The organism is Streptomyces sp. NPDC005303, assembly GCF_040607335.1.
Lineage (GTDB): Bacteria > Actinomycetota > Actinomycetes > Streptomycetales > Streptomycetaceae > Streptomyces.
The window spans coordinates 1-85,016 of record NZ_JBEXGM010000018.1; the positions used below are offsets into that span (position 1 = coordinate 1).

At 70.2% G+C, this 85,016-nt stretch carries 75 protein-coding genes and 1 pseudogene; 32 read left to right on the forward strand and 44 right to left on the reverse strand.

The annotated features are described in order from the left end of the window. Nucleotides 1-122 precede the first annotated feature (122 nt). The 4 genes from ABZT93_RS23945 to ABZT93_RS23960 form a co-directional block, all read right to left on the reverse strand. A complete protein-coding gene (locus ABZT93_RS23945; protein WP_356107811.1) occupies nt 123-1,343 on the reverse strand; it encodes an MFS transporter in 1,221 nt (406 codons plus the stop codon). A 93-nt stretch (nt 1,344-1,436) separates the two neighbouring features. Further along, the gene (locus ABZT93_RS23950; protein ID WP_356107813.1) at nt 1,437-2,486 is read right to left on the reverse strand and encodes an endonuclease/exonuclease/phosphatase family protein; all 1,050 of its coding nucleotides are present in this window, start codon (nt 2,484-2,486) and stop codon (nt 1,437-1,439) included. Nucleotides 2,487-2,683: 197 nt separating this feature from the next. After that, complete coding sequence (locus ABZT93_RS23955; protein WP_356107814.1) at nt 2,684-3,307, reverse strand: TetR/AcrR family transcriptional regulator; 624 nt, start codon at nt 3,305-3,307, stop codon at nt 2,684-2,686. A 220-nt stretch (nt 3,308-3,527) separates the two neighbouring features. Further along, nucleotides 3,528-5,114, reverse strand: coding sequence for an MFS transporter (locus ABZT93_RS23960; RefSeq protein ID WP_356107815.1), 1,587 nt, complete (start codon nt 5,112-5,114; stop codon nt 3,528-3,530). Nucleotides 5,115-5,295: 181 nt separating this feature from the next. Here ABZT93_RS23960 and panB point away from each other — a divergent pair, with 181 nt between their 5' ends. Continuing rightward, nucleotides 5,296-6,162: a 3-methyl-2-oxobutanoate hydroxymethyltransferase gene (gene panB / locus ABZT93_RS23965; RefSeq protein WP_356107816.1), complete on the forward strand. Its 867-nt coding sequence runs from the start codon at nt 5,296-5,298 to the stop codon at nt 6,160-6,162. Between the two features lie 101 nt (nt 6,163-6,263). On the opposite strand, the gene ABZT93_RS23970 is transcribed toward panB, so the two are convergent. After that, the gene (locus ABZT93_RS23970; RefSeq protein ID WP_356107818.1) at nt 6,264-8,300 is read right to left on the reverse strand and encodes an NAD(+) synthase; all 2,037 of its coding nucleotides are present in this window, start codon (nt 8,298-8,300) and stop codon (nt 6,264-6,266) included. Between the two features lie 79 nt (nt 8,301-8,379). On the opposite strand from ABZT93_RS23970, the gene ABZT93_RS23975 reads away from it, so the two are divergent. After that, nucleotides 8,380-8,790, forward strand: a complete 411-nt coding sequence (locus ABZT93_RS23975) for a hypothetical protein (protein WP_356107820.1) — start codon at nt 8,380-8,382, stop codon at nt 8,788-8,790. A gap of 86 nt (nt 8,791-8,876) precedes the next feature. On the opposite strand, the gene ABZT93_RS23980 is transcribed toward ABZT93_RS23975, so the two are convergent. From ABZT93_RS23980 to ABZT93_RS23990, 3 genes are all read right to left on the reverse strand, one after another. Beyond that, a complete protein-coding gene (locus ABZT93_RS23980; RefSeq protein ID WP_356107823.1) occupies nt 8,877-10,817 on the reverse strand; it encodes a S53 family peptidase in 1,941 nt (646 codons plus the stop codon). A 146-nt stretch (nt 10,818-10,963) separates the two neighbouring features. After that, nucleotides 10,964-11,563: a DUF305 domain-containing protein gene (locus ABZT93_RS23985; RefSeq protein ID WP_356107825.1), complete on the reverse strand. Its 600-nt coding sequence runs from the start codon at nt 11,561-11,563 to the stop codon at nt 10,964-10,966. Nucleotides 11,564-11,574: 11 nt separating this feature from the next. Beyond that, complete coding sequence (locus tag ABZT93_RS23990; RefSeq protein ID WP_356107828.1) at nt 11,575-12,231, reverse strand: DUF3105 domain-containing protein; 657 nt, start codon at nt 12,229-12,231, stop codon at nt 11,575-11,577. A 340-nt stretch (nt 12,232-12,571) separates the two neighbouring features. Here ABZT93_RS23990 and glnA (ABZT93_RS23995) point away from each other — a divergent pair, with 340 nt between their 5' ends. Beyond that, on the forward strand, nt 12,572-13,933 hold the full coding sequence (glnA, locus tag ABZT93_RS23995) for a type I glutamate--ammonia ligase (protein WP_007381571.1): 1,362 nt from the start codon (nt 12,572-12,574) through the stop codon (nt 13,931-13,933). Between the two features lie 84 nt (nt 13,934-14,017). Here glnA (ABZT93_RS23995) and ABZT93_RS24000 read toward each other — a convergent pair whose 3' ends face one another. Both ABZT93_RS24000 and ABZT93_RS24005 read right to left on the reverse strand, forming a co-directional pair. Then, a complete protein-coding gene (locus ABZT93_RS24000; protein ID WP_356107831.1) occupies nt 14,018-14,452 on the reverse strand; it encodes a VOC family protein in 435 nt (144 codons plus the stop codon). Nucleotides 14,453-14,492: 40 nt separating this feature from the next. After that, nucleotides 14,493-15,002 (reverse strand): pyridoxamine 5'-phosphate oxidase family protein, encoded by a 510-nt coding sequence (locus ABZT93_RS24005; protein ID WP_356107833.1) that lies wholly within the window; start codon nt 15,000-15,002, stop codon nt 14,493-14,495. Between the two features lie 243 nt (nt 15,003-15,245). Between ABZT93_RS24005 and ABZT93_RS24010 the strand changes: the two genes are divergently transcribed. Next, complete coding sequence (locus tag ABZT93_RS24010; protein WP_356107836.1) at nt 15,246-18,233, forward strand: bifunctional [glutamine synthetase] adenylyltransferase/[glutamine synthetase]-adenylyl-L-tyrosine phosphorylase; 2,988 nt, start codon at nt 15,246-15,248, stop codon at nt 18,231-18,233. Between the two features lie 72 nt (nt 18,234-18,305). Here the strand turns inward: ABZT93_RS24010 and ABZT93_RS24015 are convergent, their stop codons facing one another. Both ABZT93_RS24015 and ABZT93_RS24020 read right to left on the reverse strand, forming a co-directional pair. Then, on the reverse strand, nt 18,306-19,160 hold the full coding sequence (locus tag ABZT93_RS24015) for a phosphatase PAP2 family protein (protein WP_356107838.1): 855 nt from the start codon (nt 19,158-19,160) through the stop codon (nt 18,306-18,308). A 131-nt stretch (nt 19,161-19,291) separates the two neighbouring features. Beyond that, complete coding sequence (locus tag ABZT93_RS24020; RefSeq protein ID WP_356107841.1) at nt 19,292-20,326, reverse strand: LacI family DNA-binding transcriptional regulator; 1,035 nt, start codon at nt 20,324-20,326, stop codon at nt 19,292-19,294. 361 nt (nt 20,327-20,687) lie between these two features. Between ABZT93_RS24020 and ABZT93_RS24025 the strand changes: the two genes are divergently transcribed. The 10 genes from ABZT93_RS24025 to ABZT93_RS24070 all read left to right on the forward strand — a co-directional run bounded on the left by ABZT93_RS24025 (nt 20,688) and on the right by ABZT93_RS24070 (nt 37,119). Beyond that, complete coding sequence (locus tag ABZT93_RS24025; protein ID WP_356107844.1) at nt 20,688-21,956, forward strand: extracellular solute-binding protein; 1,269 nt, start codon at nt 20,688-20,690, stop codon at nt 21,954-21,956. Nucleotides 21,957-22,089: 133 nt separating this feature from the next. Then, on the forward strand, nt 22,090-23,094 hold the full coding sequence (locus ABZT93_RS24030; RefSeq protein WP_356107847.1) for a sugar ABC transporter permease: 1,005 nt from the start codon (nt 22,090-22,092) through the stop codon (nt 23,092-23,094). 13 nt (nt 23,095-23,107) lie between these two features. Next, nucleotides 23,108-24,016, forward strand: coding sequence for an ABC transporter permease subunit (locus ABZT93_RS24035; protein WP_356107850.1), 909 nt, complete (start codon nt 23,108-23,110; stop codon nt 24,014-24,016). Nucleotides 24,017-24,162: 146 nt separating this feature from the next. Next, nucleotides 24,163-25,824, forward strand: a complete 1,662-nt coding sequence (locus tag ABZT93_RS24040; RefSeq protein ID WP_356108129.1) for a glycoside hydrolase family 13 protein — start codon at nt 24,163-24,165, stop codon at nt 25,822-25,824. Between the two features lie 133 nt (nt 25,825-25,957). After that, complete coding sequence (locus ABZT93_RS24045) at nt 25,958-26,524, forward strand: dihydrofolate reductase family protein (RefSeq protein WP_356107852.1); 567 nt, start codon at nt 25,958-25,960, stop codon at nt 26,522-26,524. Nucleotides 26,525-26,633: 109 nt separating this feature from the next. Then, nucleotides 26,634-28,025: an alpha-amylase family protein gene (locus ABZT93_RS24050; RefSeq protein WP_356107855.1), complete on the forward strand. Its 1,392-nt coding sequence runs from the start codon at nt 26,634-26,636 to the stop codon at nt 28,023-28,025. A 100-nt stretch (nt 28,026-28,125) separates the two neighbouring features. Continuing rightward, a complete protein-coding gene (locus ABZT93_RS24055; RefSeq protein ID WP_356107857.1) occupies nt 28,126-29,529 on the forward strand; it encodes a glycoside hydrolase family 30 beta sandwich domain-containing protein in 1,404 nt (467 codons plus the stop codon). A gap of 106 nt (nt 29,530-29,635) precedes the next feature. After that, complete coding sequence (pulA, locus tag ABZT93_RS24060) at nt 29,636-35,041, forward strand: pullulanase-type alpha-1,6-glucosidase (RefSeq protein ID WP_356107860.1); 5,406 nt, start codon at nt 29,636-29,638, stop codon at nt 35,039-35,041. A 73-nt stretch (nt 35,042-35,114) separates the two neighbouring features. Beyond that, on the forward strand, nt 35,115-36,734 hold the full coding sequence (locus ABZT93_RS24065; protein WP_356107863.1) for a fused response regulator/phosphatase: 1,620 nt from the start codon (nt 35,115-35,117) through the stop codon (nt 36,732-36,734). Nucleotides 36,735-36,762: 28 nt separating this feature from the next. Then, entirely contained in the window at nt 36,763-37,119 is a 357-nt protein-coding gene (locus tag ABZT93_RS24070; RefSeq protein ID WP_356107865.1) for an isomerase, read from the forward strand. Between the two features lie 6 nt (nt 37,120-37,125). Here ABZT93_RS24070 and ABZT93_RS24075 read toward each other — a convergent pair whose 3' ends face one another. The 3 genes from ABZT93_RS24075 to ABZT93_RS24085 all read right to left on the reverse strand — a co-directional run bounded on the left by ABZT93_RS24075 (nt 37,126) and on the right by ABZT93_RS24085 (nt 40,547). Then, nucleotides 37,126-37,842, reverse strand: coding sequence for a TetR/AcrR family transcriptional regulator (locus ABZT93_RS24075; RefSeq protein ID WP_356107867.1), 717 nt, complete (start codon nt 37,840-37,842; stop codon nt 37,126-37,128). Nucleotides 37,843-37,938: 96 nt separating this feature from the next. Further along, nucleotides 37,939-39,864, reverse strand: coding sequence for a hypothetical protein (locus tag ABZT93_RS24080; protein WP_356107869.1), 1,926 nt, complete (start codon nt 39,862-39,864; stop codon nt 37,939-37,941). A gap of 146 nt (nt 39,865-40,010) precedes the next feature. After that, nucleotides 40,011-40,547, reverse strand: a complete 537-nt coding sequence (locus tag ABZT93_RS24085; protein WP_356107871.1) for a tetratricopeptide repeat protein — start codon at nt 40,545-40,547, stop codon at nt 40,011-40,013. Between the two features lie 93 nt (nt 40,548-40,640). Between ABZT93_RS24085 and ABZT93_RS24090 the strand changes: the two genes are divergently transcribed. Beyond that, the gene (locus ABZT93_RS24090) at nt 40,641-41,075 is read left to right on the forward strand and encodes a hypothetical protein (protein WP_266381194.1); all 435 of its coding nucleotides are present in this window, start codon (nt 40,641-40,643) and stop codon (nt 41,073-41,075) included. A gap of 73 nt (nt 41,076-41,148) precedes the next feature. On the opposite strand, the gene ABZT93_RS24095 is transcribed toward ABZT93_RS24090, so the two are convergent. The 3 genes from ABZT93_RS24095 to ABZT93_RS24105 form a co-directional block, all read right to left on the reverse strand. After that, nucleotides 41,149-42,729, reverse strand: coding sequence for a DUF1996 domain-containing protein (locus ABZT93_RS24095; protein WP_356107873.1), 1,581 nt, complete (start codon nt 42,727-42,729; stop codon nt 41,149-41,151). Nucleotides 42,730-42,912: 183 nt separating this feature from the next. Beyond that, entirely contained in the window at nt 42,913-43,566 is a 654-nt protein-coding gene (locus ABZT93_RS24100; protein ID WP_356107875.1) for a response regulator transcription factor, read from the reverse strand. After that, nucleotides 43,557-44,828: a sensor domain-containing protein gene (locus ABZT93_RS24105; protein ID WP_356107877.1), complete on the reverse strand. Its 1,272-nt coding sequence runs from the start codon at nt 44,826-44,828 to the stop codon at nt 43,557-43,559. Before ABZT93_RS24105 ends, ABZT93_RS24100 begins: the two co-directional genes overlap by 10 nt. A gap of 277 nt (nt 44,829-45,105) precedes the next feature. On the opposite strand from ABZT93_RS24105, the gene glnII reads away from it, so the two are divergent. The 4 genes from glnII (at nt 45,106) to ABZT93_RS24125 (ending at nt 49,095) form a co-directional block, all read left to right on the forward strand. After that, a complete protein-coding gene (gene glnII, locus ABZT93_RS24110; protein ID WP_356107879.1) occupies nt 45,106-46,134 on the forward strand; it encodes a glutamine synthetase in 1,029 nt (342 codons plus the stop codon). A gap of 96 nt (nt 46,135-46,230) precedes the next feature. Then, nucleotides 46,231-47,172: a hypothetical protein gene (locus tag ABZT93_RS24115; protein ID WP_356107881.1), complete on the forward strand. Its 942-nt coding sequence runs from the start codon at nt 46,231-46,233 to the stop codon at nt 47,170-47,172. 288 nt (nt 47,173-47,460) lie between these two features. Next, entirely contained in the window at nt 47,461-48,027 is a 567-nt protein-coding gene (locus tag ABZT93_RS24120; RefSeq protein WP_356107882.1) for a winged helix-turn-helix domain-containing protein, read from the forward strand. A gap of 60 nt (nt 48,028-48,087) precedes the next feature. After that, a complete protein-coding gene (locus tag ABZT93_RS24125) occupies nt 48,088-49,095 on the forward strand; it encodes an NAD-dependent epimerase/dehydratase family protein (RefSeq protein WP_356107884.1) in 1,008 nt (335 codons plus the stop codon). A gap of 102 nt (nt 49,096-49,197) precedes the next feature. Here the strand turns inward: ABZT93_RS24125 and ABZT93_RS24130 are convergent, their stop codons facing one another. Then, nucleotides 49,198-49,647 carry a helix-turn-helix domain-containing protein gene (locus ABZT93_RS24130; protein WP_356107886.1) on the reverse strand — a complete coding sequence of 150 codons (450 nt, stop codon included), beginning with the start codon at nt 49,645-49,647 and terminating at the stop codon, nt 49,198-49,200. A gap of 67 nt (nt 49,648-49,714) precedes the next feature. Between ABZT93_RS24130 and ABZT93_RS24135 the strand changes: the two genes are divergently transcribed. Then, nucleotides 49,715-50,581, forward strand: coding sequence for an alpha/beta fold hydrolase (locus tag ABZT93_RS24135; protein WP_356107888.1), 867 nt, complete (start codon nt 49,715-49,717; stop codon nt 50,579-50,581). A 2-nt stretch (nt 50,582-50,583) separates the two neighbouring features. Here ABZT93_RS24135 and ABZT93_RS24140 read toward each other — a convergent pair whose 3' ends face one another. Continuing rightward, a complete protein-coding gene (locus ABZT93_RS24140; protein WP_356107890.1) occupies nt 50,584-51,252 on the reverse strand; it encodes a hypothetical protein in 669 nt (222 codons plus the stop codon). A gap of 107 nt (nt 51,253-51,359) precedes the next feature. Beyond that, nucleotides 51,360-51,722: an arsenate reductase family protein gene (locus tag ABZT93_RS24145; RefSeq protein ID WP_356107891.1), complete on the reverse strand. Its 363-nt coding sequence runs from the start codon at nt 51,720-51,722 to the stop codon at nt 51,360-51,362. A 163-nt stretch (nt 51,723-51,885) separates the two neighbouring features. Here ABZT93_RS24145 and ABZT93_RS24150 point away from each other — a divergent pair, with 163 nt between their 5' ends. Further along, complete coding sequence (locus tag ABZT93_RS24150; RefSeq protein WP_356107893.1) at nt 51,886-52,200, forward strand: hypothetical protein; 315 nt, start codon at nt 51,886-51,888, stop codon at nt 52,198-52,200. A 382-nt stretch (nt 52,201-52,582) separates the two neighbouring features. On the opposite strand, the gene ABZT93_RS24155 is transcribed toward ABZT93_RS24150, so the two are convergent. Further along, entirely contained in the window at nt 52,583-53,776 is a 1,194-nt protein-coding gene (locus tag ABZT93_RS24155; protein ID WP_356107896.1) for a winged helix DNA-binding domain-containing protein, read from the reverse strand. A 267-nt stretch (nt 53,777-54,043) separates the two neighbouring features. On the opposite strand from ABZT93_RS24155, the gene ABZT93_RS24160 reads away from it, so the two are divergent. Then, on the forward strand, nt 54,044-55,399 hold the full coding sequence (locus ABZT93_RS24160; RefSeq protein WP_356107898.1) for a DUF2252 domain-containing protein: 1,356 nt from the start codon (nt 54,044-54,046) through the stop codon (nt 55,397-55,399). A 116-nt stretch (nt 55,400-55,515) separates the two neighbouring features. After that, complete coding sequence (locus ABZT93_RS24165) at nt 55,516-55,803, forward strand: hypothetical protein (RefSeq protein ID WP_356107901.1); 288 nt, start codon at nt 55,516-55,518, stop codon at nt 55,801-55,803. 40 nt (nt 55,804-55,843) lie between these two features. Here ABZT93_RS24165 and ABZT93_RS24170 read toward each other — a convergent pair whose 3' ends face one another. From ABZT93_RS24170 to ABZT93_RS24185, 4 genes are all read right to left on the reverse strand, one after another. Further along, the gene (locus ABZT93_RS24170) at nt 55,844-56,428 is read right to left on the reverse strand and encodes a hypothetical protein (RefSeq protein ID WP_356107903.1); all 585 of its coding nucleotides are present in this window, start codon (nt 56,426-56,428) and stop codon (nt 55,844-55,846) included. A 2-nt stretch (nt 56,429-56,430) separates the two neighbouring features. After that, the gene (gene htpX, locus ABZT93_RS24175; RefSeq protein WP_356107906.1) at nt 56,431-57,348 is read right to left on the reverse strand and encodes a zinc metalloprotease HtpX; all 918 of its coding nucleotides are present in this window, start codon (nt 57,346-57,348) and stop codon (nt 56,431-56,433) included. A gap of 96 nt (nt 57,349-57,444) precedes the next feature. Further along, nucleotides 57,445-58,893 carry a hypothetical protein gene (locus tag ABZT93_RS24180; RefSeq protein WP_356107908.1) on the reverse strand — a complete coding sequence of 483 codons (1,449 nt, stop codon included), beginning with the start codon at nt 58,891-58,893 and terminating at the stop codon, nt 57,445-57,447. A 25-nt stretch (nt 58,894-58,918) separates the two neighbouring features. Beyond that, nucleotides 58,919-59,173 carry a hypothetical protein gene (locus tag ABZT93_RS24185; RefSeq protein ID WP_356107910.1) on the reverse strand — a complete coding sequence of 85 codons (255 nt, stop codon included), beginning with the start codon at nt 59,171-59,173 and terminating at the stop codon, nt 58,919-58,921. A gap of 398 nt (nt 59,174-59,571) precedes the next feature. Between ABZT93_RS24185 and ABZT93_RS24190 the strand changes: the two genes are divergently transcribed. Then, the gene (locus ABZT93_RS24190; protein WP_356107912.1) at nt 59,572-59,757 is read left to right on the forward strand and encodes a hypothetical protein; all 186 of its coding nucleotides are present in this window, start codon (nt 59,572-59,574) and stop codon (nt 59,755-59,757) included. 660 nt (nt 59,758-60,417) lie between these two features. On the opposite strand, the gene ABZT93_RS24195 is transcribed toward ABZT93_RS24190, so the two are convergent. From ABZT93_RS24195 to ABZT93_RS24205, 3 genes are read right to left on the reverse strand one after another with little or no spacing between them, the layout of a single operon-like run. Further along, a complete protein-coding gene (locus ABZT93_RS24195; RefSeq protein ID WP_356107915.1) occupies nt 60,418-61,083 on the reverse strand; it encodes an NAD(P)-binding oxidoreductase in 666 nt (221 codons plus the stop codon). 36 nt (nt 61,084-61,119) lie between these two features. Beyond that, nucleotides 61,120-61,764 (reverse strand): NAD(P)H-dependent oxidoreductase, encoded by a 645-nt coding sequence (locus ABZT93_RS24200; protein ID WP_356107917.1) that lies wholly within the window; start codon nt 61,762-61,764, stop codon nt 61,120-61,122. A gap of 56 nt (nt 61,765-61,820) precedes the next feature. After that, a complete protein-coding gene (locus ABZT93_RS24205) occupies nt 61,821-62,534 on the reverse strand; it encodes a DsbA family oxidoreductase (protein ID WP_356107918.1) in 714 nt (237 codons plus the stop codon). Between the two features lie 121 nt (nt 62,535-62,655). Here ABZT93_RS24205 and ABZT93_RS24210 point away from each other — a divergent pair, with 121 nt between their 5' ends. Then, nucleotides 62,656-63,066, forward strand: a complete 411-nt coding sequence (locus ABZT93_RS24210; RefSeq protein ID WP_356107920.1) for a helix-turn-helix domain-containing protein — start codon at nt 62,656-62,658, stop codon at nt 63,064-63,066. A gap of 256 nt (nt 63,067-63,322) precedes the next feature. Here ABZT93_RS24210 and ABZT93_RS24215 read toward each other — a convergent pair. The 6 genes and pseudogenes from ABZT93_RS24215 to ABZT93_RS24240 form a co-directional block, all read right to left on the reverse strand. Then, nucleotides 63,323-63,546: pseudogene (locus ABZT93_RS24215) on the reverse strand (CoA-transferase); the annotation flags it as partial. 398 nt (nt 63,547-63,944) lie between these two features. Beyond that, on the reverse strand, nt 63,945-64,544 hold the full coding sequence (locus ABZT93_RS24220; protein WP_356108132.1) for a TetR/AcrR family transcriptional regulator: 600 nt from the start codon (nt 64,542-64,544) through the stop codon (nt 63,945-63,947). Between the two features lie 100 nt (nt 64,545-64,644). Beyond that, nucleotides 64,645-65,178, reverse strand: a complete 534-nt coding sequence (locus tag ABZT93_RS24225) for a DoxX family membrane protein (protein WP_356107923.1) — start codon at nt 65,176-65,178, stop codon at nt 64,645-64,647. 34 nt (nt 65,179-65,212) lie between these two features. After that, complete coding sequence (locus ABZT93_RS24230; RefSeq protein WP_356107926.1) at nt 65,213-66,154, reverse strand: fumarylacetoacetate hydrolase family protein; 942 nt, start codon at nt 66,152-66,154, stop codon at nt 65,213-65,215. Nucleotides 66,155-66,182: 28 nt separating this feature from the next. After that, on the reverse strand, nt 66,183-67,763 hold the full coding sequence (locus tag ABZT93_RS24235; protein WP_356107929.1) for an MFS transporter: 1,581 nt from the start codon (nt 67,761-67,763) through the stop codon (nt 66,183-66,185). A gap of 35 nt (nt 67,764-67,798) precedes the next feature. Beyond that, a complete protein-coding gene (locus tag ABZT93_RS24240) occupies nt 67,799-68,737 on the reverse strand; it encodes an MBL fold metallo-hydrolase (protein ID WP_356107932.1) in 939 nt (312 codons plus the stop codon). Between the two features lie 141 nt (nt 68,738-68,878). Here ABZT93_RS24240 and ABZT93_RS24245 point away from each other — a divergent pair, with 141 nt between their 5' ends. The 3 genes from ABZT93_RS24245 to ABZT93_RS24255 all read left to right on the forward strand — a co-directional run bounded on the left by ABZT93_RS24245 (nt 68,879) and on the right by ABZT93_RS24255 (nt 70,458). Further along, entirely contained in the window at nt 68,879-69,526 is a 648-nt protein-coding gene (locus tag ABZT93_RS24245) for a helix-turn-helix domain-containing protein (protein WP_356107935.1), read from the forward strand. Nucleotides 69,527-69,823: 297 nt separating this feature from the next. Next, nucleotides 69,824-70,144: a hypothetical protein gene (locus ABZT93_RS24250; protein ID WP_356107938.1), complete on the forward strand. Its 321-nt coding sequence runs from the start codon at nt 69,824-69,826 to the stop codon at nt 70,142-70,144. Between the two features lie 47 nt (nt 70,145-70,191). Continuing rightward, nucleotides 70,192-70,458, forward strand: a complete 267-nt coding sequence (locus ABZT93_RS24255) for a hypothetical protein (RefSeq protein ID WP_356107940.1) — start codon at nt 70,192-70,194, stop codon at nt 70,456-70,458. A 455-nt stretch (nt 70,459-70,913) separates the two neighbouring features. Here the strand turns inward: ABZT93_RS24255 and ABZT93_RS24260 are convergent, their stop codons facing one another. Together ABZT93_RS24260 and glnA (ABZT93_RS24265) are read right to left on the reverse strand one after the other, a co-directional pair. Then, on the reverse strand, nt 70,914-71,405 hold the full coding sequence (locus ABZT93_RS24260) for a DUF6233 domain-containing protein (RefSeq protein ID WP_356107943.1): 492 nt from the start codon (nt 71,403-71,405) through the stop codon (nt 70,914-70,916). 40 nt (nt 71,406-71,445) lie between these two features. Continuing rightward, on the reverse strand, nt 71,446-72,855 hold the full coding sequence (gene glnA / locus ABZT93_RS24265) for a type I glutamate--ammonia ligase (protein WP_356107945.1): 1,410 nt from the start codon (nt 72,853-72,855) through the stop codon (nt 71,446-71,448). Nucleotides 72,856-73,055: 200 nt separating this feature from the next. Here glnA (ABZT93_RS24265) and ABZT93_RS24270 point away from each other — a divergent pair, with 200 nt between their 5' ends. Next, a complete protein-coding gene (locus tag ABZT93_RS24270; RefSeq protein ID WP_356107947.1) occupies nt 73,056-73,526 on the forward strand; it encodes an RDD family protein in 471 nt (156 codons plus the stop codon). 162 nt (nt 73,527-73,688) lie between these two features. Next, a complete protein-coding gene (locus ABZT93_RS24275; RefSeq protein WP_356107950.1) occupies nt 73,689-74,936 on the forward strand; it encodes a lipase family protein in 1,248 nt (415 codons plus the stop codon). A gap of 62 nt (nt 74,937-74,998) precedes the next feature. Here ABZT93_RS24275 and ABZT93_RS24280 read toward each other — a convergent pair whose 3' ends face one another. The 4 genes from ABZT93_RS24280 to lipB form a co-directional block, all read right to left on the reverse strand. Then, nucleotides 74,999-75,700, reverse strand: coding sequence for a DUF4191 domain-containing protein (locus ABZT93_RS24280; protein WP_356107953.1), 702 nt, complete (start codon nt 75,698-75,700; stop codon nt 74,999-75,001). 66 nt (nt 75,701-75,766) lie between these two features. After that, on the reverse strand, nt 75,767-75,967 hold the full coding sequence (locus ABZT93_RS24285) for a hypothetical protein (protein WP_356107956.1): 201 nt from the start codon (nt 75,965-75,967) through the stop codon (nt 75,767-75,769). A 266-nt stretch (nt 75,968-76,233) separates the two neighbouring features. Continuing rightward, entirely contained in the window at nt 76,234-77,199 is a 966-nt protein-coding gene (gene lipA, locus ABZT93_RS24290) for a lipoyl synthase (RefSeq protein ID WP_356107959.1), read from the reverse strand. 74 nt (nt 77,200-77,273) lie between these two features. Beyond that, nucleotides 77,274-78,074, reverse strand: a complete 801-nt coding sequence (lipB, locus tag ABZT93_RS24295; protein ID WP_356107962.1) for a lipoyl(octanoyl) transferase LipB — start codon at nt 78,072-78,074, stop codon at nt 77,274-77,276. A gap of 245 nt (nt 78,075-78,319) precedes the next feature. On the opposite strand from lipB, the gene ABZT93_RS24300 reads away from it, so the two are divergent. Next, on the forward strand, nt 78,320-79,756 hold the full coding sequence (locus ABZT93_RS24300; RefSeq protein ID WP_356107964.1) for a regulator: 1,437 nt from the start codon (nt 78,320-78,322) through the stop codon (nt 79,754-79,756). Between the two features lie 126 nt (nt 79,757-79,882). Here ABZT93_RS24300 and ABZT93_RS24305 read toward each other — a convergent pair whose 3' ends face one another. Both ABZT93_RS24305 and ABZT93_RS24310 read right to left on the reverse strand, forming a co-directional pair. Next, complete coding sequence (locus ABZT93_RS24305; RefSeq protein ID WP_356107966.1) at nt 79,883-81,307, reverse strand: NAD(P)/FAD-dependent oxidoreductase; 1,425 nt, start codon at nt 81,305-81,307, stop codon at nt 79,883-79,885. Between the two features lie 171 nt (nt 81,308-81,478). Next, nucleotides 81,479-82,372 (reverse strand): TIGR01777 family oxidoreductase, encoded by an 894-nt coding sequence (locus tag ABZT93_RS24310; protein WP_356107969.1) that lies wholly within the window; start codon nt 82,370-82,372, stop codon nt 81,479-81,481. Between the two features lie 71 nt (nt 82,373-82,443). On the opposite strand from ABZT93_RS24310, the gene ABZT93_RS24315 reads away from it, so the two are divergent. After that, complete coding sequence (locus tag ABZT93_RS24315) at nt 82,444-82,932, forward strand: GNAT family N-acetyltransferase (RefSeq protein ID WP_356107971.1); 489 nt, start codon at nt 82,444-82,446, stop codon at nt 82,930-82,932. Between the two features lie 155 nt (nt 82,933-83,087). On the opposite strand, the gene ABZT93_RS24320 is transcribed toward ABZT93_RS24315, so the two are convergent. Next, the gene (locus tag ABZT93_RS24320; RefSeq protein WP_356107974.1) at nt 83,088-84,272 is read right to left on the reverse strand and encodes a MarP family serine protease; all 1,185 of its coding nucleotides are present in this window, start codon (nt 84,270-84,272) and stop codon (nt 83,088-83,090) included. Between the last annotated feature and the right edge of the window lie 744 nt (nt 84,273-85,016).

Sequence of the window (85,016 nt, forward strand, 5' to 3'; positions counted from 1 at the left end):
TGGAAGACGCACGACGTTGTGGGCCTGACGCGTATGTTGTGCGCCAGTGTAGTGGCGCGGCGGAGGTCGTCTTGCGCCTCCACGGAAGGATCACCGGGCGCCCCCCTTGGTCATACGACCGCTCAGTGGCGCACTGCCTCGGCGTGCTCCGGCAGATGGGCCGCGACCACGCGCTCCCGCCCGGACGGCACGCTCGCGCGCCGTCGGTCCACGACCGTGGCCACCGTGGCGACGCCGAGGCCGAGCACGGCCAGGGCGGCGCCCGTCAGGGCCGGGGACGTCGCGCCGAGGCCCGCGGCCAGGGCGAGGCCGCCGATCCAGGCGCCGCCGGCGTTGGCCAGGTTGAAGGCGGCCTGGTTGGCGGAGGAGGCCAGGGAGGGGGCGGCCTGCGCCTTCTCCATGACCATCAGCTGGAGCGGGGAGCCGGTGACGAAGGCCGCCGTACCCAGGAGGACGACCGCGGTCGCCGCGCTCCACTGCGTCGACATCAGCACCGGGAACAGGGCCAGGACCACGACCAGCGAGGTCAGGCCGCCGAACAGGGTGCCGCGCAGCGAGTGGTCGGCGAGGCGTCCGCCGAGCAGGTTGCCGGCCGTCGCTCCCACGCCGAACAGGGCGAGCAGAAGCGTCACGCTGGAGTCGGCGTACCCGGCCGCGTCCGTGAGCATCGGCGTGATGTAGCTGTACGCGGAGAACAGCGCGCCGAAGCCGGCGACCGTCGTGCCGAGTGCCAGCCAGACGGGCAGCGACTTCAGGGCGACCAGTTCGCGGCGCAGGCCCACCGCCGGGGCGTGCGCGTGGTCGTGCGGGATGAGGAGCGCCAGGGAGGCTATCGCCGCCAGGCCGATCGCGCTGACGCCGAGGAAGGTCGCCCGCCAGCCCAGGTGCTGCCCCATGAGGGTGGCGACGGGCACGCCCGCGATGTTGGCGAGGGTCAGGCCGAGGAACATCAGGGACACCGAGCGGGCCTTGCGTTCCGGCGCCACCAGGCCCGTGGCGACGACCGCGCCCACGCCGAAGAAGGCGCCGTGCGGCAGCCCGCTCAGAAAGCGGGCCGCGAGCAGCCAGTGCTCGCCGGGGGCGAGGGCGGAGAGCGCGTTACCGGCCACGAAGAGTCCCATCAGGCCGATGAGGACCTTGCGACGGGACATCCGGGCCGTGACCGCGGCGAGCAGCGGGGCGCCGATCACCACGCCCAGCGCGTACGCCGAGACCAGGTGGCCGGCGGTGGGGATCGAGATGCCCAGGTCGTCCGCGACATCGGGCAGCAGGCCCATCATCACGAATTCGGTGGTGCCGAGACCGAAAGCGCCGACGGCCAGTGCGAGCAGGGCCAGAGGCATAAAGAGGTCGAGCCTTTCAGGGGAGAGCGGAGTTCCGTACCTAGCGTATGTTCATTTACGGAACAAAGACCGCTTCCCCAGGCTTCCCACGGGTTACGACGAGGTGGCAAGGCTCACACGGGCCGCGACCGGCAGATGGTCACTGCCGGTCGCGGGCAGCGTCCACGAGCTCACCGGCTCCACGCCCTGCACCATGATCTGGTCGATTCGCGCCATCGGGAACGACGCCGGCCAGCTGAACCCGAACCCGCTGCCCGCCGCGCCCTGCGTGGACCGCATCTGGGAGGTGACCGCGTTGAGCGCCCGGTCGTTCATCGTGCCGTTGAGGTCGCCGAGCAGGATCTTGCGCGGGAGCTTCTCGTCGGCGATGGCCTCGCCCAGCGCGTCGGCGCTCTTGTCGCGCTGCCGGGCGGTGAACCCGGCCTCCATCTTCACCCGTACGGACGGCAGATGGGCGACGTACACCGCGACCTGACCGTCCGGGGCGGCCACCGTGGCGCGCATGGCACGGGTCCAGCCCAGCTTGATGTCGACCGCCTTCACCCCGGTCAGCGGGTCCTTGCTCCACAACCCCACGGTGCCCTCGACCGCGTGGTACCGGTACGTCGACGCCAGCGCCTTCTCGTAGACCGGCACCGCCGAGGCGGTCAGCTCCTCCAGCGCCACCACGTCCGCGCCGGAGGCGGCCACGTCCCGGGCGGTGCCGGACGGGTCGGTGTTGTCGGCGTTGACGTTGTGGGTGGCCACCGTCAGGTCGCCGCCGGTGGCGGACTTGTCGGAGAGCAGCCCGCCGAAGAGGTTCAGCCACACGGCCGCCGGGAGCAGCACCGCGATCAGCGCGATCGCGGACCTGCGCAGGAAGCCGAGCAGGAGCAGCACCGGGACGAACACGCCCAGCCACGGCAGGAAGGTCTCGGTGAGACTGCCGAGGTTGCCCACGCGGTTCGGGATCTGCGCGTGCAGCAGCATCACCAGGGCGACGATCACCGCGAGGGCGGTCAGGACCAGGCCCCGGCGCCAGATACGGCGGTCACCGCGCCAGCCGGAGAGGGGACGGCCGAACAGGCGCCGGAACCGGTCTCTGCGGTGCTCGGGTCCCGAGCCGCTGTCCGCCGTCTCCGTCACGTATGCCTGCTGCGCCATACCGTCGCCTCACTGCCTGCCGTGCACACCGTTCGCCCCGCTGCCGTGGGGCCTCAAACACCCCGTACGACCCTAGGGGATGATCGGCTTCCATCTCGTCGTCCCAGGACGACCGTACGGGGGCGATGACGTACAAGTCGCCTTTCCGGGTTCCCCGTCCCGGCGGGGAAAGCGCCCTCTGTGACGAAACGCGCACACTAGGAACTGACGGGGCGTAGGCCTTCGAGGACGGTGTCGACGATCTGTTCGGACAGGCCCTCCGGCAGGGCGGCGTTGGGCTGCATGATGGTGCGGAACAGCATGGGTCCGATGAACAGGTCGTTGACCAGCTCGACGTCGATGTCCGTGCGGAGTTCGCCGTTGGCCTGTCCCCGGCGCAGGATGGCTACCTGCTTGCGGCGCCGGGGGGCGACGACGATCGCGTGGTACGCGTCCCAGACCTTCGGGCTGCTCTTCATCTGGGCGAAGACACTGTGCAGCAGCGCCGAGGACCGGGCCATCAGCCCGCGCTGCCGCAACTGCTCGAGCAGCGCCACGAGATCGTCGCGCATCGAGGTGCCGGGCAGTTCGGCGTCCGGGGGCTCGGCGGTGCGCACGACGTCGACGAAGAGCTCCTCCTTGCCGTTCCAGCGACGGTAGATGGTGGCCTTGCCGACGCCCGCGGTCCGGGCGATGCGCTCGATGGAAAGCTCCGCGAGCGGTACGCCGTCCTCCAGCAGCTTGATGACGGCCTCGATGATGGACCGCTCCACGGCCTCACTGCGGGGCCGCCCCCGTACGGCCCCCCTCTGCCTGGACTGACTCTCCGCGAGGCCGCTCACGTCGCTTGGTCCTCTCTGTGGGATGGAGGTCTGTGGGATGGGGGTGATTCTCCCTGGTCCACGGCTTGGCAGGTGGGGCGGGGGAGGGAGTTCGGCTCTCCTCCCCGGCGGGGTCGGCCCGCCGCCGGTTCGAACACCGCCCGGGCCGGCGGCACTGCTCCCGACCGGCCTGCTCCGCGCGGCCCGGTGGGGCACCGTCCTGTCGGTGCCCCGGGGCGGCTCACTCGCCGGCGGGCACCAACTCCTGCTCCTCCTGGCCCGGCTGACGCTCCTTCGGGCGGCCCGGCAGGTACAGGGCCACCACCAGGGCGCCGACCAGGGCCACGCCCGCTCCCCACAGCGCGGTGACGTGCATCGCGTGCAAGAAGGCGTCGTTGGCCGGCCCGACCAGGGCGTCGCCCCGGGGGCCGAGCTTCGCGGCGACGCCGAGCGTGGCCTCGATGGACTCGCCCGCGGTGTGCCGTACGCCTGCCGGAACCGCTCCGAGATGGGACTCGATGCCGTTGCGGTAGGCCGTGGAGAGCACCGAGCCGAGGACGGCGATGCCGAGCGCGCCGCCGACCTGCCGGAAGGTGTTGCTGAGCGCGGACGCGGAGCCGGCCTTCTCGCGCGGCAGGGCCTGCATGATGACGACGCTGGTCGGCGTCATGATGTGCGCCATGCCGGTGCCCATGAGGAAGAAGATCACCTCGAGGAGCCAGATCGGTGTGTCCGCCTCCAGCACCGCGAACGCGCACAGCATCGCGGCGATCAGCAGCATGCCGCCCGTCGTCGTCGCCCGGTTGCCGAAGCGGTCGACGACCAGCCGGGCGCGCGGCGCGAAGATCAGCTGCGCGGCGGCAAGCGGCAGCATGAGCAGACCGGTCTGCAGCGGCGAGTAGCCCCGCACGCTCTGGGTGTAGAAGACCGAGAAGAAGGTCACGCCCATCAGCGCGAAGAACACCAGCCCTATGGCGCCGATCGCGGCCGAGAACACCTTGTTCTTGAAGTAGGTGACATCGATCGACGGGTGGTCGCTGCGCTTCTCGAACACCACGAACGCGACGAGCACGGCAAGACCGGCACCGATGGTGGCCAGTACGGTCGCGTCCGTGAAGTCGGCGAGCTGGCCGCCCTTGATGATGCCGTAGACGAGCAGGACCAGGCCGACGACCGACAGCACGACACCGATGGGGTCGATCCGGCCGGGGTTCGGGTCGCGCGAGTCGGGCACCAGCCACAGCATCAGCCCGAGGGCGAGCACCACGATCGGCACGTTGATGAGGAAGACCGAGCCCCACCAGAAGTGGTCGAGGAGCACACCGCCGGTGATCGGCCCGATGGCGATGGCGAGTCCGACGCCACCCGCCCAGATACCGATGGCCTTGGGCTGCTCCTCGCGCTCGAAGACGTTCATCAGGACGGCGAGCGTGGCCGGCATGACGAACGCCGCGCCGAGGCCCATCAGCGCGCGGAAGGCGATCAGCTGGTCCGGCGAGCCGGAGAAGGCGGCGAGTGCGGAACCGGCGCCGAACACGAACAGGCCGCCCAGCAGCACCTTCTTGCGGCCGAGCCGGTCACCCAGCAGGCCCGCGGTGAACAGCAGGCCGGCGAAGACCAGGGTGTAGGCGTTGATCGCCCACTCCAGCTCGCTCTGGGTCGCGCCCAGGCCGGTCGGCGCGGGGGTCGAGATCGTCTTGATCGCGACGTTCAGGATCGAGTTGTCGAGCACCACGATCAGCAGGCTCAGCATCAGTACGCCGAGAATCGCCCAGCGGCGCCGGTGCACCGCCTCCGGTACTCGGGAGTCAGGGACTGCGGTAGTCATGCGTACGAGAGTAACCTCATTACGATACGGAACCGTCTCGTATCGTAAGTCTTTACCTAGACCTTACGTGCCTGAACGGTCACACCTACCACCTCTGGCCCTCTCTGGCACGAGGTGCCACCATGTAGGTGATCCGGGGACGCCGTGAGGGCGCCTCGAGATGACGTAAGGAGCCGTTGCAATGACGCAGCTTTCGGCTGCCCACGACAAGCCCTCCGACGGCAGCAAGGCGCTGTACGGGGGCAAGGGCACGCGCCGCATCACTGTCAGGGACATCGCGCTCGCCAAGGAACGCGGCGAGAAGTGGCCCATGCTCACCGCCTACGACGCCACCACCGCGTCCGTCTTCGACGAGTCCGGCATCCCGGTCATGCTCGTCGGCGACTCGGCGGGCAACTGCCATCTCGGGTACGAGACCACCGTGCCCGTCACCATGGACGAGATGACGATGCTGTCGGCGGCCGTCGTACGGGGCACCTCGCGCGCCCTGATCGTCGGCGACCTGCCCTTCGGCTCGTACCAGGAGGGCCCGGTGCAGGCGCTGCGCTCGGCGACCCGGCTGGTCAAGGAGGCGGGCGTCGGCGCGGTGAAGCTGGAGGGCGGCGAGCGCTCCCACGAGCAGATCCGCCTGCTCGTCGAGTCCGGCATCCCGGTCATGGCCCACATCGGTCTGACCCCCCAGTCCGTCAACGCCATGGGCTACCGCGTCCAGGGCCGCGGCGAGGAGGCGGCCCAGCAGCTGCTCCGGGACGCGAAGGCGGTCCAGGACGCGGGCGCGTTCGCGGTCGTTCTCGAGCTGGTCCCGGCGGAGCTCGCGGCCGAGGTCACCCGGGTCCTGCACATCCCGACGGTCGGCATCGGCGCGGGCCCCGAGACCGACGCGCAGGTCCTCGTCTGGACCGACATGCTCGGCCTCACCGGCGGGCGGGTCCCGAAGTTCGTCAAGCAGTACGCCAACCTGCGCGAGGTGATGTCCGGCGCGGTCAAGGCCTTCGCGGAGGACGTCGTCGGTGGAACGTTCCCGCTGGAGGAGCACTCCGTCCACTAGGGCCCACGGCCCCTCAGAACCACAGTGGCACCAAAGCGCCCCGCCGATCTTCCCCCGTCGGCGGGGCGCCCTCTGTTCAGGACAGGAACCGGCCTGCCGCGCTAGTCGAACCGCTCCAGATCCCGCAGCCAGGCCCTCGCCGAACTGTCCGACGGTGCCCGCCAGTCGCCGCGCGGCGACAGGGAACCGCCCGCCGAGACCTTCGGGCCGTTCGGCATCGCCGAGCGCTTGAACTGGGCGAAGGCGAAGAAGCGCTTGCAGAACACCTCCAGCCACCGCCGGATCTCCGGCAGGTCGTATGTGCCGCGCTTGGCCTCGGGGAAGCCGGGCGGCCACTCACCCGCGTCGACGTCGTGCCAGGCGTGCCAGGCCAGGAAGGCGATCTTCGAGGGCCGGAAGCCGTAGCGCAGGACGTGGAAGAGCGTGAAGTCGTGCAGCGCGTACGGGCCGATCTTCGACTCGGTGGACTGCATCTCCTCGCCCGGCACCAGCTCCGGGCTGATCTCGGTGTCCAGGATCGCGGCGAGGATCTCGCCGGTCTCCTCGTCGAACTGCTCGCTGCTGATCACCCAGCGGATCAGATGCTGCATCAGCGTCTTCGGCACGCCCGAGTTGACGTTGTAGTGGCTCATCTGGTCGCCCACGCCGTATGTGGACCAGCCGAGTGCCAGCTCGGAGAGGTCACCGGTGCCGAGCACGATGCCACCGCGCTGGTTGGCCAGCCGGAACAGGTAGTCGGTGCGCAGGCCCGCCTGGACGTTCTCGAAGGTGACGTCGTACACCGGCTCGCCGGAGGCGAAGGGATGGTCCATCTCCTGGAGCATCAGCCGCGCGGTCGGCGTGATGTCCAGTTCGGCCGCGGTGACACCGAGGGCCCTCATCAGGCGGTGGGCGTTGCCCTTGGTGTGGTCGCTGGTGGCGAAGCCGGGCAGCGTCCAGGCCAGGATGTCGCTGCGCGGACGCCCCGCCCGGTCCATCGCGCGGGCGGCGACGATCAGCGCGTGCGTGGAGTCCAGGCCCCCGGACACCCCGATGACCACCTTGGGGCCGCCGATCGCCGCGAGCCGCTGTTGGAGCCCCGCGACCTGGATGTTGTAGGCCTCGTAGCAGTCCTGGGCGAGCCGGTCGGCGTCGGCCGGCACGAACGGGTAGCGCTCCAGACGGCGCTTGAGACCCAGGTCGCCCGAGGGCGGGTCGAGCTCGAACGACACCGTCCGGAAGTCACCGGTCCGCGTCCGATGGGTACGCCGGTTCTCGTCGAACGTGCCCATCCGCATCCGCTCCTGCCGCAGCAGGTCCAGGTCCACGTCGGCCACCGCGTACTCGTCACCCTGCGGGAACCGCTCGGTCTCGGCCAGCAGGACGCCGTTCTCGTAGAGCATGGCCTGGCCGTCCCAGGACAGGTCGGTGGTCGACTCGCCGAGTCCGGCCGCCGCGTAGACGTACGCGGCGAGACAGCGGGAGGACGCCGAGCGGCACAGCAGCTTGCGGTCCTCGGCCCGCCCGACCGTGATCGGGCTGCCGGAGAGGTTGGCCAGGACGGTCGCGCCTGCGAGAGCGGCCTCCGCGCTGGGCGGCACCGGCACCCACATGTCCTCACAGATCTCCGCGTGCAGCACGAGACCCGGGACATCGGCCGCCTCGAACAGCAGATCCACGCCGAACGGCACGCTCGCGCCGCCGACCCGGATCGACCCGCCGCGCTCGTCGGCGCCGTCGCCGATCTGCCGACGCTCGTAGAACTCGCGGTAGTTGGGCGGGTACGACTTCGGTACGACACCGAGGACCCGGCCGCGGTGCACGATCACCGCGCAGTTGTAGACCCGGTTGCGGTGGCGCAGCGGGGCGCCGACGACCAGCACCGGGAGCAGCTCGGACGACCCGGCGACCACCTCCCCGAGCGCCGTCTCGACCTCGTCGAGCAGCGCGTCCTGGAGGAGCAGGTCCTCGATGGAGTAGCCGCACAGAACCAGCTCCGGGAAGACGGCGACGGCGACCCCTTCCTCGTCGCACCGGCGCGCGTGACGCAGCACCGCGTCGGCGTTGGCGGGCGGGTCCGCGATGACGGTGTGACCCGTACACGCGGCGACGCGTGCGAACCCGTGCTGATAGATGGACCAGAAGTTCGAGGCAGGCACGGGATCAGTGTAATCGTCAGAGCGACGCTATAGGGGGCCGGGGGGGGCTGGACCCCACCCTTGCCTCAAGATGAGAGGCATGAGCGACACGAGCGGTGACCGCCGGGACCGTACGGCGGGATGGGGCTGGTTCCTGGCCTGGCTCCTCGTGGGAGCGTGCGGCGGCATCGGCGTCGCGGCGATCCTGACGGTGGGCGCGGCCTTCGTCGTACTCGCCGCGGTGGCCGCGGTGCCGCTGCTCCGCAGGGGACCCCGACGCGCTGTCGTGGGCGCCGTCTCGGGCCTGGCTCTGCCGCTGTTCTACCTCGCCTACCTGAACCGGGGCGGTCCGGGAGAGGTGTGCCACGCGGTGACCGGCGGGCAGACCTGCACCGAGGAGTACACGCCGGTCCCGTTCCTCGTCACCGGGGCGCTCCTGCTGGCCGCGGGGCTCGTGATCCACGTGATGACCGGCCGCCACGCGCGCCCGGGCCCCGTGCCGCGAACATAGCCGGGACACACGCGGGGGCCCGGCCCCGAAGGTTCTCGCCTTCGGGACCGGGCCCCTGTGGATGCGCGCCGTGGACGCGCGTCCGGTCAGTGCCGGCCGAACGACTGCACGTAACCGTTCGCGGGCGTACCCACGCCGGTGACGTCGTCGTATCCCTTGACCGCGGACAGCGAGCTGTCCTTGCCGAGGCTGCGGACCGAGGTGCTCAACCCACCGCTGGCGTCGGAGCCGTTGATGAAGTCGATGCGCGCCACCGCGAGTCCGGAGCCCGTGGGGTTGTCCGTGACGTCGTGGTACACCCGGGAGCCGAACTTGGAGTAGATCGACGGGTTGGCGAAACCGAGGGCCTTGCCGCCGCTCGCCTGCTGCGCCAGCGCCTGCACGGCCGCGATCACCGGCGAGGCCAGCGAGGTGCCGCCGATGCGGTACTCGCTGTACTGCTGCGAGCCGTCGGGGAACGTCTGCGTCTGACCCACCAGGAAACCGGTGTTCGGGTCGGCGATCGCGGAGATGTCCGGGACCACGCGGTTGCCGGCGGCGTTGTTGGCCGTGGCGAGCGCGTTCGGGACGACACCCTTCTGGTAGAAGGGCTCGGCGACCGTCTTGCTGGTGCCGCCGCCCGCGCCCGAGGTGAACGCGCCGGGGAAGTTGGTCCAGCTCTTGCCGTCCGCGGACAGCAGGGCCTTCTCGGTGCCCCAGCCGGTCTCCCACAGGTACTTGTCGCCCTTGCCGACAGCGAGGGAGGTACCGCCGACCGCCGTCACCCACGCCGAGTTGGCCGGGGTGTCGACCTGCTTCGTACCGGTGTTGGCGACCTCGTCGCCGTTGTCGCCGGAGGAGAAGTAGAAGCCGATGCCCTCGACCGCGCCGAACTGGAAGACCTGGTCGTAGGCGGCCGCGAGGTCCGGCGTCTGGTTGGCCTCGATGTCGCCCCAGGAGTTGGAGACGATGTCGGCCAGGTGGTCGTCGACGACCTTGCTGAGCGAGTCGAGCAGATCGTCGTCGTAGCAGGACGCGGCACCCACGTACGTGATGTTCGCGTCCGGCGCGACCGCGTGCACGGCCTCGACGTCGAGGGTCTCCTCGCCGTACCAGCCGGCCGCCCCGCACTCCTCGGTCTTCGTGTAGTTCTTGGGCAGCACCTGCTTCAACTGGCTGCTGCTGTAGGCGGCGTCACCGTTCTTCTTCGCGTAGGTGGCCGCGTCGAAGGCGATGGTCGGGGAGGCGTAGGCGTCGGTGATGGCGACCCGCACCCCCTTGCCCGTGTAGGTGCCCGCGCCGTAGGCGGCACGCAGTTGCTTGCCCGTGTAGCCCTTGATCGCGTACGGGATCTTCGAGCCGTAGGCCTCGGGCAGCGTGCTCGCGGTCTTCGAGCCGTAGTACGAGGAGAACGGTCCGGAGTTCTTGAACACGGCGTCCGGCGGCGGCAGTTGGTCCTTGCTGCTGGCCTTGTGCGGCGCGTTGTCCAGGCCGGTGACGGTCAGGACGGCACCGTCCAGAGCGGCCGGCGCGGAAGCGGCCTTGGCCGGGGCGCGGTAGGTCTTCGAGCCCTTGCTGTAGTTGTGCAGCTGGGTACCGAAGGCCTTCTCGGCGGCGGCCACGTCACCGGTGACGGAGACGTAGTGCTGCGAGACCCCGGTGACCTTCAGGCCCGCCGACTCCAGCCAGGACTTCACCGCGGCGACCTGCGCCTTGGTGGCGCCGAAGCGGGCCTGTGCCTGCTTCGCGCTCAGGTACTTGCCGTACGACGCCGAGGTCGGGTCGGACACCGACTTCGCGTAGGCGGCGAGGCCGGCGGCGTTCTTGCCGGCGAGGTAGACCCGGGCGGAGACCTGGGCACTGTCCGAGGCCGATCCCTTGTCCGCCTTGGCAGTGGCCCACGCGGGCTTGGTCCCGGCCAGCGTGTCACGGTTCGGGCTGTCCGCGGCGTGAGCCGCGGGTATACCGAGCGCCAGCGCGCCCGCGAGCATCGGCAGTGTCGCCGCCATGCTCACCCCGGCGCGGAATTTGGCGCGGTTGGATCTCATGGAACCCCCAAGATGCGGTTCGTCGCGAGTGATCACTCGACGGTGTGGCCACTCTTGCGACGAACCGTTCATGTCCGGGGAATGGGCATGCCAAGAAAAGCCCAATTAACCTAATGAAAAAGGCTCGTTCGAGGGTTAACCCTCTATCATCGCGGGTTCGCGCCCCGCTCCTTCAGCATCCCCGCCATCAGGTCGATCTCCGACTGCTGTGCGTCGACCATCCCCTGCGCCAGCCGCTTCTCCACACCGACCGTGCACTTCTCCACGCAGCCCTTCGCCATGTGGATGCCGCCCTGGTGATGGTCCGTCATCAACTGCAGGTAGAAGATCTCGGCCTGCTTGCCGTTCAGCGTGCCCAGCTTCTTCATCTCGCTGTCGGTCGCCATGCCCGGCATCAGCGAACCCTCACCGGCCGACGGCATGTCACCCATGTCCATCCACGTCATCGGCGGATCCGCCGACACCTTGGGCAGCTCCCACAGATCCAGCCAACCCAGCAGCATGCCGCGCTGGTTGGCCTGCGTCTGCGCGATGTCGTAGGCGAGCCGCCGCACCTCGACGTCCTTGGTGCGGTCCCGCACGATGTACGACATCTCCACGGCCTGCTGGTGGTGCACGGCCATGTCGCGCGCGAAACCGGCGTCCGCGGACTCCGCCGACGGGGTGTCGCCCGAGCCGCCGTCCTCGGCCACGGCGTAGGTGATCGCGCCCGCCGCGACGAGTACGCCCGCCACCGCCACGGCCACTCCCGCGAACCTCACTGCCCCAGACCGCCCGTGCACGCCGCGCCCGGCTCGGGTGTCTGCGCGCCCTGCACGAACTTCGCGAAGAACTTGTCGACGTTCGGGTCCTTCGCCCCCGTCACGGTCCGCTGGTGGCCCCAGGCGGACAGCATGATCGGATCCTTCTGCTTGTCGTCCGGGCTCATCAGCGTGTACGGCGTCTTCTTCACCTTGGCGGCGAGCGCGTCCACGTCCGCCTTCTCGGCCTTGCTGGTGTACGTCACCCAGACCGCCCCGTGCTCCAGCGAGTGCACGGCGTTCATGTTGTTGAGCGCCTTGGTGTACACGTTGCCGTTGCAGTTCATCCAGACCTGGTTGTGGTCACCGCCGACCGGCGGCTCCATCGGGTAGTCCACCGTCTTGGCGACATGGTTGCGGCCCAGCGTGCCCTTCCAGGTCTTCACACCGTCCGAGCCCGTGACGAAGTGCCCCTTCCCCTTGCCGTCGGCCGCCGTGTCATCGGACTGCGACTGCACCAGCACGATGCCGCCGACGACCAGACCGGCGACGACGACCACGCTCGCGGCGATCGTGAGGATCCGGTTGCGGCGCTCTCTGGCCTGTTCGGCGCGCCGCATCTCCTCTATGCGCGCCTTGCGAGCCGAGGCGGTGTTCTTCTTGGCGGAGCCCATGAGGTGTGTCCTTCTGGGGGAAAGGGGCGGGACGGATGGTGAGGATCGGTCCGCTGATCGTAGTGGGGCGGGGAAGGCTTCTCGCAGGGAGCCCACAGGAAACCCGGCACCCGCGGTGAGACGGAGAGGGCCGGGCATTACGTATGTCAGTCCGAGCAGGCAAGATGGGCGGCAGAGCAGTACATCCACCGGACGTGAGGCGTTCACTCCCGGGTCGCCGAGGCGATCAAGGTCGGCAACGCGCACGAAACGCTCCTGTGGTGTGATGCTCAGGTGCCCGACCGCCTCCTGCGGGACACGGAGACAGGCGGCCTGACCAGCAAGGATGGGGAAGCGGAAGATGGACAAGCAGCAGGAGTTCGTGCTCCGGACTTTGGAGGAGCGCGACATCCGGTTCGTACGCCTGTGGTTCACGGACGTGCTGGGCTTCCTCAAGTCCGTCGCGGTGGCCCCGGCCGAGCTGGAACAGGCCTTCGACGAGGGCATCGGCTTCGACGGCTCCGCGATCGAGGGATTCGCTCGTGTATACGAGTCGGACATGATCGCCAAGCCGGATCCGTCGACCTTCCAGGTCCTGCCGTGGCGGGCCGAGGCCCCCGGTACGGCCCGGATGTTCTGCGACATCCTCATGCCGGACGGCTCCCCGTCCTTCGCGGACCCCAGGTATGTGCTGAAGCGTGCCCTGGCCCGCACCTCCGACCTGGGCTTCACGTTCTACACCCACCCGGAGATCGAGTTCTTCCTCCTGAAGGACCGCCCGCTGGACGGCTCGCGCCCGACCCCGGCCGACAACTCCGGCTACTTCGACCACACCCCCCAGAACATCGGCATGGACTTCCGCCGCCAGGCGATCACCATGCTGGAGTCGATGGGCATCTCGGTCGAGTTCTCCCACCACGAGGGCGCCCCCGGCCAGCAGGAGATCGACCTGCGCTACGCCGACGCGCTCTCGACGGCGGACAACATCATGACGTTCCGCCTGGTCATGAAGCAGGTGGCGCTGGAGCAGGGCGTCCAGGCGACGTTCATGCCGAAGCCGTTCTCGGAGCACCCCGGCTCGGGCATGCACACCCACCTCTCCCTCTTCGAGGGCGACCGGAACGCGTTCTACGAGTCGGGCTCGGAGTACCAGCTCTCCAAGGTCGGCCGCTCCTTCATCGCGGGCCTGCTGAAGCACGCGGCGGAGATCTCCGCGGTCACCAACCAGTGGGTCAACTCCTACAAGCGCATCTGGGGCGGCACCGAGCGCACCGCCGGCGCCGGCGGCGAGGCCCCCTCCTACATCTGCTGGGGCCACAACAACCGCTCGGCCCTGGTCCGCGTCCCCATGTACAAGCCCGGCAAGACCGGCTCGGCCCGTATCGAGGTCCGCTCCCTCGACTCCGGAGCCAACCCCTACCTCGCCTACGCCCTCCTGCTGGCCGCCGGCCTCAAGGGCATCGAGGAGGGCTACGAGCTGCCGCCCGGCGCCGAGGACGACGTCTGGGCCCTGTCCAACTCCGAGCGCCGCGCGATGGGCATCGAGCCGCTGCCCCAGAACCTGGGCGAGGCCCTCACCCTGATGGAGCGCAGCGACCTGGTCGCCGAGACGCTCGGCGAGCACGTCTTCGACTTCTTCCTGCGCAACAAGAAGTCGGAGTGGGAGGAGTACCGCAGCGAGGTCACCGCCTTCGAGCTGCGGAAGAACCTGCCGGTGCTGTAGGGCTTCGCCGTAGGGGCGCGGGGTTGTCGCGACGATTGCCGCCCGGTGGGGCTGGTCGCGCCTCCCCGCGCCTCTGCGGATGGGCTACTGGGCCGCCTGCTGTGCCAGTACCTGGTGCAGCGGCTCGGTCTCCCTGCGCTTGTACTCCTGGATCGCCCAGCCGTTGCCGTCCGGGTCCTTGAAGTACATGAAGGTGGCGCCGTCCTGCGGGGCGAACTGGACCGGCTCGCTGACGTCCAGGCCGCGGGCGGTGAGTTCCTCGTACGCCGCCTTCGCGTCCGTCACACACAGTTGCATGCCGTGGTACGTCCCGGGCTGTGGGGCTCCCGTCGGCACCTGGAGGCCGTCCACCAGGGCGATGGAACAGCCCGAGCCGGGCGGGGTCAGCTGGCAGATGCGGACGCCCTCCATCACCTCGCCGTCCAGATCCACGTGAAAACCGACCTTGTCGCGGTAGAACTCCTTGGCGCGGTCCACGTCCGAGACCGGCAGCATGATCACTTCGAGGCTCATGTGCATGGCGTGACTCCCTTGTCGACGTCAGTACAGAGGGCCGTTCTCAGAAGCGCCACCGCGTCTGGCTGAACGGCTGTCCCTTACCGAAGCCGAAAACGGTGCGCGGCGCCACCGCATAGACGACCGCGTGTCCAGGACCGTGGTGGAAGTAGCCGTCCCGTACCTCGAAGCGCCAGAAGTCGCCGTACTTGGCCTCCCACGCGGCGGCCAGCTCACGCAGCCTCGTGTCGTCGGAGACCCGCACCGCCTCGCCTTCCACCACCAGGTCGTAGCCCTTGTCCCAGATGTTGGTGCCGGTGGTCAGCGTCACGTGCGCGTTGTGCGCGAGGTTCTTCGCCTTGCGCTCCTCGGGGCCGGTGCAGAAGTGCAGCGCCCCGTGCGCCCACACCCCGGGCAGCGGTGTGACGTGCGGGCGCCCGTCCGGTCGTACCGTCGAGATCCAGAACAGTTCGGCGGAGGCCAGCAGAGACTTCGCGTCGGCCCAGGAGTGCGCCGTCGCGTCGGGATCGCTGTAGCGCCGGTCGAGGTGGGTCTCGGGTTCCTTCTCGGTCATCACGGAGCCTTCCGCTCGGGGACACCCGGGCCACCGCGGCGGTCCGGCTCGACACTTCCAGTCTGCCCAAGGGGTCCTCCGGATGCGGGGAGGACGACGATCTGTCCGGCGGACGGGGCTGCGTACCGGCCCGACCCCAGGCCCCCGCCCCCGCGCGAAATCCGCCCGCCCGCACCCCGGCGCTCATCCCCAGCTCTCCGGTTAGGCTCAGTCGGTACGACCTTGATCGGACGGGAGGCCGGGATGACGGCGGCGCCGGGGCGCAGGAGCAGTACCTTCACACGGCTGCTGCGGCACGGTTTCACCGATCCGTCGGCCGCCGAGCGACTGCTGGAGAGCGCGGAGCTGAGCGGCGTACGCAATGACCCGGTGCTGCTGGAGGCGCTCGGCGCGACCGCCGACCCCGATCTCGCCCTGCACGGTCTCGTACGGCTCCTGGAGGCGCAGCCCGACCGGGAACTGCTCGACACGGTGATAGCGGCGAAGCCCTTCCGCGACCGGCTGCTCGGGGTGCTGGGCGCCTCCGCCGCGCTCGCCGAGCATCTGGCCCGGCACCCCGCCGACTGGCAGGCCCTCGTCACCTACGAGCCCCGGGACCTGCACCCCGGCGTCGAGGAGTTCGAACGCGGGCTCGCCGAGGCCACCGACCCCGTCGCCCTGCGGGTCGCCTACCGGCGCTGTCTGCTGTCGATCGCCGCCCGTGACGTGTGCGGCACCACCGACCTCGCCGAGACCGCCGCCGAACTCGCCGACCTCGCCACCGCGACCCTGCGCGCCGCGCTCGCCATAGCGCGGGCGGCCGCCCCGGAGGACGCGGCGCTGTGCCGGCTCGCGGTGATCGCCATGGGCAAGTGCGGCGGCCATGAACTCAACTACGTCTCCGACGTCGACGTGATCTTCGTCGGTGAGGCCGTCGAGGGGGCCGACGAGGGCAAGGCCCTGCGTGCCGCCACCAAGCTCGCCTCGCACATGATGCGCGTCTGCTCCGAGACCACCGTCGAGGGGTCCATCTGGCCCGTCGACGCCAACCTGCGGCCCGAGGGCAGAAACGGCCCGCTGGTGCGCACCCTCTCCAGCCACCTCGCCTACTACCAGCGCTGGGCCAAGACCTGGGAGTTCCAGGCCCTCCTCAAGGCCCGCCCGGTCGCCGGCGACCTGCAGCTGGGCGAGGAGTACGTCGCGGCCCTCGAACCCCTCGTCTGGAAGGCCGCCGAGCGCGAGAACTTCGTCGCGGACGTGCAGAAGATGCGACGCCGGGTCGTGGAGAACATCCCCGTCGCCGAGCTGGACCGGCAGCTGAAGCTCGGTCCCGGCGGGCTCCGGGACGTCGAGTTCGCCGTACAGCTCCTGCAGTTGGTGCACGGCCGCGAGGACGGCTCGCTGCGCAGCGGCACCACGCTGAACGCCCTGCACGCCCTCGCCGCCGGCGGCTACGTCGGCCGGGCCGACGCCGCCCAGCTCGACGACGCCTACCGCTTCCTGCGCTCCATGGAGCACCGCATCCAGCTCTACCGGCTGCGCCGCACCCACCTCGTCCCCGAGGACGACACCGACCTGCGGCGCCTCGGCCGCTCCCTCGGCCTGCGCGCCGATCCGGTGACCGAGCTGAACCGCGAGTGGAAGCGGCACTCCTCCGTCGTACGCCGACTGCACGAGAAGCTGTTCTACCGGCCGCTGCTGGACGCCGTGGCCCAACTCGGGCCCGGCGAGATCAGGTTGAGCGCGGGGGCGGCGCGGGAACGGCTGGTCGCGCTCGGGTACGCCGACCCCGCCTCCGCCCTGCGCCACCTGGAGGCCCTCGCCTCCGGCGTCAGCCGCAAGGCCGCCATCCAGCGAACCCTCCTTCCCGTACTGCTGGGTTGGTTCGCCGAGTCCGCCGACCCGGACGCCGGGCTGCTCAACTTCCGCAAGGTGTCGGACGCGTTGGGCAAGACCCCTTGGTACCTACGGCTGCTCAGGGACGAGGGCGCCGCCGCCGAGAACCTCGCACGCGTGCTGTCCGCCGGCCGCCTCGCCCCCGACCTGCTGATGCGTGCCCCCGAAGCCGTGGCGCTCCTCGGGGACGGCGACGGCGGCGGGCTCGCTCCGCGCGGGCGGGCCGGTCTCGAACAGGAGATCCTCGCCGCCGTCGGCCGCGCCGGCGGCGCCGTCCAGGGCGTGACGGCGGCCCGCGGAGTCCGCCGCCGCGAACTCTTCCGTACGGCCGCCGTGGACATCGTCGGCTCCTACGGCACCGAGACCCAGCCCGCCGAACCGGACCAGGGCGCCCTGGTGGACCGCGTCGGCGCCGCCGTGTCCGACCTGACCGCCGCGACGCTGGCCGGTACCTTGCGGGCGGTCGTGCGGGACGGCTGGGCAGAGACCCTGCCGACCCGGTTCGCCGTCATCGGCATGGGCCGCTTCGGCGGTCACGAACTCGGCTACGGCTCCGACGCGGACGTCCTGTTCGTGCACGAACCGCGCGACGGCGTCGACGAGCGGGAGGCATCCCAGGCCGCCAACAAGGTCGTCTCCGAGATGCGCCGCCTGCTCCAGCTCCCCAGTGCCGACCCGCCGCTGCTGATCGACGCCGACCTGCGCCCGGAGGGCAAGTCCGGGCCGCTGGTGCGCACGCTGACGTCGTACGCGGCCTACTACCGCCGCTGGTCGCTCGTCTGGGAGGCGCAGGCGCTGCTGCGGGCCGAGCCCGTTGCCGGGGACGAGGAGCTGGGCCGTCGCTTCGTCGAGCTCATCGACCCCCTGCGCTATCCGGCGGGCGGCCTGGGTGACGACGCCGTACGCGAGATCAGGCGGCTCAAGGCACGCATGGAGTCCGAGCGGATGCCGCGCGGCGCCGACCCGAAGCTGCACACCAAGCTCGGGCCGGGCGGCCTGTCGGACGTCGAGTGGACGGTCCAGCTTCTCCAGATGAGGCACGGATCGCAGGTGCCGGGGCTGCGCACGACCCGTACCCGCGCCGCCCTCACCGCCGCACGGGACGCCGGGTTCCTCTCCGCGGACGACACCCAGGTCCTCGACGAGGCGTGGGTGCTGGCGACCCGGGTGCGCAACGCGGTGATGCTGGTGCGCGGACGGGCCGGGGACACCTTTCCGACCGAGTCGCGTGAGCTCGCCGCCGTGGGGCGGTACCTGGGATACGGGCCGGGGCACGCGGGGGACATGCTGGACGACTACCGGCGTACCGCCCGGCGGGCCCGGGGCGTGGTGGAGGAGTTGTTCTACGGGGCATAAAGGGATACAGGGGCGAATGATGCGTAAGAGGGGCGTGACGCTGCCTCCTCCGCCGACAGCCGCAGAGACCGGCTACACCTTGGTGAGGAGCAGAGCGCGCTTCTCCGGCACTGCCTTCGGCAGCGCGTACGGCAGCGCCCCGTACCAGAGGCGGGCCACCGTGAAGCCGAACAGCAGGCACAGGATGCCGCCGACCGCGTCGAGCCAGAAGTGGTTGGCCGTCGCGACGATGACCACGAGCGTCGCCGTCGGGTAGAGGAGGCCCAGGACGCGCACCCAGGGCACCGAGGCCAGCGCGAAGATCGTCAGGCCGCACCACAGGGACCAGCCGATGTGCATGGACGGCATCGCGGCGTACTGGTTCGACATGTGCTTCAGGTCGCCGGAGGCCATCGAACCCCAGGTCTGGTGGACCATGACCGTGTCGACGAAGTCACCGCCGTTCATCAACCGCGGGGGCGCGAGCGGATACAGGTAGTAACCGACCAGGGCCACACCCGTGGTCGCGAAGAGCACCAGGCGCGTCGCCGCGTAACGGCCGGGATGGCTGCGGAAGAGCCAGACCAGGACGCCCAGTGTCACGACGAAGTGCAGCGTCGCGTAGTAGTAGTTCATCCCGACGACGAGCCAAGTCACCGAGTTCACCGCGTGGTTGACGGACTCCTCGACCGCGATGCCCAGATGGTGCTCCATCCGCCAGATCCAGCCGGCGTTGCGCAGTGCCTCCGTCTTCTGCTCCGGCACCGCGTTGCGGATCAGCGAATACGTCCAGTAACTCATCGCGATCAGCAGGATCTCGAACCACAGACGCGGTCGGCTCGGGGTGCGCAGTCGGCGAAGGAGACCCGGCCGGTCCGCGGCCGTGAGGGAGTCAGGAGCGGCCGCGTCCTCGCGGTCTTCCAGACTGGTCGCCGTCGAGTCACCCATAGACACAAAGTCTGCCAGAAGCGCCTTACCCCACCGATCATCCCGCGGTCGGGTTCGGGTCGCATGTCCTACGACGGGAAGACTGTCCCGGTCTCCTACCAGCGCACTGGTGGATGCCCGGTTCCTCCGCCCTACGGACGAGAGCGTTCCCCGGGGGCCGAAGCCGTCGAACCGCGTACCACCAGCTCAGGCATGAACACGAACTCGCTGTGCGGCGCGGGCGTTCCGCCGATCTCCTCCAGCAGGGTCCGTACGGCCGCCTGTCCCATGGCGGGCACCGGCTTGCGGACCGTCGTCATCGGCGGGTCGGTGAAGGCGATCAGCGGGGAGTCGTCGAAGCCCACGACCGACACGTCCCGGGGCACCTCCAGGCCCCGCTGCCGGGCCGCCCGTATCGCGCCCAGCGCCATCATGTCGCTCGCGCACACGATCGCCGTGCAGTCACGCTCGATGAGGGCCGTCGCGGCCGCCTGACCGCCCTCCAGGGTGTACAGCGAGTGCTGGACGAGGTCCGCCTCGACGGTCGCCGCGGCCAGCCCGAGCTGGTCCTGCATGGTGCGCACGAAACCCTCGATCTTGCGCTGGACCGGCACGAAGCGCTTGGGCCCGAGGGCGAGACCGATCTTCGTGTGGCCCAGTGACACCAGATGCGTCACGGCCAGCGCCATCGCGGCGCGGTCGTCGGGGGAGATGAACGGCGCCTGCACCTTCGGCGAGAAACCGTCCACGAGCACGAACGGCACGCCCTGCGCCCGCAGCTGCTCGTAGCGCTGCATGTCCGCGGAGGTGTCCGCGTGCAGCCCGGAGACGAAGATGATGCCCGCCACGCCCCGGTCGACGAGCATCTCCGTGAGCTCGTCCTCCGTGGAGCCGCCCGGGGTCTGGGTGGCGAGGACCGGGGTGTAGCCCTGCCGGGTCAGCGCCTGGCCGATCACCTGGGCCAGGGCCGGGAATATCGGGTTCTCCAGCTCGGGGGTGATCAGGCCCACCAGGCCCTCGCTGCGCTGCCGCAGCCGCACCGGGCGTTCGTAGCCCAGCACGTCGAGTGCGGCCAGCACGGACTGGCGGGTGGTGGCGGCGACCCCCGGCTTCCCGTTGAGGACGCGGCTGACGGTCGCTTCGCTCACGCCCGCCTGAGCAGCGATGTCGGCTAGCCGTGTGGTCACGGCACCGGACTGTACCGGCCGTATCGTCATCGCGGTCCCTCTGTTCTGGTCGGTGCCCTCTGTCCCGTAAGGGGATGATTCCCGTCCGGGAGGGGGATGGCAAGAGCTTGCAGAGTCTTGCACAACCCGTAGTCGTCCCGCTCAGCCCCGTAAAACAAGGGTCTCGTGACGGTCGACAAGGGATCACGACGGGGTAACTTCCGCAGTCTCTTGCACTTTTTTGCTGCAAGCTCTTTCGCAAGCCTTGCATCGCTGTTACGTTCCCACTCGCCCGGCGGCCGCAAAGGCGCAGTCGGCAGACGGGGAGGGCAGACGGGACCTCTCCCCGCAGCACACGGGCTTTCACCCTCAAGGAGAACTCATGCGGCGTGGCATAGCGGCCACCGCGCTGGTGGCGTCTTTCGCCCTCGCGGCGACGGCCTGCGGCGGAAGTGACAGCGGCGACAAGGCCGACGGTCCGGTGACCATCACCTGGTGGGACACCTCCAACGCCACCAATGAGGCGCCGACGTACAAGGCCCTGATCAAGGACTTCGAGGCCGCCAACAAGGACATCAAGGTCAAGTACGTCAACGTGCCGTTCGACCAGGCGCAGAACAAGTTCGACACCGCGGCCGGCGCGAGCGGGGCCCCCGACGTGCTGCGCTCCGACGTCGGCTGGACCCCCGCCTTCGCCAAGAAGGGCTACTTCCTGCCCCTCGACGGCACCGAGGCCCTGGCCGACCAGGCCAAGTTCAAGCCGAACCTGATCGAGCAGGCCAAGTACGACGGCAAGACCTACGGCGTCCCCTTCGTCACCGACACCCTCGCCATGGTCTACAACAAGCAGCTCTTCGCGAAGGCCGGTGTCGAGGCCCCCAAGACCTGGGACGACCTGAAGACCGCCGCCGCCACGATCAAGGCGAAGACCGGCGTCGACGGCTACTGGGGCTCCACCGCGGCCTACTACGCCCAGCCGTTCCTCTTCGGCGAGGGCACCGACACCGTCGACGCCTCCGCCAAGAAGATCACGGTGAACTCCGCGGCCGCCAAGAAGGGCTACGGCACCTGGCTGAGCCTCTTCTCCGGCAAGGGCCTGCACAAGGCCGACACCACCGCCGACGCCTACGCCCACATCCAGGACGCGTTCGTCAACGGCAAGGTCGCCGCGATCATCCAGGGCCCCTGGGAGATCACCAACTTCTACAAGGGCTCGGCCTTCACGGACAAGGCCAACCTCGGCATCGACACCGTCCCGGCCGGCTCCACCGGCAAGGCGGGCGCCCCGACCGGCGGCCACAACCTCTCCATCTACGCCGGCTCGGACTCCGCCCACCAGAAGGCGGCCGAGAAGTTCGTGGGCTTCATGACCTCCGCGAAGTCCCAGACGCAGATCGCGCTGAAGAACTCCACGCTGCCCACCCGCGACGACGCCTACACCGCCGAGGTCAAGGCCGACCCGGGCATCGCCGGCTACCAGACGGTCCTCGCCTCCGCCCAGCCGCGGGTGGCCCTGCCGGAGTACAGCTCCCTGCTGACCCCGCTCGACACCGAGCTGAACAGCATCGCCGGCGGCAAGGAGTCCCTGGACAAGGGCCTGGGCAACGCCGAGGCCGCCATCGCCAAGCTGGTGCCGGACTTCAGCAAGTGAGCCCGGGTGGCCGCCGGATCTCCCGATCATGGGGGGAGAGATCCGGCGGCCACCGGCCTGTGCCCAGCCACCACGTGGGGCCGCTTCGCCTTGCCACTTCTCAGAGCCGTAGAACTTCCAGAAGGTGTCGTACATGACAGTCGCCATCGACCGCGCCACCGGCAAGCGCCGCGGTGACCGCGCGCCGCGGCCCGGGCCGGGCCAACGCCTGAAGCACAGCTACCAGAAACACTGGTACGCCTACGCGATGATCACCCCGGTGGCCGTCGTCCTCGGCGTCCTCGTGCTCTATCCCCTGGTCTACGGCATCTACCTCACACTCACCGACGCCAACAGCCTCAACACGGCCCGCACGATCGGCGTCAACCACATCGACGCCACCTACAAGTTCATCGGCCTGGACAACTACGCCGACATCCTCTGGGGCGACACGGCCTACGACCGCTTCTGGTCGCACTTCATCTGGACGATCGTCTGGACGGCCCTGTGCGTGGCCCTGCACTACTGCATCGGCCTGGGCCTCGCGCTGCTGCTCAACCAGAAGCTGCGCGGACGCACGCTCTACCGGCTGATCCTGGTGCTGCCCTGGGCGGTGCCCACCTTCGTCACCGTCTTCGGCTGGCGGTTCATGCTCGCCGACGGCGGCATCATCAACATCGTCTTGGACGCACTCCACCTGCCGAGCCCCGCATGGCTGGAGGACACCTTCTGGCAGCGGTTCGCCGCCATCATGGTCAACACCTGGTGCGGAGTGCCGTTCATGATGGTCTCGCTGCTCGGCGGCCTCCAGTCCATCGACGCCTCGCTGTACGAGGCCGCCGAGATGGACGGCGCGAGCGCCTGGCAGCGGTTCCGGTACGTCACCCTCCCGGGCCTCAGAAGCGTCAGCTCCACCGTCCTGCTGCTCGGCATAATCTGGACGTTCAACCAGTTCGCGGTGCTCTTCCTGATGTTCGGCAACACCGCGCCCGACGCGCAGATCCTCGTCACCTGGGCCTACTACCTGGGCTTCGGACAGCAGCCGCGTGACTTCGCGCAGTCGGCCGCGTACGGCATCCTGCTGCTGGCCATCCTGATCGTCTTCACCTCCTTCTACCGCCGCTGGCTGAACCGCAATGACCAGCAGCTCGCGATCTGAGGCAGGAGCTCCCATGAGTACGACCACAGTCGAGACCTCCGCCGCGGTGTCCGAGGCCGGCCCCGCACAGGCCCCCGGCCGGGTCCGCCGCCGCGGTGAACAGAGCCTCGCCGGCTCCCTCGCCTCGCACGGCATCCTGATCGTCGCGAGCCTGATCGCGCTGTTCCCGATCGTCTGGCTGATCTTCCTGTCCCTCGGTCCGGACAAGGACGACTACCTCCACCCGGGCGGCATCTGGAAGAAGATGACGTTCGACAACTACTCGTTCGTCCTCCAGCACACCGAGTTCTTCAGCTGGCTCAAGAGTTCGCTGATCGTCTCGCTCGGCACCACGGTGATCGGTGTGCTGATCGCCGCGACCACCGGGTACGCCGTGTCCCGGATGCGTTTTCCGGGCTACCGGAAGTTCATGTGGGTGCTCCTGGTCACCCAGATGTTCCCGGTGGCCGTACTCATGGTGCCGATGTACCAGATGCTCTCGGACCTCCAGCTCATCGACAGCTATCTTGGGCTCATCCTCGTGTACTGCACGACCGCGGTGCCGTACTGCGCCTGGCTGCTCAAGGGCTACTTCGACACCATCCCGTTCGAGATCGACGAGGCCGGACGCGTCGACGGGCTGACCCCCTTCGGCACGTTCGCGCGGCTGATCCTGCCGCTCGCCAAGCCGGGGCTCGCGGTCGCCGCGTTCTACAGCTTCCTCACGGCCTTCGGTGAGGTCGCGTTCGCCTCGACGTTCATGCTGTCCGACACGAAGTACACCTTCGCGGTGGGGCTGCAGAGCTTCGTCAGCGAGCACGACGCCCAGCGGAACCTGATGGCCGCGACGGCGGTGCTGATCGCGATACCCGTGTCGGTGTTCTTCTACCTGGTGCAGAAGAACCTTGTCACCGGTCTTACCGCCGGTGGCACGAAGGGGTAGGGCTGTCCGTCTTCCAGCCCGTACAGCCCCGCGCCCCTGAAAGACCCGAGGCGGCCGTGGTCTCCATCCGACCCCGCCGTGACCACGGCCGCCTCGCCACCCTCCCTACCTTTGACCTGATGAACCCGTTACGTACCAAGGACGCCATGAGCCAGCAGCACTCCGCCCTCGCCCCGGCCCCCCACTCCGCCGAAGCCAAGCGCAGCGACTGGTGGCGGGATGCGGTGATCTACCAGGTCTATCCCCGCAGCTTCGCCGACAGCAACGGCGACGGCATGGGCGACCTGGAAGGCATCCGCACCCGACTGCCGTACCTGTGCGACCTCGGCGTGGACGCCGTGTGGCTCAGCCCCTTCTACGCCTCCCCGCAGGCCGACGCCGGTTACGACGTCGCCGACTACCGGGCCGTGGACCCCATGTTCGGCAACCTCCTGGACGCCGACGCGCTGATCCGGGACGCCCGCGCACTGGGCCTCAGGACCATCGTCGACCTGGTCCCCAACCACTCCTCCGACCAGCACGAGTGGTTCAAGCGGGCGGTCGCCGAGGGCCCGGGATCGCCCCTGCGGGACCGGTACCACTTCCGCCCCGGAAAGGGTGAGAACGGCGAACTCCCGCCCAACGACTGGGAGTCCATCTTCGGCGGACCCGCCTGGACCCGTGTCGCGGACGGGGAGTGGTACCTGCACCTCTTCGCCCCCGAGCAGCCCGACTTCAACTGGGACCACCCGGCCGTCGGCGACGAGTTCCGCTCGATCCTGCGCTTCTGGCTGGACATGGGTGTGGACGGCTTCCGCATCGACGTGGCACACGGCCTGGTGAAGGCGGAGGGGCTGCCCGACCTCGGAACCCACGACCAGGTGAAGCTGCTGGGCAACGATGTCATGCCGTTCTTCGACCAGGACGGGGTCCACGAGATCTACCGCCAGTGGCGGCTGATCCTCGACGAGTACTCCGGTGAGCGCATTTTCGTCGCCGAGGCCTGGACCCCGACCATCGAGCGCACCGCGAACTACGTCCGGCCCGACGAACTCCACCAGGCCTTCAACTTCCAGTACCTGAGCACCGCATGGGACGCCGAAGCGCTGCGCGGGGTCATCGACCGCACGCTGGAGGCGATGCGCCCGGTCGGCGCCCCGTCCACCTGGGTGCTGTCCAACCACGACGTCACCCGCCACGCCACCCGCTTCGCCAACCCGCCCGGCCTCGGCACCCAGATCCGCACGGCGGGGGACCGGGAGCTGGGTCTGCGCCGGGCCCGCGCCGCCACGCTGCTGATGCTGGCGCTGCCCGGATCTGCGTACATCTACCAGGGGGAGGAGCTCGGCCTCCCGGACGTCGTCGACCTCGCCGACGAGGTCCGCCAGGACCCTGCCTACTTCCGCGGCGCGGGCCAGGACGGCTTCCGCGACGGGTGCCGGGTGCCGATCCCGTGGACGCGCGAGGGATCGTCGTACGGCTTCGGCGCGGGCGGCAGCTGGCTGCCCCAGCCGTCGGACTGGGCGGAGCTGAGCGTGGAGGCGCAGACCGGCGACCCCGACTCCACCCTGGAGCTGTACCGCACGGCCCTCGCCGTCCGCCGGGCGCAGCCCGACCTGGGCGCCGGCGACTCGGTCGAGTGGCTCCGGGCACCCGAGGGCGTCCTAGCCTTCCGGCGCGGCGAGTTCGTCTGTGTCGCCAACACCGGCGCCGAGTCGGTGACGACTCCGGCGTACGGCCGTCTGCTGCTCGCCAGCGGGGAGGTCGCCGAGGCCGACGGGGACGCGAAGGTGCCGGCCGACACGACCGTGTGGTGGTCGACGGCCTGAGCGACCGCGGGAGGAATCACCGGGCCCTGAGGAGGGTCCGGTGATTTCTTTCTCCGGCGTGTCGATCGGCGGAGGCCGCGTTCGACGCTTGGGTGGAAGGGCGAAACAGCGCCCCGCGACCCGAGGAGAGACCATGAAGATCCGCGCCCGCCTGAGCATGAGCGCCGACGGCTATGTGACCACCCCGAGCGGCTGGCCCGCGCTCACCGCCGACCCCGCGTTCGTCCCCGGCCGGAGCCACGGCATCCGGGAGTTCCTGGCCGACTGCGAGGCGGCCCTCATGGGCCGTACGACCTTCGAGCCCGCGCTGACCAACAGCCGCTGGCCGTGGCCGGACCTGGACGTGTTCGTCCTCGGTTCGCAGCGCCCGGAGGGCACCCCCGATCACGTCACCACCGACAGTGACCCGGTCCGGCTGCTGGAGAAGATCCGCGCCGCCAACCGGGGCGGCGACGTCCACCTCATCGGCGGCCCGCGGACCATCGCGACGTTCCACGCGCTCGGCGCGCTGGACCGCCTCGAACTGGTCGTCCTGCCCCTGCTGTTCGGCGGCGGCACACAGCTGACCCCCGCCCTCAGCCCCGAGACCGGACTGACCTTCCAGAGCCAACGGGCCCTGCCCGGCGGGGCGGTGGAGATCGTCTACTCCTGCGAGGGCCGTCGCGGCGACCTGCCCGGCAAGCCCGCCGAGCAAGTGTGAAACTTCTTGCCGTTACTTTCGCGACTCTTGCTGTAAACATTTCAACAGCGGTACGTTCTCGCCGGCGCCGGGCAAAGACGCCCGGCCGTCACGTAAGGAGAACCCCCACGTGATACCGAGAAGGTCCGCAAGGGCCACCGCTGTCGCCGCGGCCACCGTGCTCGCCGCCACGGTGGCCGTCCTCACCCCCACCACCGCCCAGGCCTCCCCACCGGGCGGCAAGGACGTCACCGCCGTCCTCTTCGAGTGGAACTTCGCCTCCGTCGCCAGGGAGTGCACCAACGCCCTCGGCCCCGCCGGATACGGCTACGTCCAGGTCTCCCCGCCCGCCGAGCACATCCAGGGCTCGCAGTGGTGGACGTCGTACCAGCCGGTCAGCTACAAGATCGCGGGGCGGCTCGGTGACGCCACCGCCTTCCAGAACATGGTCAGCACCTGCCACGCGGCCGGTGTGAAGGTCGTCGTCGACACCGTCGTCAACCACATGTCCGCGGGCAGCGGCACCGGCACCGGCGGCTCGTCGTACTCGAAGTACAACTACCCGGGCCTCTACTCCTCGTACGACATGGACGACTGCACCTCGACCATCACCGACTACACCAACCGCGCCAACGTCCAGAACTGCGAACTCGTCGGCCTCGCCGACCTGGACACCGGCGAGGAGTATGTCCGCGCCACCCTCGCCAAGTACATGAACTCCCTGCTCGGCTACGGCGTCGACGGCTTCCGCATCGACGCGGCCAAGCACATCCCCGCCACCGACCTCGCCAACATCAAGTCCCGGCTGACCAACCCGTCGGTGTACTGGAAGCAGGAGGTCATCTACGGCAGCGGGGAGGCGGTCCAGCCCACCGAGTACACGGGCAACGGGGACGTCCAGGAGTTCCGCTACGCCTACGACCTCAAGCGCGTCTTCAACAACGAGAACCTCGCCTATCTGAAGAACTACGGCGAGGGCTGGGGATACATGAGCAGCTCGGTGGCCGGCGTCTTCGTCGACAACCACGACACCGAGCGCAACGGCTCCACCCTGAACTACAAGGACGGGGCGAACTACACCCTGGCCAACGTCTTCATGCTCGCCTATCCCTACGGCGCCCCGGACATCAACTCCGGCTACGAGTGGTCGGACAAGGACGCCGGGCCGCCCAACAACGGCTCGGTGAACGCCTGTTGGCAGGACGGCTGGAAGTGCCAGCACGCCTGGCCGGAGATCCAGCGCATGGTCGCCTTCCGCAACGCCACCCGCGGTGAGTCGGTCACCAACTGGTGGGACAACGGCGGCGACGCCATCGCCTTCGGGCGCGGAGCCAAGGGATACGTCGCCATCAACCACGAGTCGAGCAGCCTGAGCCGCACCTACCAGACCTCGCTGCCCGCCGGGACGTACTGCAACGTGCAGAACAACACGAGCGTGACGGTCGGCTCCAACGGCCAGTTCACCGCCACCCTCGGCGCCAACACGGCCCTCGCGATCTACGCGGGCAAGTCGAGCTGCTGAGTACCTCATGGGGAACGTGGGATTGACGCTCAAGGAGTGTCGTCCTACGTTCCCTGCTGTCTATGGGAGCGCTCCCACCCTTTTCTCGAAGGAGTGCGTCATGCAGCGCGGACTCAGCAAGTGGGCGGTGACCATGGCGGCGGCCCTGCTCACCGTCGTCGGCGTCACGGCCGCCGACCTGCCTCAGCAGGCCACCGTCACCACCACCGCCACCGTCAACGGCTCCACCACCTACCAGCCCATCGACGGCTTCGGCTTCTCCGAGCACTTCGGCCGGGCCGCCGTCATGAACGGCTCCCAGGGCCTGTCGGCCCAGCACCAACGGGAGTTACTCGACCTGCTGCTCAGCCGCACCACCGGCGCCGGCCTCAGCATCCTGCGCCTGGGCATCGACTCCGGCATCCAGCCCACCGACCCCGGCGGCCCGAACGCCACCCCGCAGTACACCTGGGACGGCTACGACAAGGGCCAGGTGTGGCTCGCCAAGGAGGCCAAGGCGTACGGCGTCAAGCGCTTCTACGCCGACGCCTGGACCGCGCCCGGTTACATGAAGACGAACGGGACGGACGCCGACGGCGGCACCCTGTGCGGTCTTTCGGGAGCCACCTGCGCGAGTGGGGACTGGCGCAAGGCGTACGCGGACTTCCTCGTGCGCTGGGCCAGGTTCTACGGCCAGGAGGGCATCGGCATCACCGACATCGGCTTCACCAACGAGCCCGACTGGACGGCGACGTACGACTCGATGCGCCTCACACCCGCGCAGGCGACGGAGTACGTGAAGTTCTTCGGCCCGCTCGCGAAGGGGGCCGGATACCAGGTCGCCTGCTGCGACTCCTTCGGCTGGACCCAGCAGAAGGCCTACACGAGCGCGATCGAGGCCGACCCGACCGCCCGCGGGTACGTCACCACCCACACCGGCCACAACTACGCCAGCGCGGTCGACAGCCCGCTGCCGACCTCCAGGCACACCTGGATGTCGGAGTGGTCGCCCAACGGCACCACCTGGAACGAGAACTGGGACGACGGCAGCGGCTACGACGGCTTCGCGGTCGCCTCCGCCCTCCACGACGCCCTCACCAAGGGGAACGTCAGCGGATACGTCTACTGGTACGGCGCCTCCCTGGGCGCGACCCGGGGCCTGATCCAGCTGGACGGCGACAGCTACCACGTCTCCAAGCGGCTGTGGGCGATGGCCAACTACAGCCGCTTCATCCGCCCCGGCGCCACCCGGCTCGGCGCCACGACCCCCGACAGCGCCCTGAAGCTCTCGGCGTTCCGCAACACCGACGGCACGGTCACCGTCGTGGCGCTGAACACGGCCACCGAGGCGAACCAGGTCACCTTCAGCCTCCGCAACACCGGGATCACCACCGGGACCGCGACGCCGTACCTCACCAACGGCACGAACAGCACCTCCCGCCAGGCGTCGATCCCGGTCGCCAAGGGCTCGCTCACGGCCACCGTCCCGGCCCGCTCGCTCGTCACCTACACCCTCCGGCACTGAAAGTTCTTTCCGGCTGTTTCAGGACTCTTGCTGTAATCCTTACGGCGGCGATACGGTCACGCGGGGTCGGACCCGCAGAGCCGTACATCGCAAGGAGTCCACGTCTGTGATACCGAGATGGCCGGTGCCGGCCAAGCGCCGCACCACGCATGCCGGACGGGTCGCCGCGGTCACCGTGACCGCGCTGGCCGCAGCGCTCGTCCAGCCGCTGTCCGCCCGGGCGGACACCCCGCCGCCACCACCCTCCGACGCGAAACTCGCCGCGGAACCCGCCCGGCACGACGCCACCCGTGAGCAGTTCTACTTCGTCCTGCCGGACCGTTTCGCCAACGGCGACACCTCCAACGACCGGGGCGGGCTCACCGGTTCACGGCTGAGCACCGGCTACGACCCCACCGACAAGGGCTTCTACCAGGGCGGCGACCTCAAGGGCCTCACCAAGCGGCTCGACTACATCAAGGGCCTCGGCACCACCTCCATCTGGATGGCCCCGATCTTCAAGAACCGGCCCGTGCAGGGGACGGGGTCCAACGCCTCCGCCGGTTACCACGGTTACTGGATCACCGACTTCACCCAGGTCGACCCGCACTTCGGCACCAACAAGGACCTTCAGACCCTCATCTCCAAGGCCCACGCCAAGGGCATGAAGGTCTTCTTCGACGTCATCACCAACCACACCGCCGACGTCGTCGACTACGAGGAGAAGTCCTACGACTACCTCTCCAAGGGCGCCTTCCCCTATCTGACCAAGGACGGCGCGCCCTTCGACGACGCGGACTACGCGTCCGGCGAGCGGAGGTTCCCGGCGGTCGACGCCGACTCCTTCCCGCGCACACCCACGGTCACCGGCGCGAACGCCAAGGTCCCCTCCTGGCTCAACGACCCGACGATGTACCACAACCGCGGCGACTCCACCTACGCCGGCGAGTCCACCACCTACGGCGACTTCTCCGGCCTCGACGACCTGTGGACCGAGCGCCCCGAGGTCGTCTCCGGCATGGAGAGGATCTACCAGCGCTGGGTCAGGGACTTCGACATCGACGGCTTCCGGATCGACACCGTGAAGCACGTGAACATGGAGTTCTGGACCCAGTGGGCCACGGCCCTCGACGCCTACGCCGCCAAGCAGGGCCGGAAGGACTTCTTCATGTTCGGCGAGGTCTACTCCGCCGACACGTCCATCACCTCGCCGTACGTCACCCAGGGCCGCCTCGACGCCACGCTGGACTTCCCCTTCCAGGAGGCGGCACGGCAGTACGCCTCCCAGGGCGCCAGCGCGCAGAAGCTCGCCTCCGTCTTCGGCGACGACTACAAGTACACGACCGACAAGGCCAACGCCTACGAGCAGGTCACCTTCCTCGGCAACCACGACATGGGCCGCATCGGGTACTTCCTGAACCAGGACAACCCGAAGGCCACCGACGCCGAACTGCTCGCCAAGGACAAGCTCGCCAACGAGCTGATGTTCCTCAGCCGCGGCAACCCGGTCGTCTACTACGGCGACGAACAGGGCTTCACCGGCGCGGGCGGCGACAAGGACGCCCGCCAGACGATGTTCGCGTCCAAGACGGCCGACTACCTCGACGACGACGAGATCGGCACCGACCGCACCCACGCGAGCGACGCGTACGACACGAGCGCCCCGCTGTACCGGCAGATCGCGGACCTGGCGAAGCTCCGCAAGGCCAACGCGGCGCTGACCGACGGCGTGCAGGAGGAGCGGTACGCGGCAGACGGGGCCGGGGTCTACGCCTTCTCCCGCACCGACGCGAGGACCGGCCAGGAGTACGTCGTCGCCTTCAACAACGCGGGAGAGGCCAAGTCGGCCTCCTTCGCGACCGGTTCGGCGAACATGGCCTTCAAGGGCGTCTACGGCGGTGCGTCGAGTGTCACCTCCGACGCCGACAAGAAGATCACCGTCACCGTTCCGGCGGGCTCGGCGATCGTCCTCAAGGCGTCCGGCAAGCTCGCCGAGGCCGCCACCAAGCCCACGATCACCCTCAAGGCCCCGGCCACCGGAGCCACCGGCACCGTCGAGCTCACGGCCGGCGTGGACGGCGGACAGCTCGACCGGGTCGTCTTCGCGGCCCAGACCGGCAACGGCACGTGGCGGACGCTGGGCTCCGCCGATCACGCCCCCTACAAGGTCACCCAGACCATCGGCAAGGACATCCCGGCCGGAACAGCCCTGCGCTACAAGGCGGTTGTCGTCGACTCGACCGGACGCACGGCCTCGGCCACGGCCGAGTCCGTGACCGGCACCCCGCCCGCCGAGGAGACCCCCACCGCCTCCTCCCGCGACTACGCGGTCGTCCACTACAAGCGCACCGACGGCGACTACGCCGACTGGGGCCTGTACGCCTGGGGCGACCTCTCCGACGGCGAGTCCACCACCTGGCCCGACAGCCACCCCTTCGTCGGCCGGGACGCGTACGGCGCCTTCGCCTACGTCAAACTCAAGCCCGGCGCCTCGAACGTCGGCTTCCTCGTCATCGACAAGAACGGCGACAAGGACGTCTCCGCCGACCGCACGATCGACGTCACCAAGACCGGCGAGGTGTGGATCGAGCAGGGCAAGGACGCCGTACGGACGGAACGCCCCGACTACCCGGCACAGGACAAGTCGAAGGCGGTCATCCACTACCACCGCGCCGACGGGAACTACGACGGCTGGGGTCTGCACGTCTGGACGGGCGCCGCGAACCCCACCGACTGGTCGAAGCCGCTGGAGCCGGTGCGGACCGACGCCTACGGCGCGGTCTACGAGGTGCCGCTCGACGACGGTGCCACGAGCCTCAGTTACATCATCCACAAGGGCGACGAGAAGGACCTGCCCACCGACCAGTCCCTGGACCTCACGGCCGACGGCCACGAGGTGTGGCTGCTGAACGGCCACGAGGAGTACCTGCTCCCGCAGCCCGCCGGGTCGGCCGCCGCGCTCGACCTGACCACCTCCAAGGCGGTCTGGATCGACCGGAACACGGTCGCCTGGAACGGCTCGGAGGCCGCCGCCTCCACCCAGTTGCTCTACTCCCACGACGGCTCGATCACCGTCGACGGCGGGGCCCTGACCAGCGACGACGAGCGGTGGCTACGGCTCACCAAGACCGCCCTCACCGACGCGCAGAAGGCGAGGTTCCCGCACCTGAAGGACTACACCGCCTGGTCCGTCGACCCGCGTGACCGCGATCGGGTGAAGGAAGCCCTCAGCGGGCAGCTGGTCGCCTCCCAACGGGCCGCCAACGGAGCCGTGTCGGCGGCGACGGGCGTCCAGATCGCCGGCGTGCTCGACGACCTGTACCCGAAGGCGACGAAGGCCGACCTCGGGCCGACGTTCGGCAAGGGACGCCCGACGCTCGCGGTCTGGGCACCGACCGCGCAGTCGGTGAAGCTCGAACTCGACGGCTCCACGGTCGCCATGAAACGTGACTCCACCACCGGTGTCTGGTCCGTCACCGGCCCCCAGTCCTGGAAGGGCAAGCCCTATCGGTATGTGGTGAAGGTCTGGGCGCCCAGCGTCCGGAAGGTCGTCACCAACAAGGTCACCGACCCCTACTCGGTCGCGCTCACCACCGACTCCGAGCGCAGCCTCGTTGTCGACCTGGACGACAAGTCCCTTGCGCCGGGCGGCTGGTCGACGTACGCCAAGCCGAAGGCCGTGCCCCTCAAGGACGCCGAGATCCAGGAGCTGCACATCCGGGACTTCTCGGTGGCGGACACGACCGTGCCGGCGAAGGACCAGGGCACCTACCTCGCCTTCACCGACAGGAACAGCGACGGCTCGCGGCACCTCAAGGAGCTCGCGAAGTCGGGGGCGAGCTACGTCCACCTCCTGCCCGCCTTCGACATCGCGACGATCCCCGAGAAGAAGTCCGACCAGGCGACCCCCGACTGCGACCTCGCCTCCTACCCGGCCGACTCCGACCGGCAGCAGGAGTGCGTAGCGAGGACCGCCGCGAAGGACGCCTACAACTGGGGCTACGACCCGTACCACTACACCGTCCCGGAGGGCTCGTACGCGACCGACCCGGACGGCACCGGCCGTACGGTCGAGTTCCGGAAGATGGTCAAGTCCCTCAACGACGACGGCCTCAGGGTCGTCATGGACGTCGTCTACAACCACACCGCGGCCGGCGGACAGGCCGCCACGAGCGTGCTCGACCGGATCGTCCCCGGCTACTACCAGCGGCTCCTCGCCGACGGTTCGGTGGCCAACAGCACCTGCTGCGCGAACACGGCCACCGAGAACGCCATGATGGGCAAGCTGGTCGTCGACTCCGTCGTCACCTGGGCCAGGGAGTACAAGGTCGACGGCTTCCGCTTCGACCTCATGGGCCACCACCCCAAGGCCAACATCCTGGCCGTGCGCAAGGCCCTCGACGCGCTGACCCTCAAGAAGGACGGCGTCGACGGCAAGAAGATCATCCTCTACGGGGAGGGCTGGAACTTCGGCGAGGTCGCCGACGACGCCCGCTTCGTGCAGGCCACGCAGAAGAACATGGCCGGGACCGGGATCGCGACCTTCTCGGACCGCGCCCGTGACGCCGTACGCGGCGGCGGCCCCTTCGACGAGGACCCCGGCGTCCAGGGCTTCGCGTCCGGCCTCTACACCGACCCCAACGGGTCCACCTCGAACGGAACCCAGGCGGAACAGAAGGCCCGCCTGCTCCACTACCAGGACCTCATCAAGGTGGGTCTCTCCGGCAACCTCGCGAAGTACCGTTTCACCGACAGCGGCGGCAAGGAGGTCACCGGCGCCCAGGTCGACTACAACGGGCAGCCCGCCGGATACGCGCAAGCGCCCGGTGACGCCCTCGCCTACGCCGACGCGCACGACAACGAGTCCCTGTTCGACGCGCTGACGTACAAGCTGCCCGCCGGCACCAGCGCCTCCGACCGGGCCCGGATGCAGGTCCTCGCCCTGGCCACGGCAGCCCTCTCGCAGGGTCCGGCGCTGTCCCAGGCGGGCACCGACCTGCTGCGCTCCAAGTCCCTGGACCGCAACTCCTTCGACAGCGGGGACTGGTTCAACGCGATCCACTGGAACTGCCAGGACGGCAACGGCTTCGGCCGCGGACTGCCCATGGCGGCCGACAACGCCTCCAAGTGGCCGTACGCCAAACCGCTGCTGAGCTCCGTGAAGGTTGGCTGCGCGCAGATCGAGGGGGCCTCGGCCGCCTATCGCGACCTGCTGCGGATCCGTACGACGGAGAAGGCGTTCTCGCTCGGCACGGCGGACCAGGTGCAGTCCCGGCTGTCCTTCCCGCTGTCCGGCAAGGAGGAGACACCCGGCGTGATCACGATGGAACTCGGTGACCTGGTCGTCGTCTTCAACGCGACGCCGAAGGCACAGAGCCAGCGGGTCGACGCCCTTGCCGGAAGCACATACCGGCTGCACCCCGTGCAGGTGGCGGGGGCGGACTCTACCGTCAAAGGGGCGTCCTACGAGGAGGAATCGGGCACGTTCGCCGTTCCGGCACGAACCGTGGCCGTTTTCATCCGCCATCCCTAGCTGAAGGCATTACCTTGGTGGAGCAGGCCCTGAACCCCGGTCTGCTCCACCGGTGTTGCCCGAGGGGTGACAGATGGACGCACAACACAAGCTGACCGGCACGACCGTGATGGTCGTGGACGACGTGGAGGCCAGCCGGTACGCCGTGGGCACCGTGCTGAGCCGGGCCGGGCACCGGGTCATACCGGTCGCCACCGGCGGCGAGGCCCTCGCCGAACTCGACACCCGGCTGCTCAAGGGCACCCTGCCGGACGTGGCGCTCGTCGACGTCGGGCTGCCCGACATGAGCGGCTTCGACCTGTGCCGGATGTTCAAGGAACGCCCGCACACGGCCGGGATGCCCGTCGTGCACTTCTCGGCCTCCGCCGTGCCCCCCACCGTGCACTGCGCGGGCATGGACACCGGCCTCGAGGCCTATCTGAAGGTGCCCGCCGAGCCCCTGGAGATCGAGGCCGTCGTCCGGGCCGCCGTACGCAACGCGCAACTGCGGGCCGGCGACCAGGCACTGGTACGACGGCTCACCCTGCTCTCCGAGACGATCGTCACCATCCAGTCGGCGCGCACCCTCCAGGAACTGTCCGACGCGGCCGCCGAGGGCGTCTCACGGCTCACCGGCACCCCCGCCGCCGTCTTCGTCCTCGACCAGGACGACCTGCTCTACCGCGGCCTGTCCCGCGACCGCATCCCCGTCGCGCTGCCCGACGACGACGCCGACCAGGCCGTCGCGAGTCTGCTGCGCCGGCTCACCCGGGGGCAGGCCGGAGTACAGCTCACCACCGTGCCGGCGCCGCTGTGGCCCGCCGGGTTCTTCCGGCCCGGCGTCGAGCACGACGCCCGCCTCGCCCTCGTCGTCACCCAGGACGGCCGGGCCCCGGTGTGTCTGGCCGCGCCCGCGCGCGGGATGCGCAGGGTGGGGCTGGAGGGCGAGGCCCTGCTGGCCCAGCTCGCGCAGGCCACCGCGCTGGCCGCCGAGCCGCTGCTCATGTACAAGGTCGAGCGGCATGTCGCCCTCACCCTCCAGCACAGCTTCCTGCCCCAGCCGCACAAGCTGCCCGAGCTGCCCGGCATCGACGTCGTGGTCCGTTACGTCCCGGCCTCCCGGCAGACCGAGATCGGCGGCGACTTCTACGCCGCGCTGCGCGTCGACGAGGGTGTGCTCACCGCGGTCGGCGACGTCGTCGGGCACTCGCTGGACGCGGCGACCGTCATGGTCGAGCTCCGGCACGCGCTGCGCGCCTACGCCGTCGACGAGAGCGACCCTGCCGTGCTCGCCGAGCGCCTCGACCGGACCCTGCGGCGCTACCACCCCGACACCACGGCCACCGTCTGCCTGGCCCTGATAGACCCGGAGACCGGGCGCACCCGGATCGCCAACGCCGGCCACATCCCGCCGCTGATCGTCCGCGACACCGGCACCGCCGACTACGCCGAGGCAGCGGGACCGCTGCTCGGGGTCGGTCTGCCCCATCCGCCGGCCACCGAGCTGTTCCTCGAACCCACCGACCGGCTCCTCATGGTCACCGACGGCCTCATCGAGACCCGCGGCACCGACCTCACGGCCTCCCTGGAACACCTGCGCGCCGCCTCCTCGGGCGCCCTGCCCGGACTGGACGCGCTGTGCGACACCCTCCTGGACACCTTCGGCCACGACCGGGAGGACGACATCGCCATGCTGGCACTGCGGCTAGGGTGATCTGTGCCGTCGTAGAACAGGAGTGCCCATGCCGCAGATCACCGTCGACCACTCGCGTTTCGTCGCCTTCGACCGGGAGGAGTTCGCTCGGGGCCTGCACACCGCCCTCGTCGAGATCGCGGCCGCGAAGCCGGAGGCCTGCAAGACACAGTTCCGGGCGAGCGAGGTCACCGCGTTCGGGTACGAGGATCCGGCGGACGGCGGCCACGCCGTCGTGCACGTCACGATCGGTCTGCTCGCCGGGCGTACCGACGAGACGAAGGCCAGGCTGACCGAGGCGGTCCTGGAACTTCTCCGCGAGCACATCGAGGACGACGGGGCCGTGCTGCACGCCTCGGCGGAGGTCCGGGACCTCGATGCCTCCTACCGGAAGTTCGAGCGCTAGGCGTCTTCAGGACGCCAGGGAGATCAGCCGGGCGGCGAGGTCGGTGAACGGTCCGTCGTTCGGCTCGTCCTTGAGCATGTGGCGCAGCAGCGCGGTCATCTCCTCGTCGAAGGCCGCGCTCACCGCGGCCAGCGCCGCGAAGTCGTGCACGAGCTTCAACTCCAGCTCGGCGCGCGGGATACGGCGGCCGTCCAGCCAGATCAGGGCCGTCGACTCGACGAGCGAGATCCAGGAGCGGACGACCAGTTCCAGTCGCGCGGGCGGATCGTCCACGCGCAGATGCGACAGGATCTGCTCGTAGGCGACCTGTCGTACGGAGTCGATGAGCGCGTTCGTCGCCGAGACGTGGCTCATTGAGTGGGCTCCGCCCACGGACACGGCGGGCCCGCCGCGCATCAACGCCGAGAAGCCCGGCCCGTGTTCGTCCACGAAGTCGAAGAACCGGCGCATCACCCGCAGCAGCCGACCGCCCAGCGAGCCCTGGTGCGGCTCCTCGAACCGGCTCGCCAGATCCTGTGCCGCCCGCTTCAACGCGGCTTCGTACAGGCTGAGTTTGCCGGGGAAGTAGTGGTAGACCAGCGGTCGCGAGATACCTGCCGCCGCCGCTATCTCGTCGATGGAGACCTCGTCGGGCGAGCGGCGGGCGAACAGTTCGAGGGCGACGCCGATCAACTGCTGACGCCGTTCCTCGACTCCCATTCTTCGACGGACCCCGGTTGTCATACGAACACCTTACCGATCGGATCCGGCCTCGAACGGGCCGGTTCGACCAGCGATGTTCACATGTCCGGCACCGGTCGGCCACTAGGGGAACAAGCCCTACCGCAGCCCACTGACCGCCCGGCCGTCCTCCAGGGTCCCCTTCAGCTCGGCCCGGCCTCCCTGCCGCGCCTTCACCGCCAGCAGGTTGCCCCGGGCGGAACCCCTCACCCCGCCCGTCGCGCTGATCGACGACGTCCCCCGGCTCCCCGCCGCCAGCAGGTACCAGGACCCCGCCGCCGACTTCCACAGCACCCCGGCCAGCACCTGCGGATCCTTCGCCCCGCACGCCGGTACGTTCTCCGCCTTCGCCGCGACCGCCCCGTACTTCGAGCCCGGGGTGTGGAACTGGGCCAGCACCCGCTCGCCGCCGCCCTGCCAGGTCTCGGCCCGGGTGCACACCCAGTCGGCCGTACCGCTCGCGTCGGGCAGCGGCTGCGACGCATAGGCCCAGGCGTTCACACCGCGCACACCCGAGGAGCGCATCGCACCGAGCGAGCAGGCGTACGGCGCCCAGGTGCGCAGCGCCCCCGCTCCGGAGGCGTCCTTCACCGACCCGGGGCGGCCGGTGGTGAGGCGGGCCGGGACCAGTTCGCCGAGGTCGGTCAGCAAACGGGTGCCGGAGGCGTCCGTCAGCTGGAGGACGTTCCAGGAGGTGCAGGCGCCGTTCTGTACGGGGCCCGGCATCGGCGAGGTGGCGCCGCCGGACAGCGGGAGGCCCAGGGCGTTGGAGCCCGGCTTCAGCAGGTCCCGCTCGGCGGCCTTCGTCACCCAAGGGGCCGTCAGATAGCGGATGTTGCCGTCGGCCCGGCCCAGGACGACCGCGCCCGCCCCGGCCCGGTCCGCGCCGTCGACCCGGGCGAAGTCGAGGGCGGCCCCCTTGGTGCCGTCCCGCGGCTCGGCGTAGCGGACGATGCGCAGACCGTCGTAGAGGAGCACCACGCGTGCGTTGTCGACGGTCCCGGCGTACAGGAGCTGCGGCGGGCCGGAGGGGCCGCCCGACGGGGTGCCGGGGGTCGCGGAGACCTGGACGTTCTCACCGGGGCGGGCCCAGACGGCCAGGGCGCGGCGCAGCAGGTCGCTGTCGCCGGTGAGGTCGCCGCGCGCGGGCCACACGGAGAAGTCGGTGCGCGCCGAGGACTCCCACGCGGCGGCCGGGACCTTGAGCAACAGGGCCGGGTCCAGGGCGGCCCGGGCGGCGGGGTTCTGCGCGTAGGGGGGCGCGGCGGCACCGTCGGGGCCCCAGCCGTCGCCGGGCAGGCCGAGCAGCGCCCCGCACACGGCCACGGCCGCCGCGGCGGCGAGCGCTGCCTTCATGTGCTGCCTGCGCCGCATCAGGTCGGTGGGGCGGGCCTGGAGCGAACAGGGGTCGAACTCGGGGGAGTCGAGGAGGGCGTACGCGTCCTCGGTACCGGCGGCCTCGTCGAGCGCCGCGTCCACGTCGGTCACGCCCGCCGCCGTCAGCAGTTCCCGTACGTCACCGTCGGGGAGCTTCTCCAGGCCGCGCAGGACACAGGCGGCGCGGGCCGGGCCGGACATGGCCGACAGCCGCTGGTCCAGGGCGAGTTCGTCGGCGCCGCCGGAGCGCGGGAAGAGCCTGAGGCCCCACACCTGGGGGAGCAGCGGCGGAAGCTGGGAGCGCTTGGGCCACGCCCGGCGCCGGAGCGGCAGTCCGGCCTCCAGTGCCGTACGCACCACCTGGAGGCGGACGAAGGTGTAACCCGGGTCGCCCTCGCGGCCGGCCGACTGTGCCGGGATCACGGGCGCCGCGGTCCGGCCCCGCGGCAGGGCGCGCTGGGTGAGGGCGTGCGCGGTCAGAACCCGGCGGCCCCGGCCGAGGCCCGGCGGCAGTACCAGATAGGCGAGCCGGACCAGCCGGGGGTAGTGCTCGACCAGTGCGGCCTCGGCCTGCTCGACATCGACGACGGGGTCGGCGGCGGAGCCGGAGGCGGGTGCGGGGCGCGGGGCGACATCCTGTGACTGCACGTTCAGCAGAACGAGCGAATCGTCGGTTGGTCACCGCCGCCCTGGTGCCGCATTCTCCCCGGGGTGACCCCCGGACCCCCGGCAGAAAGGCGGGTCGGCCCGCATGACCGGCGCGGACGTCGCGAGGCGAACCCTGGTGACTCGGTTCAGCCTTCCGGGTCGACCAGGGCGCGCGCGTAGTTGGCCATCGATCGCTGGTAGCGCGGCAGATGAGGGGCGAGCGCGCCGAGGACCAGCGACAGCCCCTCGCGGTCGCGGCCGAGGCTGGACAGGCACAACGCGAGCGTGGCCCGTACCGCGTCGTCCAACTCGTCGGACGGACCGTCCAGTTCGGGCGTGAGCAGCTTGACGCCCTCCTCGGCCTGCCCGATGTTCCGCAGCGAACTGGACAGCTGGATCTTGGCGCGGCGCCCCTTGTATCCGCGCAGCCCCTTCGCGAGCGCCTCCCGGTACAGCGGGGCCGCCTTGTCGGAGTGCCCCGTCGAGTCCCAGGCACAGGCCCGCTCGAAGAGGCCGTCCGGGCTGCCGTCGGGCAACTCGGCCACGAGGGCGTCGATCACGGCCCGGAAGTCGGCCGCCCGCTCCTCGGGATACTCGTCCAAGGTCGCCCAGGCGGCGTCGACCCGCTTTTCCCAGTCGTCGTTCACCGGCACACTTTCGCACAGCCGTGCCCGTGACGACATCAGGATTTGAGCGTCCCGCGCCCCACAGCCGTATGGGAGGAGACGGACCCCCGCCGGGGCCCGTCCGACGTGACCCCGTGACCGGAGGAACAGATGAGGTTGACCCGACCGATGCTCGCGCTGACCGGCGCGGCCGCGGTGCTGGCGCTGGCGGGCTGCGGATCCGGCGGTGACGCGAAGGCCGCCGCGGTGCCGTCGGCGGCCACCGGCAGCCTGGAGCACCTCGCAGCCGAGGTGAAGTGCACGCCCAACATCCAGATCGACGCCGACGAGCTGCGCCAGGCCGTGTGCAAGAAGGCCAAGGACGCCGACGGCAAGTTCATCCTCGCCACCTTCGCCACCGACCGCGGCCAGCGCGAGTGGATCAACGGGGCCAAGGACTACGGCGGCCACTTCCTGGTCGGCCGCAAGTGGGTCGCCGTCGGTGACACCACCAAGACGGTGACGGTGCTGCGCAAGACGCTCGGCGGGGACATCGAGGAGGGCACGGACCACTCGAAGATGGGCGCCACGCACTCGGCCCACTGAGGACGGCGCACTGAGGACCCGGACACGAGAAAGCCGGCGGTGAGAGATTCTCACCGCCGGCTTTCTCAGTGCGTCACTGGCACTTCTTGCCGGTGTTGATGCAGTTGACCATCTGGTTCATCGTGTTCTGCGAGAAGAAGTTGATGAAGTCGTTGTGGTCGGTGATCGGCTTGTGCAGGTTCTCCGGGAAGGTGTCCACCGCGTAGGGGTTGACGACCGTGCCGTTCTGCAGCTTCGGGGCCGGGACGTTGTAGACGAGCCGGACCTGGAGCTGGGGGATCGCCTTGAAGCCGTTGGCGCAGCTGCCGTCGGCCGCGGCGAACGCCACGTGCGTGCGGTGGTTGGCGCTGTCGATGTTCTGACCGTCCCAGCAGCTCTGGAAGTTGGTCGTGCGCACCACCTGGCTGCCCTGCGGGCAGATCGGGTACTTGTCGTGCAGCTGCACCTTGTTCTCGAAGCCGGTGCAGGACCAGTTCACGTTGGCGTTGGCGTTGCCGTTGACGAAGGCCTTGGCGTCACCGGTGATGATGCGCAGGGCCGTCGGCATCGCGACGACGTTGCCCTTCTTGTTGCCGACGAACTTGATCTGCGCCTGGGAGGCCTGGAGGATCTTGCCGACGTTGCCCTCCTTGCCACCGCCGTCCGCGTTCTGGTCGAAGTCCTGTGTGCCGTTCTGCAGACGCAGCACCGGCCAGAAGTACGAGGACTTGTCGCCCTGGTTCTGGCAGGTGGTCTGGGCCGCCGCCAGCTCCTGGTCGCTCGCGAACGCGTCGTTGCTCTGGTTGCCGACGTAGTCGTGCAGGTGGTGGGCACCGTTGGCGACACCGGGGGCCACGATCACGTTGTCCGTGTTGTGGTTCTTGTTCGCGTTGGTGCCGCACTTGGTGGTGAAGGTGCCTCGCGAACCCGAGTTGCCGTTGGCGGGGAGACCGTTCGTGCCCACACCGAGCTGGGCGCTGCCGCCCTGGACCTTGGTGATGTCCACGAAGTCGGCCGCGACCGGGCCGTTGCCGCCCTGTCCGCCGTTGCCCTGCTGGCCGCCCTGCTGCTGGCCGCCGTTCTGCTGACCACCGTTCTGCTGGCCGCCCTGCTGCTGACCACCATTCTGCTGCTGGCCGCCCTGCTGCTGGCCGCCGTTCTGCTGCTGGCCGCCGTTGTTCTGGCCGGCGTTGGTCTGCGCGTTCTGCGTGGTGCAGGCGGCCAACTGGCTGAGCGAGGTGTTGAACTGGCCCCCGACCCGCTGGATGTCGATGCGGATCCGGTCGATCGTGGCCGCCCGCTTCTCCTTCAGGGGACCGACGATGGCGTTCTGGACGAAGCCCGAGTCACCCGCCTGGGCCTGTCGCGTCGAGGCGAGCCTGGCGTAGGCCTCGGTGATCTGCTTGTCCAGGTTGGCCAGTTCGGTGGCCACCCCCTGACGGGCGTTCTGAGGCACGTTCGTCAGCTTCTGACCGACGTCGGGGCACGAGATGGTCGCCACCTGCGCGGCGGCGGCCTTGGTCTGGTTCTGCGACCAGCCGTTGTTGTTCGACTCGTGCGCCGAAGCGTAGAAGTTCGCCCAGATCAGCCCGCCCCCACCGAGCGCTAGGGCCGCCGACGCGGCTATGGCCTTGCCGGCCATCGACGAGCGGCGTTTACGTGTATTGCGTCCCATGGAACTCCTCTGACTTCCTTTTTCGGGGCTATCGAGGCGCCCGACAGGAGTGAAGCGGCGCCATCCCATACGCAGGGCGTCCCAAGGGTGTTCAGCCGTCCCACAAACAAATCAGAGGTTTGCCGGGACCCGGGGCATCAACAGCCCTCTGAGCAGCAGCAGTTACAGAGAATGAAGGTCTGCTCACCGGCCCCGGTCCAGGAACGCGAGCACCGCCAGAACGCGGCGATTGTCGTCGTCCGACACCTCAAGGCCCAGTTTGGTGAAGATGTTGGCGGTGTGCTTGGCGATCGCCCGTTCTGTGACGACGAGCTTTCCGGCGATCGCCGCGTTCGACCGCCCCTGCGCCATCAGTTCGAGCACCTCCCGCTCACGGGGCGTGATGCGGGCGAGAGGCTGGTCGTCGGCCGCCCGCCGGCTCAGCAGCTGCTGGATCACCTGCGGGTCCATCGCCGTACCGCCCGCAGCGACCCGCCGTACGGCGTCCACGAACTGCTCGGCGTCGAACACCCGGTCCTTGAGCAGGTACCCCACCCCGCCGGTGCCGTCGGCGAGCAGCTCGCGCGCGTACAGCTGCTCCACGTGCTGGGAGAGCACCAGCACCGGTAGCCCGGGGCGGTCCCGCCGGGCGTTCAGCGCGCACTGCAGCCCCTCGTCGGTGTGCGTCGGCGGCAGTCGTACGTCGACCACGGCGACGTCCGGTTCCAGCTCGGCCAGCGCGCGGGTCAGCTCGGGCCCGCTCTCGACGGCCGCGGCGATCTCGAAGCCGTGGGCTTCCAGGAGCCGGACGAGACCGTCGCGCAGCAGGAAGAGGTCTTCGGCCAGGACTACGCGCAAGGGATCTCCATGGTCACCATGGTGGGACCGCCCGCGGGTGAGCTGACGGCCAGGACGCCGTCGAATGTACCCAGCCGCCGCTCGACCCCGGCCAGCCCCGAACCGGCCGCGACGACCGCCCCGCCCCGGCCGTTGTCGGTGACGGTGACCCGCAGCATCCCCGTCCCTTCTCTCACGTGATGCAGGTCGATCCAGATCCGGTCGGCGCCCGAGTGCTTGACCGCGTTGGTGAGCGCTTCACTGACGGCGAAGTAGGCGGCCGACTCCACGGGGGCGTCCGCGCGGCGCGGGAGGTCCACGCTCACCTCCGTCGGGACCGGCATCCTGAGCGCCAACGCCCTCACCGCGTCGCCCAGTCCGCGCTCCGCCAGCACCGGCGGATGGATGCCGCGCACCAGGTCGCGCAGTTCGGCGAGCGCGTCCACGGAGGACTGCCGGGCCTGCGCGAGCAGCCGCTTCGCCTGCGCGGGATCCTTGTCGAGGAGCATCTCGATGGTGCCGAGGTCCATACCCATGGCGACCAGACGGGCCTGCGCCCCGTCGTGCAGATCCCGTTCGATGCGGCGCAGTTCGGCCGCGGAGGTGTCCACGGCGTCCCGCCGCGTCTCGGTGAGGATGCGGACGCGTTCCGCCAACTCGCCCTGTCCGGCGCCGAGTACGGCCCGGGTGAGCCGGAAGTGGACGGTCAGCAGGCGCGGCGCGAGGGAGGCGAGGGCCAGCAGGGCGATGCCCAGGGCGCCGGCGAGGAGCGCGGAGGACTGGTCGGTGACGTGGACGAAGCCGTACCAGTAGCCGCCCAGCTCCGACAGCGGCCGCCACAGCCCGGCCGCGACCGCGAGCCCCTCCAGGGGGTAGAACACGAGAACCGCCGGCAGCAGTGCCGTCACGAACCCGGCCGTCATGTCCACCTGGAGCCACCGCAGATCCCGCCAGGTCGCCGGATCGCGCAGCATCGCGTAGGTCCGCGCCCAGGTGTTGGCGTCCCCAGGTATCGGCCGGTACGCCGACGGGATCCGCACCCCGCACCACTCGGCCGCGACCACCCGCCGCCAGTCCGCGAAGGCCCGCACGCCCCGCAGCACCCAGGGGGTGGTGAACGCCCCGATCCCGATCGGCACGAGCGATATGGACACCAGGCTGAGCGTGAGACCGAGCACCGCCCCCGGCAGCGACACCAGCGCCAGCGCGAACCCCCGCACGGCCGCGAGCCCCGTGTCCCGGACCCTCGAACTCCAGCTGCCGTTCCGCGTCTCCATGGTCATACGGCCAGTCTGGTCGAGCGGGCGATGCGGGTCACTGGGCCTGGCCGCACGGTCGGGAGGTGGTGCCAGGTACACCCCCCTGCCGCGCGCGTACCCCATTTGCCGCGCTCACACAGTGAATCGCGCCACAGCATCACCAGGTAACACGGGGTTCACATTCGAGCAATGACCGGGAAATCGCCTGTTGACAGGCTCGCGGGCACCGAGAGGCGGCGTTTCAGTGCCGCAGCGCCGCAGCACCCGCAGTGCGTAGACACATCCCCGAAGGAAGTGGCCCGTGACCTTCAAGGCTGAGTACATCTGGATCGACGGCACCCAGCCGACTGCCAAGCTCCGTTCCAAGACGAAGATCATGGCGGACGACGCCAAGGGCGCGGAACTGCCGATCTGGGGCTTCGACGGGTCCTCCACGAACCAGGCCGAGGGTCACTCCTCCGACCGTGTCCTCAAGCCGGTCTTCTCCTGCCCCGACCCGATCCGCGGCGGCGACGACATCCTCGTGCTGTGCGAGGTCCTCAACATCGACATGACGCCGCACGAGTCCAACACCCGTGCCGCGCTCACCGAGGTCGCCGAGAAGTTCGCCGCCCAGGAGCCGATCTTCGGCATCGAGCAGGAGTACACGTTCTTCAAGGACGGCTACCCCCTCGGCTTCCCCAAGGGCGGCTTCCCGGCCCCGCAGGGCGGCTACTACTGCGGTGTCGGCGCGGACGAGATCTTCGGCCGTGACGTCGTCGAGGCCCACCTGGAGAACTGCCTCAAGGCGGGCCTCGCGATCTCCGGCATCAACGCCGAGGTCATGCCCGGCCAGTGGGAGTTCCAGGTCGGCCCGGTCTCCCCGCTGGAGGTCTCCGACCACCTGTGGGTGGCCCGCTGGCTGCTCTACCGCACCGCCGAGGACTTCGGCGTCGCCGCGACCCTGGACCCGAAGCCCGTGAAGGGCGACTGGAACGGCGCGGGCGCGCACACCAACTTCTCCACCAAGGCGATGCGCGAGGGTTACGACGCGATCATCACCGCCGCCGAGTCGCTGGGTGAGGGCTCCAAGCCGCTCGACCACGTCAAGAACTACGGCGCCGGCATCGACGACCGCCTGACCGGCCTGCACGAGACCGCCCCGTGGAACGAGTACTCCTACGGCGTCTCCAACCGCGGCGCCTCGGTCCGTATCCCGTGGCAGGTCGAGAAGGACGGCAAGGGCTACATCGAGGACCGCCGCCCGAACGCCAACGTCGACCCGTACGTCGTCACGCGGCTGATCGTGGACACCTGCTGCTCGGCCCTGGAGAAGGCCGGCCAGGTCTGATCCCCACCGCTTCCCCACCGCTTTCCCGAGGGGCGCCCACCGACCGCGGTGGGCGCCCCTCGGGGCGTTGTCAGTGGCGCCTGGCATGGTGGGGGCATGGAGATCGACGGGGGCTTGGCGGTCAAGGCCGAGACGGAGTACGGGGAGACGCTCGTCCGGGTGAGCGAGCAGGCGCTGCGGGACCTGGTGCACCGCATCGGGGAGAGCGGCGACCGCTGGCTGGTGCTGCAGCGGATTCCCGACCGCCCGGACGTGTTCGCGCAGGTGTGGCACGAGAGCGGCGGGACCTACCAGCTGGAGCACCGGGAAAGCCGCGCCGTCTTCTCCGGTACGGAACTCACGCACCCGGACGCCGTCGCCGACGCGCTGACGGGCTGGGCCCGCGGGGAGGCGGGCTGGGACGAGGGGATCGCCTGGGCGCCGGTCGAGGCCGATCCGCCCGAGGACGTGCCCGACCTCCCCGACGAGGTGCGCGAAGAGGTCGAGGCCCACGTCCGCGAGCAGTTGCGATGCGGCTACGACACCCGCGCGACGCTCGCCCGGTCCGCCGAGGAGTGGCTCGCCGACGCCGATGCCGACGACGCGGCTGCCAGACGCCCGGTGTCCGCCGCCCAGGCCCGCCTGCTCGTCGACCGGCTCTGGCTGGAGCGCGTCGCCGAACAGGAGGCCTGGCAGGGCGCGACCGACCCGGAGCGGCTCACCCGCGCCTTCGAGGCACTGAACACTCGCGGCGTCATCGCCCGCGAGAACTTCACCTGTTGCCGCACCTGCGGCACCGCCGAGATCGGCGCGGAGCGGGCAAAGGGCGACCACGGTTTCGTGTACTTCCACACGCAGTGCACCGAGAGCGCCGCCGCCGGGCAGGGACTGACGCTGCTGTACGGCGGTTTCGACGGCTCCGCCGACACCACGGCCGCCGTCGGCCACGAGGTCGTCGCCGCCCTCACCGACGTCGGCCTGTCCCCGCAGTGGGACGGCGACCCGGGCACGGCGATCGAGATCAGGCCCCTGACCTGGCACAGACGCCTGGTCGGTTGAGACGGGCCACGCATATTTCACGCCAAGGAAGTGTCCGAGCAGTGAGAGGAGGCTCCTGTTGTCGGCCGACGTCTGCTTCAATGAGCTCATGGCCAGCTACCGGAAGTGCATCGCGACGGGTCGCCATGACCTCGAGCCCTTCTGGCCTTCCCGTCAGCACCACGACTTCGACCGGGTGTGTTGCCGCGCGATGAACGCGCCGGCCCTCTAAAGCCGTACACCCCGGCCTTCGGCCAGCGCGCAGACGTACGTCCTCCGACGACCCTCTCGCGCGAAAGAGCTGACCTCATGGCGACCCCTCGTTCCCTCTCCACCGCCACCCTCCCCACCCCGTCCGAGAACGGCGCACGGCACCGACTCCGAGCCGTCGGCCCGGACGAGGTCCCGTACATGGCGGAGTTCCTTCCCCCGGGCGCCACCTGGCTGCCCGCACCCCAGCACACCCTGCCCAGCCTGCCGGGGCAGCCCCCGATGATCGGCTACCTGGTGCTCGTCCCGGCCGACCAGCACCCGCCCTTCCCGCAGGAACCGCGGATCACGGACGCCGACGCGGACGCGGACGCCCCCCTCGTGCGGATCGACACCGTGCAGCGCACCGCCGAGGTGAACGGCCGCGAACTCGACCTCACCTACCTGGAGTTCGAGCTCCTCGCTCATCTCGTCCAGCACCCCAACCGGGTGCACACCCGCGACCAGCTGGTCACCACGGTCTGGGGCTACGGCCATGTGGGCGACGGCCGTACCGTGGACGTCCACATCGCCCGACTGCGCCGCAAGCTGGGCGCGGACTTCCGGGGCGCGATCCAGACCGTGCGCCGGGTCGGCTACAAGTACACCCCGCCGACCGGCGGCTGAGCGTCTGCCCTCGGCAGATCCGGGTTCCCCCGCGCCGCCCCGGCGGGCACAGTCACCGGCATGAGACTTCTTCTGCTGGGCGGTACGGAGTTCGTGGGCAGGGCCGTCGCCGAGGCGGCCCTGGCAGACGGCTGGGACGTGACCGTCTTCCACCGGGGACGGCACGCGCCCGTGCCCGGGGTGCGGTCGCTGCACGGCGACCGCACCGCGCCCGACGGTCTCACGGCCCTGACCGAAGGGGGCCCGTGGGACCTCGTCGTCGACACCTGGTCGGCGGCGCCCCGCGCGGTCCGGGACACGGCACGACTGCTGCGGGACCGCGCCGACCGGTATGCGTACGTGTCGAGCCGCTCGGTGTACGCCTGGCCGCAGCCGGCCGGGTTCACTGAGGACGCGGCCGTCGTCGAGGGCGCCTCGGCCGACGCGGATCAGACCGACTACGCCCGGGACAAGCGAGGCGGTGAACTGGCCGTCCTGGACGCCTTCGGCACGGACCGCTCCCTGCTCGTCCGGGCCGGGCTGATTCTCGGCCGGTACGAGAACATCGGGCGGCTCCCGTGGTGGCTGGGCCGTATCGCCCGCGGCGGCCCGGTCCTCGCGCCCGGCCCACGGGACCTTCCCCTCCAGTACGTCGACGTCCGCGACCTGGCGCAGTGGGTGCTGGAGGCTTCCGCGGCGGGGCGGAACGGTCCGTACAACCTGGTCGGTCCACAGGGCCACACCACCATGGGCGAACTCCTCGACGCCTGCGTGACCGTGACCGGCGGGCCCGCCGAACTGCGCTGGACCGACCCGGAGATCGTCCTCGACGCGGGCATCGCCCCGTGGACCGGTCTGCCGGTGTGGGTCCCGCCGGACACCGACCTGCACACCACCCTCCACAGTGGGGACACCTCCCGGGCCGCCGCGGCGGGCCTGCGCTGCCGTCCGGTCACCGAGACGGTGGCCGACACCTGGCGCTGGCTGCGGGAGACCGGCGGGGTGGCGCCGCAGCGCCCGGACCGGCCGGCGGTGGGCATCGATGCGGAGACGGAGGCGAAGGCACTGGCGGCCGGAGCGCACGGCTGAGCAGCGGCCGGAGCGCACTGCTGAGCAGCAGGAGCCGGTTCGCGCGGGGGGCCGGGGCTGGGTTCAGGCCCCCTCGGCCGCCGCGGGGGCCCGGGGCGGGTGTCAGACCCCCTCGGCCGCCGCGTCCCGCACCCCCGCCAAGAACCCCCGGATCGCGGCCCGTTCACCCTCGTCGTACCCCTGGAGCAGCTCCACCGCCCTCCCGATCAGTGGTCCGAAGAAGGCTTGCCCCAGCTCCACCGCACGTTCGTCCACCTCGACGACCACCTTGCGCCGGTCCTGCCGCCCCCGCACCCGCCGCACATGACCGGCTCGTTCCAGCCGGTCGATCAGCGAGGTCGTACCGGCAGAGTTGAGCCCGAGCTCCGCGCCGAGCCGTCCCGCCGTCATCTCCTCGTCCGCGCGGGAGGCGTCCATGAGGGCGATCAGGGCGCGTACGTCCGTCGGATGCATGGCGTTGCGCTGCGCGAACCGGGCGCTGTGCAGGCCGAGTTCAACGGTGACCGCGCGCAGGAGATGGACGATCTCCATCTCGGGTCCCTGGGACGGCATGTGCACCCTCCGGCTATCATCTCGCTCATCGAGTATCTCGCTGAACAAGATAATACGGGAGTGATCGATGGGTCGGTACGACGGCGACGCGTTCGAGGCCGCCTACGACAAGGTGACGGCCAAGTGGCCCGCCGACCGGGAGGCGCTGCGGGTGCCGACCCCGTTCGGCACGACATACGTCAACGCGTGCGGCCCGGCCGACGCGCCCCCGCTCGTCCTGCTGCCGGGTGGCGGGGGAGCGACCTCCGCGTCCTGGTACGCCCAGGCCGCCCCCCTCGCCCGCACCCGCCGGGTCCTCGCCGTCGACCTGCTCGGCGCCCCGGGCCGCAGCGAACCGGCCGCCGACCGTCACCCCCGCACGGTCGCCGACTTCACCGCCTGGCTGGACGCCCTCCTCGACGGACTCGGCGTCACCCGGGCCGACTTCGGCGGGCACTCCTACGGCGCCTGGATCGCCCTGCACCACGCCTTGCGCGCCCCCGAGCGGATGCGCCGCCTGTTCCTCCTGGACCCGACCCAGTGCTTCGCCGGGTTCAAGGCGGCGTATCTGCTGCACGCCCTGCCGATGCTGCTGCGTCCCACGCCCGGCCGGGTCCGTGCCTTCCTGGAGTGGGAGACCGGGGGAGCGGGCGCCCTCGACCCGGACTGGCTCCGGCTCCAGGAGGCCGCCGCCGGCTTCCCCGCCATCAGGCCGGTCACCGGTCCGCGCCCCGCCCCGGACGCGCTGCGCGCCCTGAACATGCCGGTCCTGCTGCTCGTGGCCGCGAACAGCAGGACCCATGACACGTACGACGTCACGAGACGGGCGGGCGGACTGCTGCCGCTGGCGGAGACCGACGTGGTCCCCGGGGTCTCCCACCACGCGCTGCCGCAGTCCGCACCTGGCGAACTGGCCCGCCGCCTCAGTGAGTTCCTAGGGGACGGACGCGAATAGCCTCACCCCACCTTCTCGATCAGGGCCCGGCGGATGAGGAACTTGCCGGGCTCCCGCACCTGTTCGAAGGCCGCGTTGTTGAGCAGGGCGCAGCTGCCGGAGACCGAAGTGACCTCCACCGTCGTGGACTTGTTGTTGTCCAGGTTGGTGACCTTCAACTTCGTACCGGCCGGGAACTGGTTGCTGGACGCGGCGGGCGCACCGGCCTCGCCGGACAGGGTGACGGTCGAGCCGTTGCACACCTGCTGTCCGGAGGCGGCGTTCCCCGCGGGGGAAGCCTGGGAGGCGGGTGGTGCCTGGGAAGCGGCGGGCGCTGACGGAGGCGCGGCCTGCGAGGGCTGCCCCGCGGCGGCCTGGGAGCCCTGAGCCGACTCCCCGACCACACAACCGGACGCTTCCTGCTGCACCTTGATCTGCGCGATCACCGCTTCCCGGTTGGCGATCCGGGCCGCCGACTGCGCGTCGGGCGCGGCCCGTTGCCCGTCGATGAACTTCTGGTTGTTGCCGAGCGCGGTGGCGAGACCCTGGCAGACCGTCGACTCCGCCGCCGTCTGCGGGGTCGCGGCGTTCGAGGTGCTGGCCATCGCGAAGGCCCCACCACCCGCCACCGCCGCCGCGCTCACCAGCAGCGCGACCTTCTTCTTCGTACCGAGCGTTCTTCTGCGCGACATCCGCGGCTCCTGAGAGTTGGGGAAGCGTACGCCGCTATGTACGAGATACCGAACGAGGTTGCTCAGTGGTCGCAGGAGTCAGGTGACGTAACCTGCGTCACACCCGGCTATTTCCTGGACAGAGCGTCCTGTACGGCGTCATCGGTGCGGGCGACCAGCGCAGAGCCGTCGTCCGCCGTGATGATCGGACGCTGGATGAGCTTGGGGTGTGCGGCGAGCGCGGCGATCCAGCGGTCGCGCGAACTGTCGTCCCGGGCCCACTCCTTGAGGCCGAGCTCCTTGGCCGCGGTCTCCTGGGTGCGGGTGATGTCCCACGGTTCGAGGCCGAGCCGGCCGAGCACCTCGCGGATCTCGTCCTCGCTCGGGACGTCTTCCAGATAGCGGCGGACGGTGTACTCGGCACCCTCGGCGTCGAGCAGGCTGATCGCGCTGCGGCACTTCGAACAGGCCGGATTGATCCAGATCTCCATGGCGCCCACGGTACGCGAAAACCCGTCTTCCACCTGCGTCACAGCACCCCCGACAGCCTTGTGGCCAGGGGCTTTTGTCAGTGGCGGACGGTAGAATAAAACCAGTGTTCGAGGGCGTCGCCGGAGTCCCGGTGGTCGTCCTTACCGCGACAGGAGGATGCCTGTGCCCGCTGCCGCACTGAAGCCGAAGCCGTTCCCGACCCAGTCCACCGCGAAGCACCCCGTGCTGCTCGACCTGCCGTACACCCCCGTGGAGAAGCGCCCGTTGCCGCCGGGCCGTCCCCGCGAGTGGTATGTCACCCACAACCGCCGCCTCAAGGCGATGCGGCTCGCGATCGCCCTGCTCGACTCCGGCGTCTACGTGCCGAACCAGGCACGCAACGAGACGATCCGGGACACGGCGGAGACGATCGGCGTACACCCACCGTCGGACACGACGTGCCACATGGTGCGGGCGCTGATGCGGTACTCGCGCTGAACCATGATGCCGGGTGCCCCCACTCCATGGGGGCACCCGGCATCACGGCGTACTGGTGTCGCGGCTGACCGGCATCATGGCCGACCGCGTCCCCTGTCAGCCGACGCGATGATCGGGTCGGTGTTGCCCGTCACTCGGCACCATGTCTGACCGGCGTCGCCCGTCAGTCGGCGCGATGGCACGGTCCGCGTCGCCGGTCAGCTGGTGCTGCGGCCGACCGGTGCCTCGGCCGACCGGTGCCGTGGCTGATCCGCGTCGCGGATACCGGCGTCAGGGCCGACCGGCGTCGCCCGTCAGTCGGCGCGATGGTGGGCTCCCCGTCACCCGTCGCCCGTCACCCGCTGTCGCGGTCACCCGGTGTCGCCGCCGGCCGGGGTCCCCGTCAGTCGGTGGCTTCCGCCAGTTCCTTCTCCAGCGGCGTCCGGAACCGCGGCCGCACCCGTGTCGCCCCCACCCAGTCCCGCAACCGGGCGGCCTCCACCGCGATGGCCGCCTCCGCCTCGCGTCCCACGCCCTCCGTGTCCAGCAACCGCCAGACGATCTCCCCGTCGGGCCGCTGTGCCCAACCGCCCACCACCCGCCCGTTCCACCACACCGTCGGTCCCACGTTGCCGCTGCGGTCGAACAGGGCGGGCCTGAGAGCGGGCGCCAGATACCAGTCCCGCTGCTGCCAGCCCATCGCCGTCGGATCCAGTCCGGGCAGCAACGCCGCCCAGGGCTCCACGGGTTCCGCGACCGGACCGGCGTCACCTTCGACGACGTGGGCAGGCCCCTCGTCGACGGTCACCGGCACCGCGCGGATCGCCATGAGAGCGCGGCGCACGTCGGTCACCTTCCAGCCCGTCCACCACTTGAGGTCCGCCTCCGTGGCCGGCCCGCACACGGTGAGCCAGCGCCGCAGCAACTCCGCCTGGGCCCCGGCCACATCGAGCTCGGGATGCGGCGGCGCCACCGCCCAGCGGAACTGCGAGGACATCCAGGTGCCGAGCGGCCGCCCGCGGACCACCTTGCCCTCCACGCCGAGCACCCGCAGCAGGCGGCTCGCGACGGTGTGGACGCCCTCGTAGCTCTTCCCGGCCGCGTACGCGAACTGCTCCCGCAGCCGCGGCTCGTCCTCGGAGAGCTCCGTCGCCGTGGCCTGCCCGCGCCGGGCGAGCGCGGCCAGCGCCGACTCCTCGACCTCCTTCAGCCAGGTCGCGTCCGGGGCGCCCGCCTTCGCCATGTCCTTGATGAGCGCGGCCCGTTCCCGCGCGGCGACCGTGAGTCCGGTCGAGGCGTGCACGACCGCGGTGAGTTCGGTCGGGAACGCGAACACGGTGTGCCGCATCCCGTGCATCCGCACCAGGGACCGGTCCTCGTACAACGCCCGCTCGGTCTCGGCGACGGTCCGGGCGGAATCCGTGAGCCGCGCGCCGATGGCCAGGTACACGGTCGCGGGATCGCTCCCGTGCAGCGCGACCAGCGCGTCGGCCACCTCCTCCGGACTCGCCACGCGAGCTCGTCCGGCCAACTGCTGCCGCAACGCCAGCCGAGCCCTCCGCTCGCCCACTCCGATGTACCGCTCCCCGTCACCCATGGGCCCATCTTGACGTAGGCCACTGACAACGCCCCAAAGGGGGCGCGGGGCTGCATCGATATGCGGCTCCGCCGACGTGGCCGCGACAAGCCACGACGGCGCCGCAGCCGACAGACGGCAAGATCGCGGCACCCACGGAGGCGGAGCGTGCTGTCACCCGATCGCCGTACCCCACATGCGCACCTCCCAGCCGGGCCCTTCACTGCGATCAGGAGGTGACGGACACACCGGCGACCAGGAGACGACCGTGACGCGGACACAGGGCACATGAACACCCCCGGCGCCGGTACCCCAGCCGCCCGCGCGGAGCGCGGCCGTGCTGCCCGCAAACGCGTCCGCCGCTCCGCCCACGCCGGCTGGATCCCCTCCGCCGACCGCCCCGACCCCGTCGCCGTACTGGAACGCCAGGGCCGCGACCGCCTCCCGGAACTGCTGCCGATCCGGTACGGCAGGATGTCGTCCTCCCCCTTCGCCTTCCTGCGCGGCGCGGCCGCCTTGATGGCCGCCGACCTCGCCGCGCAGCCCCACACCGACCTCACGGTGCAGCTCTGCGGCGACGCCCACCTGCTCAACTTCGGTCTGTACGCCTCCCCGGAACGCTCCCTCCTCTTCGACCTCAACGACTTCGACGAGACCTTCCCCGGCCCCTTCGAGTGGGACGTCAAACGGCTCGCCGCGAGTGTCGCCGTGGCCGCCCGCGAGAACGGGCACAGCGAGGACAAGGCCCACCGGGCGGCGGGGGAGGCGGTCACCGCGTATCGCACGGCCATGCGCCGGCTGGCGGGCATGGGCGAACTGGAGGTCTGGCACGCGAGCGTCGACGCCGACAGCCTGCTGCCCCTCATCCGCTCGGCCCGCCATCGCCGGCGCGCGGAGTCCAGCCTCACCCGGGCCCGCCGCCGCACCAGCCTCCAGGCCCTCGGCAAGCTCACGGAGGTCGTGGACGGCCACCGCCGCATCATTCACGACCCACCGCTCATCGAACCGGCCGGCGGCCCCGACATGGCCGGCCTGCGCAAGATCTTCAGCGACTACCGCTCCACGCTCTCCGAGGAACGCCGGCTGCTCCTGGACCGCTACCGCTTCGTCGACGCGGCCCGCAAGGTCGTCGGCGTGGGGAGCGTCGGCATGCGCTGCTTCATCGTGCTGCTGGCCGGGCGGGACGCCGACGACCCGCTGTTCCTGCAGATCAAGGAGGCGCGGACGTCCGTACTCGAGGAACATCTGCCGCACGGACCGTACGTCCATCCCGGGCGCCGGGTGGTCGTGGGCCAGCGCCTGCTCCAGGCGACGAGCGACGTCTTCCTGGGTTGGATGAGCGGACCGCAGGGGCGGGCCTACTACTGGCGCCGGCTGCGCGACATGAAGGGTTCCGCGGACGTCGCCGGCATGACCCCGGCTGACCTCAGGGCCTACGCCCGCCTGTGCGGCACCACGCTGGCCCGCGCCCACGCCCGCTCCGGCGACCGCATCGCCATCGCCGCGTATCTGGGCGGCACCGACACCTTCGACCAGGCGGTCGCCGACTTCGCGCTCGCCTACACCGCCCGCACCACGTCCGACCACGCGACCCTGTGCGCCGCCATCGCGGCGGGCGTCATCAGGGCGGCCCCGGGCGAGTGAGCCACGGCCCCCGGGCCCGGCACACCGGGACGGAAACAGCTTCGCGCAGGGCAGGCATCAGCGCGCCTCGTCGGGGCTAGTCTTCTACACCACAACCACGCACACGGAGGCCCGTCATGGGCACCATCGTCATCTCCGGGACCGTCGTCCTGGTCATCCTGGGCTTCGGGAACCACACCTGGTGGCTCGTCGCCGTAGCCCTGCTCTTCGTGTACATGCAGTACGGCCGGGGCGGTGCCTCGGCGTCCTCGTCGGGCGGTTCGTCCGGCGGCGGTTCGGGGGCCGTGCCCGGCAGCTACCGGGCGTACCGCGACCGCCGGGACAAGCAGGCCAGGTGGGACCGCCGTTACCAGCGCGAGCGCCCCCTGGAGTCCCGTCGGCAGGCTCGCGAGAGAAAAGGCTGAGGGCTCCGGGAGGGAAAGGGCGCCCCGGGACGCCGGGGAGTCAGAGGCCGGGGGCGCCCCACAGAGGGAACCAGCGGTTCAGGTCCTGCTCGATCCGCAGATCGTTGGTGAGCGCGGCCTTCACCCGCAGTTCCAGCGCGTTGTCACGCCGCTGTCCCTCACCGGGCAGCGGCGCGAAGGGGTAGAAGGTGCCGCGCTTGTAGAGGTAGACCAGCGCGAGGGAACGGCCCGCGGTGTCCTGGAACCCGGCGAGCGAGCACAGCAGTTGCGGCCCGAAGCCGTTGACCTCCATCGAACTGTTCACCGCGTGCAGGTCGTTGACCAACTGCGGCAGCTGGTCCGGGACGCGTTCGGAGACCAGCCAGGAGTAGCCGAACTCGTCCCTGGTGAGCCGCACCGGGGGGCCGTCCCGGTCGGCGTCCGCGTCCAGCAGGGCCTGGACCTCCCGGTGCGACTGCTCGAAGGCCGCGCCCTCGACCGTGGCGAAGCACACCGCCCCGCGCCCGGTCGGGGTGAAGGAGGCGGCTGCCTCCAGGGTGACGGCCGCCGACGGCAGCGCGAAGAGCTGGTCGAGATCGGGCGCGACGGGCTTCGTGCGCCCGAGCAGGATGTCCAGCAGCCCCATCCTCAGCCCGCCTTCCCGGGCTCCACGGGCTCACCCAACTCCGAGGAGATCCGCCCCAGTTGCTCCAGCCGCTGCTCCAGGGACGGGTGGGTCGAGAAGATCCGCTCGATGCCGGGCTCCTTGCCGGTGGCCGGGGTGAAGTAGAAGGCGTTGAAGGCCTGGGCGGTGCGCAGGTCCTTGGTGGGGATGCGGGCGAGCTCTCCGGTGACCTTGGTGAGCGCGGAGGCGAGGGCCGAGGGTCGGCCGGTGAGGTGGGCCGCCGCCCGGTCCGCCGCCAGCTCCCGGTACCGGGACAGCGCCCTGATCAGCAGGAAGCTGAGCGCGTACACGGCCGCGGAGACACCCATCACGGCGGCGAAGATCACGGCGGTGTTCTGGTCCTTCCGCCCGCCGAACAGCTGGCTGTAGAAGGCGAACCGCACGATCAGCCCGGCGATCACGCCCAGGAACGAGGCGATGGTGATCACGGCGACATCCTTGTGCGCCACGTGCGACAGCTCGTGCGCGAGCACGCCCTCCAGCTCGGCGGGCTCCAGCCGGTCGAGCAGCCCGGTCGTCACGCACACCACGGCGTTGTCCGGGTTGCGGCCGGTGGCGAACGCGTTCGGCATGCCCATCGTGGAGACCGCGACCACGGGCTTTGGCATGTCCGCCAGGGCGCACAACCGGTCGACCACGGCATGCAGTTCGGGATACTCCACGGGTCCCACGACCCGCCCGCGCATCGCGAACATCGCGATCTTGTCGGAGAACCAGAACTGCGCCACGAACATCATGGCGAGCAGCCCCACCACCATCAGCCAGGACTTCAGCACCACGATCAACGCGACGACGAACGCCACGTACAGCAGCCCGAGCAAGAACATCGTGACCGTCATCCGCACGGTCAGCCGCCGGTCGCTCCGGAAACGACTCCGCATCTGCACCACCCCGCAGTCAGGCACTCGTCCCACCCTTCAGTGTGCACCCGCCCCGGCCATGAAGCGGTCCCGATCAGCCCTAGGACCAGCAAAGGCTCAGGCCTTCAGTCCGGCCTCCCACAGGCGCCGTTTCAGCACATGACCACTGAACAGATGCCGGGCCCGTCCCAGCAGCTCACCCACCTCGGCCACCCCGGGCGGCACATCCCCCGTCGGATGCCAGCGCTGCACCGACTGCCGGGCCCAGTGCCGCAACTTGTCGTCCGGATCGTCGACCAGCGCGACGGCGGCCCGCAGCCGTACGAGCCCGCTGTGCGCGTTGAGCAGCCGGAACGCGGAGACCCGCGTCTCCCGGGCCCGTCCCACCGCCAGCCGCTCCAGCAGCCACCCGTCGTCCAGCATCCGCGCGGACGGCACCAGCGCCAGGGTCGCCTCCCGCACCACACCGGGCGCGGGATCGTCGAGCAGCGCCCGCAGCCGCCGTAGGTCCAGCACGTCCAGCAGCCGCAACCCGCTCACGGCGCGCGTCCTGACCACCGGATCCGGGTGCGTGGTGAGCGCCCACAGCGCCTCGGCGTCACTGCGGTCCCCGCACTCCGCGAGCCCGCTGACCACTCCCGCCGACAGCGCGGGGTCGCCGGCATCGGCACAGCGACGCCGGTACCACTCGACCGGCTCACTTCCGGACTGCCGTACGACATACCGCGCACAGGCCCGCACCACCCCGGCCCGGTCGCCGAGGAACCCGATCGCCCGTTCCCCGCGCCCGGCCCGCCGCAACGCGGTCACTCCGGCCGACCGCGCCCGCGGATTGCGGGCGGCGAGCAGGGTTTCGAGTACGTCGTCGTCGGCGCCGCCCTCCGCCACGGCGGCCAGCGCGGCCTCCGCGCAGAGGCCCTGGACGACCGTGTCCTCATCCCGGGCGGCGCTGCGGGCCAGCTCGGCGGGGGAGAGGAGACCCTCCTCGACGGCGAGCCGGTGGGCGAAGCGGCGCACGGTGCGGTCGGGATGGGTGAGCAGCGGAAGCAGTGCTTCACGGTCCGCCGAGCGCAGTACTTTGTCGATCAGGCCGACGGCGACATCACCCCGGGTCCGGACGCCGACCCGCAGGGCGAGCGGGGTCAGGGCGACCGCGGTCTCCACGGTGACCGCCTCTGCCCACCGCGTTCGAGCGCGCTCCCGCACCGGTTCGGCCCAGTCGGCGCACCGCACCACGACCAGCGGCAGCACCTCCGGCCGCCCCGCGACCTGCCCCAGCGCCCCCCGGCGGATCCGTCCGTCCCGGTGGCAGAGGGCGAGCGCGAGCTGCGCGTCGGTGAGCCGGTCGCCGCGTCGGAAAGCCTCGGTCAGTGCGCGCCCCTGCTCGGTCCGCTGCCACTCCGGCAGCCAGGTGCCGTCGGCCCCGGACCAGCCGTTGTGCCGTACCGCGTCGTCCAGCTCGATCCAGACCGCCGGGTCGGCCGGGTCGACCACGGCCTCCCGTAGTGCGGCCCCCTCCGCGAGGCGGACCGCTGCCTGTGTCCCGTTCCGGGTACTGCCGCGCACGTGCGCTCCTTGCCTGCTCGGCGCACTAGTAGGGACGCAGGTCCGCGTACCCCAGCAGCACGATGATCACCGCCACGGTCCCGAGCACGATCGCCGTCGAGCGCCAGGACGAGCGGCGTGGTGTCCTCGGCTCGGGGTCGGCGCGGAACCGCTGGGGCTTCGGCGGGTTCTCCTTCCACCGGGCGGCGAGCATGCGGGCCCGCGCCGAGGGCTCCTTGTGCTCGGCCCCGTCGGCCCACCTGATGTCGAACTCCCGCTCGGTGTCGTCCTGTTCGGGCATCCCCGTATCCCCCGTCGTCTCCCGTCGAACAGCTGTGCAGAAAACGATACGCCGTAGAACCACCGTGAGACCGCCGTCGGACGGTCTACGGTTCGATCACAGGTCGAAGAGGTGATGGTGCGACTCCTCTACCTCGGAGCCGTGTTCTCAGGGTCGGTCTGACCAGCAGGAACGGCGTCGTTGTCGGTCATTGTTCGTGGTCGTTGACCCCCCCGGACGGCCCAGCGACGCCCCTGCGGTCGCTCGCACCGCTCGCACCCCATCCGACTAGCAAGGATGTGCGTCCAGCGTTCAAAACGCCGACTTCTCGTCCATGTCTCGTCCAGAGCCGGCTACCGCCCTGGTTCTGCAGCGGTCCGAGGAGGAGCATGGAGGGCAAGCGACCAAGGAGGCCTGCCATGAAAACCGGCGCCTCGGACTCGGACTACGCACCGTGGCTGTACTCTCACACGCCCTCCCAGGCGGAGGGCGAGCGCGACGATCCTGCCGAACGGGCAGCCATGCACCCAGATGTCCCCAGGACTGAACCGTCCCAAGCGGAAGGCGAGCAGGTGGACGACACCGGGGCGGATGACCATCGATAAGCCCGAGGGGCGGACCTTCCACGCGCGAGCCCTTGTGCGCCGCCTGGGGACGGCCTTGCCGCATCAGTTTCCGGGGAGCCGGAGGTTCAGCTTTCGCCCGCCCTCATGGCTGAACTCAAGATCGTAACGGGTGAATGCGGGACCGAGCCGGCCTGGTTGCCTGTTCCAAGGTCGCGCAGAGGAACGGCCCCACGCCGTCGGCGGAGTCTGAATGATCGGGTCAAGTACCTACGTGCGCGCGACGGTTCTCAAGAGCGTCGCGCAGTCCGCACCCATAGCCCGTGTGACCTGCTCAGACGTTGTTCCGGTGGCCCGCAACCGCCGTGCTGGCCCACAGTCACCGGGCACGGCAGCCAGGCGTAGGAGCACCGCGCCACGGGCCGGTTCAGCGTGAGCAGCGAGGCGCCCGAGCGTATGCGGGGCAGTAGTGGTGCTCGTAGGCTGATGCTGCTCGGGGCTGACGCGGAGGTCCCTCATGCCCCGAACCATATGGAGCGGCGCCATCTCGTTCGGCCTGGTCACTTCTTTGAACTAAGGCCGTGTCCACATGTGAGGGAAGCGTGGGGTCAGTTCACTCCATTCCGGTGTCGCCGTCGACGGACGGCGCGCCTCAGGTCGGACAGCTGTGGTGCATGAGGTGGGTGTGGATCATGGGGTGGGTCATCCTCGTGTGTTCCAGACGAGGGGGGCTTTACGGATCCAGGTGTCGTCCTCGATCGTCTGGACGAGGAACTGGGCGAGGTCGGCGCGGTTGATCCGTGCGCCGGGCTTTTCGGTGCCGGCCTCGGCGGCCCGTACGGGGCCGCTGAGGGGCTTGTCGGTGAGGGTGACGGCGCGGGCCAGGGTCCAGTCGATGCCGGACGAGGCGCGTACGACCTGGTCGAGGCCGGTGTGGTCCTCGAAGCCCGCCTTGATGTTCGACAGGTTGATGAACGCCTTGACCAGCGGGTTGAGCCGGGCCCAGTCGTCGCCCGCGCCCTGCGTGGACGTCAGCACGATGCGGCGGATGCCCTGTTCGCCCATGATGGTGAGCGTGTTGCGGGCGGCGTCGGTCATGAACATGGGCGGGCTGACCGGCTTGGCCCACGGGTTGTCGGAGGCGCGGGCGTTGTTCAGCGCGCTGATCACTGCCTCGATGCCTTCGGCGGCCCGGCGGATGTCGTCGATGTTGGCGGGTGTGCCCTGGATCAGCTCGACGCCGGCCGGTGCCTGCACCTTGTCGGGGTTGCGGACCAGGGCGCGGACACGGTGGCCGCGCCGGGCCGCGTGCTCCAGGACGTGGGCGCCGGTGCGGCCGCTGCCGCCGAGGACCAGGAAGTTGCTCATGGTGTTCAAAAGCCTTTCGGGCAGTTCAGGGCTGGATCAGGCGGCCTGTCGGCCGGTCAGGACAGAGCCCAGGCGGCGGGCCTCGTCGTGCGCCTTGGTCATGGACGCCTCGTGCACCGGCAGCAGCGGGGCCATCATCGGCACGTAGGGGGCCATGGTCAGTTCGGGCAGGACCGTCGTCAGGTCGAGGCCGAGGTTGGTCGGGTGGCCCAGGACGGTTTCCAGCGTCGGCACCAGGTGGTCCATGCCGTGCTTGGGGGCGCCGGGGCCGTAGCCGCCGCCGCGTGCGGAGATCACCGTGGCGGGGCGGCCGAGGGTGGGAGGGGGTCCGTCGAAGCTCAGGGTGCGCCCGGCGACCATGATCTGGTCCAGCCACGCCTTGAACACGGACGGCATCGTGAGGTTGTACATCGGCACGGTGAACAGGTAGGCGTCCGCGCCGAGGAACTCCTCGATCAGCTCGTCCTGGACCGCCGCGGCCTTCGCCTGCTCGGGGGTGTGCTCGGCGGGGTCGGTGGTGCGGGCGGTGATGCCGGCCGCGCTGAGGTGCGGGGCGGGGGAGGCGGCCAGGTCGCGGTGGACGACCGGGCCGTTCCACTCGTCACGGAAGGACCGGGCGACCTGACGGGAGACGGATGCCTCGCCGAGTGAGGAGGCGTCGATGTGCAGCAGGTAGGACATGGGGAAGTCAGCCTTTCGACATGATCAAGGGTGTGTCGTGGGGTGAACGGTGGAGGTCAGCTGCGGGCCGGTACGGCGCAGCCGTCGGGGCCGCAGACCGCAGCGTCGCCGCCGGTCGCGAGGGTGAGCGGGTGGGATGCGTCCCAGGCCGTGCGCAGCACGTCGAGAAGGCCGTCGCTGTCCTGGGCCCCGGGGATGCCGTACTTACCGTCGACGACGATGAAGGGCGCGCCGGTGGCGCCCAGGCGCTGGGCGCGGGCGGCATCGTCGCGGACCTGCCGCTGGTAGCGGTGCTCGGTGAGCGCCTGACGGGTGCCCTCGCGGTCCAGGGCGATCTCCTGGCCCAGGTCGAGCAGGTCGTCCATGCTGAAGACGGGGCGGGCCTGGCCGAAGTAGGCGCGGAAGATCGCGTCCCAGGCTTCGCGGTTCTTGCCCTCGGCGGCGGCGTGGGCGAGGAACTCGTGCGCCAGGTCGGTGTTGCCGACCAGGTTGTCCAGCACCTTGTAGGGGCGGAGTCCCTCGGCCTCGGCCAGCGCCTCGATCCGGCGCGTGGACGCCTCGGCCTGGGAGCCGCCCATGCCGTACCGGCTCAGCAGCACCTCCCGGACGGAGAACGTCTCCCCCACGGGGAAGGAACTGCTCAGCGGGAACGAGTGGTGGACGACCTCCACCTCATCGCCGTGCTCGAACCGCTCCACAGCCCGGTCCACACGGTGGCTGCCCAGTCCGCACCAGGGGCAGGTGACCTCGGCCCAGATCTCGATCTTCATGACGCGCGCCTCCCGTGCCTGCGCTCTGATTCCTACGTTTTGTTCGTAGCGCCATGATGGGCCAGTATGGAAGTCGATACAAAAGGCACATCGATGTTCGTGCCGGAGAGGAATGTGCGTCATGGAGGTCACCGGCAGTTCGGGCGGCGCGGCGGCGGTGGGGCCCTGTGCCGGCATCCCCGCCGAGCACATGGAGTTCATCCGGCAGGTTCTCGACCGTGTCGGCGACAAGTGGAGCCTGCTGCTCATCGCGGTGGTGGAGGCCGGCCCGCTGCGCTACACCGACCTGCAGCGCCAGGTCCCCGGAATCTCCCAGCGGATGCTCACTCTCACGCTCCGCCAGCTTCGGGAGGACGGTCTGATCACCCGCACCGCATACGCGGAGGTGCCACCGCGCGTCGAGTACGCCCTCACCCCGCTGGGGCGCGGCCTCCACGAGATCGTGACATCCCTGATCGGCTGGGCCGCCGACCACCACGACGAGATCCGCGCGCACCGGGCCCGCGCCGCGGCACCAGCAGCCCGGTCCTGAGCTTGTTCTCCAGCAGGCCCCCGGCGGCAGTTGAGTTTGTGTGAAGAAGAACAACGACACCGTCGAGGGCCCCTGACGGCCTCGTCTACACCGCCCGCCTGCCGTTGTCGAGCGCCACCCTGAAAACTGGCTCGCCGACCTGATACGCGGTCACATGAAGGAGATCGGCTCGCACGCCCACGCCCACGCCCACCAGACCATCCGACCTGCAGTTTTCACGATGCACACTGCTCAGTGCGAGAGCCTTCCGACGCTGGCCGGTCACTCGGGCGATTCGGCCGGCCGCCAGCAGGACGCCGAGGCCCTGGCCGTCCACGCCGCAGATGTTGGAGACCACGCACAGTCCATCGGCGCCCTGGGCCTGCAGGGCGTCGATAAGCACGGTGGGTATGCCCACAGCCCGAAGCCGCCCACCGCCAGCGAGGCCCCTTCCGGTATGTCGGCGACCGCCTCGGCAGCCGAGGCCATGACCTTGTCCACGTTGTTCATGCCTTTCTCCGGTGCCGGACGCGGTGTCCGGCACCGGGGTGGTGCCAGAGCTCATCGCACGGTGGTTACTGACTTCGGCTCGTCAGGGTGAACTTCGGCGAAGTCCCTGATGAGTCTGGGGCGGTGGCCGTATCTCGTGCTGTGTGAGATATGCGGATGGGGGCGGGCTGAGTGCCGCGGGACGCCGGCCCCGGAAGACCGTGCGGATGCAGGCGGCCGAGATGTTCGAGCGGAAGGTCAAGCCGTCGGAGGTCGCGCGGCTATTACGGGTGAGCCGGAAGTCGGCTCACCAGTGGCACCAGTTGGGATGGTGGTGTACAGGCTCTGGTCTCCCGTGGCCCGAGCGGTTCGGCCGAGTGGGCTCGGCTTCGTCCCGTACGCCGCCCAGGTCATGGCTGTGCTTTGAGGATCCCGCTGAGGACGATGTCGAGTGTGCGGTCGAGCCGCTCGGGCAGGTCGAACGGCTCTGGTTCCGCGCCGATCCACCGGATGATGCCGGAGAAGTATCCCGCTGCCAGGAGCGCTCCAGCGTGGTGCGGGTCCACCTCGGGCCTCACCTCATCGTGGCGCACGCCGTCATCGATGATGCGAGTCAGCTCCGTTTCCAGGGAGGGGTCCTGAAGAAGGCGGCCGAAGCGGGCGGAGGCTTCCATGAGAACGGCAGTCTCCGCGCGCAACGCGATGTTCAGTTCGGCCATCTCCCGCAGGTAGCGCCGCAGTCGATCGCCAACCGGCAGATCCTCGGAGTGTTCCTGGCCGAGGATCTCCGACACGCGGGCCCGGCGGCGAGCGCCCCACTCCTCCAGGAGGCCGACCTTCTGGGAGAAGTGGTTGAAGACAGTGGCCCGGGCGACATCGGCGCGTTCGGCGATCTGGTCCATGGTGGTCGGCTCATAGCCATGAGCGACGAAGAGTCCGATCGCGGCTGTGTACGACTCGTCATGAACTTGGCGCCACTTGCGTTCGCGGCGGTTGACGGGCGGGATGATGTCCTCCTCCGGGGGGCGCGTCGGCGGCGGGCCCGGAGTGCCGCCTTCATGCCCGGCGATCAGTTTCCTTCTGGACTGTAGTCCGACAATGGCTCTCGGGTCAGACGCTGACTGCCCCCGGCAGCGCGGGCTGCTGCGGCGGTGTCGACTGCGCCGCTGTGTGCCTGCGGTCGAGCCTCAACAGGGAGTCGAGCGACAGGGCGCCCGGTCCGAGCGTGAGCAGTGCCAGCAGCGCGGCGAGCATGAGGAAGTCGATCTCAGCTCCCCCTGAGCCCTTTGGTCCGAGGACACCCAGGTGGAGGGTGTTGAGTTTGACCAGGACCCCCGTGCCCAGCATTTCGAGGCTGAGGAGCGCCGCGGCGACGCGGGCCAGGAGGCCCAGCACGAGCAGTCCGCCGCAGGCGAGCTCCATGGATGGCACGAGCCAGCGCAGTACCGAGGTGAGAGGCAACCCGGCGGGCCGCAAAAGGTAGTTCTCGAAGTTGTCGAGACCCAGAATGTTGATCTTGTAGAGGCCATGGAGGATCATCAGCCAGCCGATCGTCGTCCGCAGGACGAGCAGCGGCAGATCGTTGAGCCTGGTGAGCCTGGTGAGCCTGGTGAGCCGGTTCGCGGCTGAGCCGTAGAGGCGCATCTCGAGTCCTTCTGTGGGCGGGGAACGGGGAGAGTCAGGGTCTGCGTCGGGCCGGCCGTACAGGGACGGGCGAGCGCCCCTGCACAACCGTGTTGGTGATGGCACCTAGTCCCGTGGCGGTGATGGTGACGGTGTCGCCGGGGCGCAGCGGCGGAGGGTCGTGGCGTCCGGAACGGCCCCAGAGTTCGGCGAGACAGCCGCCGCCCCCGCACGTGCCGGAGCCGATGACGTCGCCGGGGCGGACGGTGGTGCCGCGGGAGGCATGGGCGGTCATCTCCTCGAACGTCCAGGCCATGTTGGCGAGCGTGTCACCGCCGACCTTGGTGCCGTTGACCTCGACGACGAGCTCCAGGTCCAGGAACCCTTCAGGGGTGCGGTAGGCCTCAAGATCGTCCGGAGTGACCAGCCAGGGCCCGAGCGTGGTGGAACTGTCCTTGCCCTTGGACGGCCCCAGCTTGACCCGCATCTCCCGACCCTGGAGATCGCGGGCGCTCCAGTCGTTGAGCAGGGTGTAGCCGATGATGTGCCCTCGTGCCTGTTCCGGTGTGAGGTCGCTGCCCTCGCGTCCGATGACGGCAGCGACCTCGACTTCGAAGTCGAACAGCTCGCATCCGGGTGGAACGGGTACGTCGGCGCCGGTGCCGATCACGGAGTAGGGGTTGGTGAAGTAGAACACCGGCTCGGCGTACCACTCTTCGGGCACGGTGTCGCCGAAGCCCCGGGCGATGCCTTCGACGTGGCCTTCGAAGGTCATGAAGTCCCGGACCGTCGGCGGCAGGAAGGGCGCCAACAGCGTGACGTCGCTCAGGGCGTACACCCCTCCGGCGGGGGTCGCGGCCGCGCAGTCCCAGAGGGCCTGGGAGCCGCGCCTGATCAGATCCAGCAGGTCCGTGCCCTCGGGGAAGGCGTGGACAGTGTCGCCGACGACGGCTCCCGACAGCCGTTTTCCGTGGTGGTCGAATGTGGCCAGTCGCATGATCTGCCCTCCGTTGCGGGCGGGTGGGTCAGTGGGCGGCGGGTGCCGAGGTCTCTACGGTCTGGGGCTTGCGGGTGAGGAAGATGCCGGAGATGACTGCGGCGGCAAGGCAGGCGATGGAGGTGACGATCAGGCCCGTGTCGTAGCCGTGGGCGAGGGCCTGCTGTGCCAGCGGGGCGACCTTGGCGCTCGCCGGCCCGAGCGGGGCTGACAGCACAGCCAGCGGTCCGCCTTGGGCGAAGACGGCGTCGACGATGTGGCCCTCCTGCGCGGTGAGGCCGGCCGAGCCCAGCTTTCCGGCGAGGTCGGTGGCGGCGATGCTCAGGGAGACGGCGCCGATGATGGCCGGGCCGAGAGTCTGGCCGAAGTCGCGGACGAGATTGGTGGCGGCGCTGGCCATGCCGGTGAGCTCGCTCGGCACGATGTTGACCGCTGCGGCTGTGAGTGCGGAGACGATCAGACCGAAGCCGGTGCCGTTCAGGAGCAGCGGCCCGAGGATCGACGTGAGCGCCGTGTCGCTGATCGGGACGCCGCTCAGCCACAGCTGCCCGGCCCCCACGCTGAGGAAGCCTGCCACCAGCATCAATCCGGGGCTGACCCTGCGCAGCAGCCTGACCAGCAACGGCCAGACGAAGGGGGTGATTCCCTGGATGATCAGAAAAGGAACGGCCGCCTGCAGCGGACTCTGGTGCTGAATGGCGCCGACCCGGATGCTCAGGTCGTACGCACCGCCGAGGAAGCCGAACATCCCGATCACGGCGACGACCGCTGCGGCGGTGAACGCGGGGTTACGGAACAGCTCCAGCCGCAGCATCGGCGACGCCGACCGGTTCTCCACCGCGACGAACGCCACCATCAGCGCGGCCGCCATCGCGAACGCCCCGACGATTGACTCCGAGCCCCAGCCTGCCGTAGGCCCCTGGATGATCCCGTACAGCAGGGCCAGCAGCGCTCCGGCGATGGTGAGTTGCCCTGGCCAGTCCAGTGACCGCCCTTGCGGCGCGCTGGATTCTCCGGCGAGCAGCAGGCTCACCGCGGCCGAGGAGACGGCCAGTATCCCGACGGCGGCGAAGGCCCACTGGAAGGCGGTGTATTCCACGATCGCGCCGGACAGCAGCGGCGCGATGAACGCGCCCAGCGACAGCGCCGTGGTCCAGGAGGCCAGGCCCCGGGCCCGGGACTCCGGATCCGGCGTGGCCGTGACCACCAGGGCGAGCGAGGAGGGGAACAGTGCGGCGGCCCCGATGCCGGAGATGGCCTGGCCCGCGATCAGCTGGCCCGCCGAATCGGCGGTGGCCGCGATGAGATAGCCGAGGGCACCGATCACGGCACCGGCCACCATCAGCCGCTTACGGCCGAAGAGGTCACCGAGGACGCCGAAGGTCAGTTCCAGAATGGCGGTGGGCACCAGGAAGGCGGCGCTGATCCAGGTGAGCTGGGAGCCGCTGGTGTGGAGGGTCTGCTGAATCTCCCCGTTGATCGCGGCGGGCAGCACCAGTCCGATCTGGGCGACGCAAACTGCCAGGCAGGCGGCGATCAGCGTGCCGAGGCGCCGTCGCGAGGTGGTGGTCGGCCCGGCGTGCGCCAGGGGTGGTGCGATGGAGACCATGTCTTCTCCCAAGGGCGAGGGACGTGCGGATGGGTTCAGGAGCCGTACAGCAGTTCGGCCATGCAGCCGAACAGTCCGGGGCCTTCGAGCGGAGGCAGTGAGGGGTCGAGCTCCCGGTAGACGGTGTGCACGTTGACGGCCAGGCGTTCGCTCTCGTCCAGGTCGGCGAAGCGGCCGAGGCGAATGTCGCGTGCCGCGTCCATGGCGGGCATGCCGGCGGTGAAGCGGGCGGTGGCCTGCTCGTGGACGTATGCGAGGTAGTCGCGGATCTCGCGGACGGCCTGCTTGGTGGTGACGGGGCCGTGGCCGGGTACGACGATGTCGGCGTCGAGGCCCAGCAGCAGGTCGCAGGCAGCGAGCCAGCGCGCGAAGGGACCGTGCCAGACGACCGGCGCTGCTCCGGCGAAGACGATGTCGCCGGTGTAGACGGTCCGGGCCTGCGGCACGTGGACGATCGTGTCGCCGGCGCTGTGCGCGGGCCCAACGTCGATGAGGCGGACCTCGGTCCCGCCGATGTCGAGGACGGTCTCGCCGTCGAAGACCCGGTGCGGGAGGACGGGTTCGATGTCGGTGTGGTCGAAGCGGCCGAAGATCCGGCGGGCGAAGTGTCCGGCCGGGCTGTCCATGCCGGTCAGTGCGCGCATTTCGGCCGGGCCCACCTGCCGCATGTCCGCCACGGACCCGCGGGCCGCGATGATCTCGGCGTGGGACACGAGCTGGTTGCCGAACCAGTGGTCGCCGTTGCCGTGGGTGTTGACCACGGTGGAGATCGGTGCGGCGGCGGTGAGCGGTGCCAGCGCGTCGAGCATGGCCTTGGTCAGCCGCAGGTCGTAGAGGGTGTCGACGAGCAGCGACGCGCCCCGGCCGGTGATCAGCCCGGCGTTGCTCATGCCCCATCCGACATCGCCCGCGATCCAGGCGTAACAGCCGTGTCCGAGCTCGACACGGCCCGTCCGGGATGTCACGGAAGCCACGTTGCCTCCTTGTCAGCGCCCCGCGATCAGCAGCGCGAGACTTTCATCCACTGCTGGACTCGGGTCCAGCAGTGGCGAGGAATCTAGAGTGGTCCCGGGGCGGGGTCAAGAGCTGTGCGGCCTTGTGCTGTACTGAGGGCCATGAAGATCCGGGACGCGGCAGCCGCCTCCGAGGGCGGCGCGGCCGTCGGACGCCAGGAGCGCAGGCGTCGGAAGCTGCACGATCAGCTGTACGAGACGGCGGTCGGTCTCTTCGTCGCCCAGGGATACGAGGCGACCACCATGGAGCAGATCGCCGAGGCCGCCGATGTCGCCCGGGCCACCGTCTTCAACCACTTCACGCAGAAGGTCGGCTTCCTCGAGGAATGGGGAGTCCGCCGCCGGGCCCGCGTCGCTGAGATCCTCGGCGCGGAGCACGCCGAGGACCTGCCGGTCGGCGACCGGCTGCGCCGCTACCTGAAGGAGATGGGCGACCTCAACGTCGCCTCCCGCGCGGAGACCACCGTCCTGATGGACGCCTCAGCGCGTTACGGGTACCTCCTGCAGGACCCGTCCCTGGAAATCGAACTCGCCAGGATCGTCGAGCAAGGGCGGCAACGCGGGGAGATCAGGGCAGGCGTCGACTGCGACCAGGCCGGCCAACTCCTGGCCGCCTGCTACTTCTCGACGATCCTGCGCTGGATCCGCGAGGAACCGGCCCCGTTCGACCTGCACGAGCGCCTCGCCGGGGCGCTCGACATCATCCTGCTGGGCCTTCTTTCCGACGCGGCACATGCCGGGGAACCCTGACGGTTGCCTCACCGCCGCCTTGAGGCAGAAGGCCGGTGGGCCCCATCAATCAAGCAAGCTCACGGCTCCTGCGTGATCGTTCTGCGTAGAGAACAGAAATGATCACGCGGCACCCCGGGCATCTTGCCGGCCCAACACAAATAGTGACGCCCGGTCAGCAGACCGAGCCCCAGGTTGATGCGACTGGGCCGGTTCTTGTCCGCTCGGAACTGCTGTCCTGCTGGCCCTACCGGTACGAGGAACTCGAAGTCGAGCTGCACCGGGTCGGACTCCGGACAGAAGTGAGCACGTTCGATCTTGAGGCCGAGAACCTGCCGCCGCTCAGCGCAAGGCCGGACGCGAGTTGGATCCGCGACCGCCGTCGCCGACTCCGAGCAGACCCTGCTCTGCACCTACCTCTCCGCCGCCCTCCTGGTCGGCCTCGTCGCCAACAGTCTCTTCGGCTGGTCCTGGGCCGACCCGATCGCCGCCCTCGTCATCGCTGCCGTCGCCGTCAAAGAAGGCCGCGAAGCCTGGCGCGGAGATGCCTGCTGCGGCCCCATCCCCATCCCCATCACCAACGCCGCCGCGGAGACCGACGCCTGCGCCCGCAAGCCCGGCTGCACCTGCTGCAACTGACCGCCGTCCCGGGGGCTCAGCAAGCGGTCAACGGTCAGTCTCAAACAGTGGCGGCCACAACCGGATCGGCGAGGGGTATTGCCTGGCGCCGGCCGGACAAGATCCGCAACCCCGCCGAGCTGCTGCTGCCGCAGACCGAGGTGTCGGATGCAGAGATCGAGGGCGCGCTCGCGCTGACGGGGCCGGAGTTCGAGGACGCCTACACCGACGCCATGGCGAAGATCATTGAAGCGAAGCGGGAACACCGCGCACTGCCGGAAGCGCCGGAGCCCAGGAATCGGGCAAGGTGCTCTACCTCATGGCCGCCCTCATGAGTCCGTCCAGCAGGCCAGGGCTTCCCGCGGCGAGGACGCCGATGTGCACGAGCTGCCGAAGAAGAAGGCCGTCGCCAAGTAGGCGACGGCGAAGAAGACGCCGGGGCGTCGCCCGCGCAGCGGTAGGTGAGTCGCAACATGGACATCGACCTGACGTATGGCAAAGGGCTGCTGCGTGCAATCGGCGGTGTGCCGATCACGTACGGCGAGCGAGAGTGGATGGACACAACACCGCGCGCCCTGGGTGCATGGGCGCTCGAATATCAGCGGTTCAGTTCAACTCTGCGAGCTGTAGGCGGCGTCGAGATCACCTATCGCCGGTGGTCCAGCCTGCCGCGCACCGTGGGTCAATGGACCTGTGAACACCGCAGATCTCGCCTGGAGAGCATCGGCCCCTACGCACTGAGACACGACCAAGCCGGCCGCGTCTCTGCCATCGGCCCGCTCCAGATCTTCTACGACCGAGGCGGGAGCGATCGTGCTGTTCTGGCAGAAGCAGACCTGGGACGCGTACAACCAAGCCAAGCGCTGACAGACGTCCGGACCCGGGAAGCCCGGATGACCAGGGGTTGTTCAGGCTCGCGGCGGCCCGCTCGCCGGCCGCGCAGGGCCTGGTCCAGCATCCCCAGGGCCGTATCGGGCCGACACTGCGGGCACGCATCGACGCCTTCGGCGAGCGCGCGCACCGCCTGGTCCCGTCCGACGCCCTTGGACCGTGAGCCTGCGTTCCAGCAGTCACCGACATGCACGTACACGGCGTTGCGCCGGGACAGGCCCCGCTCGATCAGCCACTCAGGGATGCGGTCACCGGCCCCGGCGAAGCCGATGCGCTGACCTGAGCGGTGGCGGGCCGTAGTGCTCGATCTTCGGTCGCGCTGCTGAGCCCCAAAACGACCCGTCGGCCGTGCCCTTCCAGCAAGGAAGAACACGGCCGACGGCCCACACACGGCCCAGGAGAGCAGAAGCCCGCTCTGACCTGGGGCGATATCACACGTCGAAGTACAGCTCGAACTCGTGCGGGTGCGGACGCAGCTGCAGCGGGGCGATCTCGTTCGTGCGCTTGAAGTCGATCCACGTCTCGATCAGGTCCGGCGTGAAGACGTCGCCCTGGAGGAGGAACTCGTGGTCGGCCTCGAGGGAGTTGAGGACCGCCGGGAGGGAGGTCGGGACCTGGGCGACGTTCGCGTGCTCCTCGGGAGCCAGCTCGTACAGGTCCTTGTCGATCGGCTCGGCCGGCTCGATCTTGTTCTTGATGCCGTCCAGGCCCGCCAGGAGCAGGGCCGAGAAGGCGAGGTACGGGTTGCCGGAGGAGTCGGGCGCGCGGAACTCGACGCGCTTGGCCTTCGGGTTGGAGCCCGTGATCGGGATACGCATGGCCGCGGAGCGGTTGCGCTGCGAGTAGACGAGGTTGATCGGGGCCTCGAAGCCCGGCACCAGGCGGTGGTACGAGTTCACCGTCGGGTTGGTGAAGGCCAGCAGCGACGGGGCGTGCTTGAGGATGCCGCCGATGTAGTAGCGGGCGGTGTCCGACAGACCCGCGTAACCGGCCTCGTCGTAGAAGAGCGGCTGGCCACCGGTCCACAGGGACTGGTGGACGTGCATGCCCGAGCCGTTGTCACCGAAGATCGGCTTCGGCATGAAGGTCGCGGTCTTGCCGTTGCGCCAGGCCACGTTCTTCACGATGTACTTGAAGAGCTGGAGGTCGTCGGCCGCGGCGAGCAGCGTGTTGAACTTGTAGTTGATCTCGGCCTGGCCGGCGGTGCCCACCTCGTGGTGCTGGCGCTCGACCTGGAGGCCGGAGGCCGCCAGCTCCAGGGAGATCTCCGCGCGCAGGTCGGCGAAGTGGTCGACCGGCGGGGTCGGGAAGTACCCGCCCTTGTAGCGGACCTTGTAACCGCGGTTGTCCTCCAGCGCACCGGTGTTCCAGGCGCCGGCCTCGGAGTCGATGTGGTAGAAGGACTCGTTCGCGCTGGTCGCGAAGCGCACGGAGTCGAAGACGTAGAACTCGGCCTCGGGGCCGAAGTACGCGGTGTCCGCGATACCGGTCGACGCCAGGTAGGCCTCGGCCTTCTTCGCCACGTTGCGCGGGTCACGGCTGTACTGCTCGCCGGTGATCGGGTCGTGGATGAAGAAGTTGATGTTCAGCGTCTTGTCGCGGCGGAAGGGGTCCACCCGGGCGGTCGACAGGTCCGCGCGCAGTGCCATGTCGGACTCGTGGATGGCCTGGAAGCCACGGATCGACGAGCCGTCGAACGCGAGCTCCTCGTCCGGGTCGAACGCCTCGACGGGCAGCGTGAAGTGCTGCATGACGCCCGGCAGGTCGCAGAAGCGGACGTCGACGAACTTGACGTCCTCGTCCGCGATGAACTTCTTGGCCTCGTCGGCGTTCTGGAACATCCAGCTCCTCCTACTCCCGACCGTTCCTGGACCGGGGTGGTAGTTCGTTCGTGCGGCCAGTGCGGTGGCACACGCTGTCCACGACCCTAGGGACGGGTGGTTTCTCGGGCGTGACCCATTTGTTTCGCACAAGTTAACCGGACATCGTCGGCCCCGCCCCACCTGTCCGTATCCCGAAACGCGGGCAGTACCGTGGACGCGTGGACAAGAGGGATGCAATCGGATCGTGGCTCTCGGGCCCCCGCGCGGCCGCCGAGGATGCCGGTATCGACTTCGGATACCGCGGACAGCAGCTCGGCCTGCCGGAGGAGGGACCGGGGTCGATCGCCCGCCCCGGGCGACGGCTGGGCGCACTCGCCGTGGACTGGGCGATGAGCGTGCTGATTGCATCCCGGTTGATCACTCAGAGCTATGGCGACCCGTCGACCTCGAACTGGTCGCTGCTTGTCTTCTTCGTGATGGGCGTCCTCACGGTCGGCACCATCGGCTTCACCCCGGGCAAACGCCTCTTCGGCCTGCGCGTGGTCGCCCTCGACTCCGGCCGCGTGAACCCTGCGCGCGCCCTCCTGCGCACGGTCCTGCTCTGCCTCGCCGTCCCGGCCCTGATCTGGGACCGCGACGGCAGGGGCCTGCACGACCGGCTCGCGAAGACCGTGGAAGTACGCATCTGACGACGCCTCTGACGAGGCTTCCGACGAGGCCCCCGCCTTTGTCGTGTCCTGACAGCCGCCGCGCCGAACACGCGCGGCGGCTGACTATGGGACGACCGGTCCGGCTCCTAGCGTCGAGCACCCAAGCAACCTCCCCCCGTTGCGAAGGGACACGCCGGACCGATGAAGAGACCCGCACTTGTCACCGCCCTCGTCGCTGCTCTGCTGGGCGGCGTCCTCGTCTCCGGGGCACCCGCGGCCCAGCAGTCCGCCGCCTGCACGGCCGCCGACGCGGACGTCTACGCACCCCCCGCCACCGTGCCCGCCACCCCGGGCACCGTGCTGGCCTGCAGTTCCGTCACCCTGAGTCAGGTGCCGGGCACCATCGCCATGTCCGCGTGGAAGGTCCGCTACAGCTCCACCGACAACCAGGGCCGGCCCGTCGCCGTCTCCGGCACCCTCGCCGTCCCCACGGCGCCCTGGACCGGCCCCGGCACCCGCCCCGTCGTCGCCTTCCACCCCGGCACCCTCGGCCTCGGCCCCCAGTGCGCGTTCTCCAAGCAGCTAGCCGGGGCCTTCCAGGACGAGTACGAGGGCGACAACATCGCGGCCCTGCTCAAGGCCGGGTACGCCGTCGCCGCGACCGACGGTCCCGGCTACCTCGACGGCCAGACGCACCGCTATGTCGCCGGCACCGACTCCGGGCACGCCCTGCTCGACATCGCCCGCGCCGCCCCCGCGGTGCCGGGCAGCGGCCTGTCCCGGCAGACCCGCGTCGGCCTGTGGGGCTACTCCGAGGGCGGCGCTGCCAGCCTGTGGGCGGCCCAGCTGGCGGCGTCCTACGCACCCGACCTGAACGTGGTCGGGGACGCGTCCGGCGGCATCCCGGGTGATCTGAAGGAGGTGGCGGCCGGGCTCGACGGCAGCGCCTTCGCCGGGTTCCTCGCCGACGCTGCCGTCGGCATCCAGGCCGCCTACCCCTCCCTGCCCCTCGACTCGCTCCTCAACGACCAGGGCCGGGACAGCGTGAAGACCGCCAAGTCCGTGTGCCTCGCCGGTACCGTCACCGCCCTCGCGGGCAAGAGCATCAAGGGCTTCACCACGGCCGGGCTCACCCTCGACCAGTTCTACCGGCAGCGCGGCAGCGACGGCCGCACCTGGGGCCAGGTCCTGGACGCCCAGAAGCTCGGCGTGGACCTCGGGACCTACCGGATCGTCTTCCCCGTCCTCCAGTACCGCGGCGCCCTCGACGAGGTCATCCCGACCGCCACCGAGGACGCCGTCCGCTCCGCCTACTGTGCCGCGGGCGTGAAGACCGGCTGGAAGATCTACGCCGGTGACCATCTGCTCACCGACAACCAGGCCGTCGGCGACGTCGTCTCCTGGCTCGGCGACCGGTTCGCGGGCAGGTCCGCCCGGAGCGACTGCTGATTCCACTGCGACGAGGGGGCGCCCGGTGTGACACCGGGCGCCCCCTCGTCGTACGAGAAAATTCAGCGGGCCTTGCCGCCGCCCTTCGGCAGCTTCATGCCCTTCGGCATCGGGCCCTTGGGGAGCGGCATGTTCTTCATCAGGTCGCCCATCGCCCGCAGCCGGTCGTTGGTGGCCGTCACCTGGGGGCCAGTCAGTACGCGCGGCAGCTTGAGCATGGCCGTCCGCACCTTCTTCAGCGGGACCTGGCCCTCGCCCGTGCCGACGAGGATGTCGTGCACCGGTACGTCCGCGACGATGCGGTTCATCTTCTTCTTCTCGGCGGCGAGCAGGCCCTTGACCCGGTTCGGGTTCCCCTCGGCGACCAGGACGATGCCGGCCTTGCCGACGGCCCGGTGCACCACGTCCTGGCTGCGGTTCATCGCCACCGCGGGGGTGGTCGTCCAGCCCCGGCCGATGTTGTCCAGTACGGCCGCGGCGGCACCCGGCTGGCCCTCCATCTGCCCGAATGCGGCCCGCTCGGCCCGGCGTCCGAAGATGACCGCCGTCCCGAGGAAGGCGAGCAGGAAGCCCAGGATGCCGAGGTAGACCGGGTGGCCGATCAGGAAACCGATGGCGAGAAAGACGCCGAGGATGAGGAGGAAGACACCCGCGAGTACCAGGCCGATCTTCTTGTCGGCCTTGCGGGTCATCTTGTACGTCAGGGCGATCTGCTTCAGTCGCCCGGGGTTCGCGGCATCCGCCGCACTGTCACTTCTCGCCATGCCCCGAAGTCTACGTGGCCCCGCAGACGTGGACGACGGCAGTGTCCGCCCCTCGAACGGGAGGCTTCAGGAGCTGATGGTGAACGTCTGGTCCAGGACGCGCTGCGCCTCGACCCGGTCCTTGGCGCGGCGGCGGTCCTCCAGGACGGAGGTCCAGGCGTTGCGCCGGGCGGTGCGCTGACCGCTGCTCAGGAGCAGCGACTCGACGGCACGCAGTGCAGTGGTGAACGACGGAATGGCGGTGGCGCGAACCGGCGCGGCCTGCATGATGGGGGTTCCCCTCGGGATGGCGGCTCGGGTGAGTGGTGCACGGTGTGTACAACCAGGGTCACTGAATGGTGTTACCAGCGCGTGACCGACCGGTCAAACGCCCATGAAGCCTTGATGCGCCGCCCGAAAACACGGACGCGGCCCCGATGGCCCCCCTATCTGCGGGGATGTCCGGGACCGCGTCAATCGGCCACTACCGAGCGGTAGTTGCTTGTGCTGGGATTCACACGTTTGGAGTGGCACTCCGTGCCATCTGAAACTTCTCAGACCGCCTGTGAGGCGACGTAGGAACCGCGCTTTTCTACGGCCATCTGGTAGAGCCGGCCGGCCCGGTAGGAGGACCGGACGAGGGGTCCGGACATCACGCCGGAGAAGCCGATCTGCTCGGCCTCCTCCTTCAGCTCCACGAACTCCTGCGGCTTGACCCAGCGCTCCACGGGGTGGTGCCGCACCGACGGCCGCAGGTACTGCGTGATGGTGACGAGCTCGCAGCCGGCGTCGTGCAGCTGCTGGAGCGCCTCGCTGACCTCCTCGCGGGTCTCGCCCATGCCGAGGATCAGGTTGGACTTGGTCACCAGGCCGAAGTCGCGGGCGTCGGTGATGACCTTCAGCGAGCGCTCGTAGCGGAAGCCGGGGCGGATGCGCTTGAAGATCCGCGGGACCGTCTCGACGTTGTGCGCGAAGACCTCGGGGCGGGACTCGAAGACCTGCTGGAGCAGCTCCGGCACGGCGTTGAAGTCGGGGGCCAGCAGCTCGACCTTGGTGCGGCCTGCCGCGCGGCCCGCGGTCTGCTCGTGGATCTGGCGGACCGTCTCGGCGTAGAGCCAGGCGCCGCCGTCCTCCAGGTCGTCGCGGGCGACGCCGGTGATGGTGGCGTAGTTCAGGTCCATGGTGACCACGGACTCGCCCACGCGGCGCGGCTCGTCACGGTCGAGCGCCTCGGGCTTGCCGGTGTCGATCTGGCAGAAGTCGCAACGCCGGGTGCACTGGTCGCCGCCGATGAGGAAGGTCGCCTCGCGGTCCTCCCAGCACTCGTAGATGTTGGGACAGCCGGCTTCCTGGCAGACCGTGTGCAGGCCCTCGCTCTTCACGAGCTTCTGCATGGCGGTGTACTCGGGGCCCATTTTCGCCCGGGTCTTGATCCACTCGGGCTTGCGCTCGATGGGGGTCTGGGCGTTGCGGACCTCCAGGCGCAGCATCTTGCGTCCGTCGGGTGCGACTGCGGACACGACCGGCTCCCTAGCGTTTGATTCTTCGGCGTGCTCAAGGGTACGCCCGTGGATTTGAAAGTCCGCTGCCTGTCTCAGGCCGCAGGTGTCTTCTCGATCACCCTCGGCTTCAGCTCCGCGTTCTCCAGTACGTCCCTCAGGTGCCGCTCGACGACCGGCAGGACCTCGTCGATGGTCACGTCCCGGCCGAGCTCGCTCGAGAGGGAGGCGACGCCCGCGTCACGGATGCCGCACGGGATGATCCGGTCGAACCACTTGTTGTCCGGGTTCACGTTCAGCGCGAAGCCGTGCATGGTGACGCCCTTGGCGACGCGGATGCCGATCGCCCCGATCTTGCGGTCCTCGCGTCGCTGGCCCGCGTTGGAGGGGGCGTACTCCGGGCCGTTCATGCGCGGGTCGAACTCATCGTCCGTGAGACGGGGGTCGAAGTCCAGGGAGAGCCCGCCGAGGGACGGACGCTGCTCGACCGGGTCACCGAGCACCCACACGCCACTGCGGCCCTCGACCCGGCTGGTCTCGAGGCCGAACTCCGCGCAGGTGCGGATCAGTGCCTCCTCCAGGCGCCGTACGTGCGCCACCACGTCCACCGGGCGCGGCAGCTTCTGGATCGGGTAGCCCACCAGCTGGCCCGGGCCGTGCCAGGTGATCTTACCGCCGCGGTCGACGTCGATGACCGGAGTGCCGTCGAGGGGGCGCTCGCTGTCCGCGGTGCGTCGGCCCGCCGTATACACAGGAGGGTGTTCGAGCAGCAGGACCGTGTCGGGGATCTCGTCCTCGAACCGCGCCGCGTGCACCCGGCGCTGCTCGTCCCAGGCTTCCTGGTACTCGACCGCGTCCGCACCGAACCCCATGCGGACGAACCGCAACCCACTCACGGCAAGCGCCTCCCTAGAAGGTCGTAAGGCACGAACGGTGCCTACGCCACTGTACGTCCGCCTCGCAGGCGTCAGCCCTGGGGGCAATCCTCACACGATCGGATGAACGAACGTCGAAGCGTGCGATCGTCTGCTCACTCTCCGCTACATTCGCGCCGTTCGCAGAGGCCATAAGGGCTGCTCACAGGCAATCCGGGCACCACGTGACCACGTGACGGCCCGAAAGGCAGGAGACCGCACCGCAGATGACGGAACGACCCGCGCAGCGCACTCCCAACCGACAGCTCGCCGCGCTCATCGCAGAAGCGGGGTTCTCCAACGCGGGTCTCGCCCGGCGTGTGGACCAGCTCGGTCTCGAACACGGGCTGGATCTCAGATACGACAAGACATCCGTGACCCGGTGGCTGCGCGGGCAGCAGCCCCGGGGAACCACGCCCGCCCTCATCGCCGAGGTCTTCACCCGCCGGCTCGGACGCCGGCTCTCCGCGCAGGACCTCGGCCTCGACGCCTGCGCCCCCGTCTACGCCGGGCTGGAGTTCGCCGGAGGCCCCGAGGAGGCCGTCGACATCGTCAGCGGGCTGTGGCGCAAGGACTCCGGCAGCCACGCCGAGCTGCGCAAGATCGCCTTCACGCCCGCCGGACTGGTCGTGCCTAGCCGTGACTGGCTGATCGGCCGCCCCGACGACCGGGTCGCCCATGGCGAGCCCGCCCTCCGGATCCCTCCCCAGGGGCGCCCGGTGGTGCCCCGGCAGCGCGGCCAGGCCGAGCGCGTACCCGGTCAGAAGGTCACCGGGGGCGACATCGCCGCGCTCGCCTCGGTCGGCGACCTCTTCCGCACCCTCGACGACCAGTACGGCGGCGGCCACGCCCGGCAGGCCCTGGTCCGCTACCTGGAGCACGAGTGCGAACCGATGCTGCGCGGCACCTACGGCGAGACGACCGGACGCAGGCTGTTCGCCGCGGCGGCCGACCTGACCCGGCTCGCGGGCTGGACGTCGTACGACATCGCGGCGCACGGTCTCGCGCAGCGGTACTTCGTGCAGGCGCTGCGGCTCGCGCAGGCCGCGGGGGACCGGGCGTACGGGGCGTACGTGCTGGTCACGATGAGCCGTCAGGCCGTGTATCTGGGGCACGGCCGGGAGGCGATCCAGCTCGCGCGGGTGGCCCAGCAGGGTGTCGGTACGACGGCACCGCCGGTCGTGCAGGCACTGCTGCACTCGGCCGAGGCGCGCGGGCACGGGGTGCTGGGCGAGGTGCGGGCGTGCACATCGTCGCTGGTTCGCGCGGAACGGGCCCTGGAGGCGGCGCGCCCCGGTGACGAGGTCCCGCACTGGGCCCGGTTCTTCGACGAGGCGCAGCTCGCGGACGAGTTCGGGCACTGCCACCGGGATCTGCAGCAGTTCCGGGCGGCGGCGCAACACGCTGAGCGCTCGCTTCAGCTGCGGGCCCCCGCGTATGCGCGCAGCCGGCTGTTCTGCCGGGTGGTGCTGGCCTCTGCGAGGCTGGGGCTGGGGGAGTTGGATCAGGCCTGTGCGTTGGCCGCGGAGGCGGCGGGGCAGGCGGCGGAGATGCGGTCGGTGCGGGCGGTGGAGTATGTGCGGGACTTTGAACGGCGGTTGGAGCCCTATAAGGATGCGGCGCCGGTTCGGAGTTATCGGGACAAGGTTGCTGCGCTGGGGTAGGGAGCGCCTCGCCGTAACTCCGCCGCTTTGTATGCCGGGTGACGAGTGCGTCGTGGCTGGTCGCGCCCACGCGGCGGAGCCGCAAATCGATACAGCCCCGCGCCCCTGACGGGGCGCGGGTGACCGTCAGGCTGCCTGAGCTGTCGGAACCGGGTCTGCTCGGTGCATGGAGCCCGCTGCTCCCAGGTCCTTCAGGATCGCCGTCGATGCCCTGTGGGCCGAGTGCAGCGCTCCCTGGACCGTGCTCGTGTCGCGGTGGTCGCCGCAGACGTACAGGCCGGCCAGCAGGCGTACCGGGCGGCGGAGGTCGTGGGGGGCGGGCATGGCGGGGACCGCCTCCCGGGTGTGGTGGACCGCGAGGGTCTCCCAGCGGTGCGTCGGGGTGCCGTAGAGGCGTGCCAGGTGGGTGCGTACGGCCGTCTCCAGGTCCGAAGGGGGAGTGCCCAGGACCGTCGAGGAGACCAGGGCCCGGCCCGAAGGGGCCCGGCTCGGGTCGACCTCGCTGATCACCGCCGTGTGGGCCACCGGGCCGCCCCGGTCGGCGTCGAGCAGCAGCGCCGCACCCGTGCGGGGCGGGTCGTCCGTCGTGTGGTGGACGACCGTCACCGGGTGGAACTTCGGCACCCGCAGGCCGGGGAGCAACTCCGCGGCCGCTCGCGCGTCCGTGGCCAGCAGCACCGCCCGGCACCGGACCTCGCCGTGCTCGGCCGTCGACACCGACGTCGTCGCGACGGACGTGACGCGCACCCCCGTGTGCACGGTCCCCGGCGGCAGGGTCTGCGCGAGCAGCTCCGGAAGCGTCTCCGCGCCCCCCTCCGGCACGCACAGCCGTCCGCCCGCGAAGGCCCGCAGCGCGAGGTCGGCGCACCGGCTGGACGTCGTCAGCGCGGGGTCGCACAGCAGCGCGGCGAGCAGCGGACGCAGGAAGCCGTCGATCGTGCGCGCGGGCAGCCCCCGAGCCGCGAGGGCCTGCCCGGCGGGCAGTTCGGGGCGGGCGAGGAGGCGTTCTACGGGCACGTGGGCGAGCCGGGTGAGCGCGGCACCGAGCCGGGCCTGATCGACGGCCCCGCCGAGCGGCGCGGCCCCGCGGGCGACCCGGGACGCGGTTCCCTGACCGGCACCGGGCAGTACCCGGAACGCGGCCCTGCGGGACGCGGCCACCCGCCCGGGTCCCGGTACCCCCCGAGGGGCGCTCGCCAGGGCGCGCACCGCTCGCAGTGCGCCCCTCGCGCTCCGGGCGCCCGCCGGAGCGTCCACCCGGTGGTGACGCCCGTCGCCGTGCAGCAGGACCCCGGGCGCGAACGGGCGCAGTACGAGCCCGTCGAGTCCGGGGGCCAGGCGTAGTTCGGGATACGCCGTGGACAGCAACTGTCCGATCCGGTCGAGCCGGAAGCCGTCGACCTTCTCGGTCGACATACGGCCACCCACACCGGGGGCGGCCTCCAACACCGCGACACTCACTCCTTGGCTGGTCAGCCGATGCGCCGCGGAGAGTCCGGCTACCCCGGCTCCCACGATCACGACGTCCGCCTGGTACGCGGGCTCAAGCACGTGCCCCTCCTCGAGGTTGCGCGGCCGGTGGAGACGTCATGCCCCCAACAGGCTCCGGGAATACCCGAGTTCGGGTCGAGGGTAGGGCCGTGAACGGTCAGGAACAGTCGCGCATCGGCAGGGCACGGTCGCACATCGGTCGCATGTCGTCACAGACAGCCATGGAGCCCCTCACGCCGCGCGGAGCGCCCCTTCGATGTCCGGGAAGGCGAAGGTGAACCCCGACTCCAGCAACCGCGTCGGCCGTACCCGTGCGCTGCCGAGCACGTCCCCGGCCATCTCGCCGAGCACGGCCCGCAGGACCGGAGCGGGGACGGGAAAGAGCGTCGGCCGGTGCAGCACACGGCCCATGGCCTCGGTGATCTCGCTGTTCGTCAGGGGCTCCGGGGCGGTGAGGTTGAACGGCCCCGAAAGCCCTTCGGTCTCCAACAGGTGCCGGATCGCGGCCACTTCGTCATGCAGCGCGATGAACGACCAGTACTGCCGCCCGTCGCCCATCCGCCCGCCGAGCCCCGCCTGGAACAGCGGGAACAGCTTGCCCCAGGCCCCGCCCCCGCGGCCCACCACCAGACCGGTGCGGGTGAACACGGTGCGTACGCCCGCCTGCTGCGCGGGCGCGGCCGCCCCCTCCCACTCCACGCACAGCTCCGGCAGGAAGCCCTGCCCGGCGGGTGAGTTCTCGTCGACTACCCGGTCGCCGGTCTCGCCGTAGTAGCCCATCGCGCTGCCGTTCACGAAGACCCGCGGCGGCGTGTCCAGGGAGGCGACGGCCTTGGCGAGGGCGGTCGTGCCGTTGACCCGGCTGTCGTGGATGCGCTTCTTGTACGTCTCCGTCCAGCGCCGCGAACCGACGCCCGCCCCGGCGAGGTTGACCACGGCGTCGCACCCGGCGAGCCCGGCGGTGTCGACCCGCCCGGTCTCGGGGTCCCAGCGGACCTCGGCGTCGTCCCGGGGCTCCCGGCGCACCAGGCGCACCACCTCGTGCCCGTCCGCGGTGAGGGAGCGCACCAGGGCCGAGCCGATCAGTCCGGACGCTCCGGCCACCGCGATTCTTGAAAGTTGCATGACCTCATCCTGCCTGGTGGGTGGGTAAAAGCGATGTCTGGTTCCGGTACCCCCGCTTTAGGCTGGCGGACATGTCCCAGCTGTCCATACGCCTCGCCCTCCCCGACGACGAAGAGGAGCTGGCCCGCCTCGACCGGGCCGAATGGTCGCCCCTGCACGAGGTCCTGCCCGAACAGCGGCCGCCCTACCGGCCGTTCTTCGACGAGCGTCACCTCCCCGGCGACTGTCTGGTCGCCGAGGCCGACCGGCACATCCTGGGGTACGTCCGTCTCGGCTTCCCGACCGGGCTCGACGCGAACGCCCATGTGCGCCAGATCCAGGGCTTCGTCGTCAGCGCCCAGGCCCGCGGGCGCGGCGTCGGCCGGGCCCTGGTCCGCGCGATCACCGAGGAGGCCCGCCGCCGGGGCGCCCGCCGCCTCACCCTGCGCGTGCTCGGCCACAACACCCCGGCCCGCAGGCTCTACGAGTCCGAGGGCTTCGCGGTCGAGGGCGTCCTGCCCGAGGAGTTCCTGCTGGCGGGGGAGTACGTCGACGACGTGCTCATGGGGCGCCGTCTCTGAGGACCTGGTCGGCCGCGGCTGTCGTACGGCGTCTGCGCACCACCAGGTAGAGCGCGACCGCCGCCACGAGCAGGGAGATCAGGAAGAACACGGGCACGGGGGCCTCCGCGAGGACGAAAGGGACCGGCCCTCTCATCATCGGGGAGGCTGTCGCGCTACGACGTGACCAGATCGCCCGTGTCCACCGGTGAGGTGGCGTTCGCCGCCTTCTCGGCGGGGCCCGCGACCTCGTCGGCCGTCAGGACGTAGCCCGTCTCGTCGTCGGAGGTGGAGCGGGCGAAGACCACGCCGTAGACCTGCCCGGAGGTGGTCAGCAGGGGACCGCCGGAGTTGCCGGGACGGACGGTCGAGCGGATCGAGTAGATCTCGCGGGTGACGGTGGCGTCGCTGTAGATGTTCTGGCCGGTCGCCTTCACCCGGTTGGCCACGGTTGCCGCCTGGAGGTTCAGGTCGCCGTCCTGCGGATAGCCCGCGACCACCGCGGAGTCGCCGCGCGAGGCGCCGTCGTCGAAGCGCAGCACCGGCGCGCGCAGATCCGGGACGTACAGCACCGCCACGTCCCGGTCCGGATCGAACAGGACCACCCGTGCCTTGTGCGGCTGCCCGACCCCGCCGATCCGGACGCTGGGCTCGTCGATGCCGGCCACCACGTGGGCGTTGGTCATCACGTGCTGCGGCGCGTACACGAAGCCGCTGCCCTCGCGGCCCTGGGTGCCGGAAGCGCCCTCGATCTTCACGGTGCTGAGCTTGGCGGCGTCGGTGGCTGCGCCCGTGACGCTGTCACCGGTGGGCTTGGCGACCTCGGCCGTCGACTCGTTCTCGAACGGGTTGAAGACCTGCGGGAAACCCGCCTCGGTGAGCGCGGAGGTGGCCCGGGAGAACCAGGACGGCGTGGTCTCCGGCATGGAGTCCTGGACGGCGCCGAGCAGGGCGGAGTCACGGATGGCGGTGGTCACCAGCGGGGACGAGGACGCGCCGAGCACGCTTGCGGCGACCCAGGCCACGATGAGTACGGCGACGGAGTTGGCGGCGGCACCGCCGACACCGTCGGCGACTCTCAGGGGTCCCTGGTCCAGTTCCCGGCGGAGCCGGAGCGCCAGCCGTCCCGCCAGCTCGTGCCCGACGGCGGCCGGGACCAGCACGGTCAGCACCGCGGTCACCGTCGCGGCCGTGCTCCCCGGTGTCACCAGGTCCATCATCCACGGCAGCACCCACACGCCCACGACCGCGCCGCCGACGAAGCCGGCGAACGAGACGCAGCCGGCCACCAGGCCGCGCCGGTAGCCGGAGGCCGCATAGGCGGCGATCACCAGCAACAGCAGGATGTCGAGCACGTCCACGGAGCCGCCCTTCTCTTTCGGAACCTTCAGTACGCAGGCGAGGCGTCCAGTGATCAGCTACGCGCGCGCGTGGCACCGGGAACCGGCCACGCGCGCGTGCACCTGGAGAAACGTCGCGGACCAGGACGATGGTTCCACCGGGTGGCACAGCACACATCGCGGACGGCGCGGATCCGTCGGACAGTGGGACCATGCGTGTCCGAAGAGCGCGGGGACCGCGTAGACGGCGGGCGCCCCGAATACGCCACGCGGGTCGAATACGGCTCGCGATCCGAAACGGACTGACCTCGGCGAAGCGACCGGCGCCGGGAGCCGCCCGCACGGCACCGAGCACCGCGGAGACACCCGAACACCCCGGCCCCCACCCTCCGGCCGCCCCACAGGCACCCAAACCCTCGGCGAGCCCCGCGCCGGGCCTCCAGCCGTCCGAACCCCTCTCCGGAAGCCCTGCGGCCCCGCGCGGGTCCCCGTCGCCCGGCAGCCCCCTCGTCCCCGCCGAGCAGGGGGCCCGGCAGGCCCCGGCGCCAAGCGTCCAGCCCGGGGGCTCCGGCCGCCCCTCGGCCCGGCAGGCACCCACGCCGTCCGGCGAACCCGTCTCCGGAAGCCCCGCGTCCCCGCGCGGATCCCCGTCGCCCGGCAGCCCCGTCGCCCCCGCCGAGCAGGGGGCCCGGCAGGCCCCGGCGCCAAGCGTCCAGCCCGGGGGCTCCGGCCGCCCCTCGGCCCGGCAGGCACCCACGCCGTCCG

Bases quoted from the DNA above. Each gene is read 5' to 3' on its own strand.
- ABZT93_RS23945 (WP_356107811.1), bottom strand. From the start codon at position 1,343: ATGCCTCTGGCCCTGCTCGCACTGGCCGTCGGCGCTTTCGGTCTCGGC.
- ABZT93_RS23950 (WP_356107813.1), bottom strand. From the start codon at position 2,486: ATGGCGCAGCAGGCATACGTGACGGAGACGGCGGACAGCGGCTCGGGA.
- ABZT93_RS23960 (WP_356107815.1), bottom strand. From the start codon at position 5,114: ATGACTACCGCAGTCCCTGACTCCCGAGTACCGGAGGCGGTGCACCGG.
- panB (WP_356107816.1), top strand. From the start codon at position 5,296: ATGACGCAGCTTTCGGCTGCCCACGACAAGCCCTCCGACGGCAGCAAG.
- ABZT93_RS23975 (WP_356107820.1), top strand. From the start codon at position 8,380: ATGAGCGACACGAGCGGTGACCGCCGGGACCGTACGGCGGGATGGGGC.
- ABZT93_RS23980 (WP_356107823.1), bottom strand. From the start codon at position 10,817: ATGAGATCCAACCGCGCCAAATTCCGCGCCGGGGTGAGCATGGCGGCG.
- ABZT93_RS23990 (WP_356107828.1), bottom strand. From the start codon at position 12,231: ATGGGCTCCGCCAAGAAGAACACCGCCTCGGCTCGCAAGGCGCGCATA.
- glnA (WP_007381571.1), top strand. From the start codon at position 12,572: ATGGACAAGCAGCAGGAGTTCGTGCTCCGGACTTTGGAGGAGCGCGAC.
- ABZT93_RS24000 (WP_356107831.1), bottom strand. From the start codon at position 14,452: ATGCACATGAGCCTCGAAGTGATCATGCTGCCGGTCTCGGACGTGGAC.
- ABZT93_RS24005 (WP_356107833.1), bottom strand. From the start codon at position 15,002: ATGACCGAGAAGGAACCCGAGACCCACCTCGACCGGCGCTACAGCGAT.
- ABZT93_RS24010 (WP_356107836.1), top strand. From the start codon at position 15,246: ATGACGGCGGCGCCGGGGCGCAGGAGCAGTACCTTCACACGGCTGCTG.
- ABZT93_RS24015 (WP_356107838.1), bottom strand. From the start codon at position 19,160: ATGGGTGACTCGACGGCGACCAGTCTGGAAGACCGCGAGGACGCGGCC.
- ABZT93_RS24025 (WP_356107844.1), top strand. From the start codon at position 20,688: ATGCGGCGTGGCATAGCGGCCACCGCGCTGGTGGCGTCTTTCGCCCTC.
- ABZT93_RS24030 (WP_356107847.1), top strand. From the start codon at position 22,090: ATGACAGTCGCCATCGACCGCGCCACCGGCAAGCGCCGCGGTGACCGC.
- ABZT93_RS24035 (WP_356107850.1), top strand. From the start codon at position 23,108: ATGAGTACGACCACAGTCGAGACCTCCGCCGCGGTGTCCGAGGCCGGC.
- ABZT93_RS24040 (WP_356108129.1), top strand. From the start codon at position 24,163: ATGAGCCAGCAGCACTCCGCCCTCGCCCCGGCCCCCCACTCCGCCGAA.
- ABZT93_RS24045 (WP_356107852.1), top strand. From the start codon at position 25,958: ATGAAGATCCGCGCCCGCCTGAGCATGAGCGCCGACGGCTATGTGACC.
- ABZT93_RS24055 (WP_356107857.1), top strand. From the start codon at position 28,126: ATGCAGCGCGGACTCAGCAAGTGGGCGGTGACCATGGCGGCGGCCCTG.
- ABZT93_RS24065 (WP_356107863.1), top strand. From the start codon at position 35,115: ATGGACGCACAACACAAGCTGACCGGCACGACCGTGATGGTCGTGGAC.
- ABZT93_RS24070 (WP_356107865.1), top strand. From the start codon at position 36,763: ATGCCGCAGATCACCGTCGACCACTCGCGTTTCGTCGCCTTCGACCGG.
- ABZT93_RS24075 (WP_356107867.1), bottom strand. From the start codon at position 37,842: ATGACAACCGGGGTCCGTCGAAGAATGGGAGTCGAGGAACGGCGTCAG.
- ABZT93_RS24085 (WP_356107871.1), bottom strand. From the start codon at position 40,547: ATGTCGTCACGGGCACGGCTGTGCGAAAGTGTGCCGGTGAACGACGAC.
- ABZT93_RS24090 (WP_266381194.1), top strand. From the start codon at position 40,641: ATGAGGTTGACCCGACCGATGCTCGCGCTGACCGGCGCGGCCGCGGTG.
- ABZT93_RS24095 (WP_356107873.1), bottom strand. From the start codon at position 42,729: ATGGGACGCAATACACGTAAACGCCGCTCGTCGATGGCCGGCAAGGCC.
- ABZT93_RS24105 (WP_356107877.1), bottom strand. From the start codon at position 44,828: ATGACCATGGAGACGCGGAACGGCAGCTGGAGTTCGAGGGTCCGGGAC.
- ABZT93_RS24115 (WP_356107881.1), top strand. From the start codon at position 46,231: ATGGAGATCGACGGGGGCTTGGCGGTCAAGGCCGAGACGGAGTACGGG.
- ABZT93_RS24120 (WP_356107882.1), top strand. From the start codon at position 47,461: ATGGCGACCCCTCGTTCCCTCTCCACCGCCACCCTCCCCACCCCGTCC.
- ABZT93_RS24125 (WP_356107884.1), top strand. From the start codon at position 48,088: ATGAGACTTCTTCTGCTGGGCGGTACGGAGTTCGTGGGCAGGGCCGTC.
- ABZT93_RS24130 (WP_356107886.1), bottom strand. From the start codon at position 49,647: ATGCCGTCCCAGGGACCCGAGATGGAGATCGTCCATCTCCTGCGCGCG.
- ABZT93_RS24135 (WP_356107888.1), top strand. From the start codon at position 49,715: ATGGGTCGGTACGACGGCGACGCGTTCGAGGCCGCCTACGACAAGGTG.
- ABZT93_RS24140 (WP_356107890.1), bottom strand. From the start codon at position 51,252: ATGTCGCGCAGAAGAACGCTCGGTACGAAGAAGAAGGTCGCGCTGCTG.
- ABZT93_RS24145 (WP_356107891.1), bottom strand. From the start codon at position 51,722: ATGGAGATCTGGATCAATCCGGCCTGTTCGAAGTGCCGCAGCGCGATC.
- ABZT93_RS24155 (WP_356107896.1), bottom strand. From the start codon at position 53,776: ATGGGTGACGGGGAGCGGTACATCGGAGTGGGCGAGCGGAGGGCTCGG.
- ABZT93_RS24160 (WP_356107898.1), top strand. From the start codon at position 54,044: ATGAACACCCCCGGCGCCGGTACCCCAGCCGCCCGCGCGGAGCGCGGC.
- ABZT93_RS24165 (WP_356107901.1), top strand. From the start codon at position 55,516: ATGGGCACCATCGTCATCTCCGGGACCGTCGTCCTGGTCATCCTGGGC.
- ABZT93_RS24170 (WP_356107903.1), bottom strand. From the start codon at position 56,428: ATGGGGCTGCTGGACATCCTGCTCGGGCGCACGAAGCCCGTCGCGCCC.
- htpX (WP_356107906.1), bottom strand. From the start codon at position 57,348: ATGCGGAGTCGTTTCCGGAGCGACCGGCGGCTGACCGTGCGGATGACG.
- ABZT93_RS24185 (WP_356107910.1), bottom strand. From the start codon at position 59,173: ATGCCCGAACAGGACGACACCGAGCGGGAGTTCGACATCAGGTGGGCC.
- ABZT93_RS24190 (WP_356107912.1), top strand. From the start codon at position 59,572: ATGAAAACCGGCGCCTCGGACTCGGACTACGCACCGTGGCTGTACTCT.
- ABZT93_RS24195 (WP_356107915.1), bottom strand. From the start codon at position 61,083: ATGAGCAACTTCCTGGTCCTCGGCGGCAGCGGCCGCACCGGCGCCCAC.
- ABZT93_RS24200 (WP_356107917.1), bottom strand. From the start codon at position 61,764: ATGTCCTACCTGCTGCACATCGACGCCTCCTCACTCGGCGAGGCATCC.
- ABZT93_RS24205 (WP_356107918.1), bottom strand. From the start codon at position 62,534: ATGAAGATCGAGATCTGGGCCGAGGTCACCTGCCCCTGGTGCGGACTG.
- ABZT93_RS24210 (WP_356107920.1), top strand. From the start codon at position 62,656: ATGGAGGTCACCGGCAGTTCGGGCGGCGCGGCGGCGGTGGGGCCCTGT.
- ABZT93_RS24225 (WP_356107923.1), bottom strand. From the start codon at position 65,178: ATGCGCCTCTACGGCTCAGCCGCGAACCGGCTCACCAGGCTCACCAGG.
- ABZT93_RS24230 (WP_356107926.1), bottom strand. From the start codon at position 66,154: ATGCGACTGGCCACATTCGACCACCACGGAAAACGGCTGTCGGGAGCC.
- ABZT93_RS24235 (WP_356107929.1), bottom strand. From the start codon at position 67,763: ATGGTCTCCATCGCACCACCCCTGGCGCACGCCGGGCCGACCACCACC.
- ABZT93_RS24245 (WP_356107935.1), top strand. From the start codon at position 68,879: ATGAAGATCCGGGACGCGGCAGCCGCCTCCGAGGGCGGCGCGGCCGTC.
- glnA (WP_356107945.1), bottom strand. From the start codon at position 72,855: ATGTTCCAGAACGCCGACGAGGCCAAGAAGTTCATCGCGGACGAGGAC.
- ABZT93_RS24275 (WP_356107950.1), top strand. From the start codon at position 73,689: ATGAAGAGACCCGCACTTGTCACCGCCCTCGTCGCTGCTCTGCTGGGC.
- ABZT93_RS24280 (WP_356107953.1), bottom strand. From the start codon at position 75,700: ATGGCGAGAAGTGACAGTGCGGCGGATGCCGCGAACCCCGGGCGACTG.
- ABZT93_RS24285 (WP_356107956.1), bottom strand. From the start codon at position 75,967: ATGCAGGCCGCGCCGGTTCGCGCCACCGCCATTCCGTCGTTCACCACT.
- ABZT93_RS24300 (WP_356107964.1), top strand. From the start codon at position 78,320: ATGACGGAACGACCCGCGCAGCGCACTCCCAACCGACAGCTCGCCGCG.
- ABZT93_RS24310 (WP_356107969.1), bottom strand. From the start codon at position 82,372: ATGCAACTTTCAAGAATCGCGGTGGCCGGAGCGTCCGGACTGATCGGC.
- ABZT93_RS24315 (WP_356107971.1), top strand. From the start codon at position 82,444: ATGTCCCAGCTGTCCATACGCCTCGCCCTCCCCGACGACGAAGAGGAG.